This is a genomic window from Tardiphaga sp. (genome assembly GCF_028290495.1).
Classification (GTDB): domain Bacteria; phylum Pseudomonadota; class Alphaproteobacteria; order Rhizobiales; family Xanthobacteraceae; genus Tardiphaga.
On record NZ_JAQGJT010000046.1, the window covers coordinates 1 to 101503 of the forward strand.

Consider the following 101503-nt stretch of genomic DNA (forward strand, 5'->3'; position numbering starts at 1 on the left):
CGAAGGCCTCGATGCCGATATGGCCGCGGTTCTGCTGCACGTAGGCCGCGGACATGAAGGTGGCGCCGACCAGCAGGAACACGGCGGCCTCGTCCTGCCAGTAATTGGCGGCGTGGAACAGCGCGCGGCTGAGCACGCTGTAGCTCATGATCGCACTTGCCGCGATCAGCGCGATGGCCGCAAGCACCACGATGATGCTGTTGCAGAAGGCGAGCGCACGCTCCAGCGCCGCCACGAACGCATTGTCGGTGGCGGCGCCGGAAATTTCGGGCTGATCCGGAAGCGGACCATGCATCATGCGGAAACGTCGGTCGCAAGTTTCAACAGGTTGGCCGCGGCGGCGCTCTTTCCGGTGTAGTCCTTCCAGGCGGTGTCGCGGGCGATGTCGCGCCATTTGTTGACGGTCGCCTGGTCGAGCGGGCTGACCTTGGCGCCGGCCTTTTCATAGACCTTGGCGACCTCGATGTCGTCGTCCTGCGCGCCCTTCTTGCCGAATGCCTCCATCTCGTTGCCGACCGCGATGATGACGTCCTGCTGGTTCTTGGGCAGCTTGTCGAAGATCGCCTTCGACATCAACAGCGGCTCGAACATGAACCAGTAGGAGGCGCCGGCGCCGGAGGTCAGCGATTTTGCCACTTCCTCGAGCCGGAACGAGATCAGGCTGGTGGAGGAGGTGATGCCGGCGTCGCAGGCGCCGGTCTGCATCGCCGCATAGAGTTCGTTGGACGGCACCGACAGCACCGCCGCGCCCGCGCTTTGGAGCACCATGTCCATCTCGCGCGATCCGCCGCGCACCTTCAGGCCCTTGGCGTCTTCGGGTGCGACGATTGGCTTGGAGCGGCTGGCAACCCCGCCGGCCTGCCACACCCAGGTGATGATCATGATGCCCTTGTCGGCAAGGAAGTCGGTCAGCGCCTTGCCGATCGGCTGGTTTTTCCATTTCAGGCCCTGGTCGTAGGTCGAGACCAGACCGGGCATCAGGCCGATATTGGTCTCCGGCAATTCACCGCCGGCATAGGGCATCGGATACAGGCTGATATCGAGCGCGCCTTTGCGCATCGCGGAGAACTGCGCGTTGGTCTTGATCAGCGAGGAACCGGGATAGATGTCGGCGGTGAGATCGCCGCCGCTGCGCTTGGCGATCTCGGCGGCGAATACGCGGGTCAGGCGGTCGCGGAAATCGCCCTTGTCGATGGTGCCGCCGGGAAACTGGTGCGAGATCTTCAGCGTGGTTGCGGCATGCGCGGTGCCGGTGCCGAGGCGCAGGATGGCGGGGGCGGCGAGTGCAGAGGCGAGGATATGACGGCGGGTCAGCATGAGGGTTCTCCCTGAACGTTTCTTGATTGATGGCGGGGGCGGGGGGCTGCTGCCATCTTAGCCCGATGTGGATTCATCTGCTCCCATCGGATCGGTTTTGCAACGGTTGATAGGAAAGTCTTGATACTGCACCGCACACCAAGCTGTGTAGTTATGCAGACGCAGCAGAACGTCGGTGCAGATGCGTCGCCGTGTTGCAGGGTTCACAAGGCCGGGCTAGCCTTTGCGCATAAAAACAAAATGCGGGAGGTGAACTTGAATAATAATCGACGCGTGATGGCTGCGGCATGCGTGTCGGCGGCGCTGATGTTTCCGAGCCTGACGGCCTGGAGCGCCACCGATGAGATGGGCTTCGTCCGGGTCAATCAGGGCGAGGAGGTCTGGAAGAATCCGTTCGGCGTCGGAGTCGAAGTCGCCACGCTGCACGGCGACCCGTCGAAGCCCGGCATCTATGTGCTGCGGATCAAATGGCCGCCGGGCATCATGAGCAAGCCGCACAAGCATCCCGAGGATCGCCACGTCGTGGTGCTGTCGGGAACCTGGTACACCGGGACAGGCGAGGCCTTCGAGCCGTCGAAAGCAATCCCGATGAAGACCGGCGGCTACATGATGCATCCGGCGGGCGCTGTGCACTGGGATGGTACGCGGGAAGAGGGCGCGGTGATCCAGATCACCGGCTACGGCCCCAGCGGCAACAATTTCGTCAAGCCGGATGAGCCGCAATTCGGCAAGACCAACTGAGCAAAGACGAACTGAGCAAAGTGCCGTGTCTCAACAGCGTGCCATCGAGCGATGGCACGCTGGTCTACGGCGGTCGGGCCTACTTGCGCTTCTTGCGGGCGGCGTAGCGGGCGTCGCGGGCGGCCTTCTTCTCTGCTTCCAGCGCCACTTCGGCGGCGGCGGCTTCTTCCTTCGCGCGGACCAGACGCTCGGCTTCCACGGCGGCTTCCTCGGCTTCGCGAATCTTCTGCGCGGCCTTTTCAGCATCGCGGACCAGCTTGGCCTTGGCGCGCAACACGGCCTGGGCTTCGCGCTCGGCGGCGCGCGCCATCACTGCCGGATCATCGGGACCGGGCTGCGACTTGAACTTGGTCAGAATGTTCTTCTTGGCTTCCATGGCCGCCTTCTGGCGGTCTGCGAAGCTTGGTTCCTTGAATCCGCTCATGAACGAGGCCTTGTCGCTTTCTTCGTTTGGGGTGGGTCGTAGGGGCGCAGCCAGCTGACAGGCGAACACCCGGCGCGGCCAAACTCCGCTGCGGTTTACAGCCCATAACGCCGCAACGCATCAACTATCTGCGATTTTCCGCGATGTGGCGCAATTTGGACGCAGACTGGTGGTGTCTCGACACACTAGCTCCGCGGCATTCGTCGCGGAGAGGCCGAGAGGAATTCTTTAACCTTTGCTCGGGCGGTAAAATGCGACCCCTGTTCGTTCTCCGGGAACAAACGGGCATTCGCTGAACCTGACGGGTGACTGTGCGGATCCATCAGGAACCTTTGAGCCGAAACGGTGTTTCAACCGGAACCGGAGTTCTCCATGCAAGCAGTCGTCGAACGTGTGATCCGCAGTTTTTCCCTGAAACAGCTGATGACGCACGAGGATTCCGGTGTGATGCACGGCGCGATTCAGGATGATGCGGCACAGTTCGCTTCTCTGTTGCTTGCCAACTATCGCGATCGGCTGGCGCAGCGCTGTCGCCGGAATGACACCCAGCCGCAGGATTGATCCCGGTCGGCGCTCAGCCCCGCGCGGTCAAATCGCGCGACGGGGCTTGCACTGCCTCCGGCAGGCGGGGCATGACATGGCTGCCGATCAACCCAGTTCCCGGAGCGACCATGCAATATTTTCAGCGCGCCACCGCCGCGGCGGCCATCGCCTTGACCGCTGCATTGGGCTCCCTCTCGATCGACGTTTCTCATTCCACCGCAATGGCGCAGGCCAAAGGAAAAACCATGACCACCGCTTCAGGCCTCCAGATCGAAGACACCACCGTCGGCACCGGCGCCACCCCGACCCAGGGCCAGACCTGCGTGATGCATTACACCGGCTGGCTCTATGAGAACGGCGTCAAGGGCAAGAAGTTCGACTCATCGGTCGATCGCAACGAGCCGTTCGAATTTCCGATCGGCGTGTCGCGCGTCATCAAGGGCTGGGACGAGGGCGTCTTGACTATGAAGGTCGGCGGCAAGCGCACGCTGATTATTCCGCCGGATCTCGGCTACGGCGCACGCGGCGCAGGCGGCGTGATCCCGCCGAATGCGACGCTGGTGTTCGATGTCGAACTGCTCAGCGTGAAGTAAGGCCAGGGGATCGCGCGGCCCGTCAGGACTGCGCGATCCCCTTACGCGCGACAGCGCCACGTTTCGGAATTGGGGACCGCTTGACCAACAGACACCACGACGACGCCCCCAGCCTGCGACCGGCCGTGACTGGCGCCGTATCCATCATTCGCCGCTGTTCTGGATCGGCGTGGCGATGTGCCTGGCGGCGATCCTGATCTATGTGCTGTCCGACGACCTGTCGTGGCGGCCGGAGGCCCGCTGACGCGATCAGAGCTTCTTGATCGCGCGCTTTGCGGCGGTCTCGGCGGCTTCCTCGGAATCGCAGTCATCCTCGGTGACGAAGCCGAGCATGGTCTTACCCTTGATCGTGTTGCTGGCGTTGACCTTGGGGCTGATCGATGCGCGCCACAGGCCGGGCCGACGCTGAAACGTCAGGATCGAAAACAGCGACAGGTCGGCCATGCGATAGATCTCGGTAACAGGGTGCCGGGCCGGGCTGACCGGGCAGGGCCGCTGTGTAGCGCCTTGCTGCGGTGGGGGCAATGCAACGACAGGGCTATCGCAGGTTGGCGAACTGCACCGGGCCGACCGCGGTACGCAGCACCAGCCCGCCGGACAGCTGGGCTGCAAGGATAAACGCCGCCATCGCTGCCGGCAGCGCAAAAAGCCTGATGATGCGGCGGGCAGCAAACACGGGCAATCTCCCGGAATGATCTACTTCAGGTAGCACATTCCGGGAATATGGTTAACCGGCCGTTACCGGGCGCCCGCTGTTAGTTGGTGGTGCTGACGGTCTGCACCACGCTGGCGGTCGGCCGGGCATTGCTACTTCGGGTCGGACCGGCCTTGGTGGACTGCATCAGGGTGGCGACGGCGGCGTCGTATTCCGGCAGGCTCACAAACGTATCCTTGGCCTTGATGTGCACCACCTTGTAGCCGCCAGCCTGCAGCTGGCGCAGCAGTTCGGGCAACGCCAGCGCGGTCGACTTCTGGAAGTCGTGCATCAGGATGATGCCTTTGCCGGCCTTCTTCAGCTTGGTCATCACGCCGGCGATCAGCACCTCCGGCTTGTGAATGCGGAAATCCTCGGAATCGACGTCGATCGAGAACGCGGCGATGTTGCGCTCGCCGAGGTAGCCCGTCAGTTCCTTGGTCTGACGCAATTGCGGGAAGCGGAAGAACGGCGAGATCGGCTGTCCGGCCGCCAGCACCACGGCGCTGAAGCCTTTTTCGATCTCGTCCTTGGCTTCCTGCAGCGGCTTGATCGCAAGATTGACGTGCGACCAGGTGTGCGCGCCGACGGTGTGGCCACGGGCCAGCACCTGCTTGAGGATTTCGGGGTGCCAGCTGGCATGCTTGCCGACCGGGAAAAACACCGCCTTGAGGCACTGCGCGTCGAGCGCCGCCAGCACCGCCGGCGTGTTGACCGGCCACGGGCCGTCGTCAAAGGTCAGCACGACCTCGTTCGGCTGCAGGAAATCGTAATCGCGGTATTGCGACATGCCGAGGCCGGGACCGCCGGTGGAATCGATCTGCACCGTGCGCGAAATGCCCATCGCATTGGGGTTGTTGCAGGCAGTGGGCTGGACCGCGGGCGCTGCGTTGTCGCGCGCCGGCGTCGTCGCGGCCTGCTGTATGGTCGGGACCGGAGCGGGCGCGCTGGTCTTGTCGGCTTCGGCCTTCGGCCAGCGCGCTGAAATCGCGCCTGTGGTCAACTCGCTTGCGTCGCCCTTGGCTGCCGCATTGGCGACCGGCGCCGTCGTGGACGTCAAACGTCCCACGCCAAACCCGACTGCCGCCACCGCGAGAACGCCACCCGCCGCCAGAACCGCTACCCTACGCATCACCAACTCCCGCCACGGACTTCCCGCTAGAAAATACGTTCGGTGAAAATGGTTAAGCGGGGGTTGCCGGCGCGTCGGAGCAGGCTGAATTGTCACATGCGGGCGCGCGGGGTGGTTCGTTGTTCACAGAATCACTGTATCGGCTGGTGGCGGTTCATCGGTGCAGCGCGACTTCCCTGAAAGCTGCCACAAGGGGAGCCTCCAACTTTCCGTGCATGCCGGAAATGATCCCGAAAGCCTGCTGCCGCGACATAGGCGGCTTGTAGCGCCGGTCCTCGATCAGGGCTGCGAAAATATCTGAGATCGTCAGAATCCGAACCGGGTCGGAGATGCTTTCAGCGCCGAGCGCGTTGGGATAGCCGCTGCCGTCGAGATATTCATGGTGATGCCGCACGGCGTCGAGCACTTCTGCCGAGATCGCCTGGTTGTCTTTGAGCATGTCGTACCCGGCGGCGGGATGGGTCTCGATGATCAGGCGTTCATCCGGGGCAAGCTTGCCGGGCTTGTTGAGAATGGCCGCAGAGATGCTGGCCTTGCCGATGTCATGGAACATGGCTGACATATAAAGCCGCCGGATATCAGATCCGCGCAGACCAAGGCTCAATCCGAAATCGACGGTCACTCCGGTGACCAGCAGGCAATGCTGGTACGTCCCCTCATGATGCAGCCGCACCGTGTCGAGCCAGCTGGATAATCCGTGTTCGGCGACGCTGTCTGCAATTTTTCCCGCCGCGATGTCTGCTGCTGCCACGTCGACAGGTTTGCCCTGCAGCACCGCGCTGAACATCTCGTCGAACGCGGCAGCGCCTGTTGCTGCGGCTTGCTGCAGTTCGATCGAATTTTTGTGAACACCCGAGGTCGATATCGATGGGCCAATGAGCCGCATACAACTGGCTTCGGTCGATCGGGTCGACAAGAATGGAGGTTGCGCCGAGTGCAAAAGCCTGCGCGACAAGCAGGTGCAGTTTCCGATCCATTGTGGAAATGCGTTGGCGAATGTGGAGCAGGGTTGGGTCATATCCTTTAGCACCGCAACATTCTGGGCGACGCGCAGATCTACCGCGACAATGAGTGCCGCCGAATTTCGAGGAACTCGATTTCCACCGGCCAGCAATGCCGCGGTGACGGCGAAAGTCGGTTCCAGCAATGCGCGCAAGGCCGCAATTTTGCTGCGCCTGTCGGAAACCACATGAACTGCGATCGGCATTTGAGAACTCTGCTATCGCGCCTCACTCAGGGCGGCTGTTTTCAACTGACGTCGTCCATCATGCGGGGTTTGATCGTGTGCTGCCGGGTCGTGTTACCGTCGGGCCGGATGAACTCGATGCCCAGCTGTTCATCGGCTATCCGGACTATCCTGCAACGGCGGAAGGCGGGGCCTGTCGACGACAACACCAGAAGGAATTCAGAGATGTCCAAACCATGAAGCGAACCTTTGATGCTTAATCGTGCACCGGTTTGCGAGACGTCGAACATCAGGCAGTGCCGCTGCCATGTCCCATCGATGCCAACCATTCGCGCCGGCATGCCCTTCGCGAATTCGACGCGCCCGCTCTTTCTGTTTCCATATACCATCGCACTGTCCGCCTTCGAAAAGCGAGGATCAGGATTGTGGATGTCTCGTTGCGATCAATAATTTCACGCGAGTGATTCCAGCTGCGATTTCGCTGGTGTACCTGGATGTTGATGCATTGCCGCGCCGGCAAAACGTCGGCCAGTTGCACAGAGGAAGCATTCGGCACGCTGGCATCAAAACGGTGTGCACAAGTGTCGCGAAGCGATCGAAAAAAATGACACTAAATAGATTCAATAGGCGATGCTGCGGTATTCTTCTACTGTAGCGCCTTACGCTAGATAAAAGTACCACCTTTAATCTAATGATTGGATAATTGTGGCTCGTCCCTGATGCCGATGCGTCCCGATCTATGTCCTGTCGAATTGGCGGGATATTGCGTTGCGGGTGGCTTGAAAGAAGCCAGCGCCACACCAAGTCAAAGAAGCCGTCGAGCGCAAGGTGGAATGAGCTTAACTGAACCGGCAGCAGTTCGCTATTTGTCACCGCCATTAGCCACAAGCTGCGAGTGGGAAAGAACTGAAACGCAAGTTGCGAAACGGCTTAACGAGAAATCTCGTGTGCAGATAAATTATCATGGAACCCGTGAAGAGCTCTCAAACGCAGAAACTCACTATAGGTCAGGCAGTCCTGCTTCTGGCCTTGTTCACGATGCTCGTTTTCGCGGTTGTCTGGGCATCAATGGCATGGAGCTCCGCCGAAGGGGTCGAGATGTCGATACACGGCTGGATCGCTCTCACGCTCGGCGTCGTATTTTCGCTGGTCATTGGCTGCGGGCTTATGTTTCTCATGTTTTACAGCAGCAGAAGCGGCTACGATGAAACCGCTTCGCCGGACTTTCGTCCGAAGAAGCTCCCTCCGGAAAATGACCACTGAGTGCGTTTCAAAGTCGCGATATCCGTATCTGTCCTTATCCTTGTCTTGCCGTCAGCGTCGGTTATAGCGGCCGAAGACCTTGAGCATGGACGCAGGATATTTCGTGCGTGCGCTTCCTGTCATCCGATCGAGACGACCCACAGCGCCTTCGGTCCATCGCTCAAGGATATCGTGGGCAGACGCGTTGCGGCAGCTTCCGATTATAGCTACTCGCCGGCCATGCAGGCCGCCGGTGACAAGGGCTTGGTCTGGGACGAGGCGGCGCTGGCAGAATTCCTTGTAAATCCCCAAGCAAAAATGCCCGGTAACAAAATGCGCTTCTGGGGCCTGTGGAAGTCGCAGGTGGACGATGTGGTCGCCTTCATGAAAACGTTCAGCGCAAATCAATAGCGGCTGCGGATGCTGCGCACGCCTCCTCGAACACCCCCCGTTACTTCCCATCTTTCGGGACGCTTTTCCGAAAATGATTGCGCGGCCGGTCTGGGACGTGCTGCAGATGGCACGGGATGGGGCTTGGCGCGGGAGCGGATTTTTTATATGGGCAGTGCTAGAAGACCCCAACGGTCCCATAGCTCAACTGGATAGAGTAACGGATTTCTACTCCGTGGGTTGCAGGTTCGAATCCTGCTGGGATCGCCATCGACACCCGCAGGACCGAGGTCACCTCGGTCAATTGCTGCGGCCGGACAGCCTGCCACCCGCTCTCAATACTCCACCAACTTCTTGTCGATCTACCGGCGACCATCGTGCCGGCGCCAGACTTTTCCGCGAACGAGTCGCCCGGCGATCGAACGGCGCGGCAGCACCACGTGCCACAGGTGCCAGATCGCGGCCCAGGTCGGGCGCGGCCGCAGCCTCGGAAACCGGGAATGCTCGTGCTGGCTCGCCATCATGATCTTGACCTTGCGGTTTATGCGGAGTTGCCGGGCGGAATATGATCGCTCGACGGTTGCGCCACGCTGCGGCGGATGGGAAATGTCCGGCACGGAAAGCTGCCGCGGGGCCGGATCGGTGCAAGGAAGGACGTGCATTGGGATAATATGTCAACCTTACCATGTTTAAGCCTCGGCGGCGGGGAGGGTGACGGAATATGCCGGAATATGCCGGAATGGCGGGTGGTCAGGCCCGCGAATGCCTGCTACGGGTCTACCGACATAACCAGGAGAGTTAACGTGACGACAGGCGTGGTAAAGTGGTTCAACGCAACCAAGGGCTTCGGATTCATTCAGCCGGACGACGGCAGCAAGGATGTCTTCGTGCACATCTCGGCTGTTGAGCGCGCAGGCCTCAGCTCGTTGAACGAAGGCGACAAGGTTTCCTTCGAAGAGCAGGAAAACCGTGGCAAGACTTCGGCCGAGAACCTTCGGGTCGGCTGACGTTTGACTTCCGATACGTTAAAAGCCCGCCGGAAACGGCGGGCTTTTTTCGTTTTTACCCCCGCCAGGCCGCCCGGCGTCGATATCCCTGCCGACGGCGAACCTCCCGGCCTGCTGTCGCGACAACAGCACAGGCGACGCTTTCGCAAAGGCTTGGCTCTGGAAGGCTTGGCTTTGCCTTTGGCAGGCGGTGCCGCCATGATGCGAAGCGATCTGCTGCCTTGTCGCTCGGGCTTTCGTTCGTCACCACGTTGCGCACGGGATGCCCATAGGCGGCCCTCGGTGCAGGGAGTTCTCCATGATTGCTCTGATTCGCGCTTTCAGCCTGTGCGCCGCGCTGCTGGTCGGGCTGGTTTCGGCCCAAGCGGCGGACAAGGCCTTCAGGCGGGATGACCTCGCAGACTCCGCGATCAAGCTGGAGGCGCAGATCAAGAGCGAGGCGGGGCCGATCGCCAAACCGGCGGCGACGCTGCGCACCGACGCCGATGCCGCCTTCAAGCGCGGCGATTACCGCGCCGGGCTGACGACGCTCGGCCAGATCGTGGCGACCGCGCCGGACGACAGCGCCAACTGGCTGCGTTTGGCCAGAACGATCTTCCAGATCAGGCCGGCGAACTCGTCAGAGACCACCTTCCTGCTCGAGCGCGCCTCGACCGCCGCCTACATCGCCTATCAGCGCGCCGGCAATGGCGGCGAGGAGGCCGAAGCGCTGGCGGTGCTTGGCCGCGCCATGGCCGACCGTAAGCTGTGGCGTCCGGCGCTGGATACGCTGCGGCTGTCGCTTGACCTGCGCGAGGTTGCCGATGTCCGCGGGCAATACGAGCGGCTGCGCGACGACCACGGCTTCCGGCTGCTTGATTACACCGTGGACTCGGATTCCGCCTCGCCGCGGGCCTGTTTCCAGTTTTCCGAAGACCTCGCCAAGCGCGTCGATTTCGCGCCGTTCCTGGCGCTGGCCGGCAGCGACAAGCCGGCTCTGACGACAGACGACAAGCAGCTCTGCGTCGAAGGCCTCAAGCATGGCGAGCGCTACAACATCAATCTGCGTGCCGGCCTGCCGTCGACGGTGAAGGAGAGCCTGCCGAAATCGGCCGAGTTCAACATCTATGTTCGCGACCGCAAGCCCTTCGTGCGCTTCACCGGCCGCGCTTACGTGCTGCCTCGCACCGGTCAGAAGGGCATCCCGCTGGTGTCGGTCAACACCCCCGCCGTCACCGTCAACGTGTTCCGGATCGGCGACCGCAACCTGATCAACACGGTGATCGGCAACGACTTCCAGACCGCTTTGAGCAAGTATCAGCTCGACAGCCTCGGCGACGAGCGCGGCGTGAAAGTGTGGACCGGCGAACTGGCGACGGTTTCCACGCTGAACACGGATGTGACCACGGCATTCCCCGTCGATCAGGCGATCGGCGAATTGCAGCCCGGCGTCTATGTGATGACGGCGGCGGCCAAGGGGCCGGGCGCGGGCGGCAATGACGACGACGGTTCGCTGGCGACGCAGTGGTTCATCGTATCCGACATGGGCCTCACTGCGTTTTCCGGCAATGACGGCACCCACGTCTTCGTCAATTCGCTGGCCTCGACCGATCCCACCGCGAAGGCGGACGTGCGGCTGGTCGCCCGCAACAACGAAATCCTGGCGACGAAGACGACCGACGATTCCGGCCATGTGCTGTTCGAGGCTGGCCTCGCCAAGGGCGAGGGCGGGTTGTCGCCGGCGTTGCTCACGGTCTCCGGCGAGAAGGGCGACTATGCGTTCCTCAGTCTCAAATCCAACGCCTTCGATCTCTCGGACCGCGGCGTCTCCGGCCGTGCGGTGCCGGCCGGCGCCGACGCCTTTGTCTATGCCGAGCGCGGCGTCTACCGCTCCGGCGAAACCGTCTATCTCACCGCGCTGTTGCGCGACGGGCAGGGCAATGCCGTCACCGCGGGGCCGCTGACGCTGGTGGTGGAGCGGCCGGACGGCGTCGAGTTCCGTCGCGCCGTGCTGGCCGATCAGGGCGCCGGCGGCCGCAGCCTGACGCTGCCGCTAAATTCCGCGGTGCCGACCGGCACCTGGCGGGTCCGCGCCTTCACCGATCCGAAGGGGGCCTCGGTCGGCGAGACCACTTTCATGGTCGAAGATTACGTTGCCGACCGAATCGAATTCGATATTTCCAGCAAGGACAAGCAGATTTCTGCTGACAAACCAGTCGAACTGAAGGTCGATGGCCGGTTCCTGTACGGCGCACCGGCCTCCGGGCTGCAGCTGGAAGGCGATCTGCTGGTTGCGCCGGCTTCCGGGCGGCCGGGCTTTGCCGGCTACCAGTTCGGCGTATCGGACGACGAGACCACCAGCAACGAGCGCACCCCGATCGAGAACCTGCCGGAAGCCGACTCCAATGGCGTTGCCAATTTTCCGGTCAGCCTGCCAAAGCCGCCGTCCTCGTCCCGGCCGCAGGAGGCGCAGATCTTCATCCGCATGACCGAGGCCGGTGGCCGCGCCGTGGAGCGCAAGCTCGTGCTGCCGGTGGCGCCGAATGCGGCGATGATCGGCGTCAAACCGTTATTCCAGGACAAGAACATTGCCGAGGGCGACAATGCCGGCTTCGATGTGGTGTTCGTCGCGCCGGAAGGCACAGCCTTGGCGCGCAGCGGATTGCGCTACGAATTGCTGAAGATCGAATCCCGCTACCAGTGGTACCGGCAGAGTTCGTCCTGGAATTACGAGCCGGTGAAGTCCAGCAAGCGCGTCGCCGATGGCGAGGTGAATGTCGCCGCCGACAAGCCGGCCCGGATCCAGGTGCAGCCGCAGCCGGGCCGCTACCGTCTCGACGTCAAGTCGACCGAGGCCGACGGCCCGGTCACCTCGGTGCAGTTCGACGTCGGCTGGTATTCCGATGGCAGCGCCGACACGCCGGATCTGCTGGAAACCTCGATCGACAGGCCTGAATACGTCTCCGGCGACACCATGACCGTCTCGGTCAATGCACGCACCGCCGGACGCCTGACCATCAACGTGCTCGGCGACCGCCTGCTGACGACGCAGAGCATCCAGGTCAAGGAAGGCCAGTCGCAGATCAAGTTCCCGGTCGGCAAGGACTGGGGCAGCGGCGCCTATGTCGTCGCCACCTTGCGCCGGCCGCTCGACGCCGCGGCGCAGCGGATGCCCGGCCGGGCGATCGGGCTGAAGTGGTTCGGCATCGACAAGAAGGCGCGCACGCTGGATGTCGCCTTGTCGCCGCCGGCCCTGGTGCGGCCGAGCACCACGCTCAAACTGCCGGTCAAGATCGGCGGCCTCAATCCCGGTGAGGACGCCAAGATCGTGGTCGCGGCTGTGGATGTCGGCATACTCAACCTGACCAACTACAAGCCGCCGGCGCCCGACGACTATTATCTCGGCCAGCGCAGCATGACCTCGGAGATCCGTGACATCTACGGGCAACTGATCGACGGCATGCAGGGTACCCGCGGGCAATTGCGCACCGGCGGCGATGCCGCAGGCGCCGAGCTGCAGGGCTCGCCGCCCACGCAAAAGCCGTTGGCGCTGTATTCCGGCATCGTCACCGTCGGGGCCAACGGCACCGCAGAGATCAATTTCGAAATCCCGGAATTCGCGGGCACCGCGCGCGTGATGGCAGTAGCCTGGACCGCGACCAAGCTCGGCCGCGCCACTGCCGACGTGATTGTGCGCGATCCCGTGGTGCTGACCGCAACGCTGCCGCGCTTCCTGCTGTCCGGCGACAAGGGCACGATGTCGTTCGACCTCGACAACGTCGAAGGCGCGCCGGGTGATTACACGATATCAGTCAAGACCTCCGGCCCGGTGAAGGTCACCGGCAACCCCGCCACCACCGTGAAGCTTGCCGCCAAACAGCGCAGCTCGATGGCGCTGGCGATCGATGCGTCGGGGGCAGGGACCGCGGCGCTCGATGTCGATATCAAGGGGCCGAACGGGCTGACGCTGGCGCGGCACTATGCGCTCGACGTCAAGGCGGCGACGCAGATACTTGCGCGACGCTCGATCCGCACGCTGGCCAAGGGCGAGAGCCTGACGCTGACCTCGGACATGTTCTCCGATCTGGTGTCCGGCACCGGCGGCGTCTCGCTTTCGGTCAGCCTCTCCACGGCGCTCGATGCCGCGACGATCCTGAAGGCGCTGGATCGTTATCCCTATGGATGCTCCGAGCAGATCACCAGCCGCGCGATGCCGCTGCTCTATGTCAACGATCTCGCCGCCGGCGCGCATCTGGCGATGGATACGTCAATCGACCAGCGCATTCGCGACTCCATCGATCGCCTGCTGGCGCGGCAGGGCTCGAACGGCTCGTTCGGCCTGTGGTCGTCGGGCGGCGACGACGCCTGGCTCGACGCCTACGTCACGGACTTCCTGACCCGCGCCCGCGAAAAGGGATTTGTCGTGCCGGACGTGCTGTTCCGCGCGGCGCTGGATCGCGTGCGCAATTCAGTCGTCAATGCTGAGGAGCCGGAGAAGGATGGCGGCCGTGATCTCGCTTACGGCCTCTATGTGCTGGCCAAAAACGGCACCGCGCCGATCGGCGACCTCCGCTATCTCGCCGACACCAAGCTGAACAATCTGGCGACGCCGATCGCCAAGTCGCAGCTCGCAGCCGCTTTGGCTTTGGTCGGCGACAAGACCCGCGCCGAACGCGTCTATGCCGCGGCGGTGGACAGCCTCACGCCGAAGCCGGTGCTGACCTTCGGCCGCGTCGATTACGGCTCGGCGCTGCGCGACGCGGCAGCCCTGGTGTCGCTGGCCAGCGAGGGTAACGCGCCCCGCGCAACGCTGACGCAAGCGGTGCAGCGCGTCGAGGCCGCGCGCGGGCTGACGCCGTTCACCTCGACGCAGGAGAACGCCTGGCTGGTGCTGGCGTCGCGCGCATTGGCCAAGGAAGCCAACGCGATGGCGCTCGACGTCAACGGCTCGCCGATCAAGGCGGCCTTGTACCGTAGCTACAAGGCATCGGAGATGACCGGGCAGCCGATCAAGATCACCAATACCGGCGATACGCCGGTGCAGGCGGTGGTGTCGGTGAGCGGTTCGCCGATTACGCCGGAGCCCGCGGCGTCCAACGGCTTCAAGATCGAGCGTAGTTACTTCACGCTCGCCGGCGAGCCCGTCGATGTCAGCAAGGCAAAGCAGAACGATCGCTTCGCGGTGGTGCTGAAGATCACCGAGGCCAAGCCGGAATACGGGCACATCATGGTGGCCGACTATCTGCCGGCCGGCTTCGAGATCGACAATCCGCGTCTTGTATCGTCGGGTGATACCGGCACGCTGGACTGGATCGAGGATGGCGAGGAGCCGGAGAACACCGAGTTCCGCGACGATCGCTTCACCGCCGCGATCGACAGGAAGAGCGATGACTCCGCGATCTTCACCGTCGCCTATGTCGTGCGCGCGGTGTCGCCCGGCAAATACGTGCTGCCGCAGGCCTATGTCGAGGACATGTACAACCCGTCGCGCTACGGACGAACCGGTACGGGCACCGTCGAGGTGGCCAAGGCGAAATGAGCGACCACGTACCAGCCATGCCACCCGCTCCGTCATCCCCGGGCTTGTCCCGGGGATCCACGTCCGCGCGTGACATCGTGGATGGCCGGCACAAGGCCGGCCATGACGGGTTGAAAAGCCGGCGGCTGATTTGGAAGCTGGCGACCGGTGCCGCAGTCGTTGTCGTTCTTGGTACTGCTGCCGTAACAGCGTGGGTGCATTCCCTCGGTCCATTGCCGCTGGCGCAGGCAAAACAGATTTCCACCACCGTGGTCGACCGCAACGGTAAATTGTTGCGCGCCTATGCGATGGCCGACGGCCGCTGGCGGCTGCCGGTGAATGCCAAGACCTCGGTCGATCCGACCTATCTCGATCTGCTGCTGACCTATGAGGATAAACGCTTCTACAGCCATCACGGCGTCGATCCGCTGGCGCTCGGCCGTGCCGCGCTTCAGCTCGTGACCCGCGGCCACATCGTGTCGGGCGGCTCGACCATCACCATGCAGCTCGCACGCCTGCTGGAGCCGCGGCAGCAGCGTTCGGTGACGGCCAAAATCCGTCAGGCGGTGCGCGCGATCCAGCTCGAGCGGCAGCTCTCCAAGGACGAGATCCTCGACCTCTATCTCGAACTGGCGCCGTTCGGCGGCAATCTCGAAGGTGTTCGCGCGGCGTCCATCGCCTACTTCGGCAAGGAGCCGAAGCGGCTGTCGCTGGCGGAGAGCGCGCTGCTGGTGGCGCTGCCGCAATCGCCGGAGACGCGGCGGCTGGATCGCCATCCCGCGACGGCGCGGACCGCCAGGGATCGCGTGCTGGATCGCATGGTCCATGAGGGCAGGGTGTCCACTGCCGATGCCGCGCAGGCCAGAGGCGTCAACGTGCCCCGGTTGCGCAAGCCGATGCCGGTGCTGGCGCCGCATTCCGCCGATCAGGCGACGGCTGCGATGAAGGACATGCCGATCATCAGACTGTCGCTCGACGCCGGCATCCAGCGCTCGCTGGAAGCGCTGGCGCGCGATCGCGCGGCGGCGCTCGGCTCGAACATCTCGATTGGCCTCATCGCCGTCGACAATGAAAGCGGCGACGTGCTCGCCCATGTCGGTTCGCCCGATTATTTCGACGACCGCCGCGCTGGCCAGGTCGACATGACCCGCGCGGTGCGCTCGCCCGGCTCGACGCTGAAGCCTTTCATCTACGGCCTCGCCTTCGAGGACGGCTTCGTGCATCCGGACAGCCTGATCGAGGACCGGCCGATCCGGTTCGGCTCCTACGCGCCGGAAAACTTCGACATGACGTTCCAGGGAACCGTGCCGGTGCGCAAGGCGCTGCAGCTGTCCCTGAACGTCCCGGCCATCGCGTTGCTTGACCGCGTTGGCGCATCACGCCTTTCCTCGCGGCTGAAGCAGGCCGGCGGCAATCTGGTGCTGCCGAAGGACGAGGCGCCGGGTCTTGCGATGGGCCTCGGCGGCGTCGGCGTCACCTTGCGCGATCTGGTGCAGCTCTATGCCAGCCTGGCACGTGGCGGCAGCGCCAAGCCGCTCCGCGAGATCATGCAGGCCAATGGCGGCGACGACCGCGAGATGTTGCGGCTGATGGACTCTGTCGCCGCGTGGCAGGTGGGCAATGTGCTGATGGGCACGCCACCGCCGGAAAACGCCGCACATAACCGTATCGCCTTCAAGACCGGCACCAGCTACGGCTACCGCGACGCTTGGTCGGTCGGCTTCGACGGCCGCATGACCATCGGGGTCTGGGTCGGCCGTCCCGACGGCGCGCCGGTGCCCGGGCTGGTCGGGCGCACTGCCGCGGCCCCCATCCTGTTTGATGCCTTTGCCCGCACCGGCAAATTGCCCATGCCGTTGCCGAAAGCCCCGAAGGGCGCCCTGATCGCCAGCAATGCCAAACTGCCGCCGCCATTGCGCCGGTTCCGGCCGTTCGGAGAGCTGATCCGCACCGGCGGTGAGCAGGCGCTGCGCATCCAGTTCCCGCTCAACGGCTCCCGGATCGATGCCAGCGGCGCTGACAGCGAGTTTTCGGCGCTCCCGGTGAAGGTCGCTGGCGGGGTGGCACCGATGACCATGCTGGTCAACGGAGTCGCGGTCGGCGAGATCGATGGCCGCCGCCAGCGGCTGGTCGATCCACCCGGCCCGGGCTTCGTCCGGCTCACCGTGATGGACGCGGTGGGCGCCGCGGACACAGTTGTGGTCAGAATTCAATAGTAGCGGGCTAAGCGGTTGTCCGCGCGGCATTTTCAGCGTATGCGACAACCATGGCCGAGACCTATGCAAGACCCCGCTTTGGCGCGCCGCGCGAGCCGAAAACCCGAGCCAATCCGGGTGGCGGACTGGTGCGCGTACTCGACTACGTCACCGGTAGCCACGCCAGATCGATTGTTTTCCTGACGATCTTCGGCTTGCTGTTCTTCCTGCCGGGCTTTTTCAACATCCCGCCGATCGACCGCGACGAGGCCCGCTTCGCGCAGGCCACCAAGCAGATGGTCGAGACCGGCGATTTCGTCGATATCCGCTTCCAGGACGAGGTCCGCTACAAGAAGCCGGTGGGCATCTACTGGGTGCAGGCCGCCGTGGTCGAGACCGCGTCCAAGCTCGGCCTGCAGCGCGCCGAGGTTCGTATCTGGCTTTACCGGGTGCCGTCGCTGATCGGGGCGATTGGTGCCGTGCTGCTGACCTACTGGACCGCATTGGCCTTCGTGACGCGCCGCGGAGCGGTGCTGGCCGGCCTGATCCTGTGCAGTTCGGTGCTGCTCGGCGTCGAGGCACGTCTCGCCAAGACCGACGCGATGCTGCTGCTCACGGTGGTGGCGGTGATGGGCGCGATGGCGCGGGTCTACCTCGCGTGGCAGCGCGGTGAGGAAGCGCAGCGTCCGGCATGGTCCGAGCCCGTCATTTTCTGGACGGCGATGGCCGGCGGCATCCTGCTGAAGGGACCGCTGATCCTGCTGTTCGTGGCGCTGACGATTATCGCGCTGGCGATTATGGATCGTTCGGCAGCGTGGCTATGGCGTCTGCGCCCGGGCCTCGGTGTCCTCTGGGCGCTGCTTCTGGTGCTGCCTTGGTTCGTCGCGATTTTCCTGAAATCCGGCGACGCCTTCTTCTCCAATTCGCTCGGCGGCGACATGCTCAGCAAGCTGGCTGCGCAGGAGTCCCACGGCGCGCCGCCCGGTACCTATTTGCTGCTGTTCTGGGTGACCTTCTGGCCCGGTGCGCCGCTTGCCGGCATGGCTGCGCCGGCGATCTGGCGTGCCCGTCGCGAGCCTGGCGCGCAATACCTGCTGGCATGGCTGGTGCCGTCCTGGATCGTCTTTGAAGTCGTGATGACCAAGCTGCCGCATTACGTGCTGCCGCTGTATCCGGCGATCGCCATCCTGATCGTCGGCGCGCTGGAGCGCCGGGTGCTGTCGCGCTCCTGGCTCGCGCGCGGTTCGGCGTGGTGGTTCGCGATACCCGTGCTGACGGCGGTGATCGTTGTGATCGGAGCGATCATGGCGGTGCGCCATCCGGTCTTCCTGGCCTGGCCGTTCGCCGGCGCCGCCCTGTGTTTCGGCCTGCTGGCCTGGTGGATGTACGATGACAACCACGCCGAGCGCTCCCTGCTCAACGCGGTGATCTCGGCGATGTTCATGAGTGCTGCGTTCTACGGCATCGTCATGCCGGCCATGAAGCCGCTGTTTCCGAGTCAGGAGATCGCGCGCGCGCTGCGCAACGTGGTTTGCGTCGGACCCCGCGCCGCTGCCGCCGGCTACCATGAACCGAGCCTGGTGTTCACGACGGGTACTTCGACCCTGCTGACCGACGGCTCGGGCGCCGCCGACTTCCTCGGACAGGGCAGCTGCCGCTTTGCGCTGGTCGAGGCGCGTTCCGAGCGCAGCTTCGCGCAGCGCGCCGACGCTATCGGACTGCGCTACGACGTGGCGACACGCATCGAGGGCTACAATTTTTCGCAGGGCCGGGCGATCTCGGTGGCGATCTATCGCTCCGAAGGGACCCGGTAATGGCCGCGGTTTCAGCCCAGCGATCCGGCTACGTCGCGCGGCTGATCGTGTTCATCGGCGTATCGCTGGCGCAACTCGTCCGCGCGCCCTCGCATTCGCGCCGCGCCGAAGCCGGCCGGCACTGGGCACGGCGCTCGCTCGGATTGTCCGCCATTTCGGCTGTGCTGATCGTGGCGCTGATGTTCCTGTTTGACGCCTACGAGATCGGCCTGATGCCGCCGCGCGGTACCGAATGGCTGTGGCCGGTGCGGTCCATCACCGCGTTCGGCAAGTCGGAATACGTGCTGTGGGGGCTGTTTGCCGTGCTGGTCGTGCTCGCGCTGGCTGCGCCACGGCTGCGCGGCATGTCGCGTTCGCTGCTGGTCAGCTTTGGCACCCGTATTCAGTACATCTTCCTGTCGGTGGCAGTGTCGGTGCTGCTCGGCGAACTCCTCAAGGGCATGATCGGCCGCGGCCGGCCGTTTGTCGGCGGCGAGGCCAACGCCTTCAACTTCTCGCATTTCGCCTGGAGCGAGACCTATTCCAGCTTCCCGTCCGGCCACGCCACCACGGCTTTCGCGCTGGCCTTTGCGGTATCCGCGGTATGGCCGCGGCTGCGCGCCGTCATGTTTGCCTATGCGATTGTCATCATTGCCAGCCGTCTGTTGCTGCTGGCGCATCACCCGAGCGACGTGCTGGGCGGGGCGCTGACCGGCGTGATCGGCGCGATGGCGGTGCGCTACTGGTTCGCGGCCCGGCATCTGGCCTTCACCATTCATCGCGACGGCAGCATCCAACCGCTGCCCGGCCCGTCCCCGGAACACCTCAAAAGGGTTGCCCGCGACGCCTTCGCCCCATAGAAGCGGGGCTTCCCGCGGGCGGCCGGCATGGCCGGGTTCCCGCGGCGTCGCATTCAACCATGAGCCCCGATTTGTCCCTGCCTGACACCATTCCCGTCGATGTCTCCATCGTGGTGCCCGTGCGCAACGAGCAGGACAATGTCGCGCCTGTAATCGCCGAAATCGCCGCCGCGCTCGATGGCCGGTTTGCCTACGAGATCATCTACGTCAATGACGGTTCGACTGACGCCACGCCGCAGCGGCTGGTCGATCTGATGCAGCAGCGCGACAACCTGCGCCGCATCGATCACGCGCAATCCTCCGGCCAGTCGGCCGCGGTGCGCAGCGGCGTCCGCGCTGCGCGCGGCGCCATCGTCGCGACGCTCGACGGTGACGGTCAGAACAATCCTGCGTTCCTGCCTGACCTGATCGGGGCGGTGCAGGCTGGCCACGGCCGCGTCGGCCTTGCCGCCGGCCAGCGCGTCGGGCGCAAGGATACCGGCTTCAAGAAGATGCAGTCGAAGATCGCCAACCGCGTGCGCAGCGCCATCCTCAGCGATGGCACTCGCGACACTGGCTGCGGCCTTAAGGCGTTCCGCCGCGACGTGTTCCTGTCGATGCCGTATTTCGACGGCCTGCATCGCTTCCTCCCGGCGCTGGTGCGCCGCGAGGGGTTCGAAATCGCTTATGTCGACGTCATCGACCGTCCCCGGCACTCCGGCGTTTCCAATTACGGCTTCTTCGACCGGCTGTGGATCGGCATCATGGATCTCGCCGGTGTGTGGTGGCTGATCCGCCGCAAACGGCCGACACCGGTCGCAACCGAGTTCAAATAATGTTCATTCACTACGGTCAGGCGCTCGGGGACTATCTCTACGATGTGTTCGTCGCCAAGTTCGATTTCTGGCTGGCTTTCGGGCTGGTCGCGCAACTGCTGTTCACCGCGCGCTTTCTGGTGCAGTGGATCTCCAGCGAACGCGCCGGCCAGAGCGTGGTGCCGATGGCGTTCTGGTTCTTTTCGATGGCCGGCGGCATGATGACGCTGGTGTACGGCGTCGCCAAGCGCGAGCCGGTGATCATCATCGGTCAGGCCTTCGCGACGGTGATCTACATCCGCAATATCATGCTGATCCTCAAGAACCACGCCAAGGGCTCCAAAACGCTGGACAGCTAGCCCCGCACCGACGGCGCCGTATCGGTCAGCGCCAGCGGTTCGGATGCCGCGCTGTCGGGGGCGTGCAATTCGCCGGCGGCATCGAGCACCGGATAGGCGGCCGAGCAGATATGCGAGTGGACCCGCCGGAGGTCGCGCAGCACGTCGAGATGCAACGACGTGGTCTCGATCGTCTCGGGGCGGCCTTCGCGCAAGCGGTCGAGGTGGCGCTCGGTCGCGGCCAGTTCCGCACTGCGCAGCGCGCTCTTTTCCGCCAGCAGCTTCCGCGCGTCGTTGACGTCGCCCGACATGAACACGCCGAATGCCATCCGCAAGGAGTCCATTGTACGCTTGTGGAACGCGGAGAGTTCTTCGGCACCTTCCGGTGAGAACTGGAAGCGGCGCTTGATCTTCTTGGTGGCGAGCTCGCTCAGGTTCTTGTCGATGATGTCGCCGATATGCTCGAGATTGATGGTGAAGGAGATGATCTCCATCGCGCGGTGGCCCTCGCGTTCGTCGAGACTGCCGCGGGTCAGCCTGGTGACGTAGAGTTTGATGGCTTCGTCCAGGCTATCGACCTGATTGTCCATCCGCGACACCTGATCGACCAGCGCGCGGTCATTGGTCATCAGCGCCGCCATCACCTTGCGCAGCATCACCTCGACGAGGTCGCCCATGTGCAGCGTCTCGCGCGCGGCATCGGCGAGAGCCAGTGATGGCGTCTCCAGGGCGCTGTCGTCGAGATAGCGCGGCTTCGCCGGATCGACGTCGAGCACGCGATTGGGCAGCAGCCGCTTCAGCAGCGCCGCCATTCTGTCGAGCAGGCCGATGAACAGGACGGCGGTAGCCAGATTGAAGACGATGTGGAAGGTCGCGGTCATCTTGGCGGCGTCCGGCTGCCACTGCTGCATCAGTTCGGAGATCGGCCGCAGCCATGGCGCCACCAGCAGCACGCCGATGACGCGGTTGAGCAGGTTGCCGTAGGGCAGGCGGTAGCTGGCGGGATTGTCGCGCTTGGCGCCTTCGAATACCGGATTGATCGCGCTGCCGAGATTGGCGCCGAGCACCAGCGCCAGCGCGGCGTAGGGCGTGATGAAATGCGCGTATGCCAACGACATTACCAACAGCACAGTGGCGACGCTGGAATGCACGGCCCAGGTGACGATGGCCCCGAGCAGGATACACAGTATCGGATCGCCGGTGATCGCGTTCATGAACACGCGCATGCCCGGCGCGTTCTCCGCGGGCGCCAGCGTGTCGAGCAGGATGTGCAGCGCCAGCAGCATCAGGCCGAGCCCGATGGCGACGCGGCCGAGATCCTTGATGCGCGATCGCGCCCCGGTGCGGAACGCGAGCAGGCCGATGATAAAGAGGACAGGCGCCGCCGCCGACATGTTGAACGACAGCAATTGCACGATCAGCGTGGTGCCGACATTCGCGCCGAGCATGATCGCCAGTGCCGGCACCAGACTCACCAGCCCTTCGGCCGTGAATGAACTCGTGATCAGTGCGGTCGCGGTGCTGCTCTGCAGAAGGGCGGTGAGGCCGATTCCGGCGCCGAATGCGGCGAACCGATTCTTCAGTGCCCGCGCCAGCACCAGTCGCAGGTCGGAACCGAAAGCGCGCAGGATGCCGGTCTGCACCATGTGCAGGCCCCACAGCAGCAGCGCGACGCCGCCCATCAAATCGAGCAGTACGATGCTTCCCATGCTTGTCCGTTCTGCAATTGACTCGAACGGACAAAGCTATGCCGATCCGCCGGGGGATCAATGCTTTTGTTGCAACGCAGACGCGGGGCTGCGGTGCGTAGATTACACCGCGCCGAGCGCCGCGAAGCCGCGTTCCAGATCCGCTTTGAGATCATCGACGCTTTCCAGCCCGATATGCAGCCGCAACGTCGGACCGCCCGGCGCCCATTGGGTGGCGCTGCGATAGGGCGCGCAGTCGAACGGGATAACCAGGCTCTCGAAGCCGCCCCACGAATAGCCCATGCCGAACAGTTGCACCGTATCGAGCAGCGCATCGACCGCGGCTTGCGAGACCGGCTTCAGCACGATGCTGAACAGGCCGGAAGCGCCGGTGAAATCGCGCTTCCAGATGGCGTGGCCGGGATGGCTCTCAAGGCCGGGATGCAGCACGGTCAGCACTTCTGGCCGCGCGGCAAGCCAGTGCGCCATCTCCAGGCCGGAACGCTGGTGATGCGCCAGCCGCACCGCCATCGTGCGCAATCCGCGCAAGGCAAGAAACACATCGTCCGGTCCGGCGCAGACGCCGAGCAGCTTGATGCCTTCCTCGACCTGCGGCCAAGCGCGGGCATTGGCCGAGATGGTGCCGAACATGATGTCGGAATGGCCGCCGATATATTTGGTCGCGGCCTGGATGCTGATGTCGACGCCTTGTTCGAGCGAACGGTGATACAGCGGCGTCGCCCATGTGTTGTCGTCGATCACCAGCGCGCCGTGCGCGTGCGCGATTTCTGCGATCGCCGGCACGTCGGGCATCTCGAAGGATTGCGAGCCGGGCGCCTCGACCAAGATCGCGCGGGTGTTGGGCTTGAGCAGGGCTTTGATGCCGGCGCCGATCAGCGGATCGAAATAGGTCGTCTCGATGCCCAGCCGCGCCAGCATGCCGTTGCAGAAATTGCGCGTCGGCCGGTAGGCGCTGTCGCTGACCAGCAGATGATCGCCGGCTTTGAGCACCGAGAGCAGGGTGGTGGAGATCGCCGACAGGCCGGACGGCACCAAGCCAACGCCCGCACAGCTCGGGCCCTCCAGCGCCATCAAGGCTTGCTGCAGCGACTTGGTGGTCGGCGTGCCGTGGCGGCCATATTGAAACTCGCCGCGATGCGCATGCAGCGCTTCGGCGGTCGGGTACAAAACGGTAGAGCCGCGCACTACCGGCGGATTCACAAAACCTTTTTGCGACACGGTGTCGCGACCGGCGGTGACGAGTTCGGTCTCGATGGCGAGGGAGGTGGTGCCGTGGTTGTTGATCGATGCCATCATGATCCGCCGTCGGTTGGGAGAAGTCTTGCCACAGCCACAGGGCGCAGGGATCGTCCAGCAGGCGGGAGACTTGGATATGCCACCTAACAGGACCGGGAAGATCACCGTCAACCCCTTGACCCCGCAGCCGGTTCGTTCTGTGATGTGGCCCTGTAATACGATCGCGGCATGTTGAGGGGCCTGCCGCGAATCCCATCCATCGCCTGATTGCACAGCCTGCTCTGATCGATTCGAGGCCGGGCCGGGCTTTGCGAGGACCGTGCAGATCGCATAGGTTGGTCCTTCGGCATGGCGATCAACCATTGCTCCGAACGTTCTCGAAAGGCTTTGTTATGAAACGCGCAATTCTGGTTTTCACGCTCGCGCTCGCCGGCCTGTCCGTGCAGGCGGCGACGGCGCAAACGCTGAAGACCATTCGGGATCGCGGCATGCTGTCCTGCGGCGTCACCCAGGGCCTGCCGGGTTTCTCGGCGCCGGACGACAAGGGTAACTGGGCCGGCTTCGATGTCGATCTGTGCCGGGCCGTGGCCGCGGCGATCTTCAACGATTCGACCAAGGTCAAATACGTTCCACTGTCGGCCAAGGATCGCTTTACTGCACTGCAGTCCGGCGAGATCGACGTGCTGTCGCGCAACACGACCTGGACGCTGTCACGCGATACTTCGCTGGGCGTCAACTTCACCGGGATTTCCTACTATGACGGACAGGGATTTCTGGTCCGCAAGTCGCTCAAGGTAAACTCTGCGCTGGAACTGAACAGCGCTTCGATCTGCGTACAGACCGGCACCACCAACGAGCAGAACATCGCCGACTACTTCAAAGGCAACAACATGAAGTACGAGGTGATCGCCTTCGGCACCGCCGATGAGACCATCAAGGCCTATGAATCAGGCCGTTGCGACGTGTTCTCGGCGGATGTCTCGCAGCTTTATGCCGAGCGTCTGAAGCTTGCCGTGCCAGCCGATCACGGCGTACTGCCGGAAGTGATTTCCAAGGAGCCGCTCGGCCCGCTGGTGCGTCACGGCGACGACCAATGGATGGACATCGTGCGCTGGACGCTGTTTGCGATGGTCAATGCCGAAGAACTCGGCGTCACCCAGAAGAACGTCGATGACATGGCGAAATCCGACAAGCCCGAGCTGAAGCGCATCTTCGGCACCGACGGCAATCTTGGCGAAACGCTGGGGCTCACCAAGGACTGGGTCGTGCGCATCATCAAGGCGACCGGCAATTACGGCGAGGTATTTGACCGCAACGTCGGCGCCGGCTCCAAGCTCGGCATCGCCCGCGGTCTCAACCAGCTCTGGAACAAGGGTGGTATCCAGTACGCCCCGCCGATCCGCTGAACTCGAACAGACCGGGCGCGGCAATGTCCACCGGAGCCAGACCGCCGCCGTCGCAAGTCGTCGCCAGGTTGCGGCGGGCATTGGGCGGGCAGGCCGGCTGGAGCGGACTGGCGCTGCAGATCCTGTTCGTCGCCGCGCTGGCATGGATCGGCTACGAGATCGTCGCCAACACGCGCGCCAATCTGGCGCTGCAGGGCGTTGCCTCGGGCTTTGGCTTTCTCGGCAACACCGCCGGATTCGGCGTCAGCCAGTCGCTGATCCCGTATGCCGAAAGCGACACCTATACGCAGGTGTTCTTCGTCGGCCTCGTCAACACGCTGGTGGTGTCGGGTATCGGTATCTTCTTTGCCACCCTCATCGGCTTTGTGGTCGGGCTCGGCCGGATGTCGCCGAACTGGCTGCTGGCGCGGATCGCCGGCGGCTATGTCGAACTGATCCGCAATCTCCCGCTGCTGTTCCAGATCTTGTTCTGGTACCTCGCCGTGCTCGCCACGCTGCCGAGCCCGCGGCAAAGCATCTCGCTGTGGGACAGCTTCTTTCTCAGCAACCGCGGCTTCGGCGTGCCGAAGCCGATCGGCGCCGCAGGCTTCGATGCGTTCGCTATCGCGATTGTCGTGGCTGTCGTCGCGGCGCTGCTGCTGCGCAGCTACGCGCGACGTCAACTGTTTCAGAGTGGACGTCTGATACGGGTCTGGCCGTATGCGATCGGCTTGCTGATTGGTTTGCCGGTGTTAGCCGTGCTCGCGTTCGGCAAGCCTGTCACGTTTGAATACCCGGAACTCAAGGGCTTCAACTTCTCCGGCGGTTCACGGGTGATCCCGGAATTCGTTGCCTTGGTGCTGGCGCTGTCGACCTATACCGCTGCATTCATCGCCGAGATCGTCCGCGCCGGTGTGCAGTCGGTGCACCGCGGGCAGGCCGAGGCCGGCGCATCGTTGGGGCTCTCCCGCAGCGAAACGTTGCGGCTGATCGTGGTGCCGCAGGCGCTGCGCGTGATCCTGCCGCCGCTCACCAACCAGTATCTCAACCTCACCAAGAACTCGTCGCTGGCGGTGGCGATCGGCTATCCCGACCTGTTCTCGGTGTTCGCCGGTACCACCCTGAGCCAGACCGGGCAGGCGATCGAGATCATCGCCATCACGATGTCGGTCTATCTGGTGATCTCGCTGATCACCAGCGCGATCATGAGCTTCTACGGCTGGCGGCTCGGCCGGAGTTTGCGCGGATGAGCGAGCCCGCCTTCATCGCGAGAGAATTGATCCCGCAGCGCGCTGCGCCCGACAGGACCACGGGGCTGCCCGGCTTTGTCCGTACGCGGTTGTTGAATTCACCGACCAACGTGTTGCTGACCTTGGTCTGCATCCTGCTGCTGTGGTTCAGCATCGTCCCCACCGTCAAATTCCTGCTGATCGACGCGGTGTGGCACGGTCGCGACCGCAATGCCTGCCTCGCCGAAAATGCCGGCGGCGTCGTAGGCGCGTGCTGGCCGTTCGTGCGGGCCAAGCTCACGCAATTCATCTACGGCTTCTATCCGCAGCCGGAACGCTGGCGCGTCAACCTGACCTTTTTATTGGGCGGGCTGCTGCTGCTGCCGCTGCTGATCCCCAAACTGCCGGCCAAGAGCCTCAGCGCCGGACTGTTCTTCATCGCCTTTCCGATCGTCGCGTTCCTCCTGCTTTATGGCGGCGGGATCCGCGGTTTTGGCGTCGCGTGGGGCGAGGCCGCGCTGTCCGTCCTCGCCAAGGGCCTGGTCGATAGCGGCTACAAACTCGCCGAGGTGACGACGCTGCCGCTGTTGTCGTCAATCGCCTATGGGCTGGGGACGCTGATCGCATGGATAGGTTACGCGCTGGCGATTGTGCTTTGGCCGCTGACGCTGCTGAAGAAATACACTCAGGCGTCGGGTCAGCCGGTATGGGCCGACTTCTTCGCCACCGCGCTGATCGTCTCGGCGATCCTGTTCGGCCTCACCGGCGGCTTTCGCAACGGTTGGCGCGCGTTGATCGCCAGCCTCACCACCTTCGCCGGCATGGCGATGGTGATTGCGATCCTGCGCCTCGACCGCGGTGGTCTGCCGATCGTCGATACACGGTTGTGGGGCGGCTTGCTGGTGACGCTCGTTGTCGCGGTCACCGGCATCGTCAGTTCGATGCCGGTCGGTATCGCGCTGGCGCTCGGACGGCGCTCGACGATTCCGCTTATCCGGGTGTTCTGTGTCGCCTTCATCGAATTCTGGCGCGGCGTGCCGCTGATCACGGTGTTGTTCTTTGCGACCTACATGCTGCCGCTATTCCTGCCGGGCAGTTTCACCGTCGATGGTCTGGTCCGTGTGCTGATCGGCATCGCGCTGTTTGCCGGCGCCTATAACGCCGAAGTCATCCGCGGCGGACTGGCCGCGATCCCGCGCGGGCAGGTGGAAGCCGCCAGCGCGCTTGGCCTGCCGTATTGGAAGACCACCGGCCTTGTGGTGATGCCGCAGGCGTTGCGCCATGTCATCCCCGGTCTCGTCAACAGCTTCATCGGGCTCTTGAAAGACACGTCGCTGGTGTCGATCGTGGCGCTGTTCGACCTGCTCGGACAGCTGCGCGCATCATTCGCCGATCCCGTCTGGTCGACGCCGACCACTTTGTTCACCGGCTTTGCCTTCACCGGCATCATCTACTTCGTGCTGTGCTTCGGCATGTCGCGCTATTCCCTGTTCGTCGAGCACCGGCTCAATGCTCACCGGCGTAGTTGAGATTTCATGATCATGAATGCGAACCCGATCGTCAGCATTGCCGGCCTCAACAAGTGGTTCGGCGATTTCCACGTGTTGCGCGACATCAATCTGGATGTCGGCCGCGGCGAGCGTATCGTGATCTGCGGTCCGTCCGGCTCCGGCAAGTCGACGCTGATCCGCTGCATCAATGCGCTGGAGGAATTTCAGGAGGGCTCGATCAACGTTGACGGCATCGAACTCGGCCCCGACCTGCGCCGCGTCCACGACGTCCGCCGCGATGTCGGCATGGTGTTCCAGAGTTTCAATCTGTTCCCGCATCTCACCGTGCTGGAGAACTGCACGCTGGCACCGATCTGGGTGCGCAACATCCCGAAGAAGGACGCTGAGGAAGCGGCGATGAAGTATCTCGAACGGGTACGGATTCCGCAGCAGGCCGACAAGTATCCCGGTCAGCTTTCAGGCGGCCAGCAGCAGCGCGTGGCGATCGCGCGCGCGCTGACGATGAGCCCGAAGGTGATGCTGTTCGACGAGCCGACCTCGTCGCTCGATCCGGAAATGGTCAAGGAAGTGCTCGACACGATGGTCGACCTGGCCGAGGAAGGCATGACCATGCTGGTGGTGACGCACGAAATGGGATTTGCCAAGCAGGTGGCCAACCGCGTCGTGTTCATGGATGACGGACAGATCATCGAGATGAACACGCCGGATGAATTTTTCGCGCATCCCAAGCACGAACGGACGAAATTGTTTCTCGGGCAGATTTTGCGCTGATGTTGCTGTTTCGCTCCGTCATGGCCGGGCTTGTCCCGGCCACCCACGATGTAGCGCGCGAACGTGGATGCCCGGGACAAGGCGGGGCATGACGAACGAGAGGCCTGCGCCTTCGAGCTACACTTTCTCGAACGGCAACGAGATGTGGCTCTTGCGCTCCAGCCATTCCGGTACCGGTAGGTTCTTGCTGCGCATGAAGTCCGGGTTGAACAGTTTCGACTGATAGCGGTGACCGGAATCGCACAGGATGGTGACGATGGTCTTGCCCGGCCCCAACTGCCGGGCGAGCCGGATGGCGCCGGCGATGTTGACGCCGCTGGAGCCGCCGAGACACAGGCCTTCATGCTGCAGCAGGTCGTAGATCAGCGGCACGAATTCCTCGTCCGGAATTACATAGGCCTCGTCTACCCGCGCTTGTTCTGTGATGGCCGTAACGCGGCCGAGCCCGATGCCTTCGGAGATCGATCCGCCGGGCGTCGCCTTGGCTTCGCCGTACTTGAACAATTCGTACATCCCGGCGCCGCGCGGATCGGCGCAGCCGATCACGATCGCCTCGTTTTGTTCTTTCAGATAGGCGCTGATGCCGGCCAGCGTGCCGCCAGACCCGACCGAGCAGATGAAGCCGTCGATCTTGCCGTCGGTCTGCTGCCAGATTTCCGGACCGGTCGACTCGTAATGCGCCTTGGCGTTGTCGAGGTTGTTCCATTGATCGGCGAACAGCACGCCGTTCGGCTCGCTGAGGCGCAACTGCTCGACCAGTCTCTTGGCGACGTGCTGGTAGTTGTTGGGATCGGAGTAGGGCAGCGCCGGTACTTCGATGAGCTCAGCGCCGCACAGCCGCAGCACGTCCTTTTTTTCCTGGCTCTGGGTTTCCGGAATGAGGATCAAGGTGCGATAGCCGCGTGCGCTGGCCACCAACGCAAGACCGATGCCGGTGTTGCCGGCGGTCGCCTCGACCACCAATCCGCCGGGCTTCAGCTCACCGCGCTTCTCGGCTTCAAGGATCATCCATTTGCCCGCGCGGTCCTTGACCGAGCCGCCCGGATTCATGAACTCGGCCTTGCCAAGGATATTGCAGCCGGTCAGTTCAGATGCGCGCTTCAGTCTGAGCAGGGGCGTATGGCCGATCGCTTCGACCACGTCTTGGTTGATGTTCATGATGCCGGAGTTCTTGCCATGTGAGCCAAACAGGCGGCGACCCTAGTGGAGGGGGCGGGGGCGCACAAGGGAGGGCAAAAGAACGCTGCCGGTCTGCTGTTTCATGGTTATTTCGCCTTCGCGAACACCACCTGGCGGACGTCGATATTCCCCGACAGGAAGCCGGCCTCGCAATAGGCCAGATAGTATTCCCACAGCCGGCGGAACCGGTCGTCGAAGCCGAGCGGCGTCAGGTTCGGCCATGCCGCGCGGAAATTGTCGCGCCATGTCGCCAGCGTCTTGGCGTAATCCAGCCCGAAGATGCGCTCGCGAACCACGGGCACACCGAATTTTTCGCCGAGCGATTTGAGGATTTCTGGCGACGGCAGCATGCCGCCCGGAAAGACGTAGCGCTGGATGAAATCGACCTCACGCCGATAGGCCTGGAAGAACTTGTCCTGGATGGTGATGGCCTGGATGCCGACCAACCCGCCCGGCAACAGCCGGTCGCGCAGTTGTGAAAAATATTGCGGCCAGAACTGCTCGCCGACGGCCTCGATCATCTCGATCGAGGCGATGCGGTCATATTGGCCGCGTTCGTCGCGATAGTCCTGGAACTTGATTTCGACCCGGTCGCTGAGGCCGGCGTCCTGCATCCGCTTCTGCGCGAAATCGCGTTGCTCGCGGCTGATGGTCAGGCCGGTGACATGGACGCCGTAGTTCTTCGCAGCATATTCCGCAAAGCCGCCCCAGCCGCAGCCGATCTCCAGCACCCTGTGGCCCGGCTGCAGGTCGATGGCCTCGGCAAGGCGGCGGTACTTGTTGTTCTGCGCGGCGGTGAGGTCCTGCGTGCCGTCCTCATAGATCGCCGAGGAATAGGTCATGCTGGGATCGAGCCACGCCGAATAGAACGCATTGCCGATGTCGTAGTGGGCGTAGATGTTCTTCTTGGCCTGACGCTTCGTGTTGCGGTTGAACCAGTGGCGGACGATCTGCACGAAACGCATCACCGGATTGTCGCCGAGCATTGCCTGGATCAGGTCGTGATTGACGCAGAAAAGATACAGGAACTGGGTCAGATCCGGCGTGTCCCATTCGCCGTGCAGATAGGCCTCGGCAATGCCAATGTCGCCGCCGTTCAGCAAACGGGACGCAAAGCCGTAGTCGTAGATCGTCATCTCAGCGGCCGGGCCGGGCTCGACACCGCCGAGCCGGACCTGGCGACGGTCTGGCAATGTCACATCAAGCGTGCCGCGACGCAGCTTCGAGCCGAAGCCGAGCGCCAGCCGCACGATGCGCGGCAGGTCAGACAGCTGGGAATCGACATTTTCCGGCGTGAGCAAGATCAGTTTGGACGCGACTACATCAGACATGGCAGATCCATCGAATGGTGTGGCTCTGAATCCGAGTTGCACGTGGACTGAAGGGGATAGCCGCAGCCCTTGTCGAAGCAAAGTGCCGTTGTGCGACGCGGAATCCGGTCCGCGCGCAACGAATGTCGCTCGAGTATAGTCACTGCTGAGCGGGCTCGCCAAGACGGTATTTTTGCGCCGGTGCCGGACGCGGAACAAGTCGTGCACCCTTGATCCACAGCCGCAGCGCTTCCCAGTGGATCGCAGCCATGATCTTGAGCGTCACCATCGGCAGCGCGCAGAACGACTTCAGCAGCGCCGCCGTGGTCAGCGCCCGGCGCTTGCCGTTAAAGGTCGCCGCAAGCAGCGGGCCTTCGGCATCGGTTTCCAGTATGCGCAGCTTGACGGTCTGTCCGGGAGGCGACACCCGGAAATGATAGCGCATCTTCATCTCGATGAAGGGGGAGACGTAAAACAGCTTGTCCTGTGCCTGCCGGATGCCGGCGTCGCTGTGTTCGCCGGGCCGCACCGGCAGAACGTAAGCGTGGATATCGCCAAAGGTGTTGCGGACCTCGTAGATGGTCAAGGCGAGCGTGCCGTCTTTGGTGTGGCAGAAATACGCCGACAGCGGATTGAAGGTGTAGCCGAGCAGGCGGGGGTAGCTCAGCAGCAGCACCCGGCCTCCGGCGAGGTCGATGCCGTGTTCGGCAGCGCAACGATGCGCATAGGCCGATAGCGAAGTGCCGTCGCGCGGGCCGTGGTCGCTCTCGCGAAAACTGTACAACGCGGCGCGGTTGACGCCGAACAGCGGCGTCAGCCGGTTAGCTTCATCCAGCCGGTCGAGATCGAGCAGCAGGCTCATGACGCGGTAGTTGAAGCGATGGCCCATCGGCTTCAGCCGGGCATGCATGACGTCGCCAAAATACAGCGCTGCCGCGGCCGAACCGGCGTCGGTCTGCGCTTCCATTTTTGCGATGCGGTCGGGCATGGCTACTCCGCGGCCTCGGCCAGTTCGGGCGGCGGCGCGCGCCACGGCACGGTCGCGCCCAGCGCCTCGGCCACGTCCAGACCGGATCGCAGGCCGTCTTCGTGAAAGCCGTAGCCGGTCCAGGCGCCGGCAAACCAGGTGTGGCGCTTGCCCTGGATCTCGCCGAGCCGTTTTTGCGCGGCGAAAGCCTTGGCATTGTATTGCGGATGTTCGCATATATTGCGGCCGAAGGTCAGCGCAGGGTCGGGCGCGAAGGGCGGGTTAAGGCTGACGAACAACGGCTTGTCGTCGCTGATGCCCTGCAACCGGTTCATCCAGTAGGTGACCGCGACATTGTTGAGCGTGGTGCCTTCGCGCTTCCAGCGCAGGAAATTCCACGACGCCCAGGCGTTCTTGCGCTTCGGCATCAGCCTGGCGTCGCGATGGAGGTAGACCACGTTGGGCGAATAGCCGATGTCGCCGAGAATCGCAGTTTCCTCGGCGCTGGGATCAGACAACATCGCCAGCGCCTGATCGCTGTGCGACGCCACCACCACGTGGTCGTAGGTCTCCGTACGACCATGGCTGTCGTGGATCACGACGCCATGCGCCGCGCGGTCGATCGCCGTCACTGCGCAGCCGAGCCGCACGTGATCGCCGAACGCCGCCATCAGTTTCTCGACGTAGCGCTTGCTGCCGCCGCGCACGGTGCGCCACACCGGACGGTCATATTGCAGCAGGCGGTGGTTGTTGAAGAAGGCGATGAAATTCTCTGCGGGAAAGTTGAGCATCTCGTCGGCGGGTGCGGACCAGATCGCGGCGCCCATCGGCGCGAGATAGTCGGTCAGCAAGCGCGGCGCGAATTTGCGCCAGGCGAAGTATTCGCCGAGCGTCTTGCCGTCCAGCAAGCCGGCATCCCGGTCTTTCACGCTCTGCTCGTTGAAGGTCAGGATGTCGCGCAGCATGCGCAGATAGGACGGCGAGAACAGGTTCTTCGGTTGCGCGAACAGGCCTCGTGCGGTGTCGCCCCAGGTGTCGCCGCCACCCTTCCACTCGAATTTGCCGCCATCGGCGGTGACGGCAAAGCTCATGCAGCTTTCCACCGTCTCGACGTCGAGATGGGCGAACAGTTCGGTGAGGTCGGGATAATTCAGCTCGTTATAGACGATGAAGCCGATATCGACGGCGAGTGCGGTGCCATCATAATCGATCGTCATGGTGTGGCTGTGGCCGCCGGGGCGCAACTCGCGGTCGTAGACCGTGACGGGATAGCGCTTCGACAATGCCCAGGCTGCGGCATTGCCGGCAATTCCCGTTCCGATAATAGCGACGCGCATTCCGATCCCCTGTGCCCGATGCAAGCGATCGAGTTACGTTGGTATCCCGTTGAGGTTTCAAGATTTTTGAGAGAACCGCGGGATCGGCGGCGGTCGGTCTGCCAGCAACAAACAGTCACATGAAATCTTCGTAAGTCGGGCAGTTGTGCAGCCGCTCCAGAAACCATCAAAGTACCGTCGCATAAGGGGAATCGTGCAATTTGGACGTACGAAAATGGTGTTGGTGACGATGCCGCTTGCGGTAGCTGTGGCGGAAGAACACTGTCCGCGCACGAATCGTACCGCTACAATGGCGGCTCGTTCCTTGAATCAGCTCTACGGGTGACCGTGCCGCAGCCTGCCTCGTCCAACGTCCGACCTGATCGTGATTCGCCTGGTGCGACGCGCGAGGCACGCCGATGAGGCGTTCGCTATCGCCGATCGTGCGGGCTTTCGCGGCGCTGGCGCTGGTCGCGACCTCGGCTGGCTGCATCCTCACAAAGGATCTGCCGGACCCCGCGCTCGACATTCCTCAGGGCTACAAGGCGGCGCGGCTTTCCGATGCCAGCGCTGCGGTGCCGACGCTGGACTGGTGGCGCGGCTTTCGTTCGCGCGAGCTGACGCAGTTGATGGAGGAGGCGCAGACCGTCAACCTCGACATCGCCGCGGCGGTCTCCCGCATCCGGCAGGCCGACGCGCAGGCGCGCATCACCGGGGCGGCGCTGCTGCCGAGCCTGAGCAGTGGCGGGCAGGAGACCTATTCGCGCAATTCCGGATCGAGCTCCAATGGCCTGACCAATGGCGGCCGCGAGGTCGTGACCTATTCGGCGTCGCTCTCGGCCAGCTACGAACTGGATTTCTGGGGCAAGAATCGCGACGCTGCGCTGGCCACCGAAGAAACCGCCGATTCCAAACGCTTTGATCGCGACGTCGTCGCGCTGACCACGCTGACAGCGGTAGCCAACGCTTATTTTCAGGTGGTCGCCTCGCAGGACCGCATCAAGACCGCCGAGCGCAACATCGCCAGCGCGCAGCGCATTTTGGTCGCGATCCAGTCGCGGCTCACTGCGGGTACCGGCACCGATCTCGATCTGGCGCAGCAGCAGAGCGTGCTGGCCAACCAGCGCGCCGCGGTGCCGCCGCTGCGGCAGACGCTGGCGCAGAACGCCAATGCGCTGGCCTTGCTGGTGGCCCGCCCGCCGGAGAGCGTTCGCATCATGGGCGGCTCGCTCAACAGTATCGCGTCGCCGCGGGTGACGCCGGGCCTGCCGTCGGAACTGCTGACCCAGCGACCGGATATCCGCCGGCAGGAGAGCCTGCTCGCCGCCGCTACCGCCAGTGTCGGCAGCGCCCGCGCGCAATTCTTCCCGAGCATCCAGCTTACCGGCTCGGGCGGCTACCAGAGTTCGGCGCTGGCGTCGCTGTTCCAGCCCAACGCGGCCTTTTTCAGTCTGGTCGGCGGGCTGACTCAGCCGATCTTCGATGGCGGCCGTATTCTTGGCAATTTCCAGCTGACCCAGGCGCAGCAGGACGAGATGCTGCAGACCTATCGCAAGACCGTGGTGTCGGCCTTCACCGACGTCGACAATGCGCTGGTCGCGATCAAGGAGACCACCGAGCGGCTGCGGCTGCAGCGCGAGGTGGTGACGGCATCAAGGCGCGCGTTCCAGCTCTCAGAGCAGCAATTGAGCGCCGGCACCGCGGATATCGTAACTGTGCTAAATACCCAGCTGACGCTGTTTGCGGCCGAGGACGCGCTGTCGCAGGCGCAACTGGCCCGGTTCCTGGCGATAGTCAGCCTGTACCAGGCGCTGGGCGGCGGTTGGGAACCGAAAATGGAGAGACCGGTCAATGCTCTTTAAGCCGGAGTCGAACGAGGCGAACGCACCCGGCACCGTGGCCCGCATCAAGGGCGGCGCGCGGCGTCGCACGGTATCGATTTTCGTGACACTGCTGATCCTCGGCGGCCTTGGTTATATCGGTTGGACCGTCTGGCAGCAGAAGCAGACAGCCTCCCGCATGCCGCGGCCCGACATGACGGTGCCGGTGCTGGCGGCGACGCCTAAGATCCAGGACGTTCCGGTCTATCTCGATGGCGTGGGCTCGGTGAAAGCGCTCAACAACGTCACCGTGCGCGCGCAAGTCGATGGCAAGCTGATCAAGGTGAATTTCAAGGAAGGCCAGGACGTCAAGGCGGGCGACGTGCTCGGCGAGATTGATCCCGTGCTGTACAAGGCACTGTACGATCAGGCCGTTGCCAAGAAGGCGCAGGACGAGGCGACGCTGGCCAATGCCAGGCTCGACCTCATCCGTTATCAGCAGCTCGCCGCGACCAATGCCGGCTCCAAGCAGCAGGCAGACACCCAGAAGTCGGTGGTGGCGCAGCAGGAAGCGCTGGTGAATTCCGATCAGGCCGCCATCGACAACGCCGCGGCGACCCTAAGCTACACCAAAATCATTGCGCCGTTATCCGGTCGCGCCGGCCTGCGGCAGGTCGATCAGGGCAATATCATCCACGCCTCCGACACCACCGGGCTGGTTATCATCACCCAGTTGCAGCCGATCGCCGTGCTGTTCAGCCTGCCGCAGCAGCAGATCGTGCGCGCCAATGCCGCCGCGGCGAGGGGACCGCTCGCGGTCGATGTGTTCGGCAATGACGGCGTCACCGTCGTCGATACGGGCACGCTGACCGGCATCGACAACCAGGTCGACATCACCACCGGCACGCTGAAGATCAAGGCCGAATTCCCCAACGCCAAATTCCAGCTCTGGCCCGGCCAGTTCGTCAATGTCCGGCTCAAGGTCGAGACGCTGCCGCAGGCGATGGTGGTGCCAACTTCCGCCGTGCAGCGCGGGCCTGCCGGCACGTTCAGCTACGTCATAGGGGAGGGCGATATCGTCAAGGCGGTGCCGGTGACGGTGACGCAGCAGAACGAAACCGAGGCGGTGATCGCCAAGGGCCTGTCGCCGGCCGACCGCGTCGTCACCACCGGCTTCGCCAACCTGGCTGAGGGCAGCAAGGTCAGCGTCGGCACCGATAGCGGCGAACCGACCGCGGACCTCGCGCCGCGCAAACGCGGCAGCAAGCGGGGCGAAGGCGGCGAGGGCAGGGCGAAGCGCGGCGAGGGCGACCAGAAGGCGCAGACCGGCCCGGCCAAGGCGCCTTCCAGCGCCCCGCCATGAGCGTCTCCGAACCCTTCATCCGCCGGCCGGTCGCGACCTCCTTGCTGGGGATCGCGCTTCTGATCGGCGGCGCGCTCGGCTACTTCGCGCTGCCGGTATCGGCGCTGCCGCAGGTCGATTTCCCGACCGTGCAGATATCGACGCAACTGCCCGGCGCCAGCCCGGACGTGATCGCCTCCCTGATCACCGCGCCGCTGGAGCGCCAGCTCGGCCAGATCCCGTCGCTGACCTCGATGACCTCGACCAGTTCGTTTGGCGTCAGCGCGATCTCGCTGCAGTTCGATCTCAACCGCGACATCGACGGCGCCACCCAGGACGTTCAGGCCGCGATCAACGCCGCCGCCGGCGTGCTGCCGAAGAACCTGCCGTATCCGCCTGTCTACGCCAAGGTGAACCCGGCCGATGCGCCGGTGATGACGCTGGCGCTGACATCGGACACGATCTCGCTGCGCGCCATGAGCGATATCTCCGACACGCTGCTCGGGCAGCGGCTGAGCCAGATTTCCGGCGTCGGCCGCGTCGCCGTGCTGGGCGGGCTGAAGCCGGCGGTGCGGGTGCAGGCCGACCTGTCGCGGCTTGCCGCCTACGGCATCGCGATGGAGGATCTCCGCGCGGCGATCGCGGGGGCCAACGTGTCCGGCCCGAAGGGCTCGCTCGACGGCGCGCAGCAGGCCTACATCATCGCCGCCAATGACCAGATCGCCGTCGCCGAAGCCTACCGCCCGATCATCGTCGCCTACCGCAACGGCGCGCCGGTGACGATCGGCGATATCGCCCAGATTGTCGATGGGCTGGAAAACGACCGCACCGGCGGCTGGTATCAGGGCACGCCGGCTGTCATCATCGAGATCCAGCGCCAGCCCGGCGCCAATGTCATCGAGGTGGTCCGCCAGATCCGCGAGGAAATCCCTCGGGTGCAGCGCTCGATGCCGGCCGGCGTCAAGCTCACCATCGTCAGCGACCGCACCGTCACGATCCGCGCTTCCGTCCGCGACGTGCAATTCACACTGGTGCTCTCGGTCGTGCTGGTGACGCTGGTCGTGCTGTTGTTCCTGCGCTCGCTGCGCGCCACCTTGATTGCCGGCGTGGCGCTGCCGCTATCGCTGATCACGTCTTTCGGTGTGATGTATTTCGCAGGCTTCAGCCTCGACAATCTCTCGCTGATGGCGCTAACGATCGGCACCGGCTTCGTTGTCGATGACGCCATCGTCATGATCGAGAACATCGTCCGCCACATGGAAGACGGCGAGAGCCCGATGCAGGCGGCACTGTCCGGCGCCAAGGAGATCGGCTTCACCGTGATCTCGCTGACGGTATCGCTGATCGCGGTGTTCATCCCGCTATTGTTCATGTCCGGGCTGGTCGGCCGCATGTTCCGCGAATTTGCGCTGACCCTGACCATCGCGGTGATCACCTCGGCCGTCGTATCCCTGACTCTCACTCCGATGATGTGCTCGCGGCTGCTGCGCCACACCGGCGACGAGTGGCAGGTGCCGGGTCTGGCTGCGATCAGTCGCTTCATCGACCGCATGGTCGCGTTCTATCACCGCACGCTGTTGTGGGTGTTGAAGCATCAGCCGGCCACGCTGGTCGTCACCTTCCTGACCATCGTCGCCACGCTCGGCCTCTATGTCATCGCGCCCAAGGGCTTCCTGCCGCTGCAGGACACCGCCTCGATCACTGCAGTGACCGAAGCCGGTGCTGATGTTTCGTTCGCGGAGATGCAGAGCCGGCAGGCGGCTGCGGCGACGCTGATCCAGGCCGATCCCGATGTGACCGGTGTGGTCTCGGTGATCGGCGGCGGCACCGTGAACCCGACCACCAACGTCGGCCGTCTGGTGCTGAACCTGCGGCCGCGCGGCGAACGCAAGGACGACATCACCCAGGTGATCGCGCGGCTGAAGCAGAGTGTCGCCGGGATTCCCGGCATGACGGTGTATTTCCAGCCGGTGCAGGATATCCAGATCAGCACCCAGTCGAGCCGCTCGCAGTATCAGTACACGCTGACCGGCACCGACGCGGTCCAAGTCACCTTGTGGTCGGAGAAACTGGTCGCCGAGTTGCGCCGCGATCCGATGTTCCGCGACGTCTCGTCGGAGAACCAGGCTGGCGGCTTGCGGGCTGCGCTGGACATCAACCGGCAGCGTGCGGGGCAGCTCGGCGTCAATCTGCAGGGCATCAACGACACGCTGAACGATGCCTTCGCGCAGCGCCAGATCTCGACCATCTACGGTCAGGCCAACCAATACCGTGTGGTGCTGGAAGCGCTGCCCGGGCAGCAGCGCGATCCCGACGTGCTGTCGAAACTGTACCTGCCAGGCACCGCGGGCGCGCAGGTGCCGTTGTCGGCGGTCGCCACGCTGACCCGTACCACCGCGCCGCTGGCGATCTCGCATCAGGCGCAATTCCCGGCGATCTCGCTGAGCTTCAACCTCGCGCCCGGCGAGGCGCTCGGCGAGGCCGTGCAGGAGGTCAAGAAGATCGAGCAGCGGATCGGGATGCCCGGCAGCATCGTCGGGCTGTTTGCCGGTGACGCCGCGGAGTTTTCCAAGTCGCTGTCCGGCCAGCCGTGGCTGATCCTGGCCGCGCTGGTGACGATCTACATCGTGCTCGGCGTGCTCTATGAGAGCTACATCCACCCGATCACCATTCTCTCGACGCTGCCCTCGGCCGGCGTCGGCGCCATCCTGGCGCTGATGGCGACCGGGCAGGACCTCTCGGTGATCGGGCTGATCGGGATCATTCTGTTGATGGGCATCGTCAAGAAGAACGCCATCATGATGATCGACTTTGCGCTCGAGGCCGAGCGGCACCGCGGCATGACGCCGGAGGCGGCGATCGTCGAGGCCTGCCTGCTGCGCTTCCGGCCGATCATGATGACCACGCTGGCGGCCCTGTTCGGCGCGCTGCCGCTGGCGGTGGAGAGTGGCACCGGCGCCGAGCTGCGGTTTCCTCTGGGCGTGTCGATCATCGGCGGCCTGGTACTGAGCCAGATACTGACGCTCTACACCACACCGGTGATCTATCTCGCGCTCGACCGCATCAACCGCCGATTTGAAAAGGCTGTGCCTCCGACACCGCCAATCGCGGGAGCGGCACGGACATCGGGAGCCGGAGGGACGCCGTAATGGCCTCCATTTCCGAACCCTTCATCCGCCGGCCGGTCGGCACCACCTTGCTCGGCATCGGATTATTCCTGATCGGCGCGGTCGCCTATCACCTGCTGCCGGTCGCCGCCGTCCCCAACGTCGACTTTCCGATGATCCGGGTTTCGGCGTCGCGGCCGGGCGCGGCTCCGGCCATCATGGCATCAACGGTCGCCGCACCGCTGGAACGGCGGCTCGGCGTCATCGCAGGCCTCGACCAGATCACCTCGACCAGTTCGCTGGGCTCGACCTCGATCCAGTTGCAATTCGCCATCGGCCGGAATGTGGACCGCGCCGCGCGCGACGTGCAGGCGGCGATCAACGCATCCCTCGCCGACCTGCCGACGGACCTGCCGACGCTGCCGAACTTCCGCAAGGCCAATCCGTCGGCCGCGCCGGTGTTCATCCTGGCGCTGACCTCGAAGACGATGTCGGCCGCCGCGATCTATGACGTCGCCGATACCGTGATCGTGCAGCGGATTTCGCAGGTGCCAGGGGTAGGCGAGGTCACGGCCAGCGGCGCCGACCAGCCGGCGGTGCGCATCCAGCTCAATCCGGTTGCGCTGTCGAATGCAGGCATCGCCACTGACGACGTCCGGACCGCCATCGTCAACGCCAACCCGCTTGGGCCCGTCGGGATCTTCAGCGGTAGCAGGCAGAGCGAAACGCTGTCGATGAATCCGCAGATGCGCACCGCGGAAGAGTTTCGCGACATCATCATCAAGAGCTCGAACGGCAATTACGTCCGGCTGTCGGATGTCGCCGACGTGCAGGACGCCACGCGCAACAGCCGCTCGATCGCCTGGTTCAACAAACAGCCAGCGGTGCTGATCCAGATCACCAAACAGGGCGACGCCAACGTCATCGAGACCGTCGATCGCGTTAAGGCGCTGATACCGGACCTCAAGCAGTGGATTCCGTCGGGCATCGACATCTCGGTGCTGACCGACCGCACCGGCACCATCCGCGCCTCGGTCGATGACATGCAATGGACGCTGCTGGCGACCGCGGCATTGGTGATGATCGTGGTCTTCGTGTTCCTGCGACGCGGCATCCCGACCATCGCCGCGGGCGTCTCGGTGCCGCTGGCGCTGGCCGGCACTTGCGCCGGGATGTGGCTGGCCGGGTTCTCGATCAACAATCTCTCGCTCATGGCGCTGGCGATCTCGGTCGGCTTCGTTGTCGACGACGCTATCGTCATGATCGAGAACATGTACCGCAACCTCGAGGACGGCATGGCGCCGATGCAGGCGGCGCTGGAAGGCGCGCGGCAAATCGGCTTCACGGTGCTCTCCATCAGCCTGTCGCTGATCGCGGCGTTTACGCCGCTGATCTTCATGGACGGACTGGTCGGCCGGCTGCTGCGCGAATTCTCACTGACGCTGACCTTCTCGATCATCGTCTCCACCATCGTCTCGTTGACGGTGACGCCGATGATCTGCGCGCAATACATCAAGAGCGGCGTCTCCAGCACCGAGACCCGGTTCGACCGCATCGTCGAAGGCACGCTGTCGCGCGTCGTGGCGTTCTACGAGCGCACGCTGCACATCGTGCTCGGCTTCCCACTACTGACGCTGCTGGTATTTTTCGCCACCATCGCGCTCACGGTGGTGCTGTACATCAAGACGCCAAAGGGGCTGTTCCCCAACGACGACAGCGGTTTCGTGATCGGTTCGACGCGGGCTTCTGCCGACACCTCGTTCCAGGCGATGCTGGGCTTGCAGCAGCGCCTGGCCGACATCGTGCTGGCAGATCCCGGCGTCGCCAGCATCGGTTCGACGCTGGGAGGCTCCGGCGGGCCGGGCGGCGGCAGCGCCAGCCGCGGCACCATGTTCATCGCGCTGAAACCGCCGGAGGAGCGCAATGGCTCCTCTACCGACGACGTCATCAATAGGCTGCGCCGCGAACTGGGCTTGGTGCCGGGTATCCGGCTCTTCATGTTCGCAGCCCAGGACCTGCGCGCCGGAGGCCGGCAAAGCGACTCCAACTACCAGTACACGCTGAGTTCGACCGATCTCGATCTCCTGCAGAAATGGGCGCCGCTGGTCGCCAAGCGGCTGGAAACGGTGGAGGGCATCACCGACGTGTCCAGCGACCGCGATCCCGGCGGTCTGCAACTGACGTTGTCGATCGACCGCAAGACCGCGTCGAGCCTCGGTGTGGACGTGCAGGACATCGACAACGCGCTGAACAACGCGTTTTCGCAGCGCCAGATCTCGACGATCTACACGCAGCGCAACCAGTACAAAGTGATCATGGAGATCGACGGCAAGTTCCAGAACGATCCGGCCGACCTCGATCGCATCTTTGTCGCCGGCGCCAACGGCGCACAGGTGCCGTTGACGGCGGTGGTGCGGCGGTCGCGCGATCTGTCGGCGCTGTCGGTGGCGCATTCGGCTGGCTTTCCGTCGACCACGGTGTCGTTCAACACGCTGCCCGGCGTGCAACTCGACGCCGTGACTTCCGCCATCCAGCGCGCGGTGGATGAGCTGCACATGCCGGAAGGTATTCGCGGCAGTTTCGACGGCAGCGCCGGTGACTTCAACAAGACCTCCGGCCGGCAGCCATTGCTGATTCTTGGCGCGTTGATCGCGATGTATATCGTGCTCGGTGTGCTCTATGAGAGCCTGGTCCACCCGCTGACCATCATCTCGACGCTGCCCTCGGCCGGGCTGGGCGCGCTGCTGGCGCTGCAAATCACCAACACGCCGCTGACCGTCATCGCCTTCATCGGGATCATCCTGTTGATCGGGATCGTCAAGAAGAACGGCATCATGATGGTGGATTTCGCTATCGAGGCGGAGCGGCACCGCGGGCTGTCGCCGGCAGAGGCGATCTTCGAGGCCTGCAGCGTGCGGTTCCGGCCGATCCTGATGACCACGCTGGCGGCAGCCTTTGCCGCGATTCCGCTGGTAATTGCGACCGGGCCGGGCACCGAACTGCGTCGGCCGCTGGGCATCACCATCATCGGCGGGTTGCTGATCTCGCAGATCCTGACGCTGTACACCACGCCGGTGATCTACCTGCTGATGGACCGGTTGCGAAGCCAGCCACGGCCTTTGGCGCGGCCTGCGGCCGCCGAATAGGCATCCGTTGAGCGTCACGGCGGTTGAAGCGTCCGCTCGCGCGGCGTATAGCGGGCAATGTCAAAGATTTCAGAACTGAAAGCCGGTGAGCCCGAGGCGATCCCGGAATGCCCGCGTTGTCTCAAGCCGGTGCCGCTGTGCATCTGCGAGAGCATCCCGACCATCGAGAGCCGCATCGGCCTGCTGATCCTGCAGCATCCGCAGGAGCAGGACAGGGCGCTCGGCACCGCCCGCGTCGCCGCATTGCACTTCAAGAACGCCGTGGTGAAGATCGGGCTGTCGTGGCCGAGCCTTGCCAAGGCGCTGGGCCGGCCGATCGCCGATCCATCGCGCTGGGCGGTGCTCTACCTCGGCTCCGCCAAGGTGTCGGACTTCGAGACCGACCGCGACTTGCTGGCGATCGACCGCAAGGGCGAAGCCGAAGAGAATCAGCGCGCCCTTCTCAAGGAGATCCAGGGCATCGTGCTGCTCGACGGCACCTGGAGCCAGGCCAAGGCGCTGTGGTGGCGTAACGCCTGGATGCTGAAGTGCCAGCGCGTGATTCTCGGCCCCGCCAAGCCGTCGCTGTACGGCAAACTGCGCAAGGAACCACGCCAGGACGGCCTGTCGACCATCGAGGCCGCCGGCATGCTGCTGTCGAACCTGGAAAAACGCCCGGAGATCGCCGAGACGCTGAACGCCAGTTTCGTCCGCATGCTCGCAAAGTACCAGGAAGCGCAGAGCGTGATGCCGGAACTGAAGCCCAAGAAGCGCGACTGGCGCCGCAAGAAGCAGGCCTGATCTACGGTCCCGCGCAGGCCGGGCCAAGGCCCGGCGTCCGCTCGCCCGAGCTCGGCCTGATCAGCGACGGGAACGGATTCCGGAACAGGCCGCCTTTGCTCTCTTCCTCGACCGGCGCCGGTGGCGGCGGTGGCGGCGCGGGCAGGTTGTCGCATTTCATCGAATAGACGAGTTTGCCGTCCGCGGTGCGCCCGATCGGTGCACAGGGATCGGCCCGGACGGGCGCGGGCTTGTTCTGCGCCAGTGCCGGCGAGACCAGCAGTACGACAACGATCAGGATTGCACTTTTCATCGTACCTCCGCGGCCCCTCGGGCCTGCATGGTACGTCGGCCCTGCCAAGCGAAGTATTGCGCCGCGGAAAACCTCCCGGCGAGCTTCAGCTTCTCAGTGCATGTCATTGAAAAGATGGAATGGAGGCCACGTCGTCCTTCAACTCGAATTCCGACACTGTCCATTGCTGTCCTGAATCGCAAAAAACGTCATTATTTAAGCGCTTCTCGGGTCTGTACACTTCCAACGTTGTCCGGTAGCTTCCAGCGCCAGTTTGTGCGTAGATTTGATTTGGATTTTGCCGTGGGCCGTGTTGGGAACAAACTCTCCGTGAAATTTTGCGGGAAAGGCTTGGAGCCGGGCCTCTATGGCGACGGAAATGGGCTCTACCTACAGGTGTCTGCCTTTAAAACGAAATCATGGGTATTTCGATTCATGATCCGCAGCAAGGCCCGTAAAATGGGCTTGGGCGACTTCGAGCGGGTGACGCTGGCCGATGCCCGCAAGAAGGCTCAGGCGGCATACGGGCTGGTCGTGGACGGGATTGACCCGATCGTAGCCCGAGACGCGTTGAAGGCCTCCCAGGCCGCGCAACAGGCGAAAATAATCACCTTCAAGCAATGCGCCACCCTCTGCATCGCCGATCGCGCCAAGGGGTGGAAAAGCGACCGTCATGCGGAGCAGTGGACATCGAGCCTCGAAAGGTACGCCTATCCGGTGGTCGGCCACCTACCAGTCGGCGAGGTGGATCTCGCGCTGGTACTGAAAATCATCAAGCCGATCTGGGACACGAAGACCGAAACTGCCAGCCGAGTTCGCAACCGCATCGAGAACGTGCTCGATTGGGCGAAGGTGCATGGGCACCGCGCGGGCGATAATCCAGCCCGCTGGACCGGCTTCATCGATCAAGTGTTGCCGGCGCGTGAGCAAGTTTCACCAGTCGAGCACTACCCGGCCATGTCTTATGCCGATCTGCCAGCATTTATGGTCAGGCTACGGGCCAACGCCAGCGTCAGTGCTCGCGCGCTGGAACTTACGATCCTGACCGCCATGCGAACCGGTGCGACCATAGGCGCCACTTTGTCAGAGTTCGATCTGGACAAGGCGCTGTGGACGATCCCGGGCGAGCGGCTCAAAGGTAAGAAGGGCACCGGGCGGCGCGATCTGGCGATCCCCCTTGTACCGCGCGCAGTCGCATTCCTCGAGAAGTTGCCAAACGAGGGCGAGTTCGTCTTTCCAGGCGGCAAAGCCGGGAAGGGGCTTTCCAACGCCGCGATGGATCAGCTTCTCAAGGGCATGGGTTACCCCGGTACGGTGGCGACCGTGCACGGCTTCCGGTCGACCTTCAAGGACTGGGCAACCGAGCAAACGGACTACCCGACTGATCTCGTCGAATATGCCTATGCCCACACGGTCCCCGATAAGACGGAAGCGGCCTATCGCCGCGGCGACATGCTGCAGAAGCGCCGGCAGTTGATGGCGGATTGGGCGGAATACTGCGGTTCACAAACAGGCGGCGCGCGATGAAAAGTCAGACATTGGCGCTCCGAACGGGCTGCCTAGACGATACTTCGCGGCTCGACCTCGCTGTCGTAGAGGCGCACATGCTTTGGCCGGACGATGAACGGGCGCGCGAGCGAAGCCTTGAAACCGCGAACGTGCAGTTCGGCGTTGCGAATAGCCTGAACCTTCCCCAGTACATCTTGGCGGGCCTCTTACCGATCGCCGCTGAAGCTGCGCCGCTGACCGAATTGCAGGAGGTGGCCAAAAAGCCGTTCTTTCACGGGCTGATCGCGGGGCGGGTGTTGTACGGCGCTGTACGAGGCGCGATGGCCGCGGCGGATGATCGCTCGATGGGTCGTATTTATGGCGACATCGCCAAGAGCATCCCGGCCGCTCAGCGGCTTTCGCGGAAAACAATTGAGAACAAGGTTTGGCCCAAGTATCGCCCCGTCGCACATTTCTGGGCCTCGTATGTCGACCACGCGTTAGCCAAAGGCGACACTACTTTCCCCTGTTCGATAGGCAGACTTGGAGAATTTCTAGCCGTTGCCCAGGCTTTTCGAAGGCTCGGGGAAACGACATCGACGCCGCAGTCTCCGACGACGATTCTCAGGCATTATGATGCTGTAGGAGTTCCAGCAAATCTTGCGGTTCCCGAGATACCCATTCGGGCCGCATGATCTGATAACTTCTCCCGTACACTTAGGAGAAGTCCCGCTTCACTCGGGAAAAGACATCCAAGTCGCCGCCGAGCATCTTCACCGCACACCGCCGGACAACATCGCATCCCGGCGACATGCGGAGCAAAAAAGATGGTCGATACGTTTATGCGAATTGATGCCGTCAAAGCAGCCACAGGCCTTGGGCGTTCCACGATCTACGAGATGATGGACGCCGGGAAGTTCCCCAAACCTGTCAAGCCGAATGACGATCGCGCTGTCCGCTGGCTGGGTACGGAGATCGCGGCATGGCAGCGTTCTCGCATCGACGCGCGCGATGCCGCGGTGGCTGCCTAATCATGGGTGCAACACTTCGACGCAATGTAAGGGCAGTCGTCGCGTCCGACATTCGCCGCATCGGCGGCTTCGTCAGCGTCCGTGCCGGACGAGACAGGTTCGATGGCGAGCCCGTCTTTCATGTCGGTCACGTCTCCCGGGGAGGTGACTGTTGCTGGCAGTCGACCGCCATCCGATCCGAGGACCACGCACATGCCGCCGCGCGCTTGCTTGCCGAGTACGTCGGCGGGGAGGTGCGCATTGCAAATCCCTGATCCCGAAATGCAAAGCCCGCGCATCGGAGGCAACCGAGCACGGGCAAATCGCAATTCGAAAGCGTTGGTGACGCAGACATCGTATAGTGAATCGACAGCAGACAGGCAAGCTCAGCGGGTAGCTAAGCTGTTTCGCTTAACATCCTCCGTCGCAAGCGTGATCGCCGAACTCGCATTCAGTGGGTGCGAGCGATGAGCAACGTTGTATCGATGCCGGCGCCTGATTGGACTGCAGCGCTCATGAAGAACGGCACCGGCTCGCCGCATGCCACCTTGGCGAACGCATCCCATGCCCTTCGAAAGTCGCCCGAATTGCGGGGCGTGCTTGCTTACGACGTGTTTTCGGCGCGGACGATGATGGTGTCGCCCCCACCCTGGGACACTGAACCACAGTATTTCCAGCCGCGAGCATGGACGCCGCACGACGACCTGCTGACGACGGAGCACCTGCAACGGCTCGGCATTGCCGTAAAACCTATCACTGCAGCGCAGGCTGTCGAGCTGGTCGGACGCGAGCAGTCGTACCATCCCGTCCTTGGATATCTCGACGGCCTCCAGCACGACGGCACGGCGCGCCTTGAGAATTGGCTGACGACTTACCTAGGTGCGGAACAGAACCAATATAACCGCGCTGTTGGCCGGGCAATGATGATCGCCGCCGTGGCGCGCATCCGTGATCCCGGATGCAAGGTCGACACGGCGCCCATTCTGGAAGGCGAGCAAGGTGCCATGAAGTCGACTGCGGTAAAGGCGCTGTTCTCGCCATGGTTCACCGACGAGATCGCAGACTTTGGCAGCAAGGACGCTGCAATGCAGATGTCCGGCGCATGGGGAATCGAGGTCTCCGAGCTCGATGCCATGTCGCGGATGGAAGTCGCGAAGATCAAAGCATTCATCACCAGAACGACGGATCGATATCGACCTCCTTACGGATCGCGCATTGTCGAAAGTGATAGGTCGTGCGTTTTCTGGGGCACAACGAATAGCGATAGCTACCTGAAAGACGAGACAGGCGGCAGACGCTTCTGGCCGATACGCGTCGGCCGGATTGACATTGACGGCCTGCATAAGGCGAGGGACCAGCTTTGGGCTGAAGCGCAGGTGCTATATGCCGCGAACGTACCCTGGTGGCTCACCAAAGCAGATCTCCGAAAAGATGCCGAACAGCATCAGCGGGATCGATACGTCGGCGATCCGTGGGATGAGCCAATCCAATCCTACCTCGCCGCGGTGAACGACGACGTCTCGATGGAGGAAGTGATGCGCGATGCCTTGCACCTCGATGTCGCGAGGCGATCGGTTGCAGATCAACAGCGCGTGGTCCGGTGCCTTCGGTCACTCGGTTACGTCAGGGTGCAGGTGCGCAATGGTGACAAACGGGCATGGCGATACCGGAGGACCGGCTGATATGACCGCAAGTAGTGCACAGAAACGCAATGTCACCATCAATCCAGTGGTGACAGAAACGATGATGGTGACACGAGAAATGCCTGCAGCGCAGGCGTTGTCACCATGTCACCACCTGTCACCACATAAATGGTTTGTATACGTGCGCGCGCGGCGAGTTTCAAAGGTGCCAGTGACAGTGGTGACGGTGGTGACGGTGGTGACAGGTGGAGGGGGTTGGGTGCTTTCTCAACACTCAAGGAGCAGTGACCGCATGGTTCCCGTTCCCATCATAAATGCCTTCAAAAAAGGTTTCTGACGATGAAAAACCTCGGTGAGCCGGATCGTTTGAAGCCTCCCTGGGGGAGGGGTGGTCGCCGTTCTCCCGACTTAGGGAGCCCAGACCGCACAGGTTCAAAACTACGCAAAAAACCAAATTTAGATTTTGGAATTTCAATTATGGCTAAGGGTCGCCGACCAAAACCATCGCACCTGCACCTGATCGCTGGCACTCATCGCCCGACACGACACGGACCCGCGGCCGAGAAGAGCGTAACGATCGACAAATCCGCGAATGCGTTCGGACCCCTTATTTTACCGAAGCATCTGCGCGGCGAGGCGCGCGCGGCTTGGATAAAATACATCGCGCCAGCTCATTGGCTGGATGCGAGCCTCGAGCCTTCGGCGATCGCATTCTGTGAGCTTTGGAAGGAAATGCGGGCCGCGCCCAATCAATTTATGGCGTCAAAACACACTCAAATGCGCGGTTATTTGGCCGATTTAGGCCTTTCTGACGCACGAAAACGCCAGATTGAGACCCCTAAAGCGCCTGATGAGCATTTCGATGACTAACGGGCGCGCGCCAATATCCGACAATCGGCCAACCGGTATCGATGCGGTGGCCTGCATTGCCATCGAGCTCCAGCGACTATCGGAAAGCTCGCTTCCAGCGGAAGCCAGGGCTGCATTCCGCCGGGCGCATCGTGCGCTGTTTCAGCAGTCCGCCGGCCGCCACCCGACGAACGATCGCAGACTGCTTCGGGACGCAGAACAGCTGCTCGCCATGGGACTGGCGAAATCCGAGAATGACGCGCTCGCCAAAGTGGCGGCCACGATCGCGACCGACTTTCAGTCTTTGAAAACAACAATCGAGCGCCTTCGACGAAAGCGCCGCAAATCTTCCCTCGAAATAGTTAAAGTGGGAGAACGTCGGGCCTAGGTTTGCTTCGTTAAACAACGAAGGGACTGGACATGGCGTTCGCCGCGAAAAAGCCGACCGAAACAGAATTCGTCGTACCCTCGCTTGCGGAAGCATCCCCAGCCTATGCCGAGTTAGTGGCGCGCAAGTCGAACTTGCTTGCCTCTCTGCAAGAGGCGGAGACGCAGCTCCGGCGAGATGAGGCTGCCTTTCGTGCGCGTCCTTCGCAAATGAGCGAGAAGGTCGCGGTGTTGGTGGGCGACTGCGCTCCGGGTGAATCCGCATATCCGACGGCTGCGCGAATCCGGGAGCAGCAGGTCATGATTGCTGCAATCAGGCAGGCGATCACCGTGATTGAGACGCGCCTCAGTGCGGAGCGGGGTAGAGCTTCGCTGGCGGTTTGCGATCAAGTTCGCGGCGAGCACAAGCGCCTGGTGCGCGATATGTGCGCCAAGCTGATGGATCTGCGCGAATCCATGTTGGCATATCAGACACTCGCTGACGCGCTAAACGACAAGGATATCGCGTGGAGCCCTCTCTCGCCGTCGCAGTTGCTCGCTCTCGGACATCCATTCGACTCACAATCGAGATTGGCGATGTATCTGCGCGAAAAAGCCAAGGACGGCTTTATCGATGCGAAAGAAATTCCGGCTCAAATTCGCTGAAAGGAAACGCTATGGATTATTCGCAGACGTCATCAACCATCCGACTCATTCGGGGAAGTGACAACTTGATATCGGACTTTACAAGAGAAAGTGCACAAGCATTGCGCTCAAAGAAAATCTACGTTGCTCCGACATCGGAACGCCTTTGTGTCATTCGGACCAGCGACGGCGTGGAGACAGAACACCGGGGGTGCGACGTGCCCTCCGTGGCAGCGGTGTTGCTGTTCTTCAAAAAGCGCAAGCTGCGAGCGCTGCAAGAGCGCAATGGAAAACCCGAGGACCGGCGGCAGCGAATGGCACGCGACCTGCGTGACCGTCTCGCGGGACGCTCCCGTAGAGGCTCAGAACAACTCTCGCCCTCGCTAAGTGCTGCGCCATCCCCTTGGTGGGAGAAAATCGGGATGCTGCAGAAGATGTAGACCGCCTCTGGGAGGGGTGGGTCAGTTCCTAAAGCAATAGGGAGCTCAGACCGCATGGGTACCGCAACGTCAAATTCCGCAGAATTCGAGGAAACCTTGAAACGAATGCCCCGACGGCCAGCCTGGCAACCAGAACGCCGTCAAGCACGGCTTGTTCAGCGAGCCCGTTCGGGCGGTCCGCCGAGCTGCTGCCGATAAGCGACGGCGTGCAGAGCGGAAGTGGGCGGAGAAGATGCGCCCGACAGATTATGCGGCGATTTGTGCCGCGATCAAAAATCATCGGCCGGCGTTGGTCGGCACCAAGGTTCACTAACAACGATTTGCGATTGCGGATGTACCAGCGCGGAAAGAAACGGCCCCGTCCTCGATGTCTGGGGGGACACAAGGCGGTCGGGGTAGCGTGAGTAAAAATATGAGTAACGAAATATAACCACTTTCTTGAGATTCTATCGATGCTTGCGAGGGATCATGGCAGAAACATCAATTGAATGGACCGACGCGACATGGAACCCGGTGGCCGGCTGTGCGGTGCTGACGGCGGGATGCACGAATTGTTACGCAATGCGGATGGCAGCGCGCCTCGAAGCCATGGGCGTTGAGAAATACGTGGGTCTCACGCGCAAGAGCGGAAAACGGGCAGTTTGGTCCGGCAAAATCCGGTTGGATGAAAAATCGCTGGCTGCTCCGCGGTCTTGGTCAAAGCCGCGCAAGGTCTTCGTCAATTCGATGTCGGACCTTTTCCACGAAGACGTTCCGATCGAATTCATTCGGAAGGTTTGGGATGTGATGCGCGAGACGCCGCGGCACACGTACCAGATACTGACGAAGCGACCCGAGCGGATGGCGTTGGTGCTCAATGAGCCAGGCTTTGCCGTGCTGCCGAACGTGTGGCTCGGCACCAGCATCGAAGACGGGCGCGTACTGGGCCGTCTCGATGCGATCCGCACGGTGCCGGCGGCGGTTCGCTTTGTGTCCTTGGAGCCCTTGATAGGCTCGGTGGCAGCGGGCGACCTGTCGGGCATTGACTGGGCGATTGTTGGCGGCGAAAGCGGGCCCGGCGCTCGTCCAATGGATCCGATTTGGGTGGATGAAATCGAGTCAATGTGTCGACGAGCGGGTGCGGCATTTTTCTTCAAGCAATGGGGTGGCAAGAACAAAAAAGCCGCCGGCCGAATGCTGAGAGGGCGCACCTACGATGAACTGCCTGCCAGTATCTGATTGCCTATTTTGGTCGCGAGGCCAATCGCTTTCCCGCTGTCATTGGACACGCAAAGGAACAGCGAAATGAGGCCTTCGGCTTACTGGTAAAGGCAGTGGCTTCAGCACCGTTGGAAAAATTGATTGAAGGCGACGTCGCACATACTTTTCTAAACCGCTAACGTCTTCCAATCGAACCCGTGGGTCATCCCCGAACATTTCTGATTGACCGCTATCGCTATATAGCTCCGCCTTCCAATCCTCGCTCCCGAGAATTCGGGTCAGCGCCGCCTGCTTGTGTTCATCAATAGATGTGATTTTTCGTGTCGCTTGGCGATAAAGGCCTGATATCGGAAATAGGAACCACACATCGATAGCTTTCGTTTTCGCAACGGCTTCGAGCGTCGACCAATCAACCTCCATTCCGTATGGATCTAGAAGAAGTACAGCGCGCGTCGACTGCCACCGTTGATTCCGCACGAGGTCGCGGATAGCCTGGTTAGCATCGTCCTTCACCACGACGATGCTGCGCCCAGGGTGTTTCGCGGCAAGATCGTTCAACGCTGCGATATGCGCCGGCTTTGAGTCCACGAAAACAATGAGGTCGAATCCCGGCTTTACTTCGATCGCAATACGGGCCGAACCGTGCCGCTGCTCGATCCTGGCCGGTTCCTCTGGATCCCACAAATCGGCCGGCTTCGCTTCATGTCTGACCGTGCGCGCGCCAGTGCCGGCGAATGCGTCTATGTACCAAAGCTGGCTAAATTTGCCGCGCAACGCTATCGAATAAGCTGAGAGGTATTTTTCTACAATTGATAATTTGATATCGGTGTGCTGACCGCCAAATTCGTGATCCACCGCCATCGCTTCACCGCGCCTCTTGAGTTTTTAAGTGCGGCTCCTGCGTGGCAGCCTTCCATATCCAGTGCATCCAAGCGCAACCAGAGCGAGAGTGCAAGGCCGGCGATCATCACGTAACCAGGTGGCCTTCTTGTCTAGGGCCGCTATTGTCGCCGATCACTCTGAAGCAGGACGCTCAAATGTTAAACGACCGAGAGAAAGTTATCGCGGCGTTGCGCGAGAAACCGATGAAGATCTTCGAAGTGATGAAGCGAGCGAACATCACCAATCAGGAGGCCTGTCAATCGCTCTTACTCAAGATGCGAGACGAAGGCTCCATCAAGTTTGACATCAATAAAGGTGTCTGGTCGGCGAATCCATGAGCACGACGGCGCTTCGGAGGTGGAGGGCGACTTTGACTGCGCGATGAGCGTCCGGTTTGGAAATCCCAAGCCCTCTCGCTGCGGTGGCGCAAGAATGCTACCGTCGAGGCCTACGTGTTCGCTCCTAACTGAGACGGACTGTCTGCCGCCATGCAGCACGCGGAGACCATCGCCGGCCGGCTGCGAAGTTTTCGGAATAACGAGGTTTCGTGCTTGTCAGCCGACGTCATTCCGATCGGCCCTGGATCCAGCGTGTCGCCGCCCGGCATGGATTCCGCAGCGGTGCACTATCAATCCGCCATGTGTGAAGAGGCGACATTTTGATCAGATTGGGTGAAGGTCCGTACAATGCAATGTACGGCCCCTTTTCCTTCGCGCCGCGCCAGCGCAAGATCGTCCGCGTTTTCCTCCGCGAATTGGGAAGTCGGGTGCAAGTTGGCCAATAGGGCTCCGAAATAGACGACAGTTTGCTGGACTCTCCAGTCAATCTCCGATTTCATCGAATGGGATACCGGGGGGGCAATCTTGACGTCAATTTCTGATATTGCGCGCACAATGCGCGCTCGGATGCCGTGGCCTGTGGGGCGCAAAGTTCTGGTTGAAAATGACTTCCCTCGAGGAAGGGGGTGGGAACAAACGGTTACGAAGCTGGGTAGCGATCAGCTTAAAGTGACTGGGAATATAGAAGATCTTGCCGCGGCTCTTAGTGAGCACATACTCTGCGGCGAGAAGCTTAGTGGCTTTTACAACGTGGATATTGAAGTACTCGATCGTGTTCGGGCGAAGGTCCTTGGCATGGACGTCGAAGAGACTGATTTCTCGCGTTCCTATCCAGCGGCGTTGACTGAAGATCAACTTGCGGATCAGCATAGCGGATTTGTTTTGACCGCTGTTTCTCGGACGGAGGACGGCGTTGCGGTAGTTTTTTCGTCGGTGCGCGTGGTGACGGTCCGCGAGGAGATCGAGCCAGAAGAGATATCCGACGAGCTAGCCAGCCTACTCGAGGGCTACGAAGAAATTGTAGGACTGAAGACTGTTCGTTTTCAGGCCTTTGACGTAATTTGGATCCCCCACAACGGATCTCTGATAGACGTGCGTGTTGATTATCCGGCTGGGACTCATCAAGATGTTGCCATCGCGGCTCACGCGCGAATTGTCGACGCTTTCCACACGCTTGTTGATGAGCTTCTTATGGCCGAGACTGTTAATCTGTTTCCGCTTATAGATCGCATCTACAACGATCCCTCTGAGGGAATTGTCGTGGAGCTTGGTTTCGGGACTACTACCGCCTCACTCAAGAACGAGAAGATGCGTCGAAAGCAATTGGATCTGCGCGAAGAACAATACCACGTAGGCGGAAAAGCTGCACTCACGTCACCCATAGAGCCATTCAGACTTAGCGTCACTTGGAAACGGAACGTTGGCGGGGGCCGATTCTCCAGCCCGGAGCTGAGCTTGAATAGCAATGCACGCGCAGCCGGTGGCATAGATCCCGCGATCCGAAATGTAGTGATACGTAGGTGTATGGGCCAAGCTGATTATGAGTTTGTCCGATCGCGAATTGAGCATCACTTGGCGACGGAATCATCGGCAGAGCAAAAGAATTGATGGTCGTGGCGCTTGAAAACCTTCGCAGAGAATTGCTCGCGCGCTGGTCAGATGTGCCAGCGGCAGATATCTGCATGAGAATTTTAGATTTTGTTGAATCTACTCCGCAAAACGAACTGCATTTTCTTACATTTACCACGCTATGCCGTGCTGCCGGGCGAACTAACATCGACGTGGAGCTTCTTGCGGCGATAAACATACTAACTGGGTCACGCCTCGCGTTGCTCGACGCCCATGCAATGTTCATTGACGAAGATGAGAACGAGCACGAGCTCTCACCTGAAGAAATAGCAGAAGCTCGCGAAACGGGGACATTAGTTCACCCTGAGACAGGCGAGATCGTTGGGGACTATGAGCGCTACTTGGTGCCATTTTTCTCCCCAAGCAAACGATTGATTGCTGAGCTCGGATGACTGAGCAGCACCACCCGACATGGGCAGAAATCAACGCAATAATTAGTCAGTCGACGCCTGGCCGCATTCAATTGCAAATGGCGTTCGCATCGTCGCATCAAGAACGTCGAAAGCTGGTCGAGGATGCTATCGACTGGATAGCGCAAGAAATGACGAAGACCTCTCATCTCCGGCAAGAGAGAGGCGAGGACGAAATTTCGATAGATTTTGTCTCGATGCTAAAGGCTATGGGATTCCAAGCCGCACATGACACGCAGTATGGCGGGCATTGCGACGTAATCGTTGAAGGAAGAGATGATTTTCTTTGGATCGCTGAAGCTAAAGTGCACTCGTCATATGCTTGGCTAGAAAAAGGCATGGCTCAATTGTCGACGCGTTATTCCACAGGCCTTGACGGGCAGGATTGTGGAGAGATCCTCGTCTACACTTATCAGCGGAGGCTTGATCATATCATGCTTGAATGGGCTGATCGGCTCAAAGCGGCAGTCTCTGGCATTCAGATCGACCAAATCGATATGGACAAACTAACGTTCTTGTCAGTTCACGAGCATGAGAACACCGGGAGGCCGTTTCGGATCCGGCACAAAGGTGTAACCCTTCATTTTGCACCTACAGCTTGACCCATCTCGATAAAGCGCGTCAGCACAGTTTAGATATTTGGCGGCTACCTGCCTCTCGATCGCTTACGTCGCATCCGGAATACCTTGTAAAGGGTGGGCGCAGCGCCCGCCCCCTCGCGAGCAAAAATGTGCACGTAGCAAATATCCTCAAGGCCTTGGACATTCAAATTCGTGGTTGCGATTCAATATCGCAAGGTCGTGTCTGCTTTAACGACCGGAACGTCTAAACTGTTTTGATCCAATAGTAGTTTTGCCGCGCTATACTGGTTCTCTTGGTCCCGGTGAGGCCCCACTATAATCCTTTTGATCGGGAGCCTCTCTTCGAGCGTTTCGAACAACCTGATATACGGCACTGCGCCTCCGGCAACACCTTCTCGAAAGTTTATCTTTATGGCTGCTCGAACATCCCCCTTCGCTTGGGAAGGGATGGTTGCATTCGCGATCAGGCGGTATTCATTTTCTTCCTGAAAGCGTGGAGACTTCAGAAAGGGAATTGTTGTTATAAAGGCAGCAATGTAGCTCACGACCTCACGATCGCTAAGTATCTGCGCGACGTCCGGCCGAGCCGCTAAGGCGGGGACCTTTTCACGAAAAGCATCCCCAAGTGCCGACGCTCCTAGTCCTTCAAACGCACGGAGGTTGGCAAATTCTTCGTGGTTTCTATAAACAACTTTCCGGGTTGCAATTGCTTGTAATGAGCGCTGTTTGCTTTCCAGTTGAGTCAGCTTATCCAATTCAGCCTCGTCAAACTCAATAGCAAAGCCGCCGCGGCCGTACCCGCGCCATTGGCTTAGAAGCCCGTGATTGTATTCCTCGCTTCCATGCGAGTGCATACAAAATGAAGTCAGGTAAAACGGCGAAATCGTCTCGATGGTTCTCATGATAGAGCGGCAGACATTAGCAGCCTCACTATCATAAACATTTTCGCCATACTTCTTCATTAGCCCGGGCGTGAAGGCATTCGCGGCTATCAGCTTCGGGACAATTTCGCGAAATTCTGCCGATACCTGCGGAACTAACAATTCTGAAAGAATCTGAAGCTCCGAAGTATCATTCAGGTAGTTCGCATGAGTGGCGAATAACACTTGCTCTTGGATGATGCCGATCAATCCCGATGCTGTCGTATAGTGAAAAAGTGAGGCTGATTGTCGAGCATGTGCGCCTTCCTTTTGTTTTGGCTCATTGATCGCCGCCCAGCGCTTTGCGCGATTTTTTCGGTTCATTAGATCCCCCAAGGAAAGCAGAGTCGGACAACCTGAGGACGACCGCAAGCTCAATTGCGCCCCGTACTCGTTCGTAGCGTGGGCGCGTTGTGCGATTGCGCGGGTGCTCTCGGAATAGTTGCTGACCCAATGGGAATCCCAAAGGGCCGGCACACCGTGCCCACCCTCAATCTGAGGGCGGAGGGCACGCACCGGGCGCGTACCCTTGGAGCTCGCCATATTTGGCGACAAGGGTGTCCACAGGGCGGACGGCCTTGGCAAAGGGTACTTGCCGGGCAAATAGGCTGATTTCCATGTAGCGATTCACGGGCAGGAAGTGCCTGCGGCTGTAAAGCGCGGTACTGATTCCCTCCGCAAAAACAGCCAGGGGGGAATCCCGGGGGTATGCGCAGAATTACGCATAACCCCGGCGCGCGCCGTTGGTGGTGTCCACAAGTGCGTCGCCTGCTGAAACCTTAGGGCGGAAAAGGATCTTGGTTCGCCACTACCTAACGGTGCGCGGCAGTCACTTGCCCTGCAAAGTCGCCGCCTCTCGTGCTAAGCGCTCGGCCCTGAGACGTGCGCGATTATCGTCGAAGGCCTGCTGTGAGATTTCGAACTCTGTCTTAGCGGGCTTAACTTCGGTCGGTTTGAATGCCTTTTCCGCGTCCTGTTGGACCGCACTTACGGTCCCGAGTTGAAACTTATTCATGGCTTTGCCTTTGGTGTATCCACCCGGGATCCCCTGAACTCTTCGGGGCCCTTAAGCAAACGGCGCTTGCGGCTCGCTTGTTCCTCCGAAGGCGCCGCACTGTCAGTCAATTTGTCGATCGCACCGGCTGCCATTTCCTTAGCTCGGGCCTTCTGCGTGGTGCTCTCATGCCGGGGCGCCTCAACCGTCAGGCCCAGCTCGACGAGGCGGCGGATGGCTTCGGGGCGCGACGGAGCGTCGTTCTGCTGCTTGGCCCAGTTGTCTATCTGCCCCAGTCGATCATCCTCAAACCGAACGAGCACGCCGTCGCGTCGGCCTCCAGTCGAGGGCCGACCACGCTTATTTGGGATATCCTGAATTGACTTTGCCATTAATTCAGGATATCCCAAAAGCAAGCCGAGGGGAAGCAGCAACTTCCACCCCGGCTTTAACCTCAAGCAGGAGCGACCATGCCTAAGGCTGACTGCGTGCTTAGCACGCCACCCACCAACACGCCTACTATCCGGCAGGCGATCGAAGACCAAATAGAGCGGTTGATTGCCTTCCTCGACTTCATCGACGACCCGGACCTCGAAGCCGCGGGTGACGACGAGGATGGGCACGACTTCGAGGAAACCGACGGCCGGCCGGTCTTGATCTCCGCCTGCGGCCATCTGGTGTTTTCATGAGACAAATCACCAACGCGCAGTTCGAGGAAATCACCAATACAATCTTCGCCCTCAAGATGATCGCGAGCGTGGTCACCGACGCGGCCGACGAAATGACGAGGCCGGACGAAGGCGAGGACTGGGAGATACCGGCGCGCATGGGCGAGCGCATCGCGCATTTCGCGATGGAGCAACTGAATGCCGTCTATGATCTCGAAGAGCTGGTTAAAGCTGCCGTGGCGGTGAGCGAATGAACCGCGCGCTGGCTGTGTTTGATCGCATCCTAGCCGCGGTAGTTCTCGGCTTCCTGATCTTCCTCGTCGGGTGGCGTTTCCCGGTCGGAGGCTTCTAACGGTGGATATCGTCACTGAGATCCTAGCCGCTTGGCGGGAGGCCGACCCCAAAACGAAAGCGGAAGTGCTCGACTATCTGCGGCGGGCAGCGTCCGACGATCCGGAGCTACGAGAACAAGGCCTTGCTGCTCTTCAGGCGGCGGTTGCCGCGATCGGTCCTGTACAGGAGGCTTCATCATGAACCGCACTCTTGCGGTGATCGATCGCATCCTGGCCGGGGTGGCGATTGGCTTCCTGATCTTCCTCGTCGGGTGGCGTTTCCCGGTGGGAGGCTTTTAGCAATGGAGCCCGCCGGTTCACGCGCCGGCGGCCTTTTTTTCACTGGACTGCAACTAACCTGGTTCACGAATGTTGCGGATTTGCTGGGCGGCCATCCATAGGAGCGCATCCATGTGTGATTACAGCCTGCACGCGGTCGCTAACCGTCCAGCGGAGGTGGCGGATAGGTTGGTGTCGAACAAATTTCCTTCCACGACAACTCGGGGGTTCGCAAGCTTCGACGATCCTCACGTCGCAGTGTGTCTTCGCCCGGGGACCGAAATCGCCTTTGAAGACAACGTCCGAGTCGACGGGTGGGTGTTTCGCCGGAACGTGCGCGATCGACTGGCCCGTTTTCGCCAAATTGACGTAGGCCAATCTCATCATCACCACGACGCGCTCGAGTTCTCCAACGGCGAGATCGTTCTCGTCACAGATCTTAGGCCCGGGCAAAGGGCGATCGTGCTGCAGCTGCCTGTTAGTCAGGCGATCGAAAGGCCCCGTAACCCGGAACCTGCTGCCGCGCTGCACGAAGTCGCTCGAATCATCCCCTGACGCGCCATATTACAGGGCCCGGCGTGAACCGGCGGGTAAGGCAGAATCCTTCTTTCAGGCTCTCGCGATAGCGTTCTCTCAAGCGTACCGCAGTAGTTAGACAAAACCCGCCGGGGCGACCCGGCGGGTTTTACTGTCAGTAACCGACGGTGCCTGGCAAGTCGAACCAGCCGAACGTCATCGCTGCGAGCGAGAGCAACAGGCCAATCCCACAGAAGATGAGGATGCCGGGGTCAAATTCGGCTTTGTCCTGCTTGGCGGGAACATGCGGCGGGGAAAGCCATTCGAGAACGGTCATGGCACCCTCCGGGAGAGCCTCCAAGACAATTTATCTCAGGGAGATTCGGAAAGGTTCACTCGGAGAACGGGTAAAACGACCACCTTCATTGTGCGCTGGAATGTGCGTAGACCGAAATCCACGGTCTAAATTTCCAATAAAATCAATGCACTAGGAAGGTAACTGGAGGCCACGTCGGGAATCGAACCCGAATAAACGGTTTTGCAGACCGGCGCGTAACCACTCCGCCACATGGCCCCATTGGCGGCTTTGTTACAGTCGGATCGCCCGTTAGGCAATGCCCCGATTGTTATCTTTCGCGTCCGGAATGTTCTTCCGGACGTCATTCCGTCTCAGCAGGAGGCAGTCCAGCCGTCCGGGAAGGGGACCAGCGGCCATTCCATGCCGTTGTCGTTGGCGGCAGCCGGGACCGGCGCCAGGAACATCGCCTGGCTGCGCAGGTCGTCGAGGGCTTCGGCTTCGATTTCGGTACGGACGACGCTCAGCAAGAGGTCGAATTCGGCTTCGCTCATTTGATTGCTCCTTGTTGGATGCAATCTGGCGAAAGAACTTTTTTGGCGCGTTGTGCGGATCGTTCAAATTTTATCGATCCAGCGGTGCGGCGGACCGTGGTTACCACCCTGTTGATAGGCGACGACAAATCCAACGCATCCCGCGCGACAGTATCTTGCAGCCGACGTCGGCATCCGCACACACGGTTGTACTGATTGGAGTTTTCGCTGCAGTCGATTCACCTTCGAATAACTCTAAATTAATGGGGCGGATGACACTTTGCCGATAAACGTGATTCCAGTGCGTGATTCGCGATAACTCGAACGCCTGCAAGTCGCTCGAGCAGCTCCCACCTACAGGTGAAGTATGCAGCCGTCGCGACGTCAGTTCGTGAAGTGGGTGACGGCAACGGGCATGACGCTCAGCCTGTCGCGGATTGTGACAGCGGCAAGCGCGCCTTTTGATTTTCATGAGATTCTGCCGGGCAGGGGCGCGTTCAATCCCGCAGCCAAAGGCGCTGGCCGTGTCGATGGCGTTGCCAAGGTCACCGGCGCCAAGCTCTATGCTTCCGACTTTCGCGCCGCGGACATGCCGGGCTGGCCCGCGACCACGTCGCACGCGCTGCTGATCCGCGCGCCGGACGCCACCCATGTCTATATCGGCCTGGATCTCGCGCGCCTCAGCGGACCGCTGAAGCCGACGGTGGTCGTCACTGCGGCCGAGATAGACGGCATCGGGCTCACCGTTCCCGCCTTCTACGCCGGCGACTTGTTCTGCCCGGTCGGCAAGACGCCGATCTATATGGGCCAGCCGGTCGCGCTGCTGATCTTCGAGACGTTCGACGCCTTCGACCGCGCGCGGCTCGCGCTGCGCGACAACACCTTTGTGAAGTTCGGCGAGGAAACCGGCCCGGTCTCGATGCCGCCGTTCGCCGCGTTCCGTTTCACCCGCGTTGCCGGCCCGACGCCGGACGCGCCCGATATCTATTCGCCGATCATGGCCGGCTGGGTTAGTCCGGGCCGCATCCAGGACACCGAAATCCCGGTGTGGGCGCCGTTCGCCAAGGAAACCACCAAGCCTTACGGCGTCGCCGCGCGGCATGGCGAGGCGATCCGCGCCGAACTCGACGGCAACAATCCCGATCTGCTGGTACTGGACCGCCAGTTCGACACCCAGTCGATCGATCCGATGTTCCTGGAGCCGGAAGCAGGGCTCGGCTGGTACGACGGCAACAGCAAGCAGCTCGAACTGGTGCTCGGCGTGCAATCGCCCTACGACACTACGGAATCGATCGGCGAGCTGCTCGGCAAGGCCAACGCGCCGTTCAAGCCCGCGCGGATCCATTCCAATTACGCCCATATGGGCGGCGGCTTCGGCGGCCGCGACCACACGCCGTTCGTGCTCTACATGGCGCTCGCCGCGATGTTCTTCCCGGGCCGCCCGGTGCGTCTGGCGCATGACCGTTACCAGCAGTTTCAGGGCGGCATCAAGCGCCACGCCATCAAGATGCATTCGCGCATCGGCATCGACCGCAAGACTGGCAAGATCCTCGCTTTCGCCGCCGACCACGTGCTCGACGGCGGCGGCATCGCCAACTTCTCGCCCAACGTCGCGACCGTCGCGGCCAATGCGGCGATCGGCATCTATGACGTGCCGAAGGTCGATGTCACCACAGTGGCGCTGCATACCCGCGGCGTGACCGCGGGCTCGATGCGCGGTTACGGCACGCTGCAGACGATGAGCGCGATCGAGGTATTGATCGACGAGGCCGCCGTCGCGCTGAAGCTCGATCCAATCGATTTCCGCCGCCGCAATGCGCTGAAGCAGAACGGCCGGACGCTGGCCGGCAACCGCTACATCGTGTCGGTGCGCACCCCGGAATTGCTCGACAAGCTCGAGCAGCACGCGATCTGGCAAACCCGCGCCGCCGAAAAATCCAGGGCCAAGCCTGGTTTTCTCGTCGGCACCGGCGTCGCCTGCGTCACCAAGGATTACGGCACAGGCGCCGACTGTTCGAACGGCCGCGTCGAACTCGGGCCGGACGGTCGCATCGCGATCTGGAACGATCACACCGAGATGGGCACCGGCGTCGGCACCGCGCTGGCCAACCGCGTCGCATTGCATCTCGGCGGCATCTCCGATGAGGTCGCGGTCGCGCAGGTCGGCGTGTTCGACGCGCTCGGCATGGTCACGTCAGGCGATTCCTACGCGATGGACCAGAAGACCCAGGACGCCGCGGAGAAAAACCCGCGCTGGGTGCCGGCGATCTCGTCGGCGACCTCGGCCTCGATCGGCGCTCATGTCGGCACGCACGCGCCGGCGGAAGCCGCCAAGGTGATCTTCCAGTTCGGCCTGTGGCCGGCAGCACTCTTGCTGTGGAAGATCGCGCCGACCGATCCGCGCGCCAAGGATTTTGCCAAGGCGCAGTGGAAGAACGGTGAACTGACATTCGCCGAACTGCCGCCGTTGCCGCTGAAGATGCTAGCGGCGACTGCGCATGCGCGCGGTCTGGTCACGGGCGCGATGGCGCACGGCTTCTCGCGCTGGGAATGGGCGCGTGCGCGCTTCCTGCTGTCAGGCGTGCAATATCGCGCCGAGATTGACGCGCTCGCGGTGCGCCGCGGGGCAGGCCCCTTCCAGCGGCTCGACCGCGTCAGCGTCAAATTTCCGCCGACCGATAACAACCGCATCGGCACGTCGTACACCTCGATGTGCGGCACCGCCGTGCGGGTGGAAATCGAGAAGGCCACCGGCATCCTGAAGATCGCCAAGGCCTACAGCGTGCTCGAATGCGGCCAGGCGCTGGTGCCGGATCTGGTGCTCGGCCAGGCGCAGGGCGGCTTCGCGATGGGCGTCGGCTACGCGCTGCTGGAATCGCTGCCGCCGTTCGAGGGCGGCCCCGGCAACGGGCAGTGGAATCTCGGCCAGTATCTGGTGGCGCGCGGCTCCGACCTGCCGTTGCGCGATCTCGAAATCGAGATGCTGCCGCCGCTGCCGGACGAGAAGCCGAAGGGCATCGCCGAGGTCGTGATGATCCCGGTCGTGCCGGCTCTGCTTAACGCCATCCATGACGCCACCGGACGGCGTTTCCAGTCGCTGCCGGTGACCCAAAGCCTTCTCAAGGGAGCGCTCGCGTGACCACACTCGCCATCACCATCAACGGCCAGAAGCAGACGCCCGCCGAGGTTCGCGACGACCTCACCATGAACGACTACCTGCGCGAGCATCTGGGCATGACCGGCACCAAGTTCGGCTGCGGAGCGGCGCAGTGCCTGAGCTGCGCGATCATCGTCGACAATGCCGACGGCACCAGCCACACCAGCCCGACCTGCATAGTGCCCGCCGTGAATTTCAATGGCCAGTCGGTGCGCACCGTCGAAGGCCACGCCAAGGGCAATGAACTCTCGGTGCTGCAGAAGGCGTTCATCGAGCACTTCGCGTTCCAGTGCGGCTACTGCACCGCCGGCTTCCTCAATGAAGGCCAAGTGTTTCTGGAGCGGTTGGCGAAGACGCCGCTGCCGCGCGCGCAGCTGGAAACCGAGATCGCCGAAGCGCTCGACGGCCATATCTGCCGCTGCACCGGCTACATCAAATACCACGAGGCCGTGCGCGACGTTATCCTCAAGGATCCCACGCGCTACCTCGTCTGATCCCCGAAAATTGCCGCGCTGACGCGCATCAGGAGCGACCACTATGATGCAGATGCGGGGCAGGGTGCGGGCAGCGGTTTTGGCGCTGGCGATATGCACGACGGCCGGTGCGGCTTCTGCCAATGATCTGGCCTCGCCGGAAAGCTTTGCGAAAATCACGGATGAGGCGGCGCGCTCGGCGGCGATGTTCAGCGAGCTGGGCCGGGTGCTGACAAGCCCGCGCTGCGTGAACTGCCATCCGGCCGGCGACCGCCCGCATCAGGGCGACATGGGCCGTCTGCACCAGCCGCCGGTCGAACGCGGCGGCGATGGCAAGGGCACGCCGACGATGCGCTGTTCGACCTGCCACCAGGCCGCCAATTTCGATCCCGGCCGCGTGCCGGGCCATCCCGAATGGCATCTGGCGCCTATCGAAATGGCCTGGCAGGGCAAGACGATCGCGGAGATCTGCCAGCAGATCAAGGACCCCGCCCGCAACGGCGGCCGCGCGGTCGATGCGCTGATCGACCATATCGGCAAGGACACCTTGGTCGGCTGGGCCTGGGCCCCGGGCTTCGGCCGCTCGCCCGCGCCGGGTACGCAGGAGCAGGCCGGCGCGCTGGTGAAAGCCTGGGCGGAAAGCGGCGCGGCCTGTCCGGCGAAGTGAGAAACCCGACACCGCTTTCGTGTCCCGGATCTGCGAAGCAATACGGCGTATTGCATCGCGTCCGGGGCAAGAGCGTGGTGAGCACTTGTAACCCGCATGAGCGAAGCGACATGCGGGACAGCGCGCTCCGTAAATCCCTGCATGTCGCTACGCTCATGCGGGTTACGCCTGCGGTGGTCGACTGCCCGCGCACCACGTCGAATTTATCTTCCTATACTATTGATTAAAATCCTTATCTGATTATTATCCCCACATTCCCGTTCACGAGGGGCACTTCATGAGGCGTCTTGCGGTGGAGCGGGGACAGGAAACGAAGGGGAAACCCGACGAGACCACGTCCCCGGGAGCACGGCCCGAGGGACAGAAACCGCCCATGGCAGCCGCAGGCTGTGTAAGCTTGCCTGCGATGAGGCGCGTCGAAAGGCGCTGCGCGGTTGCCGCTTCGTCGCCGACGGCGAAGCGAACCGCGTCCCACTCCCCCCGCGCCTTTCGGCGCGCTGCCCCCCTCGTGGGTTCGAGGGGAAATGCTCACCCCCTCGGACGCGGAGGCGCCGCGAGAACAAAAGAGCTTGGCTATTTGAAATTTGCATCTGGAATTCACGCTCGTGTCCCGGACGCGCTGCAGCGTGAAACGTTGCTGCGCAGATCCGGGGCACGAGCTTGAGCGTTACAGCTCGATCGGCACCGCCAGCCGTCCGATCAGCCCGGCCAATTCATCGAGATGATCGGTGTCCGGCAGATGATCGGTGTCGTGATGCTCGACCACGGCGGCGAGCCGCAGCAGGCATTCGTCGTCGCTGATGGGGGGAAGGGTGTGGAGAGCCGTGGTCTGATGGCCGTGAAGCGCAGACATGGTCACCTCGTCGATTCGGGGTTTCGGGGTCACTTGTCGTCTCACAGCCGCAAATCTCGACGTGGAATGCGACGTTTTGGCGATGCCACTGTGGTGTTTCAACGCCGCAAGTTCCGTATTCGTTGCGGCAGATCATCGACGAAAAACGAAAACCCCCTTGTAAATCGCTGATTTCGGGAGGTTTTCGTTTTATGTGGCTGAGCCGCATTTCCCGCTTTGCAAGCCCGGATCGCTTTGTTATACGCTGCGGCAAGCGAGGCTTAATTCGCTGTTCCCTGGTAGCTCAGTGGTAGAGCATTCGACTGTTAATCGAATGGTCGCTGGTTCGAATCCGGCCCGGGGAGCCAAACAAATTCAATGACTTAGATGCTTTGTGGGCCGTCCAGCTGGGCGGCCTTTTTTGTTCTGGGCCACCCTGGGGGCCACTTTCTCCTTTGGCGAATCCGTCCGACGCTCGCTTGGGGGAAACAAAATGTCCGAGATTGCTGCTGTCGCTGATGTGCCCGATATTTGGGAAAACGATCGACTAGGAAGGGCCGCAGACGCGGCGTTCTTAAAACTGTTTTTGATAAACAGAACGATCGAACGCAAAGCTGCCGGGCAGCCGGCCTCGTACGTGCTCAATATCGATGCCCGCTGGGGGCAGGGGAAGTCGTTCTTTCTCTCGCGATTTGCAAAGATGTTAGAGGCCGACAAGTTTTTGGTCGCGCAGGTTAACGCCTGGCAGGATGACCATGCTGATGATCCACTGCTTTCGGTGATGGACGCAATCGATGCTGCGGTTGCGCCCTTAGTCAAGAGAGAGAAGAAAGCGCGGGATTGGTGGAATCAAGCCAAACGAAATGGTGCTGCTATCGCCGTGGCTGCTGCGAAGGGCGCAACGATCCAAATTGCTAAGAAGGCTATCGGATCGGGACTCGATGAGGTGAACTCCATCCTGGCTTCTGACACTTCAAAGGATACCGAAAAAACTGCGGACGACCTAGCGAAGGCGCTTGGCGAGATGATCGGCGAGCAAGGCAAAACTCTGTTGGCATCTTTCCGCGAAGGAAAGAGGACTATATCGAAGTTCAGAGAGAGCGTCGGGCAGTTTCTTAAAATCGCTGCCGAAAAAGGGCAAAGCTTGCCACTCTTCGTTCTGGTCGATGAGCTTGACAGATGTCGTCCGCCATTTGCCATCGCGATGCTTGAGCGGATGAAGCACCTATTCGACATTGACCAAGTCGTTTTTATCGTCGCCACCGATACGACCCAACTCAGCCATTCGATTGGCGCAGTCTACGGATCAGGCTTTGATAGCGAAGGATATCTCTCGAGATTCTTCAATCGGACGTACCACTTTGAAGAAGCAACGCGAAAGTTGTTCGTTGAAGGACTTCTCACAGAGCTGCCAATAGATCCGACGAATTTATCGTTACCGCCAAACACTGACTTGGCTTCCTACCTGACCCAAGCATTCGACTATTTCACGTTGCCTTTGCGAGATATAGAACAAGCCTACGATATCCTGCGAAGCTTCGTCACGACATGGAATCAAAAATGTAAAATCGAAATCGTGCCGCTTTTACCGATAGTAATTGCACATCAGCAAAAAAGTGCTCTCCCTTTAGATAGCAATTTTGGTAGCGGGATTAATCAAATTGCTCGGCGCTTCGGCGGACCGAAAAGCCCGTGGCGCGTGACCTTCAACACTGGCGACTTTCGGAGCAGAGCGGAAGAGGTGGACGGCATTTCTCTAACAAATGATTTCATAAATCATGCAGTGAAGCCGCTATCAGATCTGAATCGCGAGGTCTCTGTAGTCTATTCGCGGTGGGTAGTGCAGCGTCTGTCAGATGAGTTCATGTTGTTGCATGGGAACAGTCATCACTCTGGCTCGCCTCCTTTTTCGATAGTTTTACGCTATCCAGAAATGGTTCGATCGGCAGGTCGCTTAAGCGGGCGAAAAGGCTGAGTGACCATCCCGCCGGCCGTAGCCGACGAACCGTTATCGGAATTCCGATGGCGGTGATGCCCGGGACCAGCCCGGGCGTCGTGGTCGTAATTCCGGCCGCGGTCAGTAGGCGATCGGGAATCGCCACCCGACGATGAAGATCAGGAAGGCCAGCACCAGCGCGATCAAAAGCCGGTCGAAGACTTGGACAGCGCGGTTCATGCAACATACCTCGCGAAACCGCTGGCGCGGCTCCCCGAGTAACCGTGGCACTGCTCCATCAGCCCGGCGAAGTCGCCGATCCCGCTTTCCAGTTCGCCATCCTCGCAGGACTGCTCGAGGTCGCGATCGTCCATGCTCGGCCCGCCAGCGGTGATGCCACACAGTGACGGCTCGCGGCCGTCGTGCTCGTCTTCGAGATCTGCCGATTCGCCGCTGGCCCAGGTCCGTTGGCTGCCGCTGATCGTGGGATTAATCGAACCGAGCGACCACTCGTCGTCATGGTTATCCTCGTCGTCGAAGTCATAGACCTCCGCCTCGTCGGCCTGCTCGCAACAATTCTCGAAGCCGGCGAGGTTCGACTCGACCGGCTCCGGCTCCAGGTCGGTGTCGCCGTCGAGCTCGTTGACCAGGTCGATCAGGAATTCGATCTGCACCTGCGCCTCATGCCGCAGGCGGCTGAGGGCCTGAAAGATCTGTTCGGGGGAAAGGTCCGTCCGGCGATAGATCGCATCCAGGGGGCTCCCTGGCTTCTTCTTGGGGGTTTTCATGTGTTCGTCTCTTCGGTTTGGCTGTTCAAGGCCAGTCGCCGGCATCGGGCCGGCAGCCGGGAGTTGAACACCTGCCGAAGAGACAGGCCGACGCACTTTTAAGCCCGAAGGCTCTGGACATAGCGCACCGCTCCCGGCCATAATGGCCAGGTCGGTGCACCCGCCAAGGTGCAACCATTAGCATTTCGAGCCCGCCAAGGCTCTACCGCGCTCGCAGGCCGCAACCTCGTCAAAGGTCGCAGGCCTTGTTCTTCGGTCCGGGTGTTCAAGCCCACGGACATGATTTCACTGATTTACTTAAAAATCCATCCCCATCGGGGCCCTTTGGCGCGTCTGTACCCTCCACTTTTGACAGGGAGGGTGGCGCTGGCATCGCTCGGTGAATAGTGGGGACGCTGCGGAGATTAATACCCGTCCGACGCGTGGCCTGCCATCCTGAACGCACTAAGCGAATCAGGGAGTGAAAATGTCAGACGACGAACTCAAGAAGATGCTCGACGCTGCACTGAACCAAGTCGCAAGTCGCGACAGCACAGAAAATGCCGCAAAGAAAAAGCTCGAAGCGGACATGAAAGCCTCTGGCGTTCAGCTGAAGGAACGAGTGCTGCCACGATTACGTGCCGCGCAGGAGGCTTGGAAAGGTAAACTAAAACTCGATATCGTCGACGACAGTGCGAAATTCGCTGCTGGCGCGAATGGCCGCACGACTAATCCGTCGATAACGGCAACGGCAGTTGGAGTAGAGCCTGCAGGTTTCGTCTTTGTTACTCACTATCCAGGTCACGCATCAATTCAAGTAGGCGCCGGATTGAACCGAGGTTCGCAAGCGCACGATTTTCGCATCTCCAAAATCGACGATCTGACAGATGGATTGATCGACCAAGTGTTGCAATCGATTCTCGATATTGCCCTTGGTTTGAAGAAACGTCACTGACATCCGTCCGTCTCCCTGTCACTTGCCGGGTTTCACTGACCTTTTCCCGTTCAAACAAGAGTTCCTGACCTTTTAGGCGCGCTCAGGTTGCGCTAGGCTGGTGGCTCACAGGGAGCCTGAAATGCGGTTTGCTCAATTCGCCGGCGAAGACGGACATTCGATCTACATCAACCCGGAAAAGGTTAGGTCCGTTCATTTTGTGAGTGAGCGCGCCTGCTTTGTAACCTTCGCGCACGACCATGGAATTCGAATCCCATTGCAGGCGGAGCTTGTGGTCGCCGACTTGAAAAAGGCGAGCAATTGAAATTCGCCGCAACAGCACTGACGGCGCTGCTGATGGCCACCGCGGCGCATGCAGGACAAGCTGCGGATGTAGCCAAGCAATGGGGACTGATCGGCAAGTGGGCTGTGAATTGTCCAGACGGCCAGACCATCTCCTACGAGGTTGAGCCCGACGGTCGACTGATCTCCGACAATGGAACGAAGGCGATCGACGAGATCGAGACCGCCTCCGTCAACGAAGAGAAGCAGCTCATCCTGAGCTACATCTCGACCAGGGAGCAGGTGCAACGCACCCTGATCATCGACAGGAAAGGCGATACGATCCGCCCTATTCTCAACCGAAATTCACGAAACGAATACACGGTCAGAAACAGTAAATTTGAAGCGACGGGCCAGGAGACTGCTTGGCTGCAGAAATGCCGCTAACGCGAGCATGCCTTCTTCAATACGGCGATCTCCGGCGCCTTCATCTTCTCGCCGGCGCGCAGGCGTCGCTCTACGGCAGCCCGCACCGATTCGGGCAGTGACGATGACGACAGCGCGAATAGCGCGGCGCGGGACATCTTCTCGACTAACCAAACCTTGTCGCCGTAGAGCTGCGCGGCGTTGATGACCTGGCCGCACTCGCTGGCGCTGAGCCCGAAACGATCAGCAGCGAGCCGGGTAATCGGACTGGTCGAGTGCGGACCCTTGTGCTTGAGCAATTCCAGGCCCTGCTCAATCGCCCTACGGGCCTTGCTGACGCGATTGGTGACGGGCGGCGCCGGTGGTGCATCTTTCTCTGCAAGCGTCCTGCCGATCCTCCTGCCGACGCTGATCATGTAGTGGTGCTCTAGCTCTCGATCGGCAAAGGCATCGAGGCCGCGGAAGACTTCAAGCAACGGCACCAGTGGCACCACGTCGAACGCTTCCAGCCATTCGCTGCCACGCTCCGGCCACTCAGGCCGACGCTTCATGATGTCGCTGACGGCCGAGACAATAGGCTCGATCAGCGCGTCGCCATTGCCCTCCGATTCCGTGATCGTGATGATCAGCAGCCGGATATGGGCCTCGCCGTGAAACTGCTGCAGCCGCAACAGCCGGGCCCGCACTGCCGCATCAATCAGCGGTCGATCCATCTCGACCAGAAGGCGCTGCAGGCCTTCCGGGTCCGGTGGCGGTAGACGCCATTGCTGCCGAGCCGCAGGCTGCTGATCGATCTGCTTCGCGACGGCTGGCATGTGTTCCTCGCTATGGGCCTTGTTTCAAATAAATCGTCTTCTTAGCGCCGTTTTTAGCGTCAGCCCTTCTTGTTTGAATTTGCAGCTAGTCGTTGTAGCCGGTCGGTTTCCCTAGTTGCGGCTCTGGCAACCTCTTCAAAAAACTCGATGACCCGCTGTCGCGCGCCTGGCATGTCGAGCTTGAAGATCGAGGCATATCCGCGGGATATCATTTCGCCCGCAATGCGGTCGTCGGGAATCCCGGCGTCGCGCAGCTCGCCGAACAGGATATCGACCCGTTCGGAGAGTAACAGGGCTTGCTCAGACGTCATGCGGCGACCTTCCGTAACGCACGGCGGGACGATGTGAGCTTGTGGCGGAAGGTGGCCCCATCACGCCAGACCTTCCAATCGACGGGCGCCGCTGCCTGGATCGGCTCGCCGATCGCGTCGGGCCATTCGACCAACACCTTCTGACTTGATCCCCGTCGCGTCACAGTGGTGAGCAACGCGCGGCCGCCGCAGGTGATCGTTTTGGACTGGTCAGGGAAACGAGCGCAGGGCTTGCGCCGCATCATCTCCATGATCTGTAGCATGTCGACCTCGGGCGTCATGTCCTCGGTCGCGAGGTGGAAGGGGAATCCGGCCGCTTTCAAATCGTCCGACGAAAAGATGCCGGGAGCCATCGACAGGTTTGCGACTGAGTGGAGGATAAAGGGCTTGTTATAGACTCCCTTCCCGCCTTTCAATTTCGGGGCGCTCTTGGCGTCGGTGTAGCAGGCGCTGTCCTCGTACCCGCAGCGGATCTGGTAGCCTTCCGGCCGCTGCCGGTGCTCAGACCAGCCGAAACAGTAAAACTCGGTGTCCGGATGGCCGCACTGCCGCAGCATGTCCTCGTGGTCGAGGTAGACCTTGCGGACGTGGTTGGGCGCGTCGAGTATGAAATCATCAAACGATGCAAACCGATCGACCAGCGACAGCGCGAACAGGTGACGAGCAATCACCGGCCCGCGGGTAAATATCGCCATATTGATGTCGGGCAGCACCGACACCTTGTCCTCAAAACCCGTCACCACGCCATCCACTGTGTAGCTGGCGCTGTCGGTCAACAGGTGAATCGCGTCCGGGTGTTTCATTACGACGATTGAGGTCATGACTGCTCCTGTCCTGTTGCGATGTCCGAAAGGCCTTCGGAAATCGGCGTCATAGATTGCTGAGAGAATTGCGAGATCGCGGAGTTGGTCCTAAGCGCGGAGGCCTCGACGCTTCCGAGTGCCGTGGCGACGTCGGGGTAAATGCTGGCGAGCTGCCGGGCGATAGCAACGTCCTCGCTCGACATGAACGCCGTCTGTCTGCCAAAACTGATCTCGTGATCAACACTGGCCCGCGCCAACTTCGTTGCGGCATCGCTTGCGGCTTGCCCCAGTTCGGAGATTTTCTGTTTCTGGGCATCCGTTGCGGCACCGCCTTTTTGCTGTGCGGCCTCGAGCAACTGAGCCTCGGCCCGGAGTCGGGCATGTTCGCCGGCAGTCGCACCGACGGCATCGGCATCCGCTCGCATCGCGGCAATGTGCTTGTTCGCGGAGATCACCGCCCCGTCGAACGGATCGCGCGCCGGCGCTGCTGTCCTGATACGATTCGAGAGACCAAGGCCTTCGCGATCTTCCGGCGTTGCGGTGCCCCGCAGGAGCCGCAGTGACCGTTGCATGTCCTTTACCTTGTCGGCAGTCATCCCGGCTTCCTGGGAAGCGGAGAGCAGCCCGTTGGCGACGCCAGCAAGGGCCGGGTTCGAGTTGCCTATATCGGCGATGGCATTTCGGAATTTCTCGACGGCCGGAGCACCGAGGGCGATATTGCCACTCAACTCCTCAAGAGCACTTTTAAATGGCCCGAAGTTGGGGGAAATATCGAAAGCACCGGCACCCGTTATCCCGCCCATCGCGTCGGTGGGCGCAGCGACCGGGACGGTGCTTCGCAGGAAGGATGAAGTTTGATGCCTGATGTTCGATTGCAGCGCGTTGATGTTCTGCGACGTTTGCAGCTCTAGGATCGCCTTGGACTGGTCGTAGAATTTGCCGGCCTTCTCGGCGGCGTCCCGATAGGCATCCTTCACTGAGCCGAGCAGCCTTGCCTGCTCTGAGAGACTGGCCTCGAGGGTCGGCCCACTGCTCGCTGTGAGCGCATAGTAGGCCGTCGATGCGGCGGTAATGCCTTGCATCGCAAGCGAGGCAGCATTGTAAGAGCCCAATATGCTGAGGATGCCGGACGCCCCGCCACCTGCCGCGGTATTCAGTTTCGTGATGCCACTCGATGCGCTAGTCGATGCCGTCGCCATCTTCTCGGACGCCGCGTTGAAAGCTGCCGTTCGAGTCTGGTACTCGGCGACCGAGATCCCGGCGCGTTTGGCAGCGGCCTCCATCGCCCCCATGCCGGCGGCGACCTTCGAGCTAGATTGAGCCAGTTGATCGGCTGCGGCCGAGGCTGCTCTGCTGGCCGCAGACAATTGATCTAGATCGCCCTTCGCCGCTTTGACTTGGGAAGTGTCGACTGCAAGGCCGATCGTTGCTGAAGCGTCGCTCATGTTTCACCCCTCAATCGTATTTAGTGAGTCGGGCGAACCCGTTGAGCACAGTGTTTTTTGCCTTCACAATGTTGCGGTCGACAATTTGCGGCCACTGCATCGCAGCGAGTCGGACGAAGGCGCGAGGCGCCATCTTCGACGTCCCGTATTCGAGATACGTCGCGTAAGCGGCGGTGTATCCGATGTAGAGCGGTTGCCCGAGCTCGGTGCCAGCAATCACCAAATTGACCTCTCTAGGATTGTAAACGGCGGGTGCTCCGCCTTTCGCGGACGGGTCAATTTGAGGCATGGAATCGTTGGAAGCTCGGATGCTGGCGCGTAGAAAGCCGAAGTCGATCGGCATGTTGCCGCCGGCGCCCACCGGCTTTTGCATTTCCGAAACGACGTCCTGAGCGCTCATCCTGAAAACGGCAAGTAGCCGCTCCTCGGCTTGTCGGCACCAATTGTCGACGTCGGTTGCAAAAGTAAGGTTGGACGCCATTCGCTGCTACCCTTCCGTTGCAGGGCTGAGCGGGCGGCCGGCATTCGCCAGCAGCAGAACATCCTGTGACAGCGGTTCGGTGAGGTTCGGCAGGCCCGTCTTCCACACGGCGTCCTCAACCTCGGCAGGTCGGCTTCCGAGGCCTGCGGCGACCACCTCCACGTAGGCGTCGAAGTCCATCAGCGACAGCCGGCTGAGGACGGTTTGAAAGCCGCGCTGGCCGTTGACGACCTTTGCCGCCTTCAGCGACGGGACCAGCGTTTTCTGCTTCCCGTTAAGTTCGATCTCGATCGTGCCGGTGTCAGTCTGGTCAGTCATCTTGCTTCCTGGTTTGGTTCCGAGAACAATATCGGGAGTGATGGGAAACGAGGCGGCGGTTCGGCGTTCGCCGGCCTCGTCCATCGCGCTGGCGTCGGATGCCACCTGCGCAAACCGTCATGCTGCGCGCTCCGCCAGATACTCAGCTTCGCTGGCATAAAATTTCCCGTCTCGGATTTCATCGGGCGTGGCGTGGCGATGCAGATCGGTGCTGCCTTTTTTCTCGTATTGCACGACAAGAACCGGCTGATCGTCGCCCATCTTGACCAGCCACGGTGCCCTGAGCTTCTGCTCAATCGGCGTCGCGAAGGCGTCAAACTCAAGCTGCGGCATGCCGGCTTTCGTCTGCAGATCGTTCCGCGCCACCGCGGCGATGCCGGCCGCTTCGTTGAGCGTCGATTCCAATTCGGCGATCTCGGCGAGCTGCGGGCCGAACAGCGTTTTCAGGCGCGCCTCCTGTGCGGCCTGGACGAGGAAGCCTTCGTTCGGTGTGAGGCCGCTCAGCACCGGCGGCTGCTCGAGCAGAGCGTCGGCGAAAGTCGGGTCGGTGGTGATCAGCCCGGCGCGCACGGCCGTATCCATGCCCCGCATCGCTGCCCTGAGCTCTTGCCGGTTCAACGCGCCGACCAGATCGGTCTTGTCGAAGGGTGGCGACTTCACCGCAGAGCGCTTGGTCTCCAGCGTCTTTCGAAGATCGTCGACGGGCTTGCGAGCATCCCGCAGATCCCGCACCGCGCGCTGCAAGATGGTCTTCAGCGCGTTGGCGCGGCCCACTTCGCTGAGGTCGCGGTTCATTGCTACGCGCTCGCAATCTTGGGAAAACGCCTCGGCAACGTCGAGGCATTTTGCCAGTTGGCCGCGCATCGGATGCGCTTTCAAACGCTCGATAAGCTGTTCGTTTCTCAGATTCATTGCTGCCTCCCTCAATCAAGCTGCGCGAGAAATTCGTTGCGCCGCTCTGTCGCTTCCGTCGGCCAGTGCCCTTCGAGATCGGGCGCATAAACCGGGTGACGAAGCGCGATCATGTCGGGATAGGTGCCGAACGACCGGACTTGCTCCGAGGTCTTTCCGACCAGCGCGCCATCGAGCGCAGCCAGTTCGAGAAACGCCTCTCGAAACTCCGCCACCGCGGATGCGTATCGCGCACCAGCCGCCGTCCGCTGGTCGATCAAGTTGCGAATGCTCATGCCGCTGTTTCCTCGTTCGGTTTGAAGACGCCACGATCGATCCAATACTGCCGATCGTTGGGGTGAAATATTCCTTGAGCTGCCCAATATTCCGGCGGCTGTGAGGCGTAGCCAGTGCGCTCCGGCTGCTGTGCAAAGGGGCTGTTCTCGCTGTGACGATCCCGGGCGCCGTAGGTGCCAAAGATTGGAGCCGGCGGCATGAGCTTGTTCGCGTTGACGACGCACCACACGGCGCCGGCCGCGGCATTGATGAAGTCGTCATGCTCGCCGGGGAGGTGATCGACGCGCGCGCCGCGCAACACCAGACCGAGGCCCTGTTCCTGCAGCTTTGGCAGGTCGGGCAACTCGATCTCGCCGGCGTTCAGCTTCGGATCCATCTCGTCGTAGAGATCGGTCTTCGGCACCTTGCAGGGTTGATAGGTGATGCCCTGGCTTTCGAAGTCGTACCGGAACGTCAGGCCAGCGTAGGCGTCGCCTATGACGCGCCGGATGCCGTATTCCTTCAGGTGTTTGGCAAATCGCAGGACCGCATTTCGCGGGTTGAAGGGGACGTCACCGAGTTGCTTGACGATCAGGTCGACGATCGCCCGCCCATCCTCCTCATGCGCAATGGACAGGGTGGCGTCATCCGCGCTGCCGCCGCTCATATCGACGAAGCCGTGATACTTCAGCCGGGCGTCGTAGGGCAGCGTGACGCGGCCCTTGTCGATCGCCTTGATGAAGTTGTCGGGATCGAAGAACGCACCGTTCGGCGCGCCAGGCAGGTTGAGGTGCAGCCGGCGAAACTTGTGCGAGGGCAGCCGGCGCCGCTGCTGTTCGATGTAGCCCATGCCCTCCGGCCAGGACGACATGGAAGGGTTGGCTCTCCGTTCGGGGGAGAGGTCGGCCAGCGCGGGATCGGTACAGAACTCGCCGCTGTACCACGAGAACAGGAAGCGTGGATCGTCGCCCGCCTTGCCGCGCTCCTTTAGATCGTGCAGCGGGATGCCTGGGCTGTTCCAGAGGGTGTCATAGCTGGTGATCCACATGCGGGAGTCAAACCGCGTGGGGTCCATCGCCAGCGCTTCCAGCAGGTCGTAGTCGCGCCAGCCGTGGATCTCGTCGAGACCGAGGAACAGGTAGGTCTTGCCGTGTGCGCCGATACTGTCGCGTGCGGGGAGTATCTGCAGGAAGCCGCGGCCGTCGGTCCGCTTGATCTCCTCCGAGAACACCGTGACTTCGCCGCCGATCTGCGCGTCGTTAGCCTCGATCAGCTTCTTGGCAAGGCTGAGGTCGTCACCGGCCTGCTTGAGGTCGTTGGCGATGATGTAGCATTCGTTGCCCTGCGGACTGTCCAGGCAGAGAAGGCAGTAAAGGCCGGCCAGCACCAGGTCGGCGCTCTTCCAGTTCTTCTTGCCGCGGCCCGCCAGCACCATGTTAAACACCGGCGCGCCGTCATCCCGGAAGGTGTAGAGCGCCTGAATGAACAGCGCCTGCCGGTAGGGTTCGATCGTATCCAGCAGCGGACGGCCGTCGATCCACCGCAGGGTGGCGAAGAACTCCAAGGGGGAAGGGTGCTGCGGTGTCATCCTGCGGCCCTCAGGCGTTCCCGGATGGGCCGGATGGTGCGGGCAGGGGCGTCGCCTATGCGGAGCGAGCGGCGCGCCCTATCGGCCAGGTTCTCCGCTTTGATTAGGTCACCAGGTGCGACGGGCTCGCCTCGCAGTGACCGGGTCCGCAGCGCCTCTGCGGTGACCTGCAGCTCGGCGGCCCTCAGGACCGCGTCGTGCTTCATCGGGTCGAGCGTCCCGCCAAGTGCTGCGGTGAATAGGTCGATCACCTGCCGTACACGACGCGCGGCCGCGGTTCGCCCATCCAAGCCGGCTATCCAGCCGCTCCGCTCGCCAATCTGCGCCGTATCCGACATGCAATGTCCATCCACCATCCGCGCACCGAGCTGGTATCAAACCTGCTGTTTTCGCGGCGCGCGTGGCCCTCAAGTGGCCCCGGTTCTGGAATGCTGTCAAATCTCGCTTGGCAAACCTTTGTAAATGCTAGCATTACCCTTCATAGGACAACCGATTGAATAGCACTTGTTCCGTCACTCGGCGTTCGCTGGTGCTTGGTGCTCGACTGAGAGAGTCGCATTCGGCTGTGCGAGCGTCGTCCTTTGTGGTGCGGATGCTCAAGATTTGGAGTGACTATCTTGCTCGTCGCCTTCTTCCCCCTCCTGAAAATCATCTGGTGGGCCGAACCGCTTTGGTTCGGTCCCGGGGGTTCAAGGGGGGCCGCGCCTCCCTTGCCTTCCTCTTCCTTACTTTGAGACAGGTTCGTCGCTGATAGGTAGAATAGGAATGGGCGACGGACTTGTCTCACGACTGATGAGGCTGATTGGGGAATAGGGAATGTCAATTAACGACGTAGTGCCTTACGCACAAAGTTTTACAGCTGTTATAGCGACGGCTGCGCTCGGAGTGGCGTTTTGGTCACTCCAAGCGCAGAAGGCCGTAGCCCGCCGACGCGCTGCCGTCGACTTTTTCCTCAAAACGGACTTGGATGAAAAGCTGCTCGAAGCTTACTCGAGATACCGCACGGCGGCGCAAAAGTTGCCGCATATCGTCGATTTTGGTGCATTTTGTACAACCACGGATTTCGATGACATTCGAGGCTATCTAAACGTCGTCGAGCTCATGGCGGTCGGCGTTCTGAACGAGACCTTTGATGAGCGCATTTGCTACGTCTATTGGAAAGACTTCGTGATGCGGGTGATGTCGGATACTGCGAAACTGATCGACTATTTGCGCGAGATAGACGGGGAGCATTCCTACAGCAACTTCCGCCGGGTCCATTACTATTGGATGACAAACCCTGAACTTGCCATCCGCTGGGAACAGGGTGGCCGACCTCTGCGTAAAGGCCCCACTCTTACGGCGGCCCCTGGTTATTAGCAGCACAACCAACATTCTTCCGTCTGCGCATAAAGGTGGCTCGGCTGATGCCCTGGGCTTCCCATGGCTTGGTGCGGGATAGGCTATGGTCTGCAAGGTACTGCTGACGGCTTAGAGCGCCATTGGTAGCCCGCTTGAGCCGGGCGTTCTCTCGGTCGCGCTCACGCTTCCTTGCAGCCCTGCGCTTCTCTCTGGCGCGCTTGTCGACGTCGTAGGAGCCTATGGTGCGGATGCCGAGCCGAGTGCGGTCTGCGTCAGACAGGCGGATCTTGTCGGCGATCTGGTCGGCCTTGCCGATTCCATTGCGCTTGGACTTGCACACCCTCGCCACCAGGGCAGGGATCTCCAGATATTCGGGCGCCCATTTCTTGCACCAGAACTCTATCTGTCCCGTCATGTGATCGGGTGATGGCTCGCAGCCCCGGTCGATCGCCAACTGTCTGAAACACAGCGCGGCCGGCATTATGTACACGTCAGCGTCATCGGTGTCCGGCACGGTGCCGTGCCGATCACGAATGAGCTTTTCTATTTCTCGCAGGCGATGCGTGGCGTGGCTGTAGCCGCGTTTTGCAGGCCTGGATGAGCTATGAGCTGGTGCCGACGGCATCGGAGCCGATCTGCGGCTCGGCAGCCTTAAACAGGTTCGTTCGCGATGGAGTGATCAGTCCTTCACCGATTAGGCGCGTGGCAACTGCCAAGCCGATCATAGTCAGGCTGGTGGACGTGTGTTTCTTTGCTCGCCATCCGAGCGACGCCTTCGCAATATCGATTGCACTGGCGCCGGAAGGTGCCCGCTTGATCCTTTCCAGCACGCGACGATCTGCCTCTGGGTCAAGCCGGGAGGCGCCGGCGCTTTGAGCCATGCTCACGCCGCCTTCATGCTGGCATCGCGCTCGGCGATCTTGCTTTCGAGATAGGCGTCGATCTCGGCTTCGACGTAGCCGTATCGGCCGGGACCGATCGGGACGCGCTTGGGGAATTTGCCGGCCTTCTCGAGACGCCACAGGTGCGGCTTTGAGTAACCGATGCATTTGGCGGCGAGGGCATCGTAGGGAATGAGGCGCTTAGACATGACGATCTCCATTGTTGGAGGTCTCGTCGCGTTGCCGACACAGCGAAGACAAGCGGAGCGAGACCTGAAACCCTTTCGGGGACAGCCTCTCTCCGAGCCCCGCGTTGGGTGTTCGGTTCGCTTCCGCCTGCGGACGTCGCCGCTGCCATCAAGTGCGATGGTCAGCCCAAGTACCTGCCTTGGTTCAGCTCCCGCCCTCACCGGACGAGCCGCAGCACTTCAACTAGAGCGCGGGGGAGAACATAAGTCGAACGCCGAATCTCGTCAAGCCGTTGCGTGCAATTGTACGACATTGTTCGGACGGGGTGTCACGATGTCCCGCAGGCGCGCTGCCCATAGCTCCAACGCCTCGCGCTTCTCATCAAGGTAGTCGTGCAAATCGTAGGTGCCCTTGATACCGGGCCGGGCGTGCGCCAGCACCGCTTCGCGCGCTTCCTCAGTCACCTTGAGGCGAGACAACTGGCTGCGCACCGTGCGGCGGATGTCGTGATTGACGAAGTGCGGCAGCTTCACGTCGGCGGGATTGTCGCCGCGCTGTTTGGCGAGCGCGCGCAGGGTCAGCAGCATCCGGCGATCGAGGCGGTCTTTGATCTTCGTGCCGATCCAGGTTGAGCTCTTGCCGGCCGTGGTTGAGAACAGATACTTGCCATTCTTGAAGCGCGGCAGCGATTCCAGCAGCTCGATCAGCTCGGCAGTCAGAGGGACCGCATGGGCGCGGGCCTGCTTCTTACCGGCATCGCGGCCCTTCATCCGCTCCGCAGGAATCACCCATACCTTCTCCCGCATGTCGAACTCGGACCATGACGCGTCAACGGCCTCATTCAGCCGCAGGGCGGTCAGGCAAAGCATTTGATAGGCGGGGCCGATCGGGTAGGGCATGCGGCCCGCGGCGCGCCACAGGGCAAACAGTTCGTCAGCAGACAGGATGCGAGCGGCCGATCGCGGCATCTCTCCCAAGATGTCCGTGGCGCGGATATTGGCGCAGGGCAAGACGGCGAGGCCGTATTCGGGCTGTGCCGTGGCCCAGCGAAAGAATCGCTTCACCAGCGCCAACAGGTTGCGGGCGCCGACCTTGCCGTCCCGGCCCTTGGCTTTGATGAGGGATGCAACGTGCTTGTCGGTCACGTCGGTGATTGCCAGATGGCCCCACTTGGGCAGCAGGTCGCGGCGGATCTCCCGCTCGACGTCCTTGCCCTTACGCTCGCCCGGCAGCTTGTCGCGAATGAAGTCGTCGGCAACGGCAGCGAACGTCGTCTGTCGTTTCTGCAGCTCGGCATCGCGCTCGCGCTGCGCTTCGTTCGCCGGGTCGACCCCCTTTTTCACGAGCTCACGCCACCGGCGGGCCTTCTCCCGGGCGTCGGACAGGGTGAGGTCGTCGCACTTTCCGATCTCACGCCGGCTGGGGCTCTCGCTGCCCGGGAAACGCGTCCGCAGAATGAAGGTGCGGCTACCAGTGTCAGTCACGCGCACGCCAAAGCCCGGGACCATGGCGTCCATGACCTGATAGCGCTGGCCCGGCTTCGCAGCTTTCAGCCCGCCGATCTTGGTCGGGGTGAGGGTAACGCGATGGTCTGTCTTTGGCATTTGGGGCCTCTTGGGGGCCACTTAAACGCGCAATGCGATGTGGCCCGGTGAAAGGCAATGTGAGGGAATATCACTGAAAAGTCAATGATTGTAGGGGCTTCTGAGAAGTGCGGAAACGGAATGAGAAGCTATGAAATGGACGGGCACCCGACTGTTAATCGAATGGTCGCTGGTTCGAATCCGGCCCGGGGAGCCAATATCATCTGCTGCGGCGGATATGTTCGACAAAGCCGATGCACATGCCGGCAAGTCTTTTGATCTCTTCCTATCAGTGTTCCTGCAACAGGCTTCTTGCAACAGGCTCCCCCCTGCCGTAATTCCTCAACGAGGAACTTCAGCCGCTTGCAAGGGATCGCCCATGTCCGACTTTTCAACCGCCCGCCAGAAAATGGTTGATGGTCAGGTGCGTCCCAGCGACGTAACCGATCTGCGCATCCTCGACGCCTTGCTCGCGGTGCCGCGCGAAGACTTCGTGCCGACCAGCCAGCGTGCGATGGCCTATCTCGACATCGACCTCGACATCAGCGCGCCGGGCGGCGCCAAGCGCTTCCTGATGAAGCCGGTGGTGCTGGCCAGGATGCTGCAGGCCGCCGAGATCACCGCCACCGACAACGTCCTCGTGGTTGGTTGCGCCACCGGCTATTCCGCGGCCGTGGTGGCGCAGATCGCCGGCCGAGTCACCGCCACCGAGGAAGATCCGGCGCTGGTCGGCAACGCCGCCGATTGCCTGTCGGGGCTTGGCTCGACCAATGTCGTGTTCAAGGCGGCGATGGCGGTTGATGGCTGCGCCGCCAACGGGCCTTATGACATTATCGTCCTCGTCGGCGCGACGGAAATTATCCCCAGCAACCTGTACCAGCAGCTAGCCCCGGGCGGACGTCTGGTCGGCGTATTCGCAATGACTCAGCCGCAGCGTGCGATGATCGTGACCCGTAGCGGAGACGACTACGGCAACCGGGCGTTGTTCGATGCTACTGCGCCGGTATTGTCCGGCCTCGAACGGCTGCCGGCGTTCGTTTTCTGAAGCGGCTGGGGGCGTCCCGACGGTAACATAATCTTAACCAAAAAAATCAAGTGTTGCTCGGATGTCCCATTGCCCAAGTTTCGGTCGGGAGATCCCTGCGAGAGGTTCCGTCTCGCGGTTGCGGGGCATAAGGTGAGTGGAGACTCACAGACGAGAAATCGGTTCCTGTCGCTGTAATTTGTGGCAAGATCGGTGAACGGCATGAATGGAATACCTGGGATGGCTGGCGTGAAAGTTCTCACCGGAGCCGCTGCGGCGGCACTTCTGCTAGCATTTGTCGGCTCGACTCCGGTGTTGGCGGAGACGATCGAGGCGTCGCTTGTGCGGGCCTACCAAAACAATCCGCAGCTCAACGCCCAGCGCGCCTCGGTGCGGGTCACCGACGAGAACGTGCCGCAGGCGCTTTCGGGCTACCGTCCGCGCGTCGCGGTGACGGCCAGTGCCGGCTATCAATACAGCGACGTTCTGTCCGGCACCGCCGGCGCGACGGCGCATCTGACCGGCGCCCAGGTGCCGCGCGCGGTTGGCGCAACGGTCACGCAGACCCTGTTCAACGGCCAGCAGACGGCGAATCGCACCCGTGCAGCCGAAGGGCAGGTGTCCTCGGCCCGCGAAGGCCTGCGCGTGCTGGAACAGTCGGTGCTGCTGGCGGCCGCCACGATCTACATGGACTATCTGCGCGATGCCGCGATCGTCGAAGTGCAGAAGAGCAATACCCGCGTGCTCGAACAGACGCTGAAGCAGACCCGCGATCGCTTCAACGTCGGCGAAGTCACCCGCACCGACGTCGCGCAGTCCGAGGCGCAGCTTGCCGCCGGTCGCACCCAGCAGCTGACCGCCGAATCCAACCTCACCACCACGCGTTCGAACTTCCGCCGCATCATCGGCATCGAGCCGAACGCGCTGGCCGCCGGCTCGCCGGTCGATCGCTTCCTGCCGCCGACGCTGCCCGGCGCGATCGATCTCGGCCTCACCGAAAATCCGAACGTCACCGCGTCGATGTTCGGCATCGATGTCAGCTTCCTCAATGTGAAGGTCAACGAAGGCGCGCTGTTCCCGACCGTGACGCTGCAGGCCAGCGCGCAGCAGGCCTATGAACAGACGATCTCGGTGCCGCGCCAGTTCAGCGCCGCCGCCGTCGCGCAGGTTTCGGTGCCGATCTATCAGGGCGGTGCGGAATACGCGCTGATCCGGCAATCCAAGGAAACGCTGGCTCAGCAGCGCCTGGCGCTCGAGCAGGTCCGCGACCAGACCCGCGCCAGCGTGGTGCAGGCCTGGGGGCAGCTGCAGGCCGGCAAGGCGCAGGTGTCGTCGGCGCAGGCGCAGGTGCAGGCCTCCGAAATCGCTCTGAATGGCGTTCGTGAAGAAGCCAAGGCCGGACAGCGCACCACGCTCGACGTGTTGAACGCGCAGCAGGCGCTGGTGAATGCGCGCGTTGCGCTGGTCACCGCGCAGCACGATCGCGTCGTTGCTTCCTACGCCGTACTCAACGCCGTGGGCCGGTTGTCGCCGACGGTGCTCAAGCTCTCCACCACCGTCTATGACCCGAGCGTTCATTACCACCAGGTGCGCGACAGCTGGGTCGGTGTTCGCACCCCCGACGGCCGCTGATCGCAAAAGCCGCATGTCTTGTCGCAGGGGCCGCTTCGGCGGCCCTTTGCTTGCAATCAATTGTTGCGATGACGTACCTTTCCCAGAGGTAGCAGAACGATTCGTAACGTGATCGGCGTCACGTTGGTGTCTTCTGTCGATCAGGCGGCGCTGGATCTGGGGACAAGTCGGGCGTGGGATATGAAAACTCCGGCCTGCGTCCGAGAACCGACAAATCCAGCCCTGTCTGGTGTAAACTAAGAGAGCGTTGATGATGCGGAGTCGGAAATGACGCAGCCTGCAAAGGTCCAAGAACCCTCGATGGAGGAGATTCTGGCGTCGATCCGGCGGATCATCGCCGACGACGAAGCTAAGCCCGCTGTCGTAGAGAAGCCGGCCGCCGCCGCGCCGCCGAAGGCCGTGCCGCCGGTCGCCGCCGCGCAGCCGAAAGCGGCTATGAACGACATCCCTCCGTCCGCCATTCCGGCCGCGCAAGCGGCTGCCGCCAAAGCGGCACCGGCGCCTGTAGCGCCGAAGCCCGCGCCGCCGCCGCCGGCGGCGGCCCCCGCCGTGAGCAACAGCCAGGACGACATCGACGCGATGCTGGCCAGCTTTGACGCGGTCACGACCGAGGAAGACATCCGGCCATCTTCGCCCGACGCCGACGTGTTCGAACTGACTGACGATATGGTCGTAGCGGACGCGGAGTTGGAACCGGAGCCGTCGTTCCAGCACATCGAGCCCGACGACGATCTCGAATTCGCCGAAGCGGTCGCCAGCCAGGAGCGCCCGCGAGCGCCGATGTTCGATCCGCCGTCCTTTGATGCGCCACATGCCGCGCCTCCGGTGACGCCGCAGCAGATTCTGTCGCAAACCACTGTGTCCGCCGTCGAATCCGCGTTTCATACGCTGGCCAACACGGTGCTGAGCAACAATGCGCGGACGCTGGAAGATCTCGTCAAGGAGATGCTGCGGCCGATGCTGAAGTCCTGGCTCGACGACAACCTGCCGGGCCTGGTCGAGCGCATCGTCAAGTCCGAGATCGAGCGCGTCTCGCGCGGCGGCCGTTAGAGCCTTTTGGCTTGACGCGTTTTCTTAACGCGAACCGGCAGCCACTTCGCTCGAAAACGCTGTCGACACCGACACTGCTCCCGCGGCCTTCCTTTGGCCGCTGCGGCTGAATAAACTGGCATATATTGACTTGCGCGGCGCTGGAAGGCTTCTAGCGGCGTCGGCATGCCTTGGCTGCCCCCGCAAAACTCCTGACCTGATTGCATTGTCATGATCGAAAAGAATTACCAGCCCGCCGACATCGAAGTCCGGATCGCTGCCGCCTGGGAACAGGCCGGCGCGTTCAAGGCCGGCCGCGCCGATCGCGTCGACGCCGAGCCCTATACGATTGTGATCCCGCCGCCGAACGTTACCGGCTCGCTGCACATGGGCCACGCGCTCAACAACACGCTGCAGGATGTGCTGTGCCGCTTCGAGCGCATGCGCGGCCGCGACGTGTTGTGGCAGCCGGGTACCGACCATGCGGGTATCGCGACCCAGATGGTGGTCGAGCGCCAGCTGATGGAGCGCAAGGAGCCAGGCCGCCGCGACATGGGCCGCGAGAAATTCCTTGAGCGCGTCTGGCAGTGGAAGGCCGAGAGCGGCGGCGTCATCGTCAACCAGCTGAAGCGCCTCGGCGCCTCCTGCGACTGGTCACGCGAGCGTTTCACGATGGACGAGGGGCTGTCGCGCGCCGTCGTCAAGGTGTTCGTGCAACTGCACCGCGAGGGCCTGATCTACAAGGACAAGCGCCTTGTGAATTGGGATCCGAAACTGCTGACCGCGATCTCCGATCTCGAAGTGCAGCAGGTCGAGGTCAAGGGCAACCTGTGGCACCTGCGTTATCCGCTCGAAGGCAAAACCTTCAACCCGGAAGATCCGACCTCGTTCATCGTGGTCGCCACCACGCGGCCGGAGACGATGCTGGGCGACTCGGCCGTGGCGGTAAACCCGGACGACGAGCGCTACACGCATCTGATCGGCAAGCACGTGGTGCTGCCGCTGGTCGGGCGCCTGATCCCGATCGTCGCCGACGAATATTCCGATCCCGAAAAGGGCTCCGGCGCGGTGAAGATTACGCCGGCGCACGACTTCAACGATTTCGAGGTCGGCCGCCGCCACAACCTGCCGCAGATCAGCATCCTCGACATTGAAGGCAAGCTCGCGCTCGCCGACAACGAGGACTATCTGCGCGGCCTGCCGCAAGGCTCCGGCGAACTGGTCGAGGAGTTGCACGGCCAGGATCGCTTCGTCGCGCGCAAAAATATCGTGGCGCGGCTGGAAGACTTCGGCTTCCTCGAGAAGATCGAGCCCAACACGCATGCGGTGCCGCATGGCGATCGCTCCGGCGTGGTGATCGAGCCCTATCTGACCGACCAGTGGTACGTCGATGCCAAGACGATGGCGAAACCGGCGATCGCCGCCGTGCGCTCCGGCGCGACGGAATTCGTGCCGAAGAACTGGGAAAAGACCTATTTCGAATGGATGGACAACATCCAGCCGTGGTGCATTTCGCGCCAGCTGTGGTGGGGCCATCAGATCCCGGCCTGGTATGGCCCGGACGGCAAGGTGTTCGTCGCCGAGACCGAGGAAGAGGCCGTCGGCCACGCGCTCGGCTATTACGTCGAGCAGGAAGTCATCACGGAAGAGCAGGGCCATGACATGGCGCTGGATCCGGCATTGCGCGAAGGCTTCATCACGCGCGATGAAGACGTGCTCGACACCTGGTTCTCCTCGGCGCTGTGGCCGTTCTCGACGCTCGGCTGGCCCGACGACTCGACCGACGTCGAGCGTTACTACCCGACCAACGTGCTGGTCACCGGCTTCGACATCATCTTCTTCTGGGTTGCCCGGATGATGATGATGGGCATGCACTTCATGAAGGAAGTGCCATTCCCGACGATCTACATCCACGCCCTCGTCCGCGACGAGAAGGGCGCCAAGATGTCGAAGTCGAAGGGCAACGTCATCGATCCCTTGAACCTGATCGACGATTACGGCGCGGATGCGCTGCGCTTTACGCTGGCGGCGATGGCCGCGCAGGGCCGCGACATCAAGCTCGCGCCGCAGCGCGTCGAGGGCTATCGCAACTTCGCAACCAAGCTTTGGAACGCCAGCCGCTTCGCCGAGATGAACGAGTGCGCGCTGCCGGCCGGTTTCGATCCGACCAAGGCGACCGAAGTCGTTAACCGCTGGATAGCGCACGAGACGTTCAAGGCGACGCGCGAAGTCACCGAAGCGATCGAGGCCTATCGTTTCAACGACGCTGCAGGCAGCGCCTATCGCTTCGTCTGGAACGTGTATTGCGACTGGTACCTCGAACTCGCCAAGCCGGTGATGATGGGCGAGGATTCGCCCGCCAAGACCGAGACCCGCGCCATGGTCGCTTGGGCGCGCGACGAGATCCTCAAGCTGCTGCATCCGTTCATGCCCTTCATCACCGAAGAGCTGTGGGCCGTGACTGCGCCACGCACCGGTCTGCTGGCGTTGACGCCGTGGCCGCGCAAGGCGCGCGGCATCAGCCGCGAGCAGGAAGCGCTGATCATCGCCGCTGCGTCCAGCGATCCGCTGGCGGCGCCGATCTTGCTCGGGGGGTCTGAAGCTCCAGCTGATTTCAAGGATGACGCTGCCGAAACCGAGATCGGCTGGGTGGTCGATCTGGTCACCGCGGTGCGTTCGGTGCGCGCCGAGATGAACATCGTGCCGGCGACGTTGACGCCGTTGGTGCTGGTCGGCGCCTCCGCCGGGACGCAGGCCCGCGCGCTGCGCTGGAGCGACGTGATGAAGCGCCTGGCGCGCCTTGGCGAAATCTCCTTCGCCGACCGCGCTCCGGACGGCGCGGTGCAGCTGCTGATCCGCGGCGAAGTTGCCGCCTTGCCGCTGAAGGGCGTGATCGATCTCGGCGCCGAGCAGGCGCGCCTGGCCAAGGAACTGGGCAAGGCCGAGGCCGATATCAAGCGCGTCGATGCGAAACTCTCCAACGAGAAGTTCGTCGCCAACGCGCCGGCGGAGATCGTCGAGGAAGAGAAGGAAAAGCGCGCCGAGGCCGCCGCCCGCAAGGCGAAGGTGCTGGAGGCAATGGAGCGACTGAAGAGCGCTGTGTAAGGCCGTTCTCTCCGCCGCCATTGCGAGGAGCCCTTGCGGCGAAACAATCCAGTCCTACGCTTGTGGCTCGGGATTGTTTCGCGGAGCCTGTCATCGGGCCGGCGAAGCCGGATCCGGTGGCTCGCAATGACGGGGTTCTAATTTCGGTGGGAATGCCGCAACCGATCACTTCGCAAACGGCTTACTCAGAAACTTCGAACCGCGCAGTCCGTAGCGCCACGGCAATTCCACGCCCTTGGTGAGGCCGATGCGGGTGCCGGAGACGACGTCGGGCGCCTCGCTTCGCGCCAAAATCTCGAACGGCGGTGCGTCCAGCGCCAGCGCGTTGTGCGCGATGCTGATGCCGAGCGCCTGGCACAGTTTTCCCGGTCCCGAACACAGCAGCCGTTGATTTTCGACGCCGCGCCGGGCCTGCATCTCGGCCAGTCCGAACGCCGGTTCGATCGCCCGGATCAGCACGGCACTTGCCGAATCCTCGAGTTCGCAGACGAAATTGACGCACCAGTGGATGCCGTAGGAGCGGTAGACATAAGCGTAGCCGGGCGGCCCGAACATCACCATGTTGCGCGGCGTCGGCCCCCGGAAGGAGTGCGCGGCCGGGTCGGTGTGATGATAGGCCTCGACCTCGACGATGACGCCGCCTATGCCGTTGACCAGCAGTGTCGCGCCGATCAGTTCGGGCGCGGCTTCGTGCACGCTGCGGGCGAAGAAAGCGCGCTTCAGCGGCTTTCCCGGTTTGTGCCCGTTCGGTGTGCGGTTTTGAGCCATTCTGGCCGATATGCTAGGATGCAATGCAGGGCAAGGCGAGGGCGGGTTGCGGCCGCGCGCCCGGCGGATTACCTAGAGCTTCACTCAGAACGGACAGTTCATGGTCGTCGTCCTCGATACAGTTTCCCATACCCAGTTGCGCCCGCGCCACCCCGAAAAGGTGAACCGGCCGGATTCGCTGTCGCCGCCGAAACCGGACTGGATCCGGGTCCGCGCGCCGACCAGCCGCGGCTATGGCGACACCCGCAAGATCGTCAAGGAAAACGGCCTCGTCACGGTGTGCGAGGAGGCTGGCTGCCCGAATATCGGCGAGTGCTGGGACAAGAAACACGCCACCTTCATGATCATGGGTGACACCTGCACACGCGCCTGCGCGTTCTGCAACGTGAAGACCGGAATGCCCGGCGCGCTTGACGCCGCCGAGCCGGAGCATGTCGCGCTGGCCGTGTCGAAGCTCGGCTTGCACCACGTCGTCATCACCTCGGTCGACCGTGATGATCTCGCCGACGGCGGCGCCGAGCATTTTGCGCAGACGATTCGTGCGATCCGCGCGGCGTGCCCGACCACCACGATCGAGATTCTGACGCCGGACTTTCTGCGCAAGCAGGGCGCACTGGAAATCGTCGTCGCGGCCAAGCCCGACGTGTTCAACCACAATCTGGAAACCGTGCCGTCGGGCTATCTCACGGTGCGGCCGGGCGCGCGCTATTTCCATTCGCTGCGCCTGCTGCAGCGGGTCAAGGAAATCGATCCGACCATCTTCACCAAGTCCGGCATCATGGTCGGCCTCGGCGAGCAGCGCCACGAGGTGCTGCAGGTGATGGACGACATGCGTTCCGCCAATATCGACTTCCTCACCATCGGCCAGTATTTGCAGCCGACCCGCAAGCATCACGTGGTGTCGCGCTACGTCACCCCCGATGAGTTCGCCGGCTATGAGAAGGTCGCCTACACCAAGGGATTCCTGATGGTGTCCGCGAGCCCGCTGACGCGTTCGTCGCATCACGCCGGCGAGGATTTCGCGAAGTTGCAGGCCGCGCGCGCGGCGCTGGCGCGCTGAGTCGACGATGCCGCAATTTGCCAACAAGCGCCGCGTCCGCCACAGCGCGAGCCGGATGTTCGATCTGGTCGCCGACGTCGAGCGTTATCCGGAGTTCGTGCCGCTGTGCAAGGCGCTGAAGATCCGCCAGCGCACCACCAAACCGGACGGCACCGAGGTGATCGTCGCCGACATGACGGTGTCGTTCAAGCTGGTGCGCGAGGCCTTCACCAGCCGCGTCACGCTCGACCGCGCCGCCGGCAAGATCATGGTCGAGTATCTGCAGGGCCCGTTCAGCCACCTCGAGAACCGCTGGACCTTCGAGCCGAAGACCGAGACGAGCTGCGAGGTCGGGTTCTTCATCGCCTATGAATTCAAGAGCCGCATGCTCGGCATGCTGATGGGCACGATGTTTGACGCCGCCTTCCAGCGCTTCGCCGCAGCGTTCGAGAAGCGCGCGGATCAGGTGTACGGGGTCAAAACAAGCTGAGGTCTCGTTCCCCGGACGCGGAGCGGCATAGAATGCCGCATCGTTCCGGGAATCGATGAACAGTTACTTCTCAGTCTTCGGCTTCGTCGGCGCCTTCACCAGCCTGCGCTTGACCGCAGTTCGTCGTGGGCTGCGCGCCACGCGCGGCTGGGCGAGGCTTGTCACCGCAGCCTTCTTGGCCGGCGGCTTGGGTCCGCGCGCTTGTTCGGTCAGCATGCGCAGGGCTTCAAGCACGGAGCGTTGCCGCACCTGACTACGTCCGATGGCGCCGAACCGGCATTCCTTGTGCAGGATGCGGCCGTCGCGCGCGGCGACAGCCAGATGCACCAGCCCGACCGGCTTGCCCGGCGTCGCGCCACCGGGGCCGGCAATGCCGGTGATCGATACGGCCAGATCGACATCGGCCTCTTCCAGGGCGCCCACGGCCATCTGGATCGCGGTCTCCTTGCTGACCGCGCCAAAGCTCTCCAGCGTGGTTGCCTTGACGCCTAGCATCGCGCGCTTGGCGGCGTTGGAATAGGTGACGAAGCCGCGATCGATTACGTCGGACGAGCCGGGAATTTCGGTCAGGGCCGCAGCGACCAGGCCGCCGGTACAGGACTCGGCGGTGGCGATGGTCAGCTTGCGGCCGCGGCAGAGATCCAGCAGCGCGCGCGACAGGGCCCTGGGGTCGCTGCCGCTCATGCTCAGTCCGTCCAGGGCAGGCGGATGGTGGCCGCCGCCGTCGCCGCGATGCCTTCCTCGCGGCCGGTGAAGCCGAGCCGTTCGCTGGTGGTAGCCTTCACCGCGACGCGCGAAAGCGCCACGCCGGTGATCTCGCTGATGCGCGCGCGCATGACATCGCGCAGCGGGCCGATCTTCGGCCGTTCGCAGATTAGTGTGACTTCGAGATTGGCGATGCGGCCGCCCCGCGCTGTGACACGATCGACGGCGTATTTCAGGAACTTGTCGGACGCAGCGCCCTTCCACTTGTCGTCGCTGGGCGGAAAGTGCGAACCGATGTCGCCGTCCGCCAGCGCGCCGAGGATCGCGTCGACCAGTGCATGTAGCCCGACATCGCCGTCGGAATGCGCCAGGAAGCCGCGGGTATGCGGCACGCGGACGCCGCAGATCATCAGGTGATCACCGTCGCCGAACGCGTGCACGTCGTATCCCGTGCCCATGCGGATATCGCCGAGGGCGGCGGCCAGGCGGGATTCCTCGCGCACGAAATCTTCCGGTGTGGTGAGCTTCATGTTTGCAACATCGCCTTCAAAGGTTGCCACCGTCAATCCCGCCCATTCGGCGAGTGCGGCGTCGTCGGTGAAATCGCTGCGACCTTCGCGCGCCGCGCGACGATGCGCCTCGAGGATGACATCAAAACGAAACGCCTGCGGCGTTTGTGCGATGCGCAGCTGCGCGCGGTCAGGTGTGGCCTCGACATGGCCGGTGACGCCGACCTGCTTGATCGTGTCGGTGACGGGCACCGCGGGCACCGCGGCGCCCGTGAGCTGCGCCGCAGCAATCGCGCGGGCAATCAGGGCAGGGGTTACGAACGGCCGCGCGGCGTCGTGGATCAGCACGATGTCCGGCGCGTCACCGGCGAGCGCTTCCAGGCCGGCATGGACCGAGGCCTGCCGGGTCGCGCCGCCGGAGGTCGGCGCATGGTACTGCAGATCCGCGACTGCCTCGTTGAACATCACGGTGTCATCGGGGTTGAGGACGGGTTGCACTGCAAACACATCGGGATGCCCACAAAAAGGCTCCATCGCTCGCGAAATCACCGTGCGGCCGGCGATGCTTCGGTATTGCTTGGGGCCGCCCGCGCCGGCACGGAGGCCGCGGCCGGCGGCGACGATAATGGCAGCAGTTTTCAGGGTTTCGGTCATCATGTTCAGCTGGGTAAGGGGGCACACGGCAGGCGCACAGCCCTTAGCACGCTGACACCAGAAGACAGTATGATTACATTCTCGTGGACCAATAATCACGCATTGCTGCGCTGCACTTGCATATTGGTCAGATCTGTCTAAACTGTAGGCAAGACGATTGACTGCACAACAAATGTGCGCATTATGCCCCTATGCTCGCAATGTAGCGGGCATCCAGAGAACGACGAGTAGGTCTGTGACCGCCCCGAACTCCGCCCCTCACCGGCCCCTTCGCATTGGCGACATCGAAATCGCCAACCGCGTTGTGCTGGCGCCGATGACGGGGATCACCGATGTGCCGTTCCGCCGCCTGACGGCCGAACTGGGCGCCGGGCTGGTCGTATCAGAAATGACGGCTAGCGCCGATCTCGTCAATGGCAAGCCGGCGTCCGTATTGCGCTGCGAGGCGACCGGGCTCGGCCCGCACGTCGTGCAGCTGGCCGGCTGCGAGGCGCGCTGGATGGCCGAGGGCGCGCGCATCGCAGAAGCCTCCGGTGCTGATATTATTGACATCAACATGGGCTGTCCGGCCCGCAAGGTCACCGGCGGCACCGGCCAGTCCGGCTCCGCGCTGATGCGCGATCTTGACCACGCGCTGAAGCTGATCGAGGCGACCATCGCCGCCGTGAAAGTGCCCGTGACGCTGAAGATGCGGCTCGGCTGGGACGACAACAGCATCAACGCGCCGGAGCTGGCGCGCCGCGCCGAGGCGGCCGGCGTGCAACTGATAACCGTGCACGGCCGCACCCGCTGCCAGTTCTACAAGGGCGAGGCCGATTGGCGTGCCGTCCGCGCGGTGCGCGAGGCCGTCGCCGTTCCCTTGCTGGTCAACGGCGACATCACCTCCTACGACCGCGCCGTGACCGCGCTGGAAATGTCCGGCGCCGATGCGGTGATGATCGGGCGGGGCGCTTATGGGCGGCCGTGGCTGCCCGGCCAGATCGCGCGCCGTTTCGAGACCGGGATTGCCGAGGCCGTGCCGACGCTTGCTGTGCAGCTCGGCCACATCCGCCGGCTCTATCAGGACATCCTCAGCCATTACGGCGTCCGCGTCGGCCTGCGCCATGCGCGAAAGCATCTCGGCTGGTCGCTCGACGCCGCCGCTGCCAGCGGTGACGCGCCGGACGCGGCGCTGAAGAATTGGAAACAGACCATTTTGACCTCGGAAGACCCCGCCTTCGTGCACCGCCAGCTTGGCGATGCGTTTGACGATTTCGCATGGAGTGCCGCCGCATGACCGCAGTTGCCGGCCAACGCCGTCCCGTTCCCAGCGACAGTGAGGCGATACTCAATGCCTTGCCCAACCCGGTGCTTCTGATCGCGCCCGACGGCAAGATCATCGACGCCAACATGGCCGCCGAATCCTTCTTCGAGATTTCGACCCAGTTCCTGCGGCGGCAATCGCTGAAGGAACTTGTGCCGTTCGGCAGCCCGCTGCTGGCGCTGATCGATCAGGTCCGCGCTTCCGGCTCACCGGTCAACGAATTCAAGGTCGATCTCGGCACGCCGCGGATAGGCCGCGACCGTCAGGTCGATCTGCATGTCGCGCCCTTGACCGAGCGCCCCGGCCATATCGTCGTGATGCTGCAGGAGCGCACCATCGCCGACAAGATGGACCGCCAGTTGACCCATCGCAGCGCAGCCCGCTCGGTGATCGCGCTGGCGGCGATGCTGGCGCATGAGATCAAGAACCCGCTGTCCGGCATCCGCGGCGCCGCACAGTTGCTGGAGCAGGCGGCATCCTCCGAGGACCGCATGCTGACGCGGCTGATCTGCGACGAGGCCGATCGCATCGTCACGCTGGTCGATCGCATGGAAGTGTTCGGCGACGACCGCCCGGTGACGCGCGGCCCCGTCAACATTCATTCGGTGCTCGACCACGTGAAGCGGCTCGCGCAGTCCGGCTTTGCCCGCAACATCCGTTTCATCGAGGATTACGACCCCTCGCTGCCGCCGGTGCTAGCGAACCAGGACCAGCTGATCCAGGTGTTCCTCAATCTGGTCAAGAACGCCGCGGAAGCCGTTGCCGAGCTCGGCAATGATGGCGAGATCCAGCTCACCACCGCCTTCCGGCCGGGCGTTCGGCTATCGGTGCCCGGTAAAAAGTCCCGCGTCTCGCTGCCGCTGGAGTTTTGCGTCAAGGACAACGGTCCCGGCGTGCCCGAAGACCTGTTGCCGAATCTGTTCGATCCCTTCGTGACCACCAAGCCGACCGGAAGCGGCCTGGGTCTTGCATTGGTGGCGAAGATAGTCGGCGATCACGGCGGGATCATCGAATGTGAATCACAGCCGCGAAAGACGACCTTCCGGGTGCTGCTGCCGATGTTCAATCCCGCCAAGAATTTCGACGACAAGCCTATCGACGACAAGAACCTGGATCCGAGCAACGGCGATGTCCCGGCGACATCGGCGCACACCTCGCAAGATGCACGATGAGGAATAACTAATGGCTGCAGGTAGCATTCTGGTTGCGGACGATGACACTGCCATCCGCACCGTCTTGAATCAGGCTCTCTCTCGCGCCGGCTACGAGGTCCGCCTGACCGGGAACGCCGCCACGTTGTGGCGCTGGGTCAGCCAGGGCGAGGGCGATCTGGTCATCACCGACGTGGTGATGCCCGACGAGAACGCTTTCGACCTGTTGCCGCGAATCAAGAAGATGCGGCCGAACCTGCCGGTCATCGTGATGAGCGCGCAGAACACCTTCATGACCGCGATCCGCGCATCCGAGCGCGGCGCCTACGAATATCTGCCGAAGCCGTTCGACCTGAAGGAACTGATCGCGATCGTCGGCCGTGCTCTGGCCGAGCCGAAGGAGCGCGTCGCCAGCCACGCCGACGACGGCGAATTCGATTCGATCCCGCTGGTCGGCCGTTCGCCGGCGATGCAGGAGATCTACCGCGTGCTGGCGCGGCTGATGCAGACCGACCTTACGGTGATGATTTCCGGCGAGTCCGGCACCGGCAAGGAACTGGTGGCGCGCGCGCTGCATGACTACGGCAAGCGCCGCAACGGCCCGTTCGTCGCCGTCAACATGGCTGCGATCCCGCGCGACCTGATCGAATCCGAACTGTTCGGCCACGAGCGCGGCGCTTTCACCGGCGCCAACTCGCGTGCCTCCGGTCGCTTCGAGCAGGCCGAGGGCGGCACGCTGTTCCTAGACGAAATCGGCGACATGCCGATGGAAGCGCAGACCCGCTTGCTGCGCGTGCTGCAGCAGGGCGAATACACCACGGTCGGCGGCCGCACCCCGATCAAGACCGACGTGCGCATCGTCGCGGCGTCCAACAAGGACCTGCGAATCCTCATCCAGCAGGGGCTGTTCCGCGAGGATTTGTTCTTCCGCCTCAACGTGGTGCCGCTGCGTCTTCCTCCTTTGCGTGAACGCATTGAAGATCTGCCCGACCTGATCCGGCACTTCTTCGCGCTGGCCGAAAAGGACGGCCTGCCGCCGAAGAAGCTCGACGCCGCGGCGCTCGAGCGGATGAAGCAGCATCGCTGGCCCGGCAACATCCGCGAACTCGAAAATCTCGCCCGCCGGCTTGCCGCTCTGTATCCGCAGGACGTCATCACCGCCTCGGTAATCGACGGCGAGCTTGCGCCGCCGGCCGTGGTTTCCGGTGGCAGCCAGCAGAACGGCGTCGACAATCTCGGCGGCGCGGTCGAAGTCTACCTGTCTACGCACTTCGGCAGCTTCCCGAACGGCGTGCCGCCGCCCGGCCTGTATCACCGCATCCTGCGCGAGATCGAGGTGCCGCTGCTCACCGCCGCGCTGGCGGCGACCCGCGGCAACCAGATCCGTGCAGCAGATTTGCTCGGTCTCAACCGCAACACGTTGCGCAAGAAAATCCGCGATCTCGACATCCAAGTCTATCGAACCGGCGTCTAGTTCAGCCAGCATCGAATAATTCCGACAAAAAGCCGCGTGAAAACCCCTGTTGGGCGTTTTCCGCGGCTTTCGCACGCCGTGGAATTGTCGTAATTGAGCAACAATGTTGTATGATTGCATCAGTGCGCTTGCGGTACGATCGATGGCCGCAAGGCGTTCACGCTCACCAAATCCGGTATGACCAGCGCAGACACGACGACCTCCATTGATGAACCGTCGTTCGCCGAGCCGCACACATCGGCGCTGCGGCGGTTGTTCGCGCCGTTTGCGGTCGGCCTGGCGCTGCTGTCGGCCTGCCTGACTTTCATCGTTCTCAACGGCCTGACGCCGATAGCGCCGACCCACACGGTGGTCGTCACCTTCCTGCTGATCAACGCCGTCGCGGTGCTGATCCTGATCCTGATCATCGCCCGTGAAGTCTGGAAGGTCGTCCAGGCCCGCCGACGGGGCCGGGCCGCGGCGCGTCTGCATGTGCAGATCGTCAGCCTGTTCTCCGTGATCGCCGTAATCCCGGCCGTGCTGGTGTCGATCGTTGCCAACGTCACGCTCGACCGCGGCCTCGACCGGCTGTTCTCCGGGCCGACGCGGGCGGTGATCGGCAACTCGCTGATCGTCGCCAACGCCTATCTGCACGAGCACGCCCAGTTGATCCGCGGCGACATCCTGGGCATGGCCAACGATATTTCGCTGGCGCGTCCGTTGTTCGACCAGGATCGCGGTACATTTTTGAGCGTGCTGACCGCCAGCGCGGCCTCGCGCAACCTGCCGGGCGCGATGATCCTGGATAAGGACAGCAACCTCATCGAACCCGCGAATACCGGCATGAAGCAGGCTTTCACCACGCCGGCGCCGGACTTCCTGAAGAACGTCAACGACAGCGAACCGCAGATCGCGGTGTTCATCGAGGCCAATTACGTGGCTGCTGTGATCCGGCTGCGCGCGTTCGATGACACCTTCCTCTACGTCGCTCGCCTGCTCGATCCCCGCGTCGTCCAGCAACTGCGCCAGACCCAGGCCAGCGTGGCTGAATATGCCGATCTGGAATCGCGCCGGCTCGGTATCCAGGTCGCCTTCGCGCTGATGTTTACGGTGATTGCGCTGACGGTGCTGATGTCTGCGGTGCTGATCGGGTTGAACTTCGCCAACTGGCTGGTGACGCCGATCCGCCGGCTGATGGGCGCTGCCAATGCCGTCTCGACCGGCGACCTCCACGTTCAGGTGCCGGTGATCCAGTCGGAGGGCGATCTGGCCCATCTCGGCGAGACCTTCAACAAGATGACCCATGAGCTGCGCACCCAGCGCGACGAACTGGTCAGCGCCAGCGACGTGATCGACAGCCGTCGCCGCTTCATCGAGGCGGTGCTGTCCTCGGCCAGCGCGGGCATCATCGGTGTCGATGGCGCCGGCCGCGTCGGTATTCTCAACCGTTCAGCGGAAAAGCTTATCGGTCATTCGGAGTCGGAAACGCTCGGCCATTCCCTGTCCGAGGTCGTGCCCGAACTGGACGAGATGATGCAGAATGCCCGCGAGGGCTCGCAGCGGCTGGTGCAGGGCCAGATCACCATCACCCGCGACAGTCAGGAGCGCGTGCTGTCGGTGCGCGTCAGCGCCGAACAGACCAGCCAGTCGCGCGACAGCTACATCATTACGCTCGACGACATCACCGAACTGGTGTCGGCGCAGCGTACCTCCGCCTGGGCTGATGTCGCCCGCCGTATCGCGCATGAGATCAAGAACCCGCTGACGCCGATCCAGCTCTCCGCCGAGCGCATCAAGCGCAAATTCGGCAAGGTGATCGTCGCCGACAAGGCGATCTTCGAGCAGTGCACGGACACCATCGTCCGCCAGGTCGATGACATCCGCCGCATGGTCGATGAGTTCTCGCGTTTTGCGCGGATGCCGAAGCCGGTCATCGAGGGCGAAGACGTTGCCGACACCGTGCGCCAGGTCGTGTTCCTGATGCGCGTCGGCCATCCCGACGTCGATATCGAGACCGAGATCAGGGACGAACCGATGCGGGCGCGGTTCGACCGCCGGCTGATTTCGCAGGCGCTCACCAACATCATCAAGAACGCCACCGAAGCGATCGAGGCGGTACCCGCCGAAACGCTCGGCAAGGGTCGCATCGAGGTCGTCGCTTTCAAGGAGAACGAGGACATCGTGATCGACGTCATCGACAACGGCATTGGGCTGCCGACCGTCAGCCGCTCGCGGCTGCTGGAGCCCTATGTGACGACGCGCGAGAAGGGCACGGGCCTTGGCCTCGCGATCGTCGGCCGCGTGCTCGAAGATCATGGCGGCCGGATCGAACTGAACGACGCCTCGAACATACGTCCGGGCGCCCGTGGCGCCTGGATGCGGCTGCGGTTTGCGATTTCCGGTCAGAAGCCCGATACGGAAAAGGCCGAACCAAAAGCCGCCAAGAACGACGACAGCACGAACGAAATATCACCCGAAGCCGTCTCCGGCAGATGACAAGACAGAGCTCGTATCATGGCTAATGACATTCTGATTGTTGACGACGAAGCCGACATCCGGGATCTCGTCGCGGGGATTCTCGACGACGAAGGCTTCACCACGCGCACCGCGCGCGACAGCGATTCGGCGCTCGGCGAAATCTCCAACCGCCGCCCGAGCATGGTATTTCTCGACATCTGGCTGCAGGGCAGCAAACTCGACGGCTTGCAGCTCCTGGAACAGATCAAGCGCGACCATGCCGAGCTGCCGGTCGTGATGATCTCCGGCCACGGCAATATTGAAACCGCGGTCGCTGCGATCAAGCGCGGCGCCTATGACTTTATCGAGAAGCCGTTCAAGGCCGACCGGCTGATCCTGGTCGCCAACCGGGCGCTGGAGACCTCACGGCTGAAGCGCGAGGTCAAGGAACTGAAGCAGCTGGCGCCCGTGGCCAGTTCGCTGACGGGGCGTTCGGCGGCGATGAACCAGTTGCGTCAGACCATCGATCGCGCGGCCAAGGCCAACAGCCGCATCCTGATCGTCGGCCCGTCCGGTGCGGGCAAGGAACTGGCGGCGCGCACGCTGCACAATGCCTCGCAGCGTTCCGAAGGTCCGTTCGTCGTTATCAACGCCGCGGCGATCACGCCGGAGCGGATGGAAGTCGAACTGTTCGGCATCGAGCAGTCCAACGGCGAGCAGGCCCGCAAGGCCGGTGCCCTGGAAGAAGCGCATGGCGGCACGCTGTTCCTCGACGAAATCGGCGACCTGCCGCGCGAGACGCAGAACAAGATCCTGCGCGTGCTGGTCGACCAGACCTTTACGCGGGCAGGGGGCACCACCAAGGTTCATGTCGACGTTCGCATTATCTCCTCGACCGCGCGCAATCTCGAGGAGGAAATCGCCGAAGGCCGCTTCCGCGAAGACCTTTATCACCGCCTCTCGGTGGTCCCGATCCGTGTGCCGCCTTTGTCCGAGCATCGTGAGGACATTCCTGAGCTGATCGAATATTTCATGGAGCAAATTTCGGTCGCAACGGGGCTTCCGAAACGCCAGATCGGCCAGGACGCGATGGCGGTACTGCAGTCACACGTCTGGCCAGGCAACGTCCGCCAGCTCCGCAACAACGTCGAGCGTGTGATGATTCTCGCCGGCGGCGGACCGGAGGTGATCATATCCGCGGACATGTTGCCGCAGGACGTCGGCTCGATGGTGCCGTCGATGCCGACCAGCAACAATGGCGAGCACATCATGGGTCTGCCGTTGCGAGAGGCCCGCGAGGTGTTCGAGCGCGATTACCTGATTGCGCAGATCAGCCGCTTCTCCGGCAACATCTCGCGCACCGCCGAATTCGTCGGCATGGAGCGCTCGGCGCTGCACCGCAAGCTCAAGGCGCTCGGCGTCGGCTAGAGCAATGTCAGAGATTAATCGCAGGACCCCACAGCCGTCATTGCGAGGAACGAAGCGACGCGGCAATCCAGAGAGCCACACACGCAGTCTGGATTGCTTCGTCGCAAGAGCTCCTCGCAATGACGGGGATAGGCCGGCGCAATTCGCAAACGTAATCCATTCAACCTAATCGCCAATCAACGGGACGAACCATGTCACGCATTGCCTACGTCAACGGTCACTACCAGAATCTGCGTGACGCCGCCGTCAACGTCGAAGACCGTGGCTACCAGTTTGCCGACGGCATTTACGAGGTTTGCGAGATCATCGGCGGCCGGATGGTCGACTTTCCCCGCCACATGGCGCGGATGCAGCGCTCCTTGCGTGAACTGCGCATCGCGGAAGCGATGCCGCTGGCGTCGCTGAAGATCGTCATGGAGGAGGTGGTTCGCCGCAACCGTATCGATTATGGCATCGTCTATCTGCAGATCAGCCGCGGCGTCGCGCATCGCGACCACGGCTTTCCGTCGCCCGAGGTGAAGCCCAGCGTCGTCGTCACCGCGAAATCGCTGAATTTAGCCAAGAACCAGGCCACCGCCGAGCGTGGCATCAAGGTGATCACCACCGCCGAGAACCGCTGGCCGCGCGTCGACATCAAGACCGTCTGCCTGCTGCCCAACGTGCTCGCGCGGCAGGAGGCAAGGGACAAGGGCGCCTATGAGGCGTGGTACGTCGATGCCGGCGGCTTCGTCACCGAAGGCGCGTCCTGCAACGCCTGGATCGTCACCAAGGACGGCAAGGTTGTCACCCGCACCGCCGCCTCCGGCATCCTCGCCGGCATCACCCGCGCGGTGCTGATCAACGTGCTGGAAGCGATGCAGCTGAAGCTGGAGGAACGCAACTTCACGCCCGATGAGGCCTATCACGCAGCCGAGGCCTTCGTGTCGTCGGCGAGTCAGATCGTGATGCCCGTGGTCAGCATCGACGGCCACGCTATCGGTGACGGAAAGCCCGGTGGTATCGCGAAACGGCTGCGTGCGGAATTTCATCGCTTTGCGGCTATTTCCTGAGAATTGACCCGTTTTTAGGCGGCTGTGGCGCGATCTGGCTTGCCTAAAAAGCGCGCCTGCCATCTAATCAATCCGTCGTGTGCCCGGAGGGGGATCTCAGGGGAAAGCACGGCAACTGGACGATGCCCCGGAGAGGGCAATGCCGGTTCAAAAACAAAAGATGCAAATCAGACTGCGGGACAAAAACAATGGCGGCAGACCGCGCACAAAATCTACAGGACACCTTCCTCAACCACGTTCGCAAAACCAAGACGCCACTGACGATCTTTCTGGTGAATGGCGTAAAGCTGCAGGGCATTGTCACCTGGTTCGACAATTTCTGCCTCTTGCTCCGTCGCGACGGTCACTCGCAGCTTGTATACAAGCACGCGATCTCGACCATCATGCCGGGCGCTCCGATCCAGCTGTTTGAAGGCGGCGAGGATGCTCCAGCTTGAGAATAAACTAATTGGAACCCCGGAGCTTTGATGGGGCTGCCGACCGTCCGCGGCCGGCGCCAGGCGAATCCACAGGGCGGGTGATCGTCATCGGCCCCTATCTGCGTGAGCGGCGTAACAACGCCGACGCGCAGGTGGATAGCCATGTCCGCGATTCCGAAGCGCGGCTGGAGGAGGCCACTGGCCTCGCACGCGCCATCGGCCTGACCATCGCGGAAGCGGTGGCGGCGCCGATCAGCCAGATCCGGCCCGCGACCTACCTCGGCAAAGGCAAGGTCGAGGAGATCGTCGGCCTGATCACCGGCCACGACATTGAACTGGTGGTGATGGATTGCGCATTGTCGCCGATCCAGCAGCGCAATCTCGAAAAGGAATGGAACACCAAGGTGCTCGACCGCACCGGCCTCATTCTGGAAATCTTCGGTCGCCGCGCCAAGACGAAAGAGGGCGCGCTGCAGGTCGAGCTCGCCCATCTCAACTACCAGCGCAGCCGGCTGGTGCGGTCCTGGACGCATCTGGAGCGGCAGCGCGGCGGCTTCGGCTTCATGGGCGGCCCCGGCGAAACCCAGATCGAGGCGGATCGCCGCCTGATCGGTGACCGCATCACGCGGATCGAAAACGAGATCAAGAAGGTGCAGGCGACGCGCCGGCTGCACCGTGCCGGCCGCCAGCGCGTGCCGTACCGCGTGGTGGCGCTGGTCGGCTACACCAATGCCGGCAAGTCGACGCTGTTCAACCGGCTGACGCGCGCCGAGGTGCAGGCCGCCGACATGCTGTTTGCCACCCTCGATCCGACCTTGCGCGCGCTGAGCCTGCCGCACGGCGGCAAGGCGATGCTGTCGGACACCGTCGGTTTCATTTCCAACCTGCCCACCCAACTCGTCGCGGCGTTCCGCGCCACGCTCGAAGAGGTGCTGGAGGCGGATATCATCCTGCACGTCCGCGACATCTCGCATGAGGATGCGGAGGCGCAGGAGCGTGACGTCGACGCCGTATTACGTCAGCTCGGCATCGATCCCGATGCCGGCGCA

At 62.3% G+C, this 101503-nt stretch carries 100 protein-coding genes and 3 tRNA genes; 63 read left to right on the plus strand and 40 right to left on the minus strand.

Going from position 1 to position 101503, the window contains the following annotated elements:
- Together JWQ24_RS08305 and dctP are read right to left on the minus strand one after the other, a co-directional pair.
- Window positions 1–298, minus strand: a 298-nt coding sequence (locus JWQ24_RS08305; protein WP_299806547.1) for a TRAP transporter small permease, incomplete at its 3' end; no start/stop codon positions are given.
- Window positions 295–1317 carry a TRAP transporter substrate-binding protein DctP gene (gene dctP / locus JWQ24_RS08310; RefSeq protein WP_299806549.1) on the minus strand — a complete coding sequence of 341 codons (1023 nt, stop codon included), beginning with the start codon at window positions 1315–1317 and terminating at the stop codon, window positions 295–297. The genes dctP and JWQ24_RS08305, both read right to left, overlap by 4 nt.
- Window positions 1318–1572: 255 nt before the next feature.
- On the opposite strand from dctP, the gene JWQ24_RS08315 reads away from it, so the two are divergent.
- Complete coding sequence (locus JWQ24_RS08315) at window positions 1573–2058, plus strand: cupin domain-containing protein (protein ID WP_299806551.1); 486 nt, start codon at window positions 1573–1575, stop codon at window positions 2056–2058.
- Between the two features lie 79 nt (window positions 2059–2137).
- On the opposite strand, the gene JWQ24_RS08320 is transcribed toward JWQ24_RS08315, so the two are convergent.
- Window positions 2138–2482 (minus strand): DUF6481 family protein, encoded by a 345-nt coding sequence (locus tag JWQ24_RS08320; RefSeq protein ID WP_299806553.1) that lies wholly within the window; start codon window positions 2480–2482, stop codon window positions 2138–2140.
- A 372-nt stretch (window positions 2483–2854) separates the two neighbouring features.
- Here JWQ24_RS08320 and JWQ24_RS08325 point away from each other — a divergent pair, with 372 nt between their 5' ends.
- The gene (locus tag JWQ24_RS08325; protein ID WP_299806555.1) at window positions 2855–3043 is read left to right on the plus strand and encodes a hypothetical protein; all 189 of its coding nucleotides are present in this window, start codon (window positions 2855–2857) and stop codon (window positions 3041–3043) included.
- A gap of 110 nt (window positions 3044–3153) precedes the next feature.
- Window positions 3154–3618, plus strand: coding sequence for an FKBP-type peptidyl-prolyl cis-trans isomerase (locus JWQ24_RS08330; RefSeq protein WP_299806557.1), 465 nt, complete (start codon window positions 3154–3156; stop codon window positions 3616–3618).
- 249 nt (window positions 3619–3867) lie between these two features.
- Here JWQ24_RS08330 and JWQ24_RS08335 read toward each other — a convergent pair whose 3' ends face one another.
- From JWQ24_RS08335 to JWQ24_RS08355, 5 genes are all read right to left on the minus strand, one after another.
- Complete coding sequence (locus JWQ24_RS08335) at window positions 3868–4062, minus strand: hypothetical protein (protein WP_299806559.1); 195 nt, start codon at window positions 4060–4062, stop codon at window positions 3868–3870.
- A 94-nt stretch (window positions 4063–4156) separates the two neighbouring features.
- Window positions 4157–4294, minus strand: a complete 138-nt coding sequence (locus JWQ24_RS08340; RefSeq protein WP_299806561.1) for a hypothetical protein — start codon at window positions 4292–4294, stop codon at window positions 4157–4159.
- Between the two features lie 79 nt (window positions 4295–4373).
- The gene (locus JWQ24_RS08345) at window positions 4374–5444 is read right to left on the minus strand and encodes a polysaccharide deacetylase family protein (RefSeq protein WP_299806563.1); all 1071 of its coding nucleotides are present in this window, start codon (window positions 5442–5444) and stop codon (window positions 4374–4376) included.
- A 154-nt stretch (window positions 5445–5598) separates the two neighbouring features.
- Complete coding sequence (locus JWQ24_RS08350) at window positions 5599–6651, minus strand: HD domain-containing phosphohydrolase (RefSeq protein WP_299806565.1); 1053 nt, start codon at window positions 6649–6651, stop codon at window positions 5599–5601.
- Between the two features lie 41 nt (window positions 6652–6692).
- Window positions 6693–7019: a PilZ domain-containing protein gene (locus tag JWQ24_RS08355; RefSeq protein ID WP_299806567.1), complete on the minus strand. Its 327-nt coding sequence runs from the start codon at window positions 7017–7019 to the stop codon at window positions 6693–6695.
- A 574-nt stretch (window positions 7020–7593) separates the two neighbouring features.
- Between JWQ24_RS08355 and JWQ24_RS08360 the strand changes: the two genes are divergently transcribed.
- The 10 genes from JWQ24_RS08360 to JWQ24_RS08405 all read left to right on the plus strand — a co-directional run bounded on the left by JWQ24_RS08360 (window position 7594) and on the right by JWQ24_RS08405 (window position 20767).
- Complete coding sequence (locus JWQ24_RS08360) at window positions 7594–7893, plus strand: hypothetical protein (RefSeq protein WP_299806569.1); 300 nt, start codon at window positions 7594–7596, stop codon at window positions 7891–7893.
- Window positions 7894–8283 carry a c-type cytochrome gene (locus JWQ24_RS08365; protein ID WP_299806571.1) on the plus strand — a complete coding sequence of 130 codons (390 nt, stop codon included), beginning with the start codon at window positions 7894–7896 and terminating at the stop codon, window positions 8281–8283. It abuts the gene before it with no gap.
- A gap of 172 nt (window positions 8284–8455) precedes the next feature.
- Window positions 8456–8532: transfer RNA gene (locus JWQ24_RS08370), tRNA-Arg, on the plus strand.
- Between the two features lie 533 nt (window positions 8533–9065).
- Entirely contained in the window at window positions 9066–9269 is a 204-nt protein-coding gene (locus JWQ24_RS08375; protein WP_143574005.1) for a cold-shock protein, read from the plus strand.
- Between the two features lie 298 nt (window positions 9270–9567).
- Window positions 9568–14787, plus strand: coding sequence for an alpha-2-macroglobulin (locus JWQ24_RS08380; RefSeq protein WP_299806574.1), 5220 nt, complete (start codon window positions 9568–9570; stop codon window positions 14785–14787).
- Window positions 14784–16982, plus strand: a complete 2199-nt coding sequence (gene pbpC, locus JWQ24_RS08385; protein WP_299806576.1) for a penicillin-binding protein 1C — start codon at window positions 14784–14786, stop codon at window positions 16980–16982. Before JWQ24_RS08380 ends, pbpC begins: the two co-directional genes overlap by 4 nt.
- Window positions 16983–17032: 50 nt before the next feature.
- Window positions 17033–18775, plus strand: coding sequence for a glycosyltransferase family 39 protein (locus tag JWQ24_RS08390; RefSeq protein WP_299806578.1), 1743 nt, complete (start codon window positions 17033–17035; stop codon window positions 18773–18775).
- Window positions 18775–19614 (plus strand): phosphatase PAP2 family protein, encoded by an 840-nt coding sequence (locus JWQ24_RS08395; protein ID WP_299806580.1) that lies wholly within the window; start codon window positions 18775–18777, stop codon window positions 19612–19614. The genes JWQ24_RS08390 and JWQ24_RS08395 overlap by 1 nt, the downstream gene beginning before the upstream one ends.
- Window positions 19615–19673: 59 nt before the next feature.
- On the plus strand, window positions 19674–20429 hold the full coding sequence (locus JWQ24_RS08400) for a glycosyltransferase family 2 protein (protein WP_299806582.1): 756 nt from the start codon (window positions 19674–19676) through the stop codon (window positions 20427–20429).
- Window positions 20429–20767, plus strand: a complete 339-nt coding sequence (locus JWQ24_RS08405) for a lipid-A-disaccharide synthase N-terminal domain-containing protein (protein WP_299806584.1) — start codon at window positions 20429–20431, stop codon at window positions 20765–20767. The genes JWQ24_RS08400 and JWQ24_RS08405 overlap by 1 nt, the downstream gene beginning before the upstream one ends.
- Here JWQ24_RS08405 and JWQ24_RS08410 read toward each other — a convergent pair.
- Window positions 20764–22455, minus strand: coding sequence for a Na/Pi cotransporter family protein (locus JWQ24_RS08410; protein WP_299806586.1), 1692 nt, complete (start codon window positions 22453–22455; stop codon window positions 20764–20766). The two genes, JWQ24_RS08405 and JWQ24_RS08410, sit on opposite strands and share 4 nt — an antisense overlap.
- A 102-nt stretch (window positions 22456–22557) precedes the next feature.
- Window positions 22558–23748, minus strand: a complete 1191-nt coding sequence (metC, locus tag JWQ24_RS08415; RefSeq protein WP_299806588.1) for a cystathionine beta-lyase — start codon at window positions 23746–23748, stop codon at window positions 22558–22560.
- 335 nt (window positions 23749–24083) lie between these two features.
- Between metC and JWQ24_RS08420 the strand changes: the two genes are divergently transcribed.
- The 4 genes from JWQ24_RS08420 to JWQ24_RS08435 are packed head-to-tail and all read left to right on the plus strand — an operon-like array spanning window position 24084 to window position 28587.
- Window positions 24084–25097 carry an amino acid ABC transporter substrate-binding protein gene (locus tag JWQ24_RS08420; RefSeq protein WP_299806590.1) on the plus strand — a complete coding sequence of 338 codons (1014 nt, stop codon included), beginning with the start codon at window positions 24084–24086 and terminating at the stop codon, window positions 25095–25097.
- A gap of 23 nt (window positions 25098–25120) precedes the next feature.
- Window positions 25121–26326 (plus strand): ABC transporter permease subunit, encoded by a 1206-nt coding sequence (locus tag JWQ24_RS08425; protein WP_299806592.1) that lies wholly within the window; start codon window positions 25121–25123, stop codon window positions 26324–26326.
- Window positions 26323–27834 carry an amino acid ABC transporter permease gene (locus JWQ24_RS08430; protein ID WP_299806594.1) on the plus strand — a complete coding sequence of 504 codons (1512 nt, stop codon included), beginning with the start codon at window positions 26323–26325 and terminating at the stop codon, window positions 27832–27834. Before JWQ24_RS08425 ends, JWQ24_RS08430 begins: the two co-directional genes overlap by 4 nt.
- A gap of 12 nt (window positions 27835–27846) precedes the next feature.
- Entirely contained in the window at window positions 27847–28587 is a 741-nt protein-coding gene (locus tag JWQ24_RS08435) for an amino acid ABC transporter ATP-binding protein (RefSeq protein ID WP_299806729.1), read from the plus strand.
- A gap of 117 nt (window positions 28588–28704) precedes the next feature.
- Here JWQ24_RS08435 and JWQ24_RS08440 read toward each other — a convergent pair whose 3' ends face one another.
- The 4 genes from JWQ24_RS08440 to JWQ24_RS08455 all read right to left on the minus strand — a co-directional run bounded on the left by JWQ24_RS08440 (window position 28705) and on the right by JWQ24_RS08455 (window position 33380).
- Complete coding sequence (locus tag JWQ24_RS08440; protein WP_299806596.1) at window positions 28705–29745, minus strand: cysteine synthase A; 1041 nt, start codon at window positions 29743–29745, stop codon at window positions 28705–28707.
- Window positions 29746–29852: 107 nt separating this feature from the next.
- Complete coding sequence (locus JWQ24_RS08445) at window positions 29853–31097, minus strand: cyclopropane-fatty-acyl-phospholipid synthase family protein (RefSeq protein WP_299806598.1); 1245 nt, start codon at window positions 31095–31097, stop codon at window positions 29853–29855.
- 139 nt (window positions 31098–31236) lie between these two features.
- Window positions 31237–32064 (minus strand): DUF1365 domain-containing protein, encoded by an 828-nt coding sequence (locus JWQ24_RS08450; protein WP_299806600.1) that lies wholly within the window; start codon window positions 32062–32064, stop codon window positions 31237–31239.
- A gap of 2 nt (window positions 32065–32066) precedes the next feature.
- Window positions 32067–33380, minus strand: a complete 1314-nt coding sequence (locus JWQ24_RS08455; RefSeq protein WP_299806602.1) for an FAD-dependent oxidoreductase — start codon at window positions 33378–33380, stop codon at window positions 32067–32069.
- A 398-nt stretch (window positions 33381–33778) separates the two neighbouring features.
- Here JWQ24_RS08455 and JWQ24_RS08460 point away from each other — a divergent pair, with 398 nt between their 5' ends.
- From JWQ24_RS08460 to JWQ24_RS08480, 5 genes are read left to right on the plus strand one after another with little or no spacing between them, the layout of a single operon-like run.
- Window positions 33779–35221: an efflux transporter outer membrane subunit gene (locus tag JWQ24_RS08460; RefSeq protein ID WP_299806603.1), complete on the plus strand. Its 1443-nt coding sequence runs from the start codon at window positions 33779–33781 to the stop codon at window positions 35219–35221.
- Window positions 35211–36542: an efflux RND transporter periplasmic adaptor subunit gene (locus JWQ24_RS08465; protein ID WP_299806604.1), complete on the plus strand. Its 1332-nt coding sequence runs from the start codon at window positions 35211–35213 to the stop codon at window positions 36540–36542. Before JWQ24_RS08460 ends, JWQ24_RS08465 begins: the two co-directional genes overlap by 11 nt.
- Window positions 36539–39670, plus strand: coding sequence for an efflux RND transporter permease subunit (locus JWQ24_RS08470; protein ID WP_299806606.1), 3132 nt, complete (start codon window positions 36539–36541; stop codon window positions 39668–39670). The genes JWQ24_RS08465 and JWQ24_RS08470 overlap by 4 nt, the downstream gene beginning before the upstream one ends.
- Entirely contained in the window at window positions 39670–42774 is a 3105-nt protein-coding gene (locus JWQ24_RS08475) for an efflux RND transporter permease subunit (protein ID WP_299806608.1), read from the plus strand. Before JWQ24_RS08470 ends, JWQ24_RS08475 begins: the two co-directional genes overlap by 1 nt.
- Window positions 42775–42831: 57 nt before the next feature.
- Window positions 42832–43554 (plus strand): tRNA-uridine aminocarboxypropyltransferase, encoded by a 723-nt coding sequence (locus JWQ24_RS08480; RefSeq protein ID WP_299806610.1) that lies wholly within the window; start codon window positions 42832–42834, stop codon window positions 43552–43554.
- A gap of 1 nt (window position 43555) precedes the next feature.
- Here JWQ24_RS08480 and JWQ24_RS08485 read toward each other — a convergent pair whose 3' ends face one another.
- The gene (locus tag JWQ24_RS08485) at window positions 43556–43846 is read right to left on the minus strand and encodes a hypothetical protein (RefSeq protein ID WP_299806612.1); all 291 of its coding nucleotides are present in this window, start codon (window positions 43844–43846) and stop codon (window positions 43556–43558) included.
- 309 nt (window positions 43847–44155) lie between these two features.
- Between JWQ24_RS08485 and JWQ24_RS08490 the strand changes: the two genes are divergently transcribed.
- The 10 genes from JWQ24_RS08490 (at window position 44156) to JWQ24_RS08535 (ending at window position 51484) form a co-directional block, all read left to right on the plus strand.
- Window positions 44156–45352, plus strand: coding sequence for an integrase arm-type DNA-binding domain-containing protein (locus tag JWQ24_RS08490; protein ID WP_366521422.1), 1197 nt, complete (start codon window positions 44156–44158; stop codon window positions 45350–45352).
- Window positions 45349–46008, plus strand: coding sequence for a hypothetical protein (locus JWQ24_RS08495; protein WP_299806614.1), 660 nt, complete (start codon window positions 45349–45351; stop codon window positions 46006–46008). The genes JWQ24_RS08490 and JWQ24_RS08495 overlap by 4 nt, the downstream gene beginning before the upstream one ends.
- A 132-nt stretch (window positions 46009–46140) precedes the next feature.
- Window positions 46141–46344: an AlpA family phage regulatory protein gene (locus JWQ24_RS08500; protein WP_299806616.1), complete on the plus strand. Its 204-nt coding sequence runs from the start codon at window positions 46141–46143 to the stop codon at window positions 46342–46344.
- Window positions 46345–46838: 494 nt separating this feature from the next.
- Window positions 46839–48005, plus strand: a complete 1167-nt coding sequence (locus tag JWQ24_RS08505) for a virulence-associated E family protein (RefSeq protein WP_299806618.1) — start codon at window positions 46839–46841, stop codon at window positions 48003–48005.
- 1 nt (window position 48006) lies between these two features.
- A complete protein-coding gene (locus JWQ24_RS08510) occupies window positions 48007–48303 on the plus strand; it encodes a hypothetical protein (RefSeq protein ID WP_299806620.1) in 297 nt (98 codons plus the stop codon).
- A gap of 2 nt (window positions 48304–48305) precedes the next feature.
- Entirely contained in the window at window positions 48306–48836 is a 531-nt protein-coding gene (locus JWQ24_RS08515) for a hypothetical protein (RefSeq protein ID WP_299806622.1), read from the plus strand.
- Window positions 48817–49203: a hypothetical protein gene (locus JWQ24_RS08520; RefSeq protein WP_299806624.1), complete on the plus strand. Its 387-nt coding sequence runs from the start codon at window positions 48817–48819 to the stop codon at window positions 49201–49203. The genes JWQ24_RS08515 and JWQ24_RS08520 overlap by 20 nt, the downstream gene beginning before the upstream one ends.
- 32 nt (window positions 49204–49235) lie before the next feature.
- Window positions 49236–49847, plus strand: a complete 612-nt coding sequence (locus tag JWQ24_RS08525) for a hypothetical protein (protein WP_299806626.1) — start codon at window positions 49236–49238, stop codon at window positions 49845–49847.
- Between the two features lie 11 nt (window positions 49848–49858).
- Window positions 49859–50266, plus strand: coding sequence for a hypothetical protein (locus tag JWQ24_RS08530; RefSeq protein WP_299806627.1), 408 nt, complete (start codon window positions 49859–49861; stop codon window positions 50264–50266).
- Window positions 50267–50734: 468 nt separating this feature from the next.
- A complete protein-coding gene (locus tag JWQ24_RS08535) occupies window positions 50735–51484 on the plus strand; it encodes a DUF5131 family protein (RefSeq protein WP_299806628.1) in 750 nt (249 codons plus the stop codon).
- A 39-nt stretch (window positions 51485–51523) separates the two neighbouring features.
- Here JWQ24_RS08535 and tcmP read toward each other — a convergent pair whose 3' ends face one another.
- Window positions 51524–52327, minus strand: coding sequence for a three-Cys-motif partner protein TcmP (gene tcmP, locus JWQ24_RS08540; protein ID WP_299806629.1), 804 nt, complete (start codon window positions 52325–52327; stop codon window positions 51524–51526).
- A 176-nt stretch (window positions 52328–52503) separates the two neighbouring features.
- Between tcmP and JWQ24_RS08545 the strand changes: the two genes are divergently transcribed.
- From JWQ24_RS08545 to JWQ24_RS08560, 4 genes are all read left to right on the plus strand, one after another.
- The gene (locus tag JWQ24_RS08545) at window positions 52504–52686 is read left to right on the plus strand and encodes a hypothetical protein (protein ID WP_299806631.1); all 183 of its coding nucleotides are present in this window, start codon (window positions 52504–52506) and stop codon (window positions 52684–52686) included.
- A gap of 525 nt (window positions 52687–53211) precedes the next feature.
- A complete protein-coding gene (locus JWQ24_RS08550) occupies window positions 53212–54294 on the plus strand; it encodes a hypothetical protein (protein ID WP_299806633.1) in 1083 nt (360 codons plus the stop codon).
- Window positions 54294–54707, plus strand: coding sequence for a hypothetical protein (locus JWQ24_RS08555; RefSeq protein ID WP_299806635.1), 414 nt, complete (start codon window positions 54294–54296; stop codon window positions 54705–54707). Before JWQ24_RS08550 ends, JWQ24_RS08555 begins: the two co-directional genes overlap by 1 nt.
- On the plus strand, window positions 54704–55327 hold the full coding sequence (locus JWQ24_RS08560) for a hypothetical protein (RefSeq protein WP_299806637.1): 624 nt from the start codon (window positions 54704–54706) through the stop codon (window positions 55325–55327). The genes JWQ24_RS08555 and JWQ24_RS08560 overlap by 4 nt, the downstream gene beginning before the upstream one ends.
- Window positions 55328–55509: 182 nt before the next feature.
- Here the strand turns inward: JWQ24_RS08560 and JWQ24_RS08565 are convergent, their stop codons facing one another.
- The 3 genes from JWQ24_RS08565 to JWQ24_RS08575 form a co-directional block, all read right to left on the minus strand.
- Window positions 55510–56550 carry a DUF2971 domain-containing protein gene (locus JWQ24_RS08565; RefSeq protein ID WP_299806639.1) on the minus strand — a complete coding sequence of 347 codons (1041 nt, stop codon included), beginning with the start codon at window positions 56548–56550 and terminating at the stop codon, window positions 55510–55512.
- A gap of 505 nt (window positions 56551–57055) precedes the next feature.
- Window positions 57056–57241, minus strand: a complete 186-nt coding sequence (locus tag JWQ24_RS08570) for a hypothetical protein (RefSeq protein ID WP_299806641.1) — start codon at window positions 57239–57241, stop codon at window positions 57056–57058.
- Complete coding sequence (locus tag JWQ24_RS08575; protein WP_299806643.1) at window positions 57238–57654, minus strand: hypothetical protein; 417 nt, start codon at window positions 57652–57654, stop codon at window positions 57238–57240. The genes JWQ24_RS08570 and JWQ24_RS08575 overlap by 4 nt, the downstream gene beginning before the upstream one ends.
- A 36-nt stretch (window positions 57655–57690) precedes the next feature.
- Here JWQ24_RS08575 and JWQ24_RS08580 point away from each other — a divergent pair, with 36 nt between their 5' ends.
- The 4 genes from JWQ24_RS08580 to JWQ24_RS08595 all read left to right on the plus strand — a co-directional run bounded on the left by JWQ24_RS08580 (window position 57691) and on the right by JWQ24_RS08595 (window position 59054).
- Window positions 57691–57909 (plus strand): hypothetical protein, encoded by a 219-nt coding sequence (locus JWQ24_RS08580; protein WP_299806645.1) that lies wholly within the window; start codon window positions 57691–57693, stop codon window positions 57907–57909.
- Window positions 57906–58142: a hypothetical protein gene (locus JWQ24_RS08585; protein ID WP_299806647.1), complete on the plus strand. Its 237-nt coding sequence runs from the start codon at window positions 57906–57908 to the stop codon at window positions 58140–58142. Before JWQ24_RS08580 ends, JWQ24_RS08585 begins: the two co-directional genes overlap by 4 nt.
- 100 nt (window positions 58143–58242) lie before the next feature.
- Window positions 58243–58422 (plus strand): hypothetical protein, encoded by a 180-nt coding sequence (locus JWQ24_RS08590; protein WP_299806649.1) that lies wholly within the window; start codon window positions 58243–58245, stop codon window positions 58420–58422.
- Between the two features lie 209 nt (window positions 58423–58631).
- Window positions 58632–59054, plus strand: a complete 423-nt coding sequence (locus JWQ24_RS08595; protein ID WP_299806651.1) for a hypothetical protein — start codon at window positions 58632–58634, stop codon at window positions 59052–59054.
- 136 nt (window positions 59055–59190) lie between these two features.
- On the opposite strand, the gene JWQ24_RS08600 is transcribed toward JWQ24_RS08595, so the two are convergent.
- The 3 genes from JWQ24_RS08600 to JWQ24_RS08610 form a co-directional block, all read right to left on the minus strand.
- Window positions 59191–59352: a hypothetical protein gene (locus JWQ24_RS08600; RefSeq protein ID WP_299806653.1), complete on the minus strand. Its 162-nt coding sequence runs from the start codon at window positions 59350–59352 to the stop codon at window positions 59191–59193.
- Window positions 59353–59515: 163 nt separating this feature from the next.
- Window positions 59516–59589: transfer RNA gene (locus tag JWQ24_RS08605), tRNA-Cys, on the minus strand.
- 95 nt (window positions 59590–59684) lie between these two features.
- Entirely contained in the window at window positions 59685–59864 is a 180-nt protein-coding gene (locus JWQ24_RS08610) for a hypothetical protein (RefSeq protein WP_299806655.1), read from the minus strand.
- 346 nt (window positions 59865–60210) lie between these two features.
- Between JWQ24_RS08610 and JWQ24_RS08615 the strand changes: the two genes are divergently transcribed.
- Genes JWQ24_RS08615 through JWQ24_RS08625 form a run of 3 tightly spaced genes read left to right on the plus strand, consistent with a single transcriptional unit; the run spans window position 60211 to window position 64140 of the window.
- Entirely contained in the window at window positions 60211–62982 is a 2772-nt protein-coding gene (locus JWQ24_RS08615) for a molybdopterin cofactor-binding domain-containing protein (RefSeq protein ID WP_299806657.1), read from the plus strand.
- Complete coding sequence (locus JWQ24_RS08620; protein WP_299806659.1) at window positions 62979–63494, plus strand: (2Fe-2S)-binding protein; 516 nt, start codon at window positions 62979–62981, stop codon at window positions 63492–63494. The genes JWQ24_RS08615 and JWQ24_RS08620 overlap by 4 nt, the downstream gene beginning before the upstream one ends.
- Window positions 63495–63546: 52 nt before the next feature.
- Window positions 63547–64140, plus strand: a complete 594-nt coding sequence (locus JWQ24_RS08625; protein ID WP_299806733.1) for an Isoquinoline 1-oxidoreductase subunit — start codon at window positions 63547–63549, stop codon at window positions 64138–64140.
- Window positions 64141–64807: 667 nt separating this feature from the next.
- Here JWQ24_RS08625 and JWQ24_RS08630 read toward each other — a convergent pair.
- Window positions 64808–64993, minus strand: a complete 186-nt coding sequence (locus JWQ24_RS08630) for a hypothetical protein (protein ID WP_299806661.1) — start codon at window positions 64991–64993, stop codon at window positions 64808–64810.
- 272 nt (window positions 64994–65265) lie between these two features.
- Between JWQ24_RS08630 and JWQ24_RS08635 the strand changes: the two genes are divergently transcribed.
- Together JWQ24_RS08635 and JWQ24_RS08640 are read left to right on the plus strand one after the other, a co-directional pair.
- Window positions 65266–65340 (plus strand) — tRNA-Asn (locus tag JWQ24_RS08635).
- A gap of 125 nt (window positions 65341–65465) precedes the next feature.
- Entirely contained in the window at window positions 65466–66947 is a 1482-nt protein-coding gene (locus JWQ24_RS08640) for a P-loop NTPase fold protein (RefSeq protein WP_299806663.1), read from the plus strand.
- A gap of 197 nt (window positions 66948–67144) precedes the next feature.
- On the opposite strand, the gene JWQ24_RS08645 is transcribed toward JWQ24_RS08640, so the two are convergent.
- Window positions 67145–67696 carry a hypothetical protein gene (locus JWQ24_RS08645; protein WP_299806665.1) on the minus strand — a complete coding sequence of 184 codons (552 nt, stop codon included), beginning with the start codon at window positions 67694–67696 and terminating at the stop codon, window positions 67145–67147.
- 466 nt (window positions 67697–68162) lie between these two features.
- On the opposite strand from JWQ24_RS08645, the gene JWQ24_RS08650 reads away from it, so the two are divergent.
- The 3 genes from JWQ24_RS08650 to JWQ24_RS08660 all read left to right on the plus strand — a co-directional run bounded on the left by JWQ24_RS08650 (window position 68163) and on the right by JWQ24_RS08660 (window position 69338).
- Window positions 68163–68630: a hypothetical protein gene (locus JWQ24_RS08650; protein WP_299806667.1), complete on the plus strand. Its 468-nt coding sequence runs from the start codon at window positions 68163–68165 to the stop codon at window positions 68628–68630.
- A gap of 121 nt (window positions 68631–68751) precedes the next feature.
- Complete coding sequence (locus tag JWQ24_RS08655; protein WP_299806669.1) at window positions 68752–68934, plus strand: hypothetical protein; 183 nt, start codon at window positions 68752–68754, stop codon at window positions 68932–68934.
- Window positions 68931–69338 (plus strand): hypothetical protein, encoded by a 408-nt coding sequence (locus tag JWQ24_RS08660; RefSeq protein WP_299806671.1) that lies wholly within the window; start codon window positions 68931–68933, stop codon window positions 69336–69338. Before JWQ24_RS08655 ends, JWQ24_RS08660 begins: the two co-directional genes overlap by 4 nt.
- Here the strand turns inward: JWQ24_RS08660 and JWQ24_RS08665 are convergent.
- Genes JWQ24_RS08665 through JWQ24_RS08705 form a run of 9 tightly spaced genes read right to left on the minus strand, consistent with a single transcriptional unit; the run spans window position 69335 to window position 76245 of the window.
- Window positions 69335–70132: a hypothetical protein gene (locus JWQ24_RS08665; RefSeq protein ID WP_299806673.1), complete on the minus strand. Its 798-nt coding sequence runs from the start codon at window positions 70130–70132 to the stop codon at window positions 69335–69337. The genes JWQ24_RS08660 and JWQ24_RS08665 overlap by 4 nt on opposite strands.
- 59 nt (window positions 70133–70191) lie before the next feature.
- Entirely contained in the window at window positions 70192–70443 is a 252-nt protein-coding gene (locus tag JWQ24_RS08670) for a hypothetical protein (RefSeq protein WP_299806675.1), read from the minus strand.
- Window positions 70440–71264, minus strand: a complete 825-nt coding sequence (locus JWQ24_RS08675) for a hypothetical protein (RefSeq protein ID WP_299806676.1) — start codon at window positions 71262–71264, stop codon at window positions 70440–70442. The genes JWQ24_RS08670 and JWQ24_RS08675 overlap by 4 nt, the downstream gene beginning before the upstream one ends.
- Window positions 71261–72691 (minus strand): hypothetical protein, encoded by a 1431-nt coding sequence (locus JWQ24_RS08680; protein ID WP_299806678.1) that lies wholly within the window; start codon window positions 72689–72691, stop codon window positions 71261–71263. Before JWQ24_RS08680 ends, JWQ24_RS08675 begins: the two co-directional genes overlap by 4 nt.
- A 10-nt stretch (window positions 72692–72701) precedes the next feature.
- On the minus strand, window positions 72702–73172 hold the full coding sequence (locus JWQ24_RS08685; RefSeq protein WP_299806680.1) for an HK97 gp10 family phage protein: 471 nt from the start codon (window positions 73170–73172) through the stop codon (window positions 72702–72704).
- A gap of 6 nt (window positions 73173–73178) precedes the next feature.
- Window positions 73179–73595 (minus strand): hypothetical protein, encoded by a 417-nt coding sequence (locus JWQ24_RS08690; protein ID WP_299806682.1) that lies wholly within the window; start codon window positions 73593–73595, stop codon window positions 73179–73181.
- Window positions 73596–73607: 12 nt separating this feature from the next.
- The gene (locus JWQ24_RS08695; RefSeq protein WP_299806684.1) at window positions 73608–74354 is read right to left on the minus strand and encodes a hypothetical protein; all 747 of its coding nucleotides are present in this window, start codon (window positions 74352–74354) and stop codon (window positions 73608–73610) included.
- A gap of 59 nt (window positions 74355–74413) precedes the next feature.
- On the minus strand, window positions 74414–74677 hold the full coding sequence (locus JWQ24_RS08700; protein ID WP_299806686.1) for a hypothetical protein: 264 nt from the start codon (window positions 74675–74677) through the stop codon (window positions 74414–74416).
- Window positions 74674–76245: a hypothetical protein gene (locus tag JWQ24_RS08705; RefSeq protein ID WP_299806688.1), complete on the minus strand. Its 1572-nt coding sequence runs from the start codon at window positions 76243–76245 to the stop codon at window positions 74674–74676. The genes JWQ24_RS08700 and JWQ24_RS08705 overlap by 4 nt, the downstream gene beginning before the upstream one ends.
- Window positions 76246–77061: 816 nt before the next feature.
- Here JWQ24_RS08705 and JWQ24_RS08710 point away from each other — a divergent pair.
- Entirely contained in the window at window positions 77062–77604 is a 543-nt protein-coding gene (locus JWQ24_RS08710; protein ID WP_299806690.1) for a DUF4760 domain-containing protein, read from the plus strand.
- Here the strand turns inward: JWQ24_RS08710 and JWQ24_RS08715 are convergent.
- From JWQ24_RS08715 to JWQ24_RS08730, 4 genes are all read right to left on the minus strand, one after another.
- Entirely contained in the window at window positions 77582–78100 is a 519-nt protein-coding gene (locus JWQ24_RS08715; protein WP_299806692.1) for a hypothetical protein, read from the minus strand. The two genes, JWQ24_RS08710 and JWQ24_RS08715, sit on opposite strands and share 23 nt — an antisense overlap.
- A gap of 88 nt (window positions 78101–78188) precedes the next feature.
- Window positions 78189–78467 (minus strand): hypothetical protein, encoded by a 279-nt coding sequence (locus JWQ24_RS08720; protein ID WP_299806694.1) that lies wholly within the window; start codon window positions 78465–78467, stop codon window positions 78189–78191.
- A 2-nt stretch (window positions 78468–78469) separates the two neighbouring features.
- Window positions 78470–78676 carry an AlpA family phage regulatory protein gene (locus JWQ24_RS08725; protein ID WP_299806696.1) on the minus strand — a complete coding sequence of 69 codons (207 nt, stop codon included), beginning with the start codon at window positions 78674–78676 and terminating at the stop codon, window positions 78470–78472.
- A 264-nt stretch (window positions 78677–78940) separates the two neighbouring features.
- Window positions 78941–80260, minus strand: a complete 1320-nt coding sequence (locus JWQ24_RS08730) for a site-specific integrase (RefSeq protein WP_299806698.1) — start codon at window positions 80258–80260, stop codon at window positions 78941–78943.
- 358 nt (window positions 80261–80618) lie between these two features.
- Here JWQ24_RS08730 and JWQ24_RS08735 point away from each other — a divergent pair, with 358 nt between their 5' ends.
- The 4 genes from JWQ24_RS08735 to JWQ24_RS08750 all read left to right on the plus strand — a co-directional run bounded on the left by JWQ24_RS08735 (window position 80619) and on the right by JWQ24_RS08750 (window position 87029).
- Window positions 80619–81284, plus strand: coding sequence for a protein-L-isoaspartate O-methyltransferase (locus JWQ24_RS08735; RefSeq protein ID WP_299806700.1), 666 nt, complete (start codon window positions 80619–80621; stop codon window positions 81282–81284).
- 219 nt (window positions 81285–81503) lie between these two features.
- Window positions 81504–82895, plus strand: a complete 1392-nt coding sequence (locus JWQ24_RS08740) for a TolC family outer membrane protein (RefSeq protein WP_299806701.1) — start codon at window positions 81504–81506, stop codon at window positions 82893–82895.
- A gap of 267 nt (window positions 82896–83162) precedes the next feature.
- On the plus strand, window positions 83163–83945 hold the full coding sequence (locus JWQ24_RS08745; RefSeq protein WP_299806702.1) for a DUF2497 domain-containing protein: 783 nt from the start codon (window positions 83163–83165) through the stop codon (window positions 83943–83945).
- 210 nt (window positions 83946–84155) lie between these two features.
- Window positions 84156–87029 carry a valine--tRNA ligase gene (locus JWQ24_RS08750; RefSeq protein ID WP_299806703.1) on the plus strand — a complete coding sequence of 958 codons (2874 nt, stop codon included), beginning with the start codon at window positions 84156–84158 and terminating at the stop codon, window positions 87027–87029.
- Window positions 87030–87194: 165 nt separating this feature from the next.
- Here the strand turns inward: JWQ24_RS08750 and JWQ24_RS08755 are convergent, their stop codons facing one another.
- Window positions 87195–87797: a DNA-3-methyladenine glycosylase gene (locus JWQ24_RS08755; RefSeq protein WP_299806705.1), complete on the minus strand. Its 603-nt coding sequence runs from the start codon at window positions 87795–87797 to the stop codon at window positions 87195–87197.
- Window positions 87798–87897: 100 nt separating this feature from the next.
- On the opposite strand from JWQ24_RS08755, the gene lipA reads away from it, so the two are divergent.
- Window positions 87898–88857, plus strand: coding sequence for a lipoyl synthase (gene lipA / locus JWQ24_RS08760; RefSeq protein WP_299806707.1), 960 nt, complete (start codon window positions 87898–87900; stop codon window positions 88855–88857).
- A gap of 7 nt (window positions 88858–88864) precedes the next feature.
- Complete coding sequence (locus JWQ24_RS08765) at window positions 88865–89326, plus strand: SRPBCC family protein (protein WP_299806709.1); 462 nt, start codon at window positions 88865–88867, stop codon at window positions 89324–89326.
- A 63-nt stretch (window positions 89327–89389) separates the two neighbouring features.
- On the opposite strand, the gene JWQ24_RS08770 is transcribed toward JWQ24_RS08765, so the two are convergent.
- Complete coding sequence (locus JWQ24_RS08770; protein ID WP_299806711.1) at window positions 89390–90010, minus strand: CinA family protein; 621 nt, start codon at window positions 90008–90010, stop codon at window positions 89390–89392.
- 2 nt (window positions 90011–90012) lie between these two features.
- A complete protein-coding gene (locus JWQ24_RS08775) occupies window positions 90013–91194 on the minus strand; it encodes a bifunctional 2-C-methyl-D-erythritol 4-phosphate cytidylyltransferase/2-C-methyl-D-erythritol 2,4-cyclodiphosphate synthase (RefSeq protein WP_299806713.1) in 1182 nt (393 codons plus the stop codon).
- A 235-nt stretch (window positions 91195–91429) separates the two neighbouring features.
- Here JWQ24_RS08775 and dusB point away from each other — a divergent pair, with 235 nt between their 5' ends.
- From dusB to hflX, 8 genes are all read left to right on the plus strand, one after another.
- Window positions 91430–92470, plus strand: coding sequence for a tRNA dihydrouridine synthase DusB (gene dusB / locus JWQ24_RS08780; RefSeq protein WP_299806715.1), 1041 nt, complete (start codon window positions 91430–91432; stop codon window positions 92468–92470).
- Window positions 92467–93669 (plus strand): nitrogen regulation protein NR(II), encoded by a 1203-nt coding sequence (locus JWQ24_RS08785; RefSeq protein WP_299806717.1) that lies wholly within the window; start codon window positions 92467–92469, stop codon window positions 93667–93669. Before dusB ends, JWQ24_RS08785 begins: the two co-directional genes overlap by 4 nt.
- Before the next feature lie 10 nt (window positions 93670–93679).
- Window positions 93680–95122: a nitrogen regulation protein NR(I) gene (gene ntrC, locus JWQ24_RS08790; RefSeq protein WP_299806719.1), complete on the plus strand. Its 1443-nt coding sequence runs from the start codon at window positions 93680–93682 to the stop codon at window positions 95120–95122.
- Between the two features lie 177 nt (window positions 95123–95299).
- Window positions 95300–97597, plus strand: coding sequence for a PAS domain-containing sensor histidine kinase (locus JWQ24_RS08795; protein WP_299806721.1), 2298 nt, complete (start codon window positions 95300–95302; stop codon window positions 97595–97597).
- An 18-nt stretch (window positions 97598–97615) separates the two neighbouring features.
- On the plus strand, window positions 97616–98986 hold the full coding sequence (locus JWQ24_RS08800; protein WP_299806723.1) for a sigma-54 dependent transcriptional regulator: 1371 nt from the start codon (window positions 97616–97618) through the stop codon (window positions 98984–98986).
- A gap of 191 nt (window positions 98987–99177) precedes the next feature.
- Complete coding sequence (locus JWQ24_RS08805) at window positions 99178–100035, plus strand: D-amino-acid transaminase (protein WP_299806725.1); 858 nt, start codon at window positions 99178–99180, stop codon at window positions 100033–100035.
- Between the two features lie 188 nt (window positions 100036–100223).
- Window positions 100224–100472 (plus strand): RNA chaperone Hfq, encoded by a 249-nt coding sequence (gene hfq / locus JWQ24_RS08810; protein WP_006020546.1) that lies wholly within the window; start codon window positions 100224–100226, stop codon window positions 100470–100472.
- Between the two features lie 11 nt (window positions 100473–100483).
- The coding region (gene hflX, locus JWQ24_RS08815; RefSeq protein ID WP_299806727.1) for a GTPase HflX at window positions 100484–101503 on the plus strand (1020 nt) is incomplete at its 3' end.

What these genes read in the sequence shown, in the direction of transcription:
- JWQ24_RS08505 (WP_299806618.1), top strand. Translation starts at nt 46,839, where the DNA reads ATGAAGAACGGCACCGGCTCGCCGCATGCCACCTTGGCGAACGCATCC.
- JWQ24_RS08450 (WP_299806600.1), bottom strand. Translation starts at nt 32,064, where the DNA reads ATGCCCGACCGCATCGCAAAAATGGAAGCGCAGACCGACGCCGGTTCG.
- JWQ24_RS08430 (WP_299806594.1), top strand. Translation starts at nt 26,323, where the DNA reads ATGAGCGAGCCCGCCTTCATCGCGAGAGAATTGATCCCGCAGCGCGCT.
- JWQ24_RS08515 (WP_299806622.1), top strand. Translation starts at nt 48,306, where the DNA reads ATGAAAAACCTCGGTGAGCCGGATCGTTTGAAGCCTCCCTGGGGGAGG.
- JWQ24_RS08680 (WP_299806678.1), bottom strand. Translation starts at nt 72,691, where the DNA reads ATGAGCGACGCTTCAGCAACGATCGGCCTTGCAGTCGACACTTCCCAA.
- JWQ24_RS08650 (WP_299806667.1), top strand. Translation starts at nt 68,163, where the DNA reads ATGTCAGACGACGAACTCAAGAAGATGCTCGACGCTGCACTGAACCAA.
- hfq (WP_006020546.1), top strand. Translation starts at nt 100,224, where the DNA reads ATGGCGGCAGACCGCGCACAAAATCTACAGGACACCTTCCTCAACCAC.
- JWQ24_RS08785 (WP_299806717.1), top strand. Translation starts at nt 92,467, where the DNA reads ATGACCGCAGTTGCCGGCCAACGCCGTCCCGTTCCCAGCGACAGTGAG.
- JWQ24_RS08560 (WP_299806637.1), top strand. Translation starts at nt 54,704, where the DNA reads ATGACTGAGCAGCACCACCCGACATGGGCAGAAATCAACGCAATAATT.
- JWQ24_RS08535 (WP_299806628.1), top strand. Translation starts at nt 50,735, where the DNA reads ATGGCAGAAACATCAATTGAATGGACCGACGCGACATGGAACCCGGTG.
- JWQ24_RS08435 (WP_299806729.1), top strand. Translation starts at nt 27,847, where the DNA reads ATGAATGCGAACCCGATCGTCAGCATTGCCGGCCTCAACAAGTGGTTC.
- JWQ24_RS08390 (WP_299806578.1), top strand. Translation starts at nt 17,033, where the DNA reads ATGGCCGAGACCTATGCAAGACCCCGCTTTGGCGCGCCGCGCGAGCCG.
- JWQ24_RS08800 (WP_299806723.1), top strand. Translation starts at nt 97,616, where the DNA reads ATGGCTAATGACATTCTGATTGTTGACGACGAAGCCGACATCCGGGAT.
- JWQ24_RS08770 (WP_299806711.1), bottom strand. Translation starts at nt 90,010, where the DNA reads ATGAGCGGCAGCGACCCCAGGGCCCTGTCGCGCGCGCTGCTGGATCTC.
- JWQ24_RS08625 (WP_299806733.1), top strand. Translation starts at nt 63,547, where the DNA reads ATGCGGGGCAGGGTGCGGGCAGCGGTTTTGGCGCTGGCGATATGCACG.
- JWQ24_RS08480 (WP_299806610.1), top strand. Translation starts at nt 42,832, where the DNA reads ATGTCAAAGATTTCAGAACTGAAAGCCGGTGAGCCCGAGGCGATCCCG.
- JWQ24_RS08670 (WP_299806675.1), bottom strand. Translation starts at nt 70,443, where the DNA reads ATGACGTCTGAGCAAGCCCTGTTACTCTCCGAACGGGTCGATATCCTG.
- JWQ24_RS08585 (WP_299806647.1), top strand. Translation starts at nt 57,906, where the DNA reads ATGAGACAAATCACCAACGCGCAGTTCGAGGAAATCACCAATACAATC.
- JWQ24_RS08705 (WP_299806688.1), bottom strand. Translation starts at nt 76,245, where the DNA reads ATGACACCGCAGCACCCTTCCCCCTTGGAGTTCTTCGCCACCCTGCGG.
- JWQ24_RS08475 (WP_299806608.1), top strand. Translation starts at nt 39,670, where the DNA reads ATGGCCTCCATTTCCGAACCCTTCATCCGCCGGCCGGTCGGCACCACC.
- JWQ24_RS08545 (WP_299806631.1), top strand. Translation starts at nt 52,504, where the DNA reads ATGTTAAACGACCGAGAGAAAGTTATCGCGGCGTTGCGCGAGAAACCG.
- JWQ24_RS08345 (WP_299806563.1), bottom strand. Translation starts at nt 5,444, where the DNA reads ATGCGTAGGGTAGCGGTTCTGGCGGCGGGTGGCGTTCTCGCGGTGGCG.
- JWQ24_RS08520 (WP_299806624.1), top strand. Translation starts at nt 48,817, where the DNA reads ATGAGCATTTCGATGACTAACGGGCGCGCGCCAATATCCGACAATCGG.
- JWQ24_RS08420 (WP_299806590.1), top strand. Translation starts at nt 24,084, where the DNA reads ATGAAACGCGCAATTCTGGTTTTCACGCTCGCGCTCGCCGGCCTGTCC.
- JWQ24_RS08695 (WP_299806684.1), bottom strand. Translation starts at nt 74,354, where the DNA reads ATGCGCGGCCAACTGGCAAAATGCCTCGACGTTGCCGAGGCGTTTTCC.
- lipA (WP_299806707.1), top strand. Translation starts at nt 87,898, where the DNA reads ATGGTCGTCGTCCTCGATACAGTTTCCCATACCCAGTTGCGCCCGCGC.
- JWQ24_RS08710 (WP_299806690.1), top strand. Translation starts at nt 77,062, where the DNA reads ATGTCAATTAACGACGTAGTGCCTTACGCACAAAGTTTTACAGCTGTT.
- JWQ24_RS08725 (WP_299806696.1), bottom strand. Translation starts at nt 78,676, where the DNA reads ATGTCTAAGCGCCTCATTCCCTACGATGCCCTCGCCGCCAAATGCATC.
- JWQ24_RS08455 (WP_299806602.1), bottom strand. Translation starts at nt 33,380, where the DNA reads ATGCGCGTCGCTATTATCGGAACGGGAATTGCCGGCAATGCCGCAGCC.
- JWQ24_RS08600 (WP_299806653.1), bottom strand. Translation starts at nt 59,352, where the DNA reads ATGACCGTTCTCGAATGGCTTTCCCCGCCGCATGTTCCCGCCAAGCAG.
- JWQ24_RS08615 (WP_299806657.1), top strand. Translation starts at nt 60,211, where the DNA reads ATGCAGCCGTCGCGACGTCAGTTCGTGAAGTGGGTGACGGCAACGGGC.
- ntrC (WP_299806719.1), top strand. Translation starts at nt 93,680, where the DNA reads ATGGCTGCAGGTAGCATTCTGGTTGCGGACGATGACACTGCCATCCGC.
- JWQ24_RS08640 (WP_299806663.1), top strand. Translation starts at nt 65,466, where the DNA reads ATGTCCGAGATTGCTGCTGTCGCTGATGTGCCCGATATTTGGGAAAAC.
- JWQ24_RS08410 (WP_299806586.1), bottom strand. Translation starts at nt 22,455, where the DNA reads ATGGGAAGCATCGTACTGCTCGATTTGATGGGCGGCGTCGCGCTGCTG.
- JWQ24_RS08805 (WP_299806725.1), top strand. Translation starts at nt 99,178, where the DNA reads ATGTCACGCATTGCCTACGTCAACGGTCACTACCAGAATCTGCGTGAC.
- JWQ24_RS08425 (WP_299806592.1), top strand. Translation starts at nt 25,121, where the DNA reads ATGTCCACCGGAGCCAGACCGCCGCCGTCGCAAGTCGTCGCCAGGTTG.
- JWQ24_RS08750 (WP_299806703.1), top strand. Translation starts at nt 84,156, where the DNA reads ATGATCGAAAAGAATTACCAGCCCGCCGACATCGAAGTCCGGATCGCT.
- JWQ24_RS08765 (WP_299806709.1), top strand. Translation starts at nt 88,865, where the DNA reads ATGCCGCAATTTGCCAACAAGCGCCGCGTCCGCCACAGCGCGAGCCGG.
- JWQ24_RS08675 (WP_299806676.1), bottom strand. Translation starts at nt 71,264, where the DNA reads ATGACCTCAATCGTCGTAATGAAACACCCGGACGCGATTCACCTGTTG.
- tcmP (WP_299806629.1), bottom strand. Translation starts at nt 52,327, where the DNA reads ATGGCGGTGGATCACGAATTTGGCGGTCAGCACACCGATATCAAATTA.
- JWQ24_RS08735 (WP_299806700.1), top strand. Translation starts at nt 80,619, where the DNA reads ATGTCCGACTTTTCAACCGCCCGCCAGAAAATGGTTGATGGTCAGGTG.
- JWQ24_RS08795 (WP_299806721.1), top strand. Translation starts at nt 95,300, where the DNA reads ATGACCAGCGCAGACACGACGACCTCCATTGATGAACCGTCGTTCGCC.
- JWQ24_RS08775 (WP_299806713.1), bottom strand. Translation starts at nt 91,194, where the DNA reads ATGACCGAAACCCTGAAAACTGCTGCCATTATCGTCGCCGCCGGCCGC.
- JWQ24_RS08485 (WP_299806612.1), bottom strand. Translation starts at nt 43,846, where the DNA reads ATGAAAAGTGCAATCCTGATCGTTGTCGTACTGCTGGTCTCGCCGGCA.
- metC (WP_299806588.1), bottom strand. Translation starts at nt 23,748, where the DNA reads ATGGCATCGATCAACAACCACGGCACCACCTCCCTCGCCATCGAGACC.
- JWQ24_RS08630 (WP_299806661.1), bottom strand. Translation starts at nt 64,993, where the DNA reads ATGTCTGCGCTTCACGGCCATCAGACCACGGCTCTCCACACCCTTCCC.
- JWQ24_RS08355 (WP_299806567.1), bottom strand. Translation starts at nt 7,019, where the DNA reads ATGGTATATGGAAACAGAAAGAGCGGGCGCGTCGAATTCGCGAAGGGC.
- pbpC (WP_299806576.1), top strand. Translation starts at nt 14,784, where the DNA reads ATGAGCGACCACGTACCAGCCATGCCACCCGCTCCGTCATCCCCGGGC.
- JWQ24_RS08400 (WP_299806582.1), top strand. Translation starts at nt 19,674, where the DNA reads ATGAGCCCCGATTTGTCCCTGCCTGACACCATTCCCGTCGATGTCTCC.
- JWQ24_RS08595 (WP_299806651.1), top strand. Translation starts at nt 58,632, where the DNA reads ATGTGTGATTACAGCCTGCACGCGGTCGCTAACCGTCCAGCGGAGGTG.
- JWQ24_RS08580 (WP_299806645.1), top strand. Translation starts at nt 57,691, where the DNA reads ATGCCTAAGGCTGACTGCGTGCTTAGCACGCCACCCACCAACACGCCT.
- JWQ24_RS08380 (WP_299806574.1), top strand. Translation starts at nt 9,568, where the DNA reads ATGATTGCTCTGATTCGCGCTTTCAGCCTGTGCGCCGCGCTGCTGGTC.
- JWQ24_RS08325 (WP_299806555.1), top strand. Translation starts at nt 2,855, where the DNA reads ATGCAAGCAGTCGTCGAACGTGTGATCCGCAGTTTTTCCCTGAAACAG.
- JWQ24_RS08665 (WP_299806673.1), bottom strand. Translation starts at nt 70,132, where the DNA reads ATGCCAGCCGTCGCGAAGCAGATCGATCAGCAGCCTGCGGCTCGGCAG.
- JWQ24_RS08645 (WP_299806665.1), bottom strand. Translation starts at nt 67,696, where the DNA reads ATGAAAACCCCCAAGAAGAAGCCAGGGAGCCCCCTGGATGCGATCTAT.
- JWQ24_RS08685 (WP_299806680.1), bottom strand. Translation starts at nt 73,172, where the DNA reads ATGGCGTCCAACCTTACTTTTGCAACCGACGTCGACAATTGGTGCCGA.
- JWQ24_RS08405 (WP_299806584.1), top strand. Translation starts at nt 20,429, where the DNA reads ATGTTCATTCACTACGGTCAGGCGCTCGGGGACTATCTCTACGATGTG.
- JWQ24_RS08350 (WP_299806565.1), bottom strand. Translation starts at nt 6,651, where the DNA reads ATGCCGATCGCAGTTCATGTGGTTTCCGACAGGCGCAGCAAAATTGCG.
- JWQ24_RS08320 (WP_299806553.1), bottom strand. Translation starts at nt 2,482, where the DNA reads ATGAGCGGATTCAAGGAACCAAGCTTCGCAGACCGCCAGAAGGCGGCC.
- JWQ24_RS08565 (WP_299806639.1), bottom strand. Translation starts at nt 56,550, where the DNA reads ATGAACCGAAAAAATCGCGCAAAGCGCTGGGCGGCGATCAATGAGCCA.
- JWQ24_RS08330 (WP_299806557.1), top strand. Translation starts at nt 3,154, where the DNA reads ATGCAATATTTTCAGCGCGCCACCGCCGCGGCGGCCATCGCCTTGACC.
- JWQ24_RS08720 (WP_299806694.1), bottom strand. Translation starts at nt 78,467, where the DNA reads ATGGCTCAAAGCGCCGGCGCCTCCCGGCTTGACCCAGAGGCAGATCGT.
- JWQ24_RS08570 (WP_299806641.1), bottom strand. Translation starts at nt 57,241, where the DNA reads ATGAATAAGTTTCAACTCGGGACCGTAAGTGCGGTCCAACAGGACGCG.
- JWQ24_RS08465 (WP_299806604.1), top strand. Translation starts at nt 35,211, where the DNA reads ATGCTCTTTAAGCCGGAGTCGAACGAGGCGAACGCACCCGGCACCGTG.
- JWQ24_RS08555 (WP_299806635.1), top strand. Translation starts at nt 54,294, where the DNA reads ATGGTCGTGGCGCTTGAAAACCTTCGCAGAGAATTGCTCGCGCGCTGG.
- JWQ24_RS08740 (WP_299806701.1), top strand. Translation starts at nt 81,504, where the DNA reads ATGGCTGGCGTGAAAGTTCTCACCGGAGCCGCTGCGGCGGCACTTCTG.
- JWQ24_RS08440 (WP_299806596.1), bottom strand. Translation starts at nt 29,745, where the DNA reads ATGAACATCAACCAAGACGTGGTCGAAGCGATCGGCCATACGCCCCTG.
- JWQ24_RS08445 (WP_299806598.1), bottom strand. Translation starts at nt 31,097, where the DNA reads ATGTCTGATGTAGTCGCGTCCAAACTGATCTTGCTCACGCCGGAAAAT.
- JWQ24_RS08745 (WP_299806702.1), top strand. Translation starts at nt 83,163, where the DNA reads ATGACGCAGCCTGCAAAGGTCCAAGAACCCTCGATGGAGGAGATTCTG.
- JWQ24_RS08395 (WP_299806580.1), top strand. Translation starts at nt 18,775, where the DNA reads ATGGCCGCGGTTTCAGCCCAGCGATCCGGCTACGTCGCGCGGCTGATC.
- JWQ24_RS08530 (WP_299806627.1), top strand. Translation starts at nt 49,859, where the DNA reads ATGGATTATTCGCAGACGTCATCAACCATCCGACTCATTCGGGGAAGT.
- JWQ24_RS08500 (WP_299806616.1), top strand. Translation starts at nt 46,141, where the DNA reads ATGGTCGATACGTTTATGCGAATTGATGCCGTCAAAGCAGCCACAGGC.
- JWQ24_RS08610 (WP_299806655.1), bottom strand. Translation starts at nt 59,864, where the DNA reads ATGAGCGAAGCCGAATTCGACCTCTTGCTGAGCGTCGTCCGTACCGAA.
- JWQ24_RS08525 (WP_299806626.1), top strand. Translation starts at nt 49,236, where the DNA reads ATGGCGTTCGCCGCGAAAAAGCCGACCGAAACAGAATTCGTCGTACCC.
- JWQ24_RS08655 (WP_299806669.1), top strand. Translation starts at nt 68,752, where the DNA reads ATGCGGTTTGCTCAATTCGCCGGCGAAGACGGACATTCGATCTACATC.
- dctP (WP_299806549.1), bottom strand. Translation starts at nt 1,317, where the DNA reads ATGCTGACCCGCCGTCATATCCTCGCCTCTGCACTCGCCGCCCCCGCC.
- JWQ24_RS08470 (WP_299806606.1), top strand. Translation starts at nt 36,539, where the DNA reads ATGAGCGTCTCCGAACCCTTCATCCGCCGGCCGGTCGCGACCTCCTTG.
- JWQ24_RS08730 (WP_299806698.1), bottom strand. Translation starts at nt 80,260, where the DNA reads ATGCCAAAGACAGACCATCGCGTTACCCTCACCCCGACCAAGATCGGC.
- JWQ24_RS08360 (WP_299806569.1), top strand. Translation starts at nt 7,594, where the DNA reads ATGGAACCCGTGAAGAGCTCTCAAACGCAGAAACTCACTATAGGTCAG.
- JWQ24_RS08700 (WP_299806686.1), bottom strand. Translation starts at nt 74,677, where the DNA reads ATGAGCATTCGCAACTTGATCGACCAGCGGACGGCGGCTGGTGCGCGA.
- JWQ24_RS08510 (WP_299806620.1), top strand. Translation starts at nt 48,007, where the DNA reads ATGACCGCAAGTAGTGCACAGAAACGCAATGTCACCATCAATCCAGTG.
- JWQ24_RS08755 (WP_299806705.1), bottom strand. Translation starts at nt 87,797, where the DNA reads ATGGCTCAAAACCGCACACCGAACGGGCACAAACCGGGAAAGCCGCTG.
- JWQ24_RS08460 (WP_299806603.1), top strand. Translation starts at nt 33,779, where the DNA reads ATGAGGCGTTCGCTATCGCCGATCGTGCGGGCTTTCGCGGCGCTGGCG.
- JWQ24_RS08335 (WP_299806559.1), bottom strand. Translation starts at nt 4,062, where the DNA reads ATGGCCGACCTGTCGCTGTTTTCGATCCTGACGTTTCAGCGTCGGCCC.
- JWQ24_RS08495 (WP_299806614.1), top strand. Translation starts at nt 45,349, where the DNA reads ATGAAAAGTCAGACATTGGCGCTCCGAACGGGCTGCCTAGACGATACT.